The sequence below is a fragment of the Paenibacillus profundus genome (assembly GCF_021369635.1).
Taxonomy (GTDB): Bacteria; Bacillota; Bacilli; order Paenibacillales; family Paenibacillaceae; genus Paenibacillus_B; species Paenibacillus_B profundus.
In genome coordinates this window covers 1-105,200 of record NZ_JAJNBZ010000021.1, presented here as the reverse complement: position 1 = coordinate 105,200, position 105,200 = coordinate 1, and the positions used below count along the sequence as shown (strand labels likewise).

Annotated in this window: 84 protein-coding genes, 2 pseudogenes and 1 riboswitch; of the genes and pseudogenes, 28 read left to right on the top strand and 58 right to left on the bottom strand. The window is 46.1% G+C overall.

The genetic code is table 11. The features are described from left to right. Nucleotides 1–8: 8 nt before the first annotated feature. Nucleotides 9–1,550 carry a response regulator transcription factor gene (locus LQV63_RS21395; RefSeq protein WP_233698228.1) on the bottom strand — a complete coding sequence of 514 codons (1,542 nt, stop codon included), beginning with the start codon at nt 1,548–1,550 and terminating at the stop codon, nt 9–11. Then, nucleotides 1,528–3,354 (bottom strand): sensor histidine kinase, encoded by a 1,827-nt coding sequence (locus tag LQV63_RS21390; RefSeq protein WP_233698227.1) that lies wholly within the window; start codon nt 3,352–3,354, stop codon nt 1,528–1,530. Before LQV63_RS21390 ends, LQV63_RS21395 begins: the two co-directional genes overlap by 23 nt. 734 nt (nt 3,355–4,088) lie before the next feature. Between LQV63_RS21390 and LQV63_RS21385 the strand changes: the two genes are divergently transcribed. The 7 genes from LQV63_RS21385 (at nt 4,089) to LQV63_RS21355 (ending at nt 10,837) form a co-directional block, all read left to right on the top strand. Next, nucleotides 4,089–5,015 (top strand): ABC transporter permease, encoded by a 927-nt coding sequence (locus tag LQV63_RS21385; protein WP_019420930.1) that lies wholly within the window; start codon nt 4,089–4,091, stop codon nt 5,013–5,015. A 1-nt stretch (nt 5,016) separates the two neighbouring features. After that, nucleotides 5,017–5,964, top strand: coding sequence for an ABC transporter permease (locus LQV63_RS21380; protein WP_019420929.1), 948 nt, complete (start codon nt 5,017–5,019; stop codon nt 5,962–5,964). A gap of 12 nt (nt 5,965–5,976) precedes the next feature. Then, nucleotides 5,977–7,011: an ABC transporter ATP-binding protein gene (locus tag LQV63_RS21375; RefSeq protein WP_233698226.1), complete on the top strand. Its 1,035-nt coding sequence runs from the start codon at nt 5,977–5,979 to the stop codon at nt 7,009–7,011. Further along, nucleotides 6,992–7,945 (top strand): ABC transporter ATP-binding protein, encoded by a 954-nt coding sequence (locus LQV63_RS21370; RefSeq protein WP_233698225.1) that lies wholly within the window; start codon nt 6,992–6,994, stop codon nt 7,943–7,945. The genes LQV63_RS21375 and LQV63_RS21370 overlap by 20 nt, the downstream gene beginning before the upstream one ends. 49 nt (nt 7,946–7,994) lie before the next feature. Beyond that, nucleotides 7,995–9,653, top strand: coding sequence for a peptide ABC transporter substrate-binding protein (locus tag LQV63_RS21365; protein WP_233698224.1), 1,659 nt, complete (start codon nt 7,995–7,997; stop codon nt 9,651–9,653). Continuing rightward, a complete protein-coding gene (locus tag LQV63_RS21360) occupies nt 9,654–10,037 on the top strand; it encodes a DUF3899 domain-containing protein (protein WP_019420925.1) in 384 nt (127 codons plus the stop codon). Between the two features lie 257 nt (nt 10,038–10,294). Beyond that, nucleotides 10,295–10,837: an NADPH-dependent FMN reductase gene (locus LQV63_RS21355; RefSeq protein WP_233698223.1), complete on the top strand. Its 543-nt coding sequence runs from the start codon at nt 10,295–10,297 to the stop codon at nt 10,835–10,837. 561 nt (nt 10,838–11,398) lie between these two features. Here the strand turns inward: LQV63_RS21355 and LQV63_RS21350 are convergent. The 14 genes from LQV63_RS21350 to LQV63_RS21285 all read right to left on the bottom strand — a co-directional run bounded on the left by LQV63_RS21350 (nt 11,399) and on the right by LQV63_RS21285 (nt 29,816). Continuing rightward, nucleotides 11,399–11,998, bottom strand: a complete 600-nt coding sequence (locus LQV63_RS21350) for a response regulator transcription factor (protein ID WP_019420923.1) — start codon at nt 11,996–11,998, stop codon at nt 11,399–11,401. Then, a complete protein-coding gene (locus LQV63_RS21345; RefSeq protein ID WP_019420922.1) occupies nt 11,995–13,131 on the bottom strand; it encodes a sensor histidine kinase in 1,137 nt (378 codons plus the stop codon). Before LQV63_RS21345 ends, LQV63_RS21350 begins: the two co-directional genes overlap by 4 nt. 66 nt (nt 13,132–13,197) lie before the next feature. After that, nucleotides 13,198–14,253 carry a fatty acid desaturase gene (locus LQV63_RS21340; RefSeq protein WP_019420921.1) on the bottom strand — a complete coding sequence of 352 codons (1,056 nt, stop codon included), beginning with the start codon at nt 14,251–14,253 and terminating at the stop codon, nt 13,198–13,200. Nucleotides 14,254–14,487: 234 nt separating this feature from the next. Continuing rightward, entirely contained in the window at nt 14,488–15,831 is a 1,344-nt protein-coding gene (locus LQV63_RS21335; RefSeq protein WP_233698222.1) for an MATE family efflux transporter, read from the bottom strand. Beyond that, nucleotides 15,815–16,726, bottom strand: coding sequence for a metallophosphoesterase family protein (locus LQV63_RS21330; RefSeq protein ID WP_233698221.1), 912 nt, complete (start codon nt 16,724–16,726; stop codon nt 15,815–15,817). Before LQV63_RS21330 ends, LQV63_RS21335 begins: the two co-directional genes overlap by 17 nt. Before the next feature lie 9 nt (nt 16,727–16,735). Then, nucleotides 16,736–17,626 carry a CehA/McbA family metallohydrolase gene (locus tag LQV63_RS21325; RefSeq protein ID WP_019420918.1) on the bottom strand — a complete coding sequence of 297 codons (891 nt, stop codon included), beginning with the start codon at nt 17,624–17,626 and terminating at the stop codon, nt 16,736–16,738. Nucleotides 17,627–17,686: 60 nt separating this feature from the next. Then, entirely contained in the window at nt 17,687–18,556 is an 870-nt protein-coding gene (locus LQV63_RS21320) for a carbohydrate ABC transporter permease (protein WP_026011011.1), read from the bottom strand. Nucleotides 18,557–18,682: 126 nt separating this feature from the next. Beyond that, nucleotides 18,683–20,407 (bottom strand): extracellular solute-binding protein, encoded by a 1,725-nt coding sequence (locus LQV63_RS21315; RefSeq protein ID WP_233698220.1) that lies wholly within the window; start codon nt 20,405–20,407, stop codon nt 18,683–18,685. Between the two features lie 71 nt (nt 20,408–20,478). Further along, entirely contained in the window at nt 20,479–21,450 is a 972-nt protein-coding gene (locus LQV63_RS21310) for an ABC transporter permease (protein ID WP_233698219.1), read from the bottom strand. A 33-nt stretch (nt 21,451–21,483) separates the two neighbouring features. Next, the gene (locus LQV63_RS21305) at nt 21,484–22,224 is read right to left on the bottom strand and encodes a glycerophosphodiester phosphodiesterase (protein ID WP_233698218.1); all 741 of its coding nucleotides are present in this window, start codon (nt 22,222–22,224) and stop codon (nt 21,484–21,486) included. A 341-nt stretch (nt 22,225–22,565) separates the two neighbouring features. After that, complete coding sequence (locus LQV63_RS21300; RefSeq protein WP_019420913.1) at nt 22,566–23,378, bottom strand: DeoR/GlpR family DNA-binding transcription regulator; 813 nt, start codon at nt 23,376–23,378, stop codon at nt 22,566–22,568. A gap of 35 nt (nt 23,379–23,413) precedes the next feature. Beyond that, nucleotides 23,414–25,153, bottom strand: coding sequence for a LamG-like jellyroll fold domain-containing protein (locus tag LQV63_RS21295; RefSeq protein WP_233698217.1), 1,740 nt, complete (start codon nt 25,151–25,153; stop codon nt 23,414–23,416). Then, nucleotides 25,135–25,725, bottom strand: coding sequence for a 5' nucleotidase, NT5C type (locus LQV63_RS21290; RefSeq protein ID WP_233698216.1), 591 nt, complete (start codon nt 25,723–25,725; stop codon nt 25,135–25,137). The genes LQV63_RS21295 and LQV63_RS21290 overlap by 19 nt, the downstream gene beginning before the upstream one ends. A 499-nt stretch (nt 25,726–26,224) precedes the next feature. Beyond that, a riboswitch (SAM riboswitch) is annotated at nt 26,225–26,332 on the bottom strand. 13 nt (nt 26,333–26,345) lie between these two features. Continuing rightward, on the bottom strand, nt 26,346–29,816 hold the full coding sequence (locus LQV63_RS21285; protein WP_233698215.1) for a DPP IV N-terminal domain-containing protein: 3,471 nt from the start codon (nt 29,814–29,816) through the stop codon (nt 26,346–26,348). 285 nt (nt 29,817–30,101) lie between these two features. Between LQV63_RS21285 and LQV63_RS21280 the strand changes: the two genes are divergently transcribed. From LQV63_RS21280 to LQV63_RS21270, 3 genes are all read left to right on the top strand, one after another. Continuing rightward, nucleotides 30,102–30,668 (top strand): RNA polymerase sigma factor, encoded by a 567-nt coding sequence (locus LQV63_RS21280; RefSeq protein ID WP_019420908.1) that lies wholly within the window; start codon nt 30,102–30,104, stop codon nt 30,666–30,668. A 130-nt stretch (nt 30,669–30,798) separates the two neighbouring features. Beyond that, nucleotides 30,799–32,283 carry a hypothetical protein gene (locus LQV63_RS21275; RefSeq protein ID WP_233698214.1) on the top strand — a complete coding sequence of 495 codons (1,485 nt, stop codon included), beginning with the start codon at nt 30,799–30,801 and terminating at the stop codon, nt 32,281–32,283. Between the two features lie 191 nt (nt 32,284–32,474). Beyond that, entirely contained in the window at nt 32,475–33,341 is an 867-nt protein-coding gene (locus LQV63_RS21270; RefSeq protein ID WP_233698213.1) for a hypothetical protein, read from the top strand. Nucleotides 33,342–33,667: 326 nt separating this feature from the next. On the opposite strand, the gene LQV63_RS21265 is transcribed toward LQV63_RS21270, so the two are convergent. The 14 genes from LQV63_RS21265 to LQV63_RS21210 all read right to left on the bottom strand — a co-directional run bounded on the left by LQV63_RS21265 (nt 33,668) and on the right by LQV63_RS21210 (nt 47,743). Continuing rightward, nucleotides 33,668–34,117, bottom strand: coding sequence for a hypothetical protein (locus tag LQV63_RS21265; protein ID WP_233698212.1), 450 nt, complete (start codon nt 34,115–34,117; stop codon nt 33,668–33,670). After that, a complete protein-coding gene (locus tag LQV63_RS21260) occupies nt 34,092–34,751 on the bottom strand; it encodes a helix-turn-helix domain-containing protein (RefSeq protein WP_233698211.1) in 660 nt (219 codons plus the stop codon). Before LQV63_RS21260 ends, LQV63_RS21265 begins: the two co-directional genes overlap by 26 nt. 645 nt (nt 34,752–35,396) lie before the next feature. Next, nucleotides 35,397–35,837 carry an OsmC family protein gene (locus LQV63_RS21255; RefSeq protein ID WP_019420903.1) on the bottom strand — a complete coding sequence of 147 codons (441 nt, stop codon included), beginning with the start codon at nt 35,835–35,837 and terminating at the stop codon, nt 35,397–35,399. A 62-nt stretch (nt 35,838–35,899) separates the two neighbouring features. Further along, nucleotides 35,900–36,457 (bottom strand): alpha/beta hydrolase, encoded by a 558-nt coding sequence (locus LQV63_RS21250; protein WP_233698210.1) that lies wholly within the window; start codon nt 36,455–36,457, stop codon nt 35,900–35,902. 25 nt (nt 36,458–36,482) lie between these two features. Continuing rightward, a complete protein-coding gene (locus LQV63_RS32120; RefSeq protein WP_407672947.1) occupies nt 36,483–36,647 on the bottom strand; it encodes a DUF3021 family protein in 165 nt (54 codons plus the stop codon). Nucleotides 36,648–36,914: 267 nt separating this feature from the next. Then, complete coding sequence (locus LQV63_RS21245; protein ID WP_267934141.1) at nt 36,915–38,153, bottom strand: VWA domain-containing protein; 1,239 nt, start codon at nt 38,151–38,153, stop codon at nt 36,915–36,917. Further along, entirely contained in the window at nt 38,128–40,464 is a 2,337-nt protein-coding gene (locus tag LQV63_RS21240) for a DUF5682 family protein (protein WP_233698208.1), read from the bottom strand. Before LQV63_RS21240 ends, LQV63_RS21245 begins: the two co-directional genes overlap by 26 nt. Then, nucleotides 40,461–41,564, bottom strand: a complete 1,104-nt coding sequence (locus LQV63_RS21235; protein WP_233698207.1) for an ATP-binding protein — start codon at nt 41,562–41,564, stop codon at nt 40,461–40,463. Before LQV63_RS21235 ends, LQV63_RS21240 begins: the two co-directional genes overlap by 4 nt. 84 nt (nt 41,565–41,648) lie before the next feature. Then, on the bottom strand, nt 41,649–43,517 hold the full coding sequence (locus LQV63_RS21230) for a HEAT repeat domain-containing protein (protein WP_233698206.1): 1,869 nt from the start codon (nt 43,515–43,517) through the stop codon (nt 41,649–41,651). A gap of 12 nt (nt 43,518–43,529) precedes the next feature. Beyond that, nucleotides 43,530–44,969: an SWIM zinc finger family protein gene (locus tag LQV63_RS21225; RefSeq protein ID WP_233698205.1), complete on the bottom strand. Its 1,440-nt coding sequence runs from the start codon at nt 44,967–44,969 to the stop codon at nt 43,530–43,532. A gap of 222 nt (nt 44,970–45,191) precedes the next feature. Further along, nucleotides 45,192–46,013 carry a hypothetical protein gene (locus tag LQV63_RS21220; protein WP_233698204.1) on the bottom strand — a complete coding sequence of 274 codons (822 nt, stop codon included), beginning with the start codon at nt 46,011–46,013 and terminating at the stop codon, nt 45,192–45,194. 261 nt (nt 46,014–46,274) lie between these two features. Beyond that, a complete protein-coding gene (locus tag LQV63_RS31535) occupies nt 46,275–46,403 on the bottom strand; it encodes a DUF6612 family protein (protein WP_267934139.1) in 129 nt (42 codons plus the stop codon). A 38-nt stretch (nt 46,404–46,441) separates the two neighbouring features. Then, on the bottom strand, nt 46,442–46,810 hold the full coding sequence (locus tag LQV63_RS21215) for a DUF6612 family protein (RefSeq protein WP_233698203.1): 369 nt from the start codon (nt 46,808–46,810) through the stop codon (nt 46,442–46,444). Nucleotides 46,811–46,891: 81 nt separating this feature from the next. Beyond that, nucleotides 46,892–47,743, bottom strand: coding sequence for a DUF6612 family protein (locus LQV63_RS21210; protein WP_233698202.1), 852 nt, complete (start codon nt 47,741–47,743; stop codon nt 46,892–46,894). 209 nt (nt 47,744–47,952) lie between these two features. Between LQV63_RS21210 and LQV63_RS21205 the strand changes: the two genes are divergently transcribed. Next, the gene (locus LQV63_RS21205) at nt 47,953–48,522 is read left to right on the top strand and encodes an SLOG family protein (protein WP_019420891.1); all 570 of its coding nucleotides are present in this window, start codon (nt 47,953–47,955) and stop codon (nt 48,520–48,522) included. 291 nt (nt 48,523–48,813) lie between these two features. Here LQV63_RS21205 and LQV63_RS21200 read toward each other — a convergent pair whose 3' ends face one another. The 3 genes from LQV63_RS21200 to efeO are packed head-to-tail and all read right to left on the bottom strand — an operon-like array spanning nt 48,814 to nt 52,823. Then, nucleotides 48,814–50,592 (bottom strand): FTR1 family iron permease, encoded by a 1,779-nt coding sequence (locus LQV63_RS21200; protein ID WP_233698201.1) that lies wholly within the window; start codon nt 50,590–50,592, stop codon nt 48,814–48,816. Between the two features lie 29 nt (nt 50,593–50,621). Beyond that, on the bottom strand, nt 50,622–51,932 hold the full coding sequence (gene efeB / locus LQV63_RS21195; protein ID WP_233698200.1) for an iron uptake transporter deferrochelatase/peroxidase subunit: 1,311 nt from the start codon (nt 51,930–51,932) through the stop codon (nt 50,622–50,624). A 3-nt stretch (nt 51,933–51,935) separates the two neighbouring features. Further along, the gene (gene efeO, locus LQV63_RS21190; RefSeq protein WP_233698199.1) at nt 51,936–52,823 is read right to left on the bottom strand and encodes an iron uptake system protein EfeO; all 888 of its coding nucleotides are present in this window, start codon (nt 52,821–52,823) and stop codon (nt 51,936–51,938) included. 564 nt (nt 52,824–53,387) lie between these two features. On the opposite strand from efeO, the gene LQV63_RS21185 reads away from it, so the two are divergent. Further along, complete coding sequence (locus tag LQV63_RS21185; protein ID WP_233698198.1) at nt 53,388–54,677, top strand: helix-turn-helix domain-containing protein; 1,290 nt, start codon at nt 53,388–53,390, stop codon at nt 54,675–54,677. Between the two features lie 404 nt (nt 54,678–55,081). Continuing rightward, on the top strand, nt 55,082–55,345 hold the full coding sequence (locus LQV63_RS21180) for a type II toxin-antitoxin system Phd/YefM family antitoxin (protein WP_233698197.1): 264 nt from the start codon (nt 55,082–55,084) through the stop codon (nt 55,343–55,345). Nucleotides 55,346–55,427: 82 nt separating this feature from the next. Here the strand turns inward: LQV63_RS21180 and htpG are convergent, their stop codons facing one another. Next, nucleotides 55,428–57,308 (bottom strand): molecular chaperone HtpG, encoded by a 1,881-nt coding sequence (gene htpG / locus LQV63_RS21175; protein WP_019420883.1) that lies wholly within the window; start codon nt 57,306–57,308, stop codon nt 55,428–55,430. 361 nt (nt 57,309–57,669) lie between these two features. Here htpG and LQV63_RS21170 point away from each other — a divergent pair, with 361 nt between their 5' ends. Continuing rightward, the gene (locus tag LQV63_RS21170; RefSeq protein WP_233698196.1) at nt 57,670–59,124 is read left to right on the top strand and encodes an esterase-like activity of phytase family protein; all 1,455 of its coding nucleotides are present in this window, start codon (nt 57,670–57,672) and stop codon (nt 59,122–59,124) included. A 57-nt stretch (nt 59,125–59,181) separates the two neighbouring features. On the opposite strand, the gene LQV63_RS21165 is transcribed toward LQV63_RS21170, so the two are convergent. The 4 genes from LQV63_RS21165 to LQV63_RS21150 form a co-directional block, all read right to left on the bottom strand. After that, nucleotides 59,182–59,679: a hypothetical protein gene (locus tag LQV63_RS21165; protein ID WP_233698195.1), complete on the bottom strand. Its 498-nt coding sequence runs from the start codon at nt 59,677–59,679 to the stop codon at nt 59,182–59,184. A gap of 159 nt (nt 59,680–59,838) precedes the next feature. Next, nucleotides 59,839–60,507: a response regulator transcription factor gene (locus LQV63_RS21160; protein ID WP_019420880.1), complete on the bottom strand. Its 669-nt coding sequence runs from the start codon at nt 60,505–60,507 to the stop codon at nt 59,839–59,841. Beyond that, the gene (locus LQV63_RS21155) at nt 60,476–61,936 is read right to left on the bottom strand and encodes an ATP-binding protein (RefSeq protein ID WP_233698194.1); all 1,461 of its coding nucleotides are present in this window, start codon (nt 61,934–61,936) and stop codon (nt 60,476–60,478) included. Before LQV63_RS21155 ends, LQV63_RS21160 begins: the two co-directional genes overlap by 32 nt. Continuing rightward, nucleotides 61,933–62,853, bottom strand: coding sequence for a substrate-binding domain-containing protein (locus LQV63_RS21150; RefSeq protein ID WP_233698193.1), 921 nt, complete (start codon nt 62,851–62,853; stop codon nt 61,933–61,935). Before LQV63_RS21150 ends, LQV63_RS21155 begins: the two co-directional genes overlap by 4 nt. 408 nt (nt 62,854–63,261) lie before the next feature. Between LQV63_RS21150 and pgtP the strand changes: the two genes are divergently transcribed. Further along, on the top strand, nt 63,262–64,641 hold the full coding sequence (pgtP, locus tag LQV63_RS21145; RefSeq protein WP_233698192.1) for a phosphoglycerate transporter PgtP: 1,380 nt from the start codon (nt 63,262–63,264) through the stop codon (nt 64,639–64,641). 384 nt (nt 64,642–65,025) lie between these two features. Here the strand turns inward: pgtP and LQV63_RS21140 are convergent. The 4 genes and pseudogenes from LQV63_RS21140 to LQV63_RS21125 all read right to left on the bottom strand — a co-directional run. Then, nucleotides 65,026–65,682: pseudogene (locus tag LQV63_RS21140) on the bottom strand (Abi family protein); the annotation flags it as partial. Between the two features lie 15 nt (nt 65,683–65,697). Beyond that, nucleotides 65,698–65,901 carry a hypothetical protein gene (locus LQV63_RS21135; protein ID WP_233698190.1) on the bottom strand — a complete coding sequence of 68 codons (204 nt, stop codon included), beginning with the start codon at nt 65,899–65,901 and terminating at the stop codon, nt 65,698–65,700. Nucleotides 65,902–66,165: 264 nt separating this feature from the next. Continuing rightward, nucleotides 66,166–66,453: a hypothetical protein gene (locus LQV63_RS21130; protein WP_019420875.1), complete on the bottom strand. Its 288-nt coding sequence runs from the start codon at nt 66,451–66,453 to the stop codon at nt 66,166–66,168. 64 nt (nt 66,454–66,517) lie between these two features. Next, nucleotides 66,518–67,786: a DEAD/DEAH box helicase gene (locus LQV63_RS21125; protein WP_233698189.1), complete on the bottom strand. Its 1,269-nt coding sequence runs from the start codon at nt 67,784–67,786 to the stop codon at nt 66,518–66,520. A 256-nt stretch (nt 67,787–68,042) separates the two neighbouring features. Here LQV63_RS21125 and LQV63_RS21120 point away from each other — a divergent pair, with 256 nt between their 5' ends. Next, on the top strand, nt 68,043–68,666 hold the full coding sequence (locus tag LQV63_RS21120) for an HXXEE domain-containing protein (protein ID WP_233698188.1): 624 nt from the start codon (nt 68,043–68,045) through the stop codon (nt 68,664–68,666). A gap of 62 nt (nt 68,667–68,728) precedes the next feature. Then, entirely contained in the window at nt 68,729–69,316 is a 588-nt protein-coding gene (locus tag LQV63_RS21115) for a TetR/AcrR family transcriptional regulator (protein WP_233698187.1), read from the top strand. A gap of 91 nt (nt 69,317–69,407) precedes the next feature. Here LQV63_RS21115 and LQV63_RS21110 read toward each other — a convergent pair whose 3' ends face one another. Continuing rightward, nucleotides 69,408–69,776, bottom strand: coding sequence for a DUF4180 domain-containing protein (locus LQV63_RS21110; protein ID WP_233698186.1), 369 nt, complete (start codon nt 69,774–69,776; stop codon nt 69,408–69,410). A gap of 211 nt (nt 69,777–69,987) precedes the next feature. Beyond that, nucleotides 69,988–70,500, bottom strand: a complete 513-nt coding sequence (locus LQV63_RS21105) for a ferritin (protein ID WP_019420870.1) — start codon at nt 70,498–70,500, stop codon at nt 69,988–69,990. Nucleotides 70,501–71,016: 516 nt separating this feature from the next. On the opposite strand from LQV63_RS21105, the gene LQV63_RS21100 reads away from it, so the two are divergent. Beyond that, nucleotides 71,017–72,372, top strand: a complete 1,356-nt coding sequence (locus LQV63_RS21100) for a helix-turn-helix domain-containing protein (protein ID WP_233698185.1) — start codon at nt 71,017–71,019, stop codon at nt 72,370–72,372. Nucleotides 72,373–72,649: 277 nt separating this feature from the next. Here LQV63_RS21100 and LQV63_RS21095 read toward each other — a convergent pair whose 3' ends face one another. The 9 genes from LQV63_RS21095 to LQV63_RS21055 all read right to left on the bottom strand — a co-directional run bounded on the left by LQV63_RS21095 (nt 72,650) and on the right by LQV63_RS21055 (nt 91,377). After that, nucleotides 72,650–74,524: a serine/threonine-protein kinase gene (locus LQV63_RS21095; RefSeq protein ID WP_233698184.1), complete on the bottom strand. Its 1,875-nt coding sequence runs from the start codon at nt 74,522–74,524 to the stop codon at nt 72,650–72,652. A 38-nt stretch (nt 74,525–74,562) separates the two neighbouring features. After that, nucleotides 74,563–77,439, bottom strand: coding sequence for a coiled-coil domain-containing protein (locus LQV63_RS21090; protein WP_233698183.1), 2,877 nt, complete (start codon nt 77,437–77,439; stop codon nt 74,563–74,565). Further along, nucleotides 77,436–78,071: a hypothetical protein gene (locus LQV63_RS21085; RefSeq protein WP_233698182.1), complete on the bottom strand. Its 636-nt coding sequence runs from the start codon at nt 78,069–78,071 to the stop codon at nt 77,436–77,438. Before LQV63_RS21085 ends, LQV63_RS21090 begins: the two co-directional genes overlap by 4 nt. Further along, on the bottom strand, nt 78,064–79,362 hold the full coding sequence (locus LQV63_RS21080; protein ID WP_233698181.1) for a hypothetical protein: 1,299 nt from the start codon (nt 79,360–79,362) through the stop codon (nt 78,064–78,066). The genes LQV63_RS21085 and LQV63_RS21080 overlap by 8 nt, the downstream gene beginning before the upstream one ends. A gap of 573 nt (nt 79,363–79,935) precedes the next feature. Then, nucleotides 79,936–82,470 carry an HD domain-containing protein gene (locus LQV63_RS21075; RefSeq protein WP_233698180.1) on the bottom strand — a complete coding sequence of 845 codons (2,535 nt, stop codon included), beginning with the start codon at nt 82,468–82,470 and terminating at the stop codon, nt 79,936–79,938. Nucleotides 82,471–82,967: 497 nt separating this feature from the next. Further along, complete coding sequence (locus LQV63_RS21070; protein WP_233698179.1) at nt 82,968–86,315, bottom strand: DEAD/DEAH box helicase family protein; 3,348 nt, start codon at nt 86,313–86,315, stop codon at nt 82,968–82,970. Nucleotides 86,316–86,346: 31 nt separating this feature from the next. Then, nucleotides 86,347–87,507, bottom strand: a complete 1,161-nt coding sequence (locus LQV63_RS21065) for a restriction endonuclease subunit S (protein ID WP_233698178.1) — start codon at nt 87,505–87,507, stop codon at nt 86,347–86,349. Next, nucleotides 87,500–88,966, bottom strand: a complete 1,467-nt coding sequence (locus tag LQV63_RS21060) for a type I restriction-modification system subunit M (RefSeq protein WP_233698177.1) — start codon at nt 88,964–88,966, stop codon at nt 87,500–87,502. Before LQV63_RS21060 ends, LQV63_RS21065 begins: the two co-directional genes overlap by 8 nt. A gap of 131 nt (nt 88,967–89,097) precedes the next feature. After that, nucleotides 89,098–91,377, bottom strand: a complete 2,280-nt coding sequence (locus LQV63_RS21055; protein WP_233698176.1) for an AAA family ATPase — start codon at nt 91,375–91,377, stop codon at nt 89,098–89,100. 344 nt (nt 91,378–91,721) lie between these two features. Between LQV63_RS21055 and LQV63_RS21050 the strand changes: the two genes are divergently transcribed. The 5 genes from LQV63_RS21050 to LQV63_RS21030 all read left to right on the top strand — a co-directional run bounded on the left by LQV63_RS21050 (nt 91,722) and on the right by LQV63_RS21030 (nt 98,247). Next, entirely contained in the window at nt 91,722–92,744 is a 1,023-nt protein-coding gene (locus LQV63_RS21050) for an ABC transporter substrate-binding protein (RefSeq protein WP_233698175.1), read from the top strand. A 107-nt stretch (nt 92,745–92,851) separates the two neighbouring features. Continuing rightward, the gene (locus LQV63_RS21045; protein ID WP_233698174.1) at nt 92,852–93,958 is read left to right on the top strand and encodes an ABC transporter ATP-binding protein; all 1,107 of its coding nucleotides are present in this window, start codon (nt 92,852–92,854) and stop codon (nt 93,956–93,958) included. Continuing rightward, the gene (locus LQV63_RS21040) at nt 93,955–95,610 is read left to right on the top strand and encodes an ABC transporter permease (protein ID WP_019419996.1); all 1,656 of its coding nucleotides are present in this window, start codon (nt 93,955–93,957) and stop codon (nt 95,608–95,610) included. The genes LQV63_RS21045 and LQV63_RS21040 overlap by 4 nt, the downstream gene beginning before the upstream one ends. A gap of 155 nt (nt 95,611–95,765) precedes the next feature. Then, nucleotides 95,766–97,466: a sensor histidine kinase gene (locus LQV63_RS21035; protein WP_233698173.1), complete on the top strand. Its 1,701-nt coding sequence runs from the start codon at nt 95,766–95,768 to the stop codon at nt 97,464–97,466. Then, nucleotides 97,459–98,247: a response regulator transcription factor gene (locus LQV63_RS21030; RefSeq protein WP_233698238.1), complete on the top strand. Its 789-nt coding sequence runs from the start codon at nt 97,459–97,461 to the stop codon at nt 98,245–98,247. Before LQV63_RS21035 ends, LQV63_RS21030 begins: the two co-directional genes overlap by 8 nt. 220 nt (nt 98,248–98,467) lie before the next feature. Here the strand turns inward: LQV63_RS21030 and LQV63_RS21025 are convergent, their stop codons facing one another. The 5 genes from LQV63_RS21025 to LQV63_RS32115 all read right to left on the bottom strand — a co-directional run bounded on the left by LQV63_RS21025 (nt 98,468) and on the right by LQV63_RS32115 (nt 100,210). Then, entirely contained in the window at nt 98,468–98,737 is a 270-nt protein-coding gene (locus LQV63_RS21025; protein ID WP_233698172.1) for a NifU N-terminal domain-containing protein, read from the bottom strand. 47 nt (nt 98,738–98,784) lie between these two features. Further along, nucleotides 98,785–99,228 carry a HEAT repeat domain-containing protein gene (locus LQV63_RS21020; RefSeq protein ID WP_233698171.1) on the bottom strand — a complete coding sequence of 148 codons (444 nt, stop codon included), beginning with the start codon at nt 99,226–99,228 and terminating at the stop codon, nt 98,785–98,787. A 71-nt stretch (nt 99,229–99,299) separates the two neighbouring features. Beyond that, on the bottom strand, nt 99,300–99,488 hold the full coding sequence (locus LQV63_RS21015; protein ID WP_019419991.1) for a DUF3934 family protein: 189 nt from the start codon (nt 99,486–99,488) through the stop codon (nt 99,300–99,302). A 179-nt stretch (nt 99,489–99,667) separates the two neighbouring features. After that, a complete protein-coding gene (locus LQV63_RS21010) occupies nt 99,668–100,003 on the bottom strand; it encodes a zinc ribbon domain-containing protein (protein WP_019419990.1) in 336 nt (111 codons plus the stop codon). 12 nt (nt 100,004–100,015) lie between these two features. Continuing rightward, complete coding sequence (locus LQV63_RS32115; protein ID WP_407672946.1) at nt 100,016–100,210, bottom strand: recombinase family protein; 195 nt, start codon at nt 100,208–100,210, stop codon at nt 100,016–100,018. A gap of 258 nt (nt 100,211–100,468) precedes the next feature. On the opposite strand from LQV63_RS32115, the gene LQV63_RS21005 reads away from it, so the two are divergent. The 5 genes and pseudogenes from LQV63_RS21005 to LQV63_RS20985 form a co-directional block, all read left to right on the top strand. After that, entirely contained in the window at nt 100,469–101,050 is a 582-nt protein-coding gene (locus LQV63_RS21005) for a TetR/AcrR family transcriptional regulator (protein WP_019419988.1), read from the top strand. 152 nt (nt 101,051–101,202) lie between these two features. Continuing rightward, nucleotides 101,203–102,090, top strand: a complete 888-nt coding sequence (locus tag LQV63_RS21000) for an NAD(P)-dependent oxidoreductase (RefSeq protein WP_233698170.1) — start codon at nt 101,203–101,205, stop codon at nt 102,088–102,090. Further along, nucleotides 102,087–103,316: an MFS transporter gene (locus LQV63_RS20995; RefSeq protein ID WP_233698169.1), complete on the top strand. Its 1,230-nt coding sequence runs from the start codon at nt 102,087–102,089 to the stop codon at nt 103,314–103,316. The genes LQV63_RS21000 and LQV63_RS20995 overlap by 4 nt, the downstream gene beginning before the upstream one ends. A gap of 410 nt (nt 103,317–103,726) precedes the next feature. Beyond that, nucleotides 103,727–103,975, top strand: a complete 249-nt coding sequence (locus LQV63_RS20990) for a helix-turn-helix domain-containing protein (protein WP_019419984.1) — start codon at nt 103,727–103,729, stop codon at nt 103,973–103,975. 191 nt (nt 103,976–104,166) lie between these two features. Beyond that, nucleotides 104,167–105,078: pseudogene (locus LQV63_RS20985) on the top strand (serine hydrolase domain-containing protein); the annotation flags it as partial. Between the last annotated feature and the right edge of the window lie 122 nt (nt 105,079–105,200).

Sequence of the window (105,200 nt, the reverse complement as noted above, 5' to 3'; positions counted from 1 at the left end):
AAAGGGACTCAGACCGTTTCTTTGCGGTACTCCTTGGGCGACATACCGACATACTTATGAAACACAATCGCAAAATGGACCTGACTATTGAAGCCGGTCATGTCCGCCACCTCGTAAATTTTGTAACGGTAATCCAGCAAGAGCTCCTTCGCCTTCTCGATGCGCACCTCATTGAGATAATCGAACAGGCCCCGGTTCACTTCCTGCTTGAACAGTCGGCTAACATAGTTCGGGCTCACGTGGAACTGCTCCCCCAAGCTTTTGAGCGAGATCTCTTCCCGATAATTCGTATCGATATATTGCAAAATACCGCGGATGAGCGGACTGTATTCCTTATGCTGCTGCGATAACTTCTCCGCCAGCCGTTCATTGAACAGCGAATGATAGACAACCGACAGCTCGCTGAAATCCTCAATCTCTTCCAAGCGGTTCGCATCGCCCCAATATTCCTCGCCGTCCTTCAGCATGAACAGCAGGCCTTGATAAATTTTGCGGACATCCTTCTCGTCCATGCATTCGCTCTGCTGCAGGAACTGCTCCCACGCGGACAGGCTGCGGGCGAATTCATCGTATTTCTCGTCCTTCAGCCCGTTCTTCATCGCCGCGATATGAGCGTTCACCTGCTCCAGCGCTTGCTCGGCATCCCCTTCCCGGTGCGCCTGGGCATAAAAGATCGGGTCGTTCGGGTGATAGAACTTCCTTGCCAGCGCCTGCTGCGCCTGCATGACCGCCTGGCCGCACTCCTGATACACTTGTACGGGCCCGCTTATTCCGAACACGGTGTCGATGTTGACGAACCTTTTCAGCGCAGCGCTAATGAGATAGACGAGCTCGTTCACATGCGCGAACGAGGCTTGCACGCTCTTCGTGCTGCTATGGCTCACCAATACGGCGTACAGGTTGTCCTCCAACTGCACATACTCCGCCTCTGGCTCTTTCGACAGCAGCTCAGAGACGATGTTCCCGATCGTATTGGGCAGGATGGACGCATTGTCCTTCGTGTAACGTTTAAAAACGTGCGTGTAATTTTTAATCGTGAACAGCAGCGCATACAAGTTGCCCTCCTGCAGCTTCGTCTGCCGGATGCCGTTCAAGCTGCCGCGAAGCAGGTGGCGCACAACATCCTCCTTGCTCTGAACAGAGCCGTCGCTGAGGCTGGGCGATCCTTCGGAACCGGCCTCGGCTTCCTCCTTTAATTTGGCCAGCACCGCTTCGATTTCTTGCACATTCATGCTCGGCTTATGAAAATAATCAGCGGCCCCCAGCTTCATCGCCTTTTTTACCAGAGCGAAATCGTCAAAGCTGCTCAGAATGATCACCTTCGCCGGGACGTGCAGCGCTTTCATCTCCTGCAGCACTTCTAGACCGTCCTTCTTCGGCATCTTGATATCAAGCATGACAACATCCGGCTGCCGCTCCAAAATGAGCTTTATCGCCTCCTCGCCATCAGCGGCTTCGCCCACGATTTCCATGCCGGCCGCTTCCCAGCGGATCGCCGATTTCAACCCGATACGAACCAAGGGCTCGTCATCCACGATTAATACTCTCATTGCAATCCCCCCGTTCTTCCTCTGTAATGACCGGAATGATGATTTTGGCGGTCGTTCCGGCATTCTCTGTGCTCGTCATCCACAGGCCGCAGTCTGTCCCATAGTTCAGCTCGATGCGCGAGCGTATATTTTTCACCCCAATCCCGTTCATCGGATCCGAACCCGGACCGGGCTGCAATTCTTCCAGATCCGCACCTGACATGCCTCTACCGTTGTCAGCGACAATGATAACGACATGCTCGCCCTCGCGGTGGATGCGAATGCTCAGCTTCCCTTTGTAAGGAATGCCGTCGAAGCCGTGAAAAATCGCGTTTTCCACCAGCGGCTGCAGCAGAAATTTCAACGTCTTGTATGGAAGCACCTCCGGGTTAATGTCATACTCCACCTCGAATTTGTTAAGATAACGGAAATCCAATATATTCGTATAATTCCGGATGAACTCGACTTCCTCCTGAATCGTCACCTCGTCGCTCTCTGCCTTCGCCGTAAACTTGATCACCGAGGAAAAAGCGGTCAACGCCTCTTCGATTCCGGTCGCTCCTTGAATTTTTGCCATCCACTTGATGACATTGAGCGTATTGTACATAAAATGCGGCCGAATCTGCGATTGGAGCGCCAGCAGTTCCAACCGCCGCTTCTCTTGCTCTTCGTCATAGATGCGTTGAATCAGCCGCCGGATTTCCTGCAGCATATGGTCGATCGTGATACTGATTCGGCCCACTTCCCCATGCTGAATATCAATGTTGACGTCCAGCTTGCCTTGGGAGACCTGCTTCATCTTCGCGTTCAAGGCAGAAAGCGGTTTCGTAATACTCGTCGCGATATATATCGAAGCAAGAATGGACAAGGCGAGCAGAACGAGCAGCGAAATGAAAATCGTCCGCACGATAACGTCCACGAACGAGAACAACTCCTGCTTCGGTATAACCGTCACCGCTTGCCAATTCGTCACCTCGGAAGCTGACGTGATAATGTAATTATCGGCATCTTCCCTCGTTTCGAGCTCTCCGCCGCCTGCAGGCTTCCTATTTTCCAGCACGTTTGCTGCCGCCGACCCGATATCCCCCGGATTTTTGCTGTATACGATGTTCTTCTGCTCATCAATTAAATAGAATTGCGTATGCTCCGTGAAGTGAATGCTGCTCCACAAGCCTGCCAGCTTGTCGATGCCGATGTTAAGCAGAATCAAGCCTAGGTTCTCCTTCGTATATGGGTCGACAATGGCGCGGCCAATCGATACGACCGGAGTGTCATGGAACGACATCAGCTTCTCGGGATGGATGCCGACCGGAACGACAAGCCCTTTTTGCTGCAAAATCGTTTGGATAAACGGCTCGCTGTAAAATTCCTGTTCCAAATAACGATGATCCATATAGCCGTTATTACTTCGCCCCACTACGACATGATTGGTGCTCTGATAGATGACGGCCGAGTCCAACAGATCCGTATAGAGCATCATGCTATTTCGAATAATTCCGTTCACCGTATCGAAGTCCCGGCCCCGCTCGTATAACGGATAAGGGAGCGAATCATAGTCTTTGCGCATAATTTGAAATATCGTCTGATCCCGCTCGGGGTACATCGCCAGCCGCAGCAAGGGCTGCAGGGAGGTATCGATGTTTTTGGCGATCTGGTTGTTGTTGTCCACTGCTGCGTCCAAAATCATATTCCGGTTCGAATCCATATACAGCCACGACAACGTGCCGCCGATGATGACGAATGGAATAATGAGAAAGCATGAAAACACGATAATGAGCTTATGCTTCAAGCTTACATTGCGCAGCCGGTTCCTGATGTTCCGCATTCAATCCTCTCCCCGCTGACAGCGCCATTAATGCGCTTACATTGCAAAAAAACAAAAAGCCCATCGCAAGCTGGTTGGCATCGGTGCAGAATCTTAGGTGAGCAGCGTGTGGATGAACTTCTAATCTTAGTGTAACGCATGAGTCAATATACTCAAGGGACACATAATTCCATGTGCTGCGCATCTGGAAACTGATCGGCTAACGGATCGATCAAGGCAGCCTATCTATTGCAACATGAGTTGAGAACTCTATATTGCTCATCTTTCTGGCAAAATGAGTTCATCTGTTTCTTAGGCGCTTATTGCTCGCACGGTAACAGCAGCCCCCGAACAGCCCATTGGAAAACCTACAGCGGAAAGCAAGGATTGAGCGGTTAAATGGCAGGGAGACTGCATTTGATCCAATGGATGAGGCAAAGGGAAGCCCTTCCAACCTTTTGTCCTTATTTCCCTCCCCTCTCTATTGAAAGCGGAACCAACCTTATCTCTACCTTCACTACTTCGCACGCCCTCCATTCTCGTAATATCCTAAACTCTAAAATTTACATATTCATAAGTTGACAACTCCCCGGTTCTGTCCTATTATTCATACTATTCCAATCAGGTTTAACTATTTTAATTTAGTTAACAACTCATCCTTTTAATGGGATATAGGGAGTTCTCTTTTTTCAAGCTATATACTTACTATTCGGATTACATTACTAAGAATTATAGAGACAGGAGAATAAACGAATATGTATGTGCTAAAACGGCTGTTCACCATGCTGGTTACCCTGTGGATCATCGTCACCTTAACCTTTGTAATCATGCATATTATCCCGGGCGATCCTTTTGCTACCGATTCCAAGGCCATCCCTGAATCCGTCTTGGAAAATATGCGGGCCAGGTACAACTTGGATAAGCCATTGCCCACTCAATATATATTGTATTTGAAAAGCTTGCTTACCTTGGACTTGGGTCCTTCCATTCAATCCAAAACAACAGATGTGAACACCCTGATTGCCAGAGGCTTTCTCCCATCCGCCATATTGGGCATACAGTCCATGCTCTTGGCGCTTGTTGCCGGAACCGCCTTGGGCACTATCGCGGCGCTCAACCATAATCGCACCTTCGACTATATATCCATGTTCGTCGCTATGATCGGCATCTCCATTCCGAGCTTCATCTTAGCCCCGCTGCTGATTAAGTATATGGCGGTGAAATGGGGATTGCTCCCCGTCGCATCTTGGGGAACATGGAGGCATACGATCTTGCCGTCGTTGGCGTTAGCCGTCACTCCCGTGGCAATCATCGCCCGCTTCGTGAGGACCAGCATGCTGGAGGTGCTGCATCAGGAATATATACAGACGGCCGAAGCCAAGGGCTTGTCCACTTGGAAGATAGTAGTTCGGCACGGGCTACGGAATTCATTGATTCCCGTGTTGTCCTTTATGGGGCCGCTATTCGCCTCGGTCGTCACTGGCACCTTCGTTGTCGAGAAAATTTTCGCCATCCCGGGCATCGGCAAATATTTTGTAGACAGTATTTTCAACCGGGATTATCCCGTCATTATGGGCACGACGATTTTTTACAGCGCCGTCCTGGTGGTCACTTTATTCCTGATAGATATGTCCTATCGGTTCGTCGATCCGAGAATCAAACTAGCCAGCAAAGGAGATTAGCATGAAAGCATCATCAGCCGAATTGGATCATCTGTTCCACCCCATAGACCGGAGCAGCATGGCAGATCAGGTCCTAACCCGGCCAAGCGTTCCCTTATGGAGAGACATGATCCGGAAATTATTGAAAAACAAACTGTCAGTGCTGGGGCTTGCCCTGCTGCTATTGATTATATTGCTCGCGGTGATAGGCCCGTCCTTGCTCCCCCATTCGCCGAGCACACAATCTTTGACGCGAACGAACCTGCCCCCTTCAGCCGAGCATTGGTTCGGCACCGATGATCTGGGGCGGGATGTATGGGCGCGGACCTGGGCCGGTGCCCGAATCTCGCTTACGATCGGCTTTGCCGCGGCGGCCATCGACTTGGTGGTTGGAATTATGGTGGGCGGCGTATCCGGTTATATGGCGGGGCGGGGACGCCTCGGCGATCGGGTGGACAGCATTTTGATGCGCATCGTTGAGATTTTGTACAGCATTCCTTATCTGCTCGTCATTATTTTGCTGCTTGTCATTATGAAGCCCGGAATCATCACAATGATTGTCGCGCTGTCCATTACGGGCTGGGTGGGAATGGCGCGGGTAGTGCGCGGCCAGATGCTGCAGTTGAAGCAGCAAGAGTACGTATTGGCAGCGCAAAAGCTGGGAACGTCGCATGCACGCATTATTTTCAAGCACCTGCTTCCGAATGCAGCAGGCATCATTATTGTCAATTTGACGTTTACGATACCGGCGGCCATCTTTTCCGAATCGTTCCTCAGCTTTCTCGGTCTGGGCGTTCAAGCCCCTGCGGCCAGTTGGGGCACGATGGCCAACGATTCACTCGGGGTCATCCTGAGCGGGCAATGGTGGCGGCTCTTTTTCCCCGGATTAATGATTTCGCTCACTATGTTTGCGTTTAATGCATTTGGCGACGGGCTGCAGGATGTCCTGGATCCCCGGTCGCACAATTAAGGAGGTGCACGCATGAATCATTTGCTGGAGGTTCGTCATCTGAATGTTGCTTTCCGCTCCCGTGAGAGGGAACTTCAAGCCGTGCGTGACGTGTCCTTCCATATCAACGAACAGGAAACATTGGCAATCGTAGGCGAGAGCGGCAGCGGGAAGAGCGTGACGGCCCGGGCTATTATGGGCATGCTTCCCTCTCCCTACGGCTCGATTAAAGGCGGAGAGATTCACTTTCAAGGCCAACCCATTACAGGTCTTAACAAAAGAGCGTTGCGGAAAATAAGGGGCTCCGAGATTGGCATGGTGTTCCAAGATCCAATGTCGTCGCTCAACCCTACCATGAAGATTGGCGCGCAGATTGGCGAGGGATTGCTGCAGCACCAGAAGTTTACCCGGGCCGAGGCGCGGCGCAGGACCATCGAATTGCTGCAGCTGGTGGGCATCCCCGACGCAGCCAGCCGGTATCACCAGTATCCGCATGAGTTCAGCGGAGGCATGCGGCAGCGCGTCGCCATTGCGATTGCGCTTGCCTGCAACCCGAAGCTCCTCATCGCAGACGAGCCGACTACCGCGCTGGATGTGACGATACAAGCGCAAATCATGGATATGCTGACCGACTTGCAGGAACGCATGGGCAGCTCCATCCTGCTCATCACCCATGATTTGGGTGTCGTGGCTGAAGTGGCTCATCGCGTTGCCGTGATGTATGCCGGAATTATTGTGGAGACGGGTACGGTAGAAGATATTTTCGAGCGCCCCAGACACCCTTATACCTGGGGACTCCTGCAATCGACACCGAAGCTGGATGCGCCGGATCAGGAGCGCCTCGTACCGATTGAGGGATCTCCGCCCGATCTGTACTCGCCGCCGCAGGGATGTCCGTTCGCACAGCGATGTCCTTACGCGATGGAGGTGTGCGTCCATCATCTGCCTGAAGCCATGTCATTCACTGATAACCATAGCGCGCGGTGCTGGCTGAACGATCCCCGTTCCCCTGTGGAGCACGCACCTATCGCAGCAAGGAGGAACGAATATGCCGGAGCCCATTCTTGAAATTCACGAGCTGCGCAAGCATTTTCAGATCGCTTCCGATCGGGTCGTGAAATCGGTTGACGGAATCAGCTTAACCATCCAACCCGGAGAGACGCTCGGGCTCGTAGGGGAAAGCGGCAGCGGTAAATCAACACTTGGAAAAACAATCGTGGGACTGCTCGACGCTACATCCGGAAAGGTGGTGTTCAACGGCAAAGACACTGCTCTGGCCCGAGCCAAAGAGAAACGGGAATTGAACCGCAATATGCAAATGATCTTCCAAGACCCGCATGCCTCCCTTAATCCCCGGCTGAGAGTCGGAGATATTATCGCGGAAGGGATTGACGCTCACCGGCTGGCAAGGGGGCAAGCCAGAAAAGAGCGGGTCGCCGAGCTCCTAGAAAGAGTCGGCCTGCATCCGGATCACGCCTTGCGATTCCCCCATGAATTCAGCGGCGGACAGAGGCAGAGGATCGGCATCGCGCGTGCATTGGCGGTGAAGCCGCAGTTCATCGTCGCTGATGAACCGATATCGGCGCTCGACGTGTCGATTCAAGCGCAGATTGTCAACCTGCTGAAGGATCTGCAGGCGGAAGAAGGGCTGAGCTACTTGTTCATCGCCCACGATCTGGCCATGGTCAAGCATATTAGCGACAGAATCGGCGTGATGTACTTAGGCAAAATGATGGAGCTGGCCGACCGCAGCTCACTGTTCCGTGAACCGCTCCATCCTTATACGCAGGCGCTTCTCTCGGCAATACCGGCTTCGAACCCTTCGGAAAGAAGGCTGCGCGAAAGAATCGTGCTGCAAGGAGATCCGCCAAGCCCGCTCTCTCCGCCAACGGGATGTCCGTTTCACGCCAGATGTCCCGCCGCCACGGATGTGTGTGCGCATCACATGCCGGAAGGCAAGGAGGCGCGCCCCAACCATTGGGTCGCTTGCCATTTATATTAGTTTTTAGTAGCCTTTTCGATCACCTACTTATATTAACGGAGGAAAGACAATGAGAAAATGGAACGTAATGATAGCTATTCTACTATTCGCAGCAGCCGCCTTGGCTGGGTGCGCAGGCAAGGATAACAGTGCCGCCAATCCGTCCGGCGCAGCGCAAGGAACTGCCGAGACCGCTGCTGAGAAGATTCCGCAGGTGCTGACCACGAATCTGTCCGGCGGAGAACCGTATACACTGGATCCTGCCTTCGCATCGGACACGACTTCGTATTTTATTATCGATAATCTATACGAAGGGCTCTACACCTATGACAAATCCGGAAAAATCGTGGAGGGCGCGGCCAGCAAGGTAGACGTGTCAGCCGACGCCAAGACATACACCTTCACCATCCGCGATGGAGCCAAATGGTCCAACGGCGATCCGGTAACAGCCCAAGACTTCGAGTACTCTTGGAAGCGTATATTGAATCCGAAGACGGCCGCTTATGACCCGTCCTCTCTCTACTACATTAAGGGCGCCGAGGAATATAACACGGGCAAAGGGAGCGCGGAAGACGTTGGCGTAACGGCCAAAGATGAACACACGTTAGTTGTGGAATTAAAAGCGCCGCTCAGCATCTTCCCTATTATTGCGGTGGGACATGCCTATCTCCCCGTCCGTTCGACGGTAGTAGACAAGGACGAGAAATGGGCAGCCGAGTCCAACACGATTGTCGGCAACGGGCCTTACGTTCCACAGGAATGGAAGCATAACGAACAGATTACGCTGGCCAAGAACGATCAATATTGGAACAAGGATGCCATCTCGATGGAGACGATTCATTTTAAAATGGTGCAGGACGCAACGACCTACTATCAAATGTACAAAACTGGCGATCTGGACATGATCCTGTCCTTGCCATTGGATACTATTGATCAAGAAAAGCAAAATAAAGAATATTTGTCTCATCCTTCTTTTAGCGTCTATACGTATTCGTTTAACGTGAAGGAAAAACCGTTTACCAATCAAAAAATCAGACAAGCCTTCGCTTACGCCATCGACCGTGAGTCCCTCACGAAAAATGTGACGAAGGGCGGGGAAACGCCTGCTCTCGGATATGTGCCTTATGGGCTGACCAATCCGTCTGGCAAAGACTTCCGCGACGATGCTCCAGAGAAATATTATGAGTTCAATGCTCAAAAAGCGAAAGAATTGCTTGCGGAAGGTTTAAAAGAAGAGGGCTTGACCCAGCTTCCGCCGGTGTCGTTCAAGTACAACACGGCGGATAATCACAAGAAAGTGGCGGAAGCTCTACAGGAAATGTTCAAAGAAAATCTGGGCGTGGAAATCAGGCTGGAGAATCAGGAATGGAAGACCTACATCGATACGTTCAAGCAGAAAAATTTCCAAGCTGCCCGGATGGGATGGGAAGGCAACTATTTGGATCCATTGGGCGTGCTGGGTCATTATACTTCTAGCAACTCCAACAACTTCACGAACTGGAGCAACAAGGAGTACGATAATCTGATCGAAAAGTCCACATACGAATTGGACCCGAACAAGCGGGTTGAATTGCTTCAACAAGCGGAGAAAGTGCTGATGGATGACCTGCCGATCATTCCAATCCTGTTCTCAGCAGACACTGCATTGGTAAGTCCTAAGGTAACAGGCATCATATTCGATGCTCGTTCCAACCCTGATCTGCGCTTTGCAACACGGGTCGAACAATAAATGCTCAAGCGTTATATTGCAGTTACCTTCATGGTGGCGGGTATGCTCTACATCACATATTCGCCATCTGCCTTCGGCAATGCCGCAGACATTGCCATCGTCAATCAGCTATTCTTGTATAGCTTGATTGCGTTGGTCATAGGCGCTAGCAGTTATGTGTTGCACACCGGATTCTTGACACCTGTCTTGCGGGGGTTCGCGGGACTTGGATCACTATTCGTTCAAAAATCAAAAGCGCTGCGGGAAGAAAACGAACGGCTTCAATCCGATAGCTCCCTGCTCGCTTGGAAAGTCTCTATTTCCCGCAAGTTGGCAGCTTACGCTTTGGGCGGCGGCTCCGGCATGCTGATCGGGTCTGTAAGTCTCCTGCTTTTCTATTTTTGAATTTGCCTCATCATATGATCTGATCATACAGACAGGCTATCCTTTGCGTAGATTTTGTTCTACAGTAGGGATAGCCTGCTGCTTTCTTCACTGCTAATCAAAAGGCTGCGTTAATCCTTAATGTTGATATCTGATATATGTGAACAATAGTTGGGATATCCTATTACCGTTTCAAGTCTGATGGGAAAGCTTGGTTCCGTTACTTAGACAGCAAGGAATATGAGAACACAATCACAGAAGAAATGAGATGATGTTGAATGGATAAGGAAATTAAACTCTTGGCTATTTCGGGGAGTCTTCGTCAAAACTCCTCGAATACAGCACTTATGAATGCTATCATCGGATTAGCCCCGGAAAACATGAAATTCACCATCTATAGCGGGTTGGGCGACCTTCCACATTTTAACCCTGACATCGATATTGACGAAGGACCTGTTCCGGTCAGAGGACTAAGAACACAGCTTAAGGAAGCAGATGGTGTGCTTTTATGTACACCGGAATATGGGAACGGTGTGCCTGGCGTTTTGAAAAATGCCCTGGATTGGCTCGTATCTACAACCGAGTTTATGAATAAACCTACAGCGGTAATCAGTGCCTCACCAACTCCAATGGGCGGGGATAAAGCTCATGCTTCACTTCTGCTTACACTTAAAATGATTAATGCTGAGATTGTAGAGAGAGGAACATTGATCATACCGCACATCACTTTGAAACTGAATAAAGAAGGCATTATTACGGATCCAAAACTAAAGCAGGAGTTATTATCCGTGCTCCAGGCACTTGAGCAGGCTTGTTACTAAGGCTAGAAGATTACAAACCATGAAATGAGAATTGTTGACGGGGACTGCTTCATTCGTTCCTTTGCTTCACTCTCCCCATCCTTCAGAAAGAAGCACGGCCAAGAGGGCAATCGACGTCACCATTGTGCGCTTTATGCCGACGCTGGGCAGCTGACATCACCATTGCCCGCTTTATGCCGACGCTGGGCAGCCGACATCACCATTGTCCGCTTTATGCCATAGCATCTATACGAATCAGCATATGCCGTATCCGCGCCAACATCCTTTCTGACTGTATGGGAGAGTGGACAAAGGATACGAAAGGTCATACCACGGTGGGTGCAACCTGAATGACAGGGAGAGTGAGTAGAACGTACAATAGAGCAGCCCCATTTTGGGTACAGTCTCCCAATTTCGGTCATATGTGCATGAAGTTACTACTGACGCAAAAAACCCGCAAGCAATGTGCGGGATACGAATGGTGTATATCTAGCCCGGACTAGATGTATCAATGATGCGATGCGAGCCACAGGATTCGGCACCGGCCAGGATGCGCTTCTAAATGGATGTCAGCGGTATCCGTTACTTGAACCATCCCTTTTCCTTGAACCGCGTGATGGCTTCGATCCGGTTGCTGACATTGAGCTTATCGAGGATAACGGAAATGTAATTGCGGACGGTCCCTGTTGTAATATACAGCTGCTCGGCGATTTCCTTCGTATTTTTACCGTCAGCGATAAGCCCCAGCACTTCCTTCTCCCGCTCGGTCAACGGATTCTCTTCACTGTATGCCTCATCCACCAGCTCCGATGCATAGATGCGCCGGCCGGCCATAATGCTGCGTATCGAGTCAGCCAGTTCCTCACTGGGACTGTCTTTCAACAAGTAGCCGTTCGCACCCGCCTTCAAAGCCCGCTCAAAATATCCGGCTCTGGCAAAAGTGGTTAATATCATCACCTTGCAACCGCATCCCTTTAGCTCCTCAGCCGCGTCTAACCCGCTTTTCCCCGGCATTTCAATGTCCATAATGCAAATATCCGGCTTATGCAGGTGAACCAACTGTACGGCCTCCTCACCATTGCGTGCTCTGCCAACGACACTCATATCCTCTTCCAGATCAAGCAGGGAAGCAAGAGCGCCCAGCAGCATCCGCTGGTCTTCGGCGATTACAATTCGAATCATATCCCCACCTCCTTTTCCGGTTGCTTGAATACGTTCGGCACTTTAATTACGATCATCGTTCCATTGTTTGATACGATTTCCATACTTCCGTTCACAAACTCAAGCCGTTCTTTCATGCCCCGCAGCCCATTTCCTCTTGCGTAGACGGAATCCCCTGCTATGCCGATCCCATTGTCCTTCACCTTGACACTCAGCTCGGTATGTGATGGCTCAATGACGATCGAGCAAGACGAAGCATTGCTATGCTTCACGATGTTGGTCACCGCTTCCTTCAGACACATGCTCAACACATTTTCGTTCAACAGAGAGGTGTTGGACAGCGTTTGGTCGCCTTCCAAGGTAAATTCAATTTCAGCCGCCTTCAAAATCTGCTTGATTCGAAACATCTCATCCTCTAATCTCGTACCCCGCATTTGGGTGACCATTTCCCGAACTTCCTTTAATGCGCTTCTGGCCGTTTGACGGACATCGTTGATCTCGGATTGGGCTTGGGTCGGGTTCTTGCTTATTAATTTACCGGCTAAGTCGCTCTTCAGACCGATTAAGGAGAGCTTCTGACCAAGTGTATCATGGAGGTCACGGGCGATTCGTTGGCGTTCTTCCAGCTTGACCAGTTCGGAAATCCTTTTATTCGCATCCTCCAGCTGGTCCTGCAGTTTTTCTCGCTTGTTGCGGTTGTAAGTGGTGACAGGAAGCAGAATCACGCCGATCAGACTGACAAGGACAAACGGCAGCTGGGAAATCAATACAGGGTTTTTCGTTACAAAGCCAAAGTTGATCGTTGCGATCGTGCTGACGAGATGGATGGTGTATAACGTAAAAAATCCGATCCGGTGTTGGATATTCCCTATAAAAAACGCTAAGAAGAGTGAGAAATACACATAGCCGAACCACAAGGTCATCGTAATGGAGATCAATATTTGCACGGATGTCCAAAAGTACATCAGCCAGCCTTTCGAAATAAAGGAAAGCACGTAGCAAATAAAGAACATCAGAATCATAACGATGCCAATTACAACTTCGTACGTGGAAGAGGCGCGAAAAATGAAATAAAACGGGAGGATGTAAAAGACGACCCACACATACGGACTAAGACCCGTGCTTTTGTGAAAAATCTGATACCACTTCTGCATGGTCGTCCCCCCTTTTCTTCGCTGAACTATTTAATTGTATATTAACACAAACGTTTATGAGCGCGTTTATTTTCCCTGCACGCTTGGGGTGCGGCTTTTCATCGTTTCGGCTACAGAATTAGGCTTGCGCAGCACATGCTTGATATCTTTAAAACCTACAAACGTTTTATTTTGTTCATCCCATAGTCGAAAACGGAGCGACTTCAGGCTAGTCCCGATTGTAATCGTCGTTGCTTTCTGCAGGGGTGGAGTTGCATTATGCGCCTTCTCTAGGTTATAGTTTGGCACTTTGGGGCTCAAATGATGAACGTGATGGAACCCAATATTACCGGTTACCCATTGCAAAATCTTAGGCAGCTTATAATAAGAGCTTCCTTCCACGGCAGCCTTCACATAGCTCCACTCATCTTCGTTCTCGAAGTAAGAATCCTCAAACTGATGCTGGACATAGAACAACCAGATCCCCAACATGCCAGATAAGAAAAAGATCGGTCCCTGGACCATGACAAACGCCTGCCATCCAATGGCCCAGCACAGCAGCGCGTACAGAGCGACGATGGATACATTTGTTACGTAAGTGCTGATTCGCTCTTTCCGCTTCGCTCCTTTGCGGTTAAAGCGGTATGAAAATAGAAAAATAAAAATCGGTCCGAGCCCCAGCATTACAAATGGATTCCGATATATCCGATAAGCAATTCGCTTCATTAAGGGAGCTGCGGCATATTCGTCTATGGTAAGAACCCACATATCTCCGGTTCCCCGTTTATCGAGATTACTGCTCGTTGCATGATGAATCGAATGGCTATTTTTCCACTGTTGATACGGAACGAGTGTAATGACACCCGTGATGGTGCCAAGTATATCATTGGCTAGGCGGCTTTTGAAGAACGATTGATGACAGCAGTCATGGAAAATGATAAAGGTCCGGATAACAAACCCTGAAGCGACGATCGCAATGGGAATGGTAAGCCAGTACGATACAGAAAGGCTTAAATACGCTGCATACCAGAGCAGCACTAAAGGCACCAAGGTGTTAATAATTTGCCGAATGCTAGATTTCAAATCGATTTTTTCATATGGTGCGACATTTTTCTTTAAGCTGGATAGTTTGGATTGAGTCATCGTATGTTTTTCCTCCTAGGGTATGACACTTGGGGAACATATCCGAACAACAACGGCAGATTCCTATCTTCAGTATAGAAAATACAACCAGCTTGTTGTAGTCATAAACGTCAAGTCGAGAGTATGACAAATGTCATATAGGGAGGCGGAGCATACGTGCTGCATCAGCATTTATTTAGGTTTCATGCCAAAAGAGCCATGGGACTCTATCCCATGACCCTCTCATCCGCCTGATTACGCTGCTAAAATGTTCAAACGCTGCCAAGCGCGCTTCCTCCACCTGCGCAGCATCACAAGCGCCCGCACCCATTCATCAATGGCGAACGCCAACCAGATACCTGTCAGCCCCAGCTCGAATACAATCCCGAATACATAGGCCAACGGCACACTGATCCCCCACATGGACACCAAGCCGATGAGCACCGGAAACTTGACATCGCCCGCCGCATTCAAGGAACTAATGAGCACCATGTTGCAGGCACGGGCCGGCTCCAGCAGAATGGACAAGAGCATGAGCTGCTTCCCGAGCCGCATAATTTCCGAATCGGATGTGAAGAGACCGATCAATAGATCGGACAGACTGTACAGGAGGATGCCCACGGCAAGCGACACAAGAACCGCCAGCTTCAGATGGCGAATGCCGGATTGATAGGCATCATCCTTGCGCATGCTCCCAATCAAGTGGCCAACCATAATTTGCGTGCCTTGGCCAATCGCCATTGAAAAGACGAAGACGAAGGACGTAATGTTTTGCGTATAAATCTTGGTCGTCAATGCTGCCGCGCCCAATAAGGCTACTAAATACGTGATGACCACCTGGGACAGATTATAGGATACGTGCTCGCCTGCCGATGGTATTCCCAGCTTGAAGATCAGATGAAGGTTCCCCTTTCTCATATGAAAAGGATTCATCAAGCGCACCGGCTGCTCCAGCCGCCGATTGCACACAGCCCAATAAGCAGCCAAAGCGATAGCCCGGCTGATCCAAGTGGATACAGCCACGCCTTCCACGCCTAGAATCGGCATCCCGAACGGTTCCATTAGAACCAAATAGTTGCCGAGAATATGCAGCAGATTGACGCCGAACGAGATGACCATCATGTCCTTCACCATTCCCCGGCAGCGCAGCATTGTACCGAGCGTCATATTAATGGCGATCATGAACACGGAGCTGCCGACGATGGACAAATAAGCGCTGCCTTCTGCCAGCAAATCGGGAGGCAGCTTGAACAGGAGCAGGAACACGTCCGCATATGCGCACAATACTGCGCTGAACAGAAGACCGATCATCAAATTCAACGTGAGGGCCGTTCTGCTGATTGCATCCGCTTCGTGCAGCTTGCCCGCGCCAATCCATTGATTGAGCACGACACTCGTGCCCACGGTAACGAATCCGAACATAAGGCCGACTACCGTCAGTATCTGATTGGCTACGCCAACGGCCGCCACAGCTCCGTCGGAATAGCTGCTCAGCATCATCGTATCCGCGGTGCCGAGCAGCATTCCGAACAGAGACTCCATGAAGATCGGCCATGTCAAGGACAGGATGCCGTAGCGAGAGCTATACGCTGTGCTCATATCTGGCAACACTCCCGTCATCCAACCGGATCCATGTCTGGAAACGGTGTTGCCCCTCGAGCAGGCGAATAATACGGGCTCCCCGCTGCAGTGTGCCGTAACCGCCGTATCCTGTCACTCTTCCGTACCCGAGCCGAATCCCGTGCAATGCGCCTACATAATCGTTATCGTGATCATGGCCGGCGAAGGCGCCCATAACATCTCCCTTCTCGGCCATCGCTGTGAACAGCCCGCTGTTCAGACGGGGGCAGCATACGGCTTCATGCCTAATGCCTGAGGCTTGACCGGATTCCCAAGCTTCCTTGTACTCCGGTATCGGAATATGGAAGAAGGCCAAGCTCGGCAAGGGGCTGCCGTTCTGCTGATGATAACGAAGCGACTCCCGGCGATACCAATCCACTTGATCCGGATGAATCCATGCGTATCCCCCGACGGATGCGGGAGCCATATCACCCGAATCGAACAAATACAGCAGGGCTGCATCGGATGAATCCGCTGACGACTTCACCGTAAGGCTGTAGTTGCCTACCCCGTGAATATCCATCGGCCCGGATTGCGATATCGAGAGCCGATAAGCCGATATCCCCTCCAGCAGCTGCTCTCGGGTCGCGCTGCTCTCCGCGTCATGATTGCCGAAGATGACGGCAAATGGCACCTGCCTCCGCTCCGGGACCGCGGCGATCCGGCGCAGCGCGGCGATGGGCTGCTCCACTTCCTTCCCGTACAGCATATCGCCGGAATAGACGATCAGATCGGGCTGCTCCGCCTCGATGATGCGCTCGGTCAAGGCCAAGGTGCAGGAGTCCTCTTCGTCCTTGCCGCCTCCGACATGCAGGTCGGTGAACTGAACGATTGTAAATGTGCCATCTGGGCGAAATTTCAACGGAATGCTCATCTCAATAAGTCACCCCTGTTCCAGGAACAGCGGCTGCGAGAACGCTCCGAAGCCCCCCTCCAAATAGACCGCCATCCGCACATACCCTTCATCCCCCTTGCAGTCGTACACAATCTGCTTGAACCTGCCCGTCTCCTCATGAAGCACCCTTCCGTTCTGGCCGATGAGCGTTGCGTACTTGTACATCCCATCCAGATGAACGTCGGACGGCAGCTCTGCCACGATGGTCGATCCTTCCGTACGGATAGACTCGAATCCGTATCCGGTAGACACGTAGAAGCTGCCGTGGCGAATTGCGCTCAGCACCGCTTCTCTGGTGTTCTCGCGGGCGTACACCATATTCCACGCTCTGCGCTCTTGGCCGTACGCATGGAAGTCGTCGTTGCCGAAGCCCCACACCTTCCGTCCTGAGGACAGCAGGGCATCCCACTTGTCGAATGCAATGTCATATTGCGGATGACCGTCGCCATTGATGACTTCGATGCCTGTATAAGACGACAGCCGGAGCATATCTGTGAACTTCCAGTATTGGGAGAAATACCGGTTCGGATGGACCAGCACCGATATCCCGCCGTTCTCCAGACACATTGCAGACAGACGCTCGTAATTGCCAATCGTGAACTCGTTCGTATAATCGTCCATCAGCGTATCCGGCGGCTGCACCAGCAGCATGTGCGCCTGCGGGCTGCTCACCTCGATCGCTTCGAATAGTGTCGGAATCGGACTCTCGTCCGTATGCGGCGTAATCTGATCATGATCGGAAATACCTAGAAAATCATAATCATTGTACATCCGGTATACCGTTGCCAAAGGATGATGACCGTCGCTGTTCGTCGTATGGTTGTGGAAGCTTCCCCGCAGCCACAGTCCTTCTTGTGCATATGGATTTCTAATGTTCATGCAGCCAGCCTCCTGTCATGATGAGCAAAGTAGTTGGGTTAAGCACAATACGAAAATCTTCTATTCCTTCATCGAGCCGATCATCACACCCTTGGCAAAATACTTCTGCAAAAACGGATATACGAGGACAATCGGCGTAATGACGATAATGATAGTCGCCATTTTCAGAGATGTGCCGGTAACTTGCATCTTGTCCAGCATCTGCATCTGCAGCGAACCCGCCGAGCTCATCAGCGTCTCAGTCAGCGCCTGCTGCTTCGTGAGCATTTCCTGCAGCAGCGTTGACAATGGCTTCAGGTTCGGATCGCGCACATAGAAGGCGCCCGTGAACCAATCATTCCAGTGCCCTACCGCGTTGAACAAAGAGATGGCGGCAATGACGGGCTTGCTGGTAGGCAGAATGACGCGGGTAAATATCCCGATATCGCTGCAGCCGTCGATCCGCGCCGCCTCTTCAAGTCCTTCCGGCATCTGCTGAAAGAACGAGCGCATAATCATCATGTTCCATACACTGTACAGAGCTGGTATGACATACACCCATATGCTGTTGGTCAGATGAAGCTCCTTCAGCACGATGTAGTAAGGGATGAGCCCGCCGCTGAACAGCATCGTAAAGAACACGAAGAAGGTAAGCTGCTTCTGGCCGGGCAACGTCTTGCTCTTGAGCGCGTAAGCCGCCATCGCCGTCAGCAGCACGCTTAGAAAGGTACCTAAAATGGTGCGAAATATCGAGATGAAGAAGCCGTTCACGATGTTGGATTGGCTGAACACTTCCTTGAAGTTGTCCAGCGTGAACTCCCGCGGCCAGAAGTAAATGCCGCCCTTGGCCGCGTCCGTCCCCACGTTCAACGATAGCGCCAGCACGTTCAATGTCGGCAAAATAATGGACAAGCACAACAATACAAGCAAGCCGTAATTCAGAAACGTCATGAGCCCTCCGAACGTTGCCGGAAGCGGCGCAGCCGTCTTTCTCATCATCGTCCCTCCAATCATTCATGGATGGAGAGCCCCCCACCCAGCGGGGGAAGGCCTCTCCTCTTGCCCGCTTCCTTCCAATTAGAACAGAAGCTTCGTCTTCGGATCTTGATCCTTCTTTTTCAACAGCTTGATATAATCATCAAGTCCAGCCGTCTTCAACTGCGCCGCCGCGCTGTCGAGAATTGCTTTCGCTTCGTTCAGGTCCTTCGCATAGTACGCGCGGATTAAGCTTTCCTTGTACTTGTCAAGCGCCATGTTCAACTGAGTTCCTTTGCCGAACTCGCCGATGAATGCCAGTGCGGCATAGCCGTCCTTAATGTTCGCTTGCTGCTTTTTCTCGTCGTAACGCCAATACTGTGCGATTTCCAACGGACCTTTGTTCACATCCGGCTTGGCAGCTTCTCCGTAGCTCGCTTCGCCGAAGTCAGCCAGGTCGTTCAAGTCCGTGCCGCCAAGATACCAGCCCCAATCGTTGCCTACACCGGCGAAGCCGAGTTCCTTCGCCTTGACTGGATCCTTATCCAACAGATCGAGCACTTCTTGCTTCGGCACCGGATTGCCCTTCGCATCCAAGTCATAGTCGCGGCCTTCCAGCCCATACTTCCAGAGCAGCTTGCCTTCACGGCTCGCCAGGAAGTCGGCCAGCTTCACGATATCTTCCGGATTGTTCGTTGTCTTCGGAATAGACCATGCGCCGTAACCGCCCTTATACGTCAAGTTCATCTGGTATGAGCCGTCCACCGAATTCAACGGTCCGAGCGGAATATACCGGTTGTCCTTGTTCTCGATGACATAGTTATGCACGTCCCCGATTATAGCGAAGGAATCGTTCAGTACGCCCTCTTTCGCCCGATTCTCTTCCATCGAATAATATTCGGGGTGCATCAGCTTCTCACGGATGAGCTTCTGCACGAATTCAGCGCGCTTCAGACCGTACTCCGTCTGGCTTTCATGCAGAATGACGCCATTCCCGTCCCGCTTGAATCCTTCACCGTTGAAGCCTGTCCACACCAAGTCGTTATACAGGACATCCCGGTCAATGCCTCCCCATACCGTCGGCCCGATTGGATAGATATCTTTGCCGTTCTTGTCCTTGAAGTTACCGTCCTTAATCTTCTTGGCCAATTCATAGAGCTGCTCCGACGTCGTGATAGAACGTGGATCTACGCCGAGCGAATCGGCAATATCCTTGCGGATATAGGGACCCGGTACGTACTTCCGTACCTCATATCCTCCCTCACGCGGGATATTCAGATGAATCGTATAGGCCGATCCATTGAATTCCGGCCGGAATAGCACGCCGTATTTTGTATCAAGCGGCAAATAATCGTCTTCTGTGTATTTCTTGTATATGTTCGTGTCCTTCAGGAAAGGCGCCAAATCATGGAACATGTCCTCGCGAGCCGCCTTGTTCACAAGCTCCATCTCCGGACGTCCGCTATGGTTCAGATAGTATCCGATGAAGTCTGGCAAGTCGCCTGCGGCCAGTCCTGCCGCCAGCGCTTTCTTCGACCCGTCATGTCCGACCGCCTGCAATTCCAGTTCGATCCCGGTCATTTCTTTCAATTTCTTGGCAATGTCCGGGTTCATACCTTCGGTAACATCGCTGCCCATGAAGATAAGACCCTTAATCTTGCGATCGGCAATCCACGTAGAAGGCTTCCCTGCGGCTGCTTCCTTTTCCGTGCCGGCCTCCTTCGCGGCATTCGGTTCGCTGGACCCGCCGCATGCCGTCAGCAGGATGGAAAATACAATCGTCAGTGCCGTCAATTTGGACCAAAGATGCGTTCGATTCAATGTCATTTCTACTCCCTCTCCTCTGGGTTGAATATATGAATAGCTAATGGAATGAGACTTGCATCCATCCCCTCGGCTTACCACAACGATGATTGGAACCATTTCTTAGCCACCTGGTTCACGGTCAGCACGAGAATCAAGCCGATGACGCCCTGCATCATGCCAATCGCCGTACCAAAGCCGAATTGGCCGCTCTCCAATCCCATATAGATGATGTACGTATCCAATATTTCCGAGACATTCATATTCCCCGGTGTCTTAAGCAGATAGATCTGGTCGAACCCGGCGGATAAGATATTTCCCAACGACAAGATGAACAGCACGATAATCGTCGGCCGGATTCCAGGCAATGTAATGTGCCAGATCTGGCGCCACTTGTTCGCGCCATCCATCTTCGCCGCTTCGTATAGCGCAGGATTGATGCCCACGATTGCCGCGTAGTAGATAATTGAGCTCCACCCGACATCCTTCCATATATAGCTCCAGAACATGGTCGGATAGAAGGCGCTCTCTTCCATCAGGAAGAAGGTGCTGCCATCACCGCCCAGCCATGAGATTACCTGGTTGACGAGCCCTGTATCCGGCGCCAGAATGCGCTGGAGCATCCCGACGACGATGACCCATGAGAAGAAGTGGGGCAAATAAGCGATGCCTTGGAACAGATTCCTCAGTCTGGAGTTCCTAACCTCGTTGAACATCAACGCCAATATAATCGGGAAAGGCAAGGCCAGAAATACCTTCATAGCGCTGATGATAAGCGTGTTCCGAATAAGCTGGATGCTCTGTGGATCCTGAAAGAACATTTCAAAGTAGGTCAGCCCAATCCACGGGCTGCCGAATATTCCCTTGTTGAACTGATAATCCTTAAAGGCAAGCACAAGCCCTGCCATGGGGATGTAAGAGAATATAATAAAGAACACGATACAGGGAAGCAGCAGCAGATACAGCTGATAATGGCGCCCCATCCTTCTCCATAACCGCGACCGTTCGCTGGCGCGTCCGAGCCCGCTTAGCTCCGCCGCATTTATGACGGATGTGTTCCGTTCCATGTCTCTTGCACCTCCCTCACGGAAATGATCTGTTTATGCCTCATGCTGTTCGTCCACCTTCCGTAACCGCATCAGTTGTTCCGGCATCATAGTCGTGATGCTGTCTACTCTCATATCCATCAAGCTGCGCATCATCACAGCCTCATCTACCGTATATACCGATACCATCAGATCAAGGGAATGAGCGCATTCGACGAATGCCGGACTGCACATCGAATAATGAAGATTGATGCCGCGGTAGCCTTGCTTCTTGGCTTCCTCGCATATGCGCTGAATGAATGCCTCGTCTGTCCCTGCATCCTCATCCGTCGATTCCGGGGCATTCAACAGCAGCGACATCCCCTCCGTATCGACCTGAATTCCTTCCGTGCAGCCTGTGACATACACGAGCCCTTCAGCATGGAGCGCCTTGACGATCTGGAGTGTCGGATTGACGCTCTCCGCATTCTTGATATCCAGGTTCAGCTTCATTCCGCGCCGCTTCGCCTCTTCAATGACATCTGCGAGCAATACCAGCCCATGCTCGCGGTGCGGCGGTCCGAGTCTTGCTCTGGCCGGCATGCGATTCAGCTGCCGGGCGTCATATAGCTCAAGCAGGAGCGAATGATCATGAAGGAGAACGGGCTCCTCCTTGCAAGTGATGCGGATATCCAGTTCAGCGATATCCGCCCTCATGGCCACCACTTCCATGAATGACGCCCACGTATTGGCGGGCGCTTCGCCACAGCCAGTATGAGCGGTGACAAGCGGGCGTTCCTCTCTGTTCAACAACATGCTCACCTCGGTTATGATTAGCCGCCGCTGATGAATGCGGACTGCTGATTAGCTTTAATGTGCTTTTGATTGCAACGTTTGCTGTTGATTAGCTTTGATGCTGCTCTTCCCGTAACGTTTGCTGTACGTTCCTTTTGTTTCTTTTCTGTTGTTGTGATATGTATACTATAATTAATGAATGTTTTCGTGATATGAACGGGATATTAACGTTTTTTTAAGCCCGATTGGACGTATTTTGAATCTCCATGACAGGTTGTAAGGAGCTGATTGGCGGTCCTGTATCAACAAGAATGTGGTTTGTTGTGGCATTTTCTACCTGAGAACAAAAAAAAGAACCGGATTCAAGTCCGGTTCCTCGTCTCCACCGTGCAATTGGCAACAATCCAAGTAATCGCTTTGATTTCCAACTCTTGCGTCCATGACGGCGGATGCGCTTGATCGCATACGATAACGTCGATCTTTTCCAGCGGTGCAATATGGCAGAAGGCCTGTATGCCGATCTTGCTGTGATCGGCAAGAACAATTACTTCCTTCGCGTTCGACGTAACCATTCTGGAGATGACGGAGTCATTCATGTCATAGTCGCTAATTCCCGTCATGATCGACATCCCGCCTACCGAGATGAACGCCTTGTCTACATAGAAATTACCCAGCATTTCCTGACATAGATGTCCGCTGACAGACTGCTGCTCGGGCGAGATCTCACCCCCCAGTATGATGACCCTTCCGCTGAATAGGCCTTGGGATAATGACTCCCGCAGCAGACTGGCCACCGTCAAGGAATTGGTTATGACCGTTATCCGTTTCTTCCCCTTCAGGGCCCGGGCCAATTCATGTATCGTCGTCCCCGTATCCATATATACAGTGTTGCCGTCCTGAATCAGCTCCGCCGCCCGCCAGCCGATCGCTTGCTTGGCTTCATGGTTGAGGATTTGCCGCTGCTGATACGGTGGCTCGCCCTCATCATACTGCACCTTGACAGCTCCGCCGTATACACGCCGCAACTTCCCCTCTTCCTCCAGAACAGCGAGATCGCGGCGAATCGTCTCATTGGAGACATGCAGCTGCTCGGCCAACGAGATGACGCGCACCTTGCCGCCCGCATCTAGCTGCTCCATAATGTGCCGCTTGCGTTCTTCCGCTAAGAGAGACATCGATATCACTTCCTCATTTCCATCATGGAATCATCCTATTCGAGATTAAAGCGCTCTTGAAATTGAAACGGAAGCTGAAAGCAATCATACGGCCCAGTCAAAAATCGAAAGTCCGGATAGGCGGGCGCCGCGCATTCGGCTAGGCGCTCCACCCATGGCGAGAAGGTCCGGAACGAGATCCGGTTCGCCCGCTCGTCGAATTCGGCCAGTCTCATCCAGCCGTTGCCGCCGCGGTAACTGTCCTGGTAATTGATCAGCAGTTGAATGACTTCTTTACCGCACTCGTTGCGCCTTATCCGATGAACCGCTCCGTCATAATGCCCATTCACCGTCATGAACACCTGATTATTGGGAGCGACCAGCTCCTCCCAAATGATTGTGCCGTTCTCGGAGTCATGGGGAATTCGCCGCTCTCCGTCACGCTCCGCATAGAGGATGTCATGCGACACAAGAATGGTCGGCAGATGCCGATGCTGGCCGAGCACTCCCTTGCACCAGCTCATATCATGCAAAAGATGTTTCATGTCCACCATCAGCCACACATAGAAGTAGCTTCCTGCCTCGATGACGCCATACGAGCTGTAACGGGACGGCGAGCAGCCTTTGTAGTAATCCTTATGTGCGAACCGTTCTGGGCCGTAGTAACGCAAGTACGTATCGTCAGCGTCATAATCGTGATTTCCCGCCGTCATCATATATGGGATACGGCATTGATCCATGATGTCAATCGCCTTCGAAGAACGCTCCCACTCGTCCAATGCTTCGCTATGGTCGACGATGTCGCCTAGGACAGCAGTCATCGCAATACGCGCTTTGCCATGATGCTGCGCCGTCCATTCGACTTGTGCTGTGAACATCTCAGGATTGAGATAGACCAGCTTCTGCGGATCCGGGATAAATGCAAAATTGTAATTGTCCTCTCCATTCAGCAGAACGATGCGCTCATTGGTGCCTTGCAGCACCTGCTGCGGCTTGGAATCGATGAGCCAGTCCGCCCTGACTAGAGGCTCACCTGCGATGCGTATCTCCCGAATCGCTCCGGAGAAGAGCTTGTCCAGACGTCCGCCCCATTCGGATGCTCCGATATTCCAGCCTCTGCCCTCTACTTCGGCAATGCCCGCAATATCTCGCGCCGGACTGTTGTAGTCGCATATTCCGTTCACATACAGAAGAGTCTGTTCCGTATCATTGATGATGACGACATGATGCCACTCATCCGCCTTCAGATAACGCGACCAATTCGTCACTGAAGTATCCCGATTCATCGGATGGCACACCCATTGATACTCCTTGCAGTTCGATACGGACAATGTCGCGAGCAGCTCATTTTCTCCCTTGCGGCCAATATCCGCTCCCCGCCCCTGTCTCGTCATCACCCCCATCCAGCTGTGCCTGTCTTCATGGAACGGCTGAGGAAGCCGAACGATGGCCTCTATCGTATAGCCCTGCTCAAATCGCTCTCGGTTGATGGGCGCGTCCTTCACCGTTTGGAAATAACAGCCTCTTGCCGACCGGATACGGTCATTATAAAAGACAAGCCCTTCTTCCCCGTGAGCGCTGTTCGTCCACGATAGCGGCAGGCAGGTCTGCCCCTTGGATTCGTGATGCACTACGACCGATTCAATCAGATTGCCGCTGCCGCTCACATCCTCTATGACCAGTGACCCTGCTTGTATGGAGCCCGACTTGACCCGATCGGCGGCAAATCTCCAATGTGCCAGAGCTCGAACGGGCCGTTGACGCTGCGGGATCTGCATCATGCGTTCATGCTGCATCGCATGCCACCATCACTCTCAATATTTGCCTTGCCGTCCAACCGTGCCTTGTCCATGAACCATGCTCTTGCTTCCGGCCAGTTGTTCACCCGCACAACCCCTGTCTCCCGAACATTGTGCGGAGCCGTAAAGAGGATGCCTTGCCCCTGGAAGCGCCGGAGCTGCTTCACGTTGTCATCAATCATATAATCGGCGCGAACGATGCTCTTGTCTCCGCAGAAGACGAAGTTCATGTCGGACAGAAAGCCGAAGTTCTCTCTCAACCAGTCGTATTTGGCCCGAAAAGAAGCCGGAACCTCCATCGCCGCCGTGGTAATATAAATCTCGTAATGTTCACTGAGCTCACGAATCACCTCTTGGCTATGCTCCATCACCTTCAATTGACGAAAAAAATCCTCGCGGCCGTAATAGCTCTCAATTTCTTGTTTTCGCCCGGGCCGGGCCTGCACCAATGTCGCACCTTGCAGTTCCGCTATATTCAGATGATCGTGATAGTCCCTGTTATACCACTCCACATGTGTTGCCGCCGTATCGGCCATCACTTCATCCATATCGATTGCGATGCGTTCCACAGCGATTCCCCCTTATAACTGTCATGAAAACAAACAACAAATCAAATAAACATTAAAGAAACAACCGGATACCACAATCATAGAAGGAATATGTTTTCATCAGTTTAATCCGTTGTAAAAGTATTGTAAAAACGAGGACAACCAACGCGAATACCCGAACGAATATCATTCGTTCGGGTAAAGGAAACATCAGTCATGCCAACGACCGTATGTGTCTTCCTACTGTACTCCTGTTCGAGATTTCTCGTTCGTGCAATGGCGCGTTTAGACTGACGGTCAGTCGCATCATCCGCCCCTTTGCTCCATTCTCCCCTTCCATCAGAAAGTGGAATTCTCAATGGCCACTCTGGTTAACTGCCATTATACTCGGCCGCTTCATTCCATGGTATACGAGGCGGCATGGGCTTAATCCTCGATGTTATCTATCCTTCCTGACTGTATGGGAGAATGGACATAAGAGCCTTTACACGGAAGCCCGACAATATATTCTCGTTTATGCGATTTATCTCTCAAAATAATAAACCTTCCATAGAAATCAGCACCGTGTACTCTACTGATAAGGTTGCCGGACGTCATAGGTCCTTCCCTCAGTCACTCTTGATCAGGTCAAGAGATTACATCTAACATCGAACCTTGCCCCGCGCCAGCTCCACTTCCGGGTATTTGCCCGCTCCTCCGCCGGGGAACAAGGACGACGGTTTGCCCTTTATATAGTGGTCGAAGAAGTCGAGCGCAAAGTCATGAATGATCGCATGCGTGCGGCGAGCCGCAAGGGCTGCGGCCGAATCATCCGCTGTCACGGCCAGCGTAAAATCAGTGAAGCTCATATGGTTCGCGGATTTGAACTTGAGCGAATAGTGTCCGTTGGCGACGACGTGATCATGACGCCCGAAAATTATAGTTAATTCCTTCACAGCTTCTTCTCTGCTTATTCCGAGCTTCTCATACTCCTTAATGAGAGTCTCTAAATTGTCTCGCGAGAACGCCTTCCCGTCATACATGTACAAGAACGGGCGGTTCAAGCCAGCAGCCGGGATCGGATGACCGTAGAAGGCGCCGTCCATATTCAGCCCTGCCTTGAGCCTTGGGTCCTGCATAATCGCTTGCGCCGCTGTCGCCCCGCCGAAGGAATGGCCAAGTATGCCGATGCGGCTCGTATCGATTCTGCCGGCAAAACGGTCGGCATCGTGTCGGGCGAGCCCCTCCAGCCGATCGAGAATGAAGCGGACATCCCGTGCCCATACGTCGGCCGCTAACTTGTTCATGACCTTTGTTCCTTGGCTGCCCATATCCTTGAACTTCGCAATTCTGCCATCCGGAAACACCGTAATGGAGCAGTTATACGTGTGATTGATGCCCAACACGATGTACCCTCGGCTCACCAACTGTTCCACCAGGAAGGTGGATGAATTGGCGAGCGCGCCGAAGCCATGCGAATAGATGAGGACGGGATATTTCCGCTTGCCATTGGCCAGCGGCGCATCGAGCACGGAATTCGTCAAGATAGCGCCGAGCTGGATCACCAAATGTAAGGGAAGCTGCAAACTTCTATTGAGCGCTCCGGCATACAGGGCGGGGTCCGGAAAATAAGGCTGCCGCTCGCCGCACATCTCTTCGTCTGCCGGATACCATATTTGCACCATCAGCTCGCGCTTGTCGCCGGGCCTCTCTGTCAGCGTCTCCTCACGGGTACCATCGACCCAATGATAGGAGACTGTTCCTACCTTATAAGGACCTGCCGGCTCTTGAAAGTCCAAATCCGTCTGATCATCAGCACCGCTCTTAATCTGATATTCCTTAGGCGGCTCGACACCTAGCAAATGCTGCACGAAGTAGTCCCATTTGCGCCGGATGAAGTATGGATTCCTGTCGATGCTATGGCCGACGTTCGGCATGACGAGCAGGTCGAAGTCCTTGTTGGCATGAATAAGCGCGTCGACGAGCCGCAGCGTCTGTGCCGGATGAACGTTGTCGTCCATATCCCCGTGGGCGAGCAGCAGCTTGCCCTTCAGATTGCCGGCCAGCTGCGCGTTGTCTTGTGTGGCATAGCGCTCGGGATGCTCGGGATCGACCAGGCCCTGGAAGCGCTCGCCCCACATTGAAATGTAGGTGAGCTGGTTGTGATTGCCGGCCGCAGAGACGGCCACTTTGTACACGTCGGAGTGCTGCAGCATGGCCCGGGTCGAGCCGTAACCTCCCCCGGATACACCCCAGATGCCGACACGCTCCTGATCGATGAACGGATAACGCTCCGCTAACTGCCGGATCGCCCCGGCGTGGTCCAGCAATCCGGCCGCTTCCTCCAGCTTGCCATCCGAAACGTCATGGAACGCTTTGGAGCGGAACGGGGTGCCCATGCCGTCCATTATGATCGTGACAAATCCCAGTTGGGCTAACGATTGAGCGCCGCCGGAGAAGTCGACTCCCAGCAGGGCTGCGTCCCAGATGAACGATTTCGGCGTATTGAGAAGCTGCGGGCCGCCATAGAAATAGTCGATCAGCGGGTAGGATTGCTCTGGGTCAAAAGAGGCAGGCCGCACTAAAATGCCATACAGATCGGTGACGCCGTCACGCGCCTTGACGGTAAACCTCTCTGGTATTTGATAGCCCTGTTCCAGCAGCAGCTCGATGTCGGCTTGCTCCAGCTCCCTTACGATGCCCCCATCTTCCTCACACAGGACGGACACAGGCGGCTGATCGACCCGCGAGTACGTATCGATGAAATAACGGAGATCCGGCGCGAACGCGATTTTATGATCCGCATCTTCCGGCGTCAGCAAGTTCAAGCACGTCCCGTCCAGACGAATACGGTACAGGTGCTGGTAATACGGATCGCGTCCGGCCTCGCGTCCTCCGGCCGTAAAATAAATCCAACCTTTACACTCGTCGACAGCGACCAGACGTCTTACGTTCCATTCGCCTGACGTGAGCTGGCGGACAAGCTGCCCCGTAACGCTGTCGAACAGGTACAGATGGGCCCAGCCATCGCGTTCGGACAGCCAGAGGACGGTATCATCCTGCAGCAGTTGGAAATTGGGCTTCACGCGGATATGAATATCCAGATTGCCGAAGTGATACAGGTCGATAAATAAAAACGTGTCGCTCCGTTCCTCAACCGCTGTGCGGGCCGCCCCCGTCTCCGCATCCGCCACGAGCAGCTTGGCGGAACGGTGGTCGCGCGCCATGTCCATATAGTACGCCTGCTTGCCGTTCAGGCTCCATGCCGCTTGGGGCGCGAGTTGGCTGAATAGGGTGTTGTTGCCCATCGTCATACGCGGGGCATCTACTTTAATGGATTCCTGCCGATCGATGTCACAGATGACGATGTCAGCCTGCGCCACATGCTCGTCACCAGGGGAAGCATAGCGTTGGGTATGGAGGACAGGCCGCTGATCTTGCTCATTCGCTGGCACGTTCTGCACTAGGTGCAGTTCACGTATCAAACGTTGGTCAAGCCGCTGCGTCAACAGCTTCTTCGAATCCGGTGACCATAAAGCGGCCGGAGGGAGCTGAACGTTGCCTCTTGCTATCTTGTTCGAGACTTCTGGCTCGGAGGCATAATCGTAGTACGCTTCCCCATCATGCGTCAGCTGCCGGACTTCCCCCGTCTCCATATGACGGATATACAAGTTGTATTTCTCTGTATAAGCCGCCCATTGCCCATCGGGTGACAGCAGCTCGTGCATGGCTGGCTTCAGCAGCGGCTTCATCTTCGCACACCGATAGCTGCACAGATCACACTCCCACCGTTCGCCCGCCGCTTCGAATCGGATAACGTTCTCATCTTCATGGAATTCCAATTCATCAATCGGAAGATGATACGGAGTCACCCTCTTATAGAGCACAGCGCTCAAGGAGGAGGCCAGCCGTTCGTGGTCGAAGACTGGCTTGGATGTGCCGTTCGCCGGGTTCACGACTATAAATTCAGTGCCTTTCTCTGTGCCGAGCCGCACATCGCGGCGGTACCAGAACCGGTTCGTGCCACCTACCCATTGGGGCACGACACGTCCGTTAAATACATGCTTCATCCAATGCGTATACAATAACTGCTCGGCACGTTCATACTGCTCGCGGGGCATCACTTTGTTCATTCCACTACCACTCCTTGCTTATATTGGATCAGATTACATATCGATCATAAGGAGGAAATATGAACGGAGTGTGAATGATTGGAATCATATGGGATGGCGTATGATTGTGTATTTCTCGTGAATTAAAGCAATTATTTGTCACAATATGGAATATATAGGTTATACTGAATTCACATCTATGCACCTTGCCTGCAGCGGGCGTCCTTGTCGGCAGCTAGGTTCATCTTACATGGAACAAGTCGTCGCCCCTTTCCTATTAAAAGAGAAGAATGGGGGTAACCGTATATGGGACAGTGGCTGTACTTGCTGCAGCGAAATGTGATGAACGCCGATACCGATGCGCAGGAGCTGGTCTATCATTCGTTCCGCGAACTCGTATACCGTGATATTTATAAGTTGCTGCGAGATCACGGGTTAACCGAGGATGTCATTCAGGAATCATTTATCAAAGCGATAGCAAAGGGTCCAGAGGTAAGACACGCTCCCGTCATGAGAACGTGGATTAGGCGCGTCGCCCGCAATACAGCACTGGATGTCATTCGGAAAAACCGCAAGCATCGCCAGATGATAACCACAGAATTTTTCCATAATCCAGCTATCTCCATCCTCCTTCCCGACACCGAACCTAGCATTGCCAATCTTGTTGAAGATAAATTCAGAGACAACCTGCTGTATCAATCCATTCGCGAATTACAATCTGACTATCAAATGCTGCTGCTCCTGCATTATTTCGAAGAGAAGTCTTACAAAGAGATGTCTCAAGAGCTCCATCTGTCCGAACAAGTGATTAGCCAGCGGCTGGCAAGAGCGCGCAAGAAGCTGCGGCAGCAATTTATGAGGAAATGGAGCTAACCGTCCTTTGATGTCGGATTGAATGAAATATTGTCCGTTAGATTGTAGCGCGTGGATACGTCGTATATAGTGAGACCGCTTAAGTTGTGGTTGAGAGCTGTCTCCATTATGACGAGAGGGGTACATATTGATGAAAAAGAAGATGTCCATCTTAACCATTTTGAGCCTCGTCTTGCTGCTTGTCTTTCAGGTCAGCGCATTCGCGATCGACGGCAGCACCCTCAACACCGGGCCGGATATGACGGCGGACCAGGCACACGTCACGACTGACACGGTTCGCGTCTTGCACGCTGAGGAAGAAATCATTGACCAGTTGACGAAGGCAGGTCCTGCCGGCGGCATTGAGTATGCAGAACGGCATACCGTCACGTCTCCCGTTAATTTGCATGATGCCGCTGCCTTGCAAGCCAACCTCCCCGATTCGCTGCGGGCGTTGGCCCAGCCTTCAAGCGCGACGGTAACAACCGCCACCTATTCGGGTGTCATTCCGAAGGAAGGCGAGGCAGTTCATCTGTATCCGATCTATGTGAAGCCGGGCGATATTTTGCAAGTACAGCTGGATCCGCCGCTGTCGCAACAGCTTAATTATGACTTGTACTTGTATGAATTCGATATGACGACCGGGAATCTGATCACGACTCCTATCGATTACTCCGTATACGGAACGTACTTCAACCAGTACGCGAACGGAATGCGGACGTTGTCAGAGAATGTAGGCACGAAGAATGCTACATCGGCCGATAAAGCGTACCTGATCGAGGTTCACGCCAAGCAGGGCGGCAGCATTAACGATCCGTTCTATGTCACGCTTGCGACAAGCACAGACTATGACGCATTCGAGACCGACGAGAACGCCTTCCACGCCTACAGCTTCACGGTAGCCCCGGGCGGTTCATCGCTGAACAGCCGTTCCATCAGTTCTCCCATCGACAATGACTGGTATGTCATTACAGTGCCGGAGAACCGCAATTATGACGTCATGAACTTCTCCTTGGACAGCGCTTCTGCAGCCAAGGGATATAAGGTGGAAGTGTACGGAGTGTTAGCCGACAACCAGATGAAGCTGCTGTCGACAACGGACAACAATGTGCCGCTCGGAACAGGCAGCTACTACGTCCGCGTCTATACGACCGGCCAATATGACACAACCAATTACACCTTGTCGATTAAACCAGTGCTGCGCGCGGACAAAATTGTCATTAACGGATATAACTCCGGTGGCGGCCCGAATGACTATCCTTCCTACCGGTATGGCCGCTATTTCCGAATTATCAACAACACGCTTACTGTCAATGGCGTAGTTGCTACCTCAGACAATTATGCCGTAGCCAATGCGAAAGTAGACGTCATCTGGTTGAATGAAAACTGGACGGAAGGAAGCGGCAACCGCACCCGAACCGGATCCGTCTATACGAACAACAGCGGACAGTTCTCCGTAACACTCAGTCTTCCATCTTCGACGGCAAGCATTAGCGAGTTTTTGCCGGGAGCGATTAACTTTACACATTACTACGATTTGAGCGGAGTAGTGGCCAAAGTCGCCGATCGCCCGCATGTGAGCGCAACGGATATTCTCTACCATTTCGCTTATAGCCTGTACGGAGGAAGAGGATAATATCGTCCCCCATACCATGTACGCATTCTGCTTTACGCGCGCATGGTATATTTTTTTACTGTTTTGGATCATTTGAGTAAAAGAAATTGAAATATTGGTCGATATAGTAAATATCATCCTGAATATAGAAAATACGACCATCATGATGCAGCCCAAAAAATCCCGAATTCATCACACCGAGGAGGTATCACATGAAAGTCAATAGCAGCACAACACTTGAGCCGAAGCTGTACGGCATGAACGGACAAGGGCAGGTCAACAAGCAACCGAAGATGGAAACGGGGACGATTCCCGGCTTGAAGCACGACACGGTTGATATTAGTCCGACGGGACGCCAATTGGCGGTCGGCGCGATTGAACATCATGTGGCGACGTACTATGGCAATGCCGAGATTAACGATTCCTTGCACCGGCTTCTGGAGGGCAAAGCGCCCGAGGTAAGGACAGCCGTATATACAGTCATCCAGTCCAATCTCGTTCCCGACGGCACCGTGTCGGACAGTAAAGAACGGGCGGCATTGTTGGAGCTTGGTCTGACTCAGGCGAAGTATATCGCGGACAACTATTTCAAGGATGGCGAGGCTGCCGAAATGCTGAACACAATGAATAAGATCGCTGCAATGTCCCATAAGGAAACTATCAATCCTGTTGCAGGCAACGCAACCTACATCCCCCCTTCCCAGAAGCCGCAAGGCGCACCCGATGACTATGTGAACATCACCGATTTGATGAAAAGATTCGAGCCGGAGAGCCACGGCCAGCTGCAGGAAGCGATAGTGAACGGCGGTGACTGGTCTGGTATTCTGATGAAGTTCGCGCACAAAATACCGCAGAACAAAGAGTGGCTGGACACCTATCGCCAAGAAGCATCCCTGCCTATGAAAGAGGTACCCGCTGCGAGAATAGACAGCCGCTTTGACGGTGCGAATACCGCAAACATGGCCGCATTTGTGAAGGACCTTCAGAGCATGATTCAGAAAGCGCAGTTGGCCAATACGGACTTTCTGAGCAGAAACATCGATTATTTCGCCCACGTGCTCGGGTATAGAGCTTCATAAGTTACGGTTGAGCCGCCTACATTCAAGCCGTGGTTCCTATTCGAAATGAGCCACGGCTTTCGTCGCTTGACTTCATAGAGGAGGTAAGTTGGTGAGCATCGTTTGGGAAAACATCGTATTTCTACTGTTGCTTTCTGTTGTTCTTCTGGCAGCAGCTGCAGGAGCGGTATATCTCATCATGAAACGGTTGAACAAATATTAATAAGCTATCGGGCCGCCCTCTTCCTGACGTATTCGGGCGAATCGAGAAAATCGGTGAGCTTTGCCATCATACAGGGTGGCTTATCTAGGGACTGAAAGGAGGTGCAGATTTGGAAGGTGGACTCTTATTCAGAACTGAGCTTTGTCAAACGGATGTATTTAAAAATTTCCTTTTGAAGAACGTCATGTAGAGTATACCCCTCGATTCCTATAACCCTAATCCCGTCTGTATCGCCCTTGGCTGCCGGTACATGAAAATGCCAAGGATCATATAGTTTCACATCTTCCGAAGCTTCTTTTGGATGATAATGCGCGTGGAATTTTTGTAAAATCTGACGATTTCCAGCATACCAATCATAATAGTATTCAACGAGCATCAAGCTCTTGTCGAATATTTCTTTGCAATGAAGATAACACTCGTTATCATGAAACGATATCTTGGCGTTAACTTCTCTGCCTTTTTTATGATCAAGGTCCTTTTCTTTTACTTCTTGAAAACGAATAGTTAAAATTTCATCATACAAATTTTCTAGAGTGCCGAAAGTAGACTTAGGAATATTGAGATTTTTTGACACTTTCCAACCTCGCTTTGTACGATAACCAGACCGAGGCGTCAGTGTCTTCTTGGGTTAACTCTTTGATGGTTGTGTCACCAAAAATATCCTCAAAGGCCGCACCGTATTTGTTTTCCAACTCTTTTATCGAGCGTTCCAAATAGGTCACTTCATCCACTACAGGAGCTTCGTTTTCTTTGTCCCAGTTCGCTTTCAGAATGGACACAGGTATTCTTTTTCCATTTCCAAAAATAATTTCGGCTTCCTCTGGAATTTTAGCGTGTTCTCTTCCCTGCCTTGCTGGAGCTCCAACAATCCGCTTTTCCCGCAGCCATGTATTAATGGTTTGCACGGAAACACCAGCGAATTTGGCTACTTCAGTTGTGGAGTAAGTAACATCAGACGATTCCTTAGCAGATTCCTCTGAAATATGATGGAGCAGCTCCTCAGTAAGCTTAAGCAGAGAGTCTCTGTCAGAGAACGCTTCATCATTCCAGCTCTGGTTGTATTTATCCATACCCTTTACCGCAAAAAGCAGGTTTTTTACTATAGCGGCAACAACGGGCATGTCCGTATCCACCATTTTTCTTATAAGCCCACGGGCAGCTGGTCCTTTCAAAATACTGCGTTCAATTGCTGTCGGTCGCATTATCATTCACCTCTCACCTCCATTTTATTATTATATAAACAGAACGTCAACGAAGTGAAAGCAAACTGAAATGTAATTTAAATTATATTATTAGCCTTTCTAAGAAAAATATGCTTATCATGCAGTGGCACGTTTCAGACTGACGGTGATTCGTTTCAATCGCCCCTTTGCTTCATTCTCCCCTTCCATCAGGAAGCGGCACGCCCAATGACCACTCTAATTAACTGACATTATAACCAGGTGCTTCATGCTATGGTATAAGAATCGGCATCTGCCTTATTCTCGACGTTACCCTCCTGACTGTACGGGAGAATGGACATAAGAGCTATTTCAAGGAAGCCCGACAACATATTTTCGCAAAAAGAGTGAGGGATCTGCCATTCTGAATGATGGGGAGAGTGGAGCAAGGGAGGCAACAGGCATACCTTTTCTAAGAAGGGGAAAATGACTATATTCGCTTTATTGCTTCACAGAATTAAACATTCTTTAAGAATAAAAAGACACTTGCCGTTTAAGCAAGTGCCTTATTGATTATCAGCAGCTATCCTATTTTTATACCATAGGCTGAATGCTAGAAGAAGCAGTTCATGTTCCATGCGCCTGATATGCAGAAGTACCGCTCCCCTATATGCCTGCGTACTGGTATGCAGCTTATTCAAGGATAATTTTGTTCAAGACAAGATTAACTGGATTAATGATTGTATCACCTACAGGACATGTGCGCTCAATGAATTGCACGAATTCCTCAGCCTGTTCGCGCGAGGCGTTGGATTTCATGTGAATGTTATATCGAATGTCGGAGTAGCCCCGGCGCACATCGGATTTATTCATAAAGCCGTCTGTATCAAGGTCCCCTTCAACCTCAACCCAAAATTCCTCTAAACGAATTTTAAATTTAGGGGCATATACTCTAGCTACGATAGCTTGGCAAGCACCCAAGGCGCAGAGCACCAATTCAACCGGATTCATCCCTGTATCGGTACCGCCTAAATATTTTGGCTCGTCAACCGTGATCTCGAAATTTCTGGACTTTGCCTTTACAACCATTCCTTTTTGCAAGTGTGCAGTTGCTTTAAATGTCTCAAGTGGCATGTTAGGTCCTCTTTTCTTCGAAATAGTGTGGAGTATAGTATTCATAGAAATATGATTCTATCTTACCATAATTCCACAAATCTCTGTATGACATTTCCAACAAATAAGGCAAACGGATGTTTTATATCTTTCCTTGCCGTTTCTGATTTGTATCCAAGCTCTGGCGATATAAATAGGTACCCATCTGCCCTTGAGTTTTTATCCCAAGATAAATAATTCAATACTGCCCCGCCGCCTGAAGAGTGTCCTCCTACATACAATGGCACTGCCGAGTTTTCATTTTTAACCCAATCACTGAAAGCTTTTATATCCTGCCATACTTGTACGTAAGTCGGGCTATCCCCGCGGGGTCCTTCAGAACGTCCATGGCCTCTTAAATCTAAAAGATACACTTCCACCTTATATTTTTCACTCAATTCGTATGCCAAGTTTTGATAACCCGCGCCACTGTGGGCCCCACCACCATGTATGAACACAAGTGATGCAATCGGATGATTGGCTTTGACTTGATAATAAGCGAGCTTTACTCCATCAGCCGATTCAAAATAGCAAGGTTCGCCCAAATGAACCTTTTGAAATTTGCTTATTTCTGTAAACGAGAACGAGGAATTAGCGTTCATGTTTTGTAACTCCTTTACACCTGTTTCAGTTCTTGGCGTTCAATTTTTCGTTTATTTTGTTTATTTGATTTCGCCATACCGCTTGCATGATAAGCCATACAACTATATAAATAATCATATATATGAATATAAACCCTACAATCGAAACTATATTTAGCGCATACCATCCAGCTGCTATACCCGCGAACATATCGATTTTAATTTCAATATCCAAACGAACATCGCCTTGCAGGTTACGCCAGCTGATACTTCTATTATTCGTATATTTCATTACTATTCAAGCGAATTTCAGTAAGTGGTTGTTTCTCTGAAATAACTGGTTACATAATCACCGTCGATTGAATGAATTCTGCTCCTATATATAAATCCATAGCGAATAGGGGGCATCATCTGCCCCCTTCCTGTTCTTCAATATGATGAACTCCGCATGAGTCGAGTCTTCCAAATCGTTCTATACCTATTTCATTCCCACTCGCTTCGCCAAGTCGAACAGATCAAGCCCTTTTAACGCGCCTTCCACTAACTCAGGCAGCAAGGCAGGCGTACACGCAAAGCAAGGGGTTCCATCCCGCGATAGAACCTTCGCAAGGTTCTCGTCGTAGAACGGCTGACCTTGATCGGACAGCGCGAGCAAGCACATCGTTCTGACTCCCGCTTCCCGCAGCTCGCGCATGCGGCGGATCAGCGCCCCTCGATTACCGCCTTCATATAGATCAGATACGATAATAAATAACGTCTTCTTCGGTTCTTCGATGAACTGCTCGCAATAGGCAACCGATTTGTTAATATCCGTGCCGCCGCCAAGCTGAATTCCGAACAGCATATCGACAGGATCGTTCGCGCATTGCTCCGTCAGATCGACGACTTCCGTATCGAACACGACCACGCGGGTGTTCAGCGACGGGATGCTGGCGAAAATAGATCCTATAACCGAAGCCCAGATGACTGAATCCGCCATCGATCCGCTCTGATCGATATCCACGATAACCGTCCATTCTTTGCTCCGCTGCGCGCGATCGAAGAAGTAGAATTTCTCCGGAATGATCTGGCGCCGCTCCGCATCGTAATGCTTCAAGTTGCGCTGAATGGTTCGCTTCCAATCGATCCCGCTCACAGACGGAAGCGGTGAATGCTGCCTGCGGTTCAACGCCCCGGTTACGGCTCGGTGAATGTCATTCTCCAGCAGCTTCACGAGGTCATCGACGACCGCCTGCACGAGCATGCGGGCGGTATCTTTTGTTTTCTCCGGAATTTTCCCTTTCAAAGACAGGAGCGTGCCGACAAGTTGAATATCCGGCTTTACTGTAGCCAGCACTTCCGGCTCGAACAGCAGCTGCTTCCACCCTTTGCGTTCCATTGCATCGTTCTGAATGATCGAGACGACATCATCCGGGAAAAAGGTGCGCACATCTCCCAGCCATTTCGATAGGCGTGGTGCCGACTTGCCCAGTCCAGCCCCTCTACCGCTCGCCGCAGAACCGCTGCTGCTGCCATCCGTTCCCTCGCTTGTATCGTCATATATTTCGGCAAGCGCTTGATCCATAACCTGCTCTTCCTCGGTCAGGCCGATTCCTCCGCCCCCGCAACTGCTTGCCAGCTGTTGTTCGGCAGATGCGCCGAGTATAAGCCGCCAACGTGAGACTGCCTTCGCTTCAACAGATGCGCTCACGTTAAAAATCCTCAAAATCAAAATCATTCAATTCGTCGATCATCTTCACTTCGTCCTCCTTCAACTCTCCAGCCAGCATCTCCTCCGCTTGCTCGGTATGCACGCCCCATAATTCGCCAAGCAACTCGGCGATCATCGTCTTCTCGCGGGGAGCGAACGAACTGAAGGCACGCCGCAAAAAGACGAGCGCACGCACAAATTCATCGTCCTCGAGAGAAACGATATAGTCGTTCAACTGCTCCCACAAGCTCATCCGTGACAGCAGCGCATACCGATTGCGGAGCGACAGCCCTTCGAACCAGCCTGCGCCGAGGTCGGCAGGGATGCCTGGAGAGAGGCGCCGCGATACTTCTTCCGCACATTGCTGCGCAGACATCGCGTTGCGTTCCATCAATATCGCGCAGGCAAAGCCGGAGAGCCGCGGATTGCGGTCATCCCGTTCCGCCAGATGCAGCAGCTCTTGCAGCCACAGCTGTTCATCGACCTGCTCGCTATGGTCCAAAGCTATGCCGTTCAGTTCATTCATCGCCGTAATCATCGCATGGGCCGCTTCATCGTTGCAGCCGCTTGCATCCAGCAGGAACAGACAGGCACGCATGAACAACTGCTCCAGCAACGGCAGGAGCGGCGCCGTATCGATCCGCCTGATGTCGCCATAGCTTATAATCGTCGACAGCTCCCGTGCCGCCGCGGCTATCTGCACGACATCGCGGCTATCGACGGCCAGCCGCTGCAGCGTCTGGCGCGCCGCTTCCATCTGCGCCAGCATTCCGCATTCACAGGCGATGCGGATTAACTTGGAGGCTTCGGCAATCGTGCCGCATCCATCAAGCTTTTGCTGCAGCACATAAGCTGTGGCGATTTCGACCGTCTCGCCCAGCAGCGTTGACTCCACAACCTCGATTTCCACTTCCGGCGACCATTGGATGACCCAATGCTCTGCCCAGGTTGCGCGCTCTTGTCCGCTCGGTCTCGCCTTCGCCAGCGTGATGCCGAGCAGTGTTAACCGATGGAATAGCAAGGAACGGTTCAAATCGAGAAATGCTGTTTCTTCCGACTTTACGCGCCGGTTCTCACGCAGGTCTAACGATAGATCGGTTGCGACCGCCGTCTTGTATTTCTCAAGCTTCAGCTGCTTCAACAGCCGGTTCAAGTCGTCTTGAATCGGCGTCTGGCTGACACCGTCCGCAAGCGCACCGATAGCCGTCCCCACATCCGTCCGCGCCAGCGCTTCGGCAATGACGGACAGGTCGCCGCGCCCCAGCAAGGTTTGCGCTGCGTCCCGCAGATCGCGCAAGGTCGGCGCGCTGCCACCGTGCAAGGCAGCCAGCGACTCGGCCAGCCGAACCGCTTCGATCACCTCGGCTGTCGAACGATGAGTGCCCGAATCCCGCATTAAGCGGGCAAGGGTCGATAAATAGTATTTCGGCAGCTCATCCAGCGTGCCGTTCACCATTCGCTCCCACATCATTTCATAATAGTTGGGCGCATTATTGCCTGCTCCATATCCAGACATCGAGGACAGCTTGTAATAAGAGTACGGCATGAGCGTCAGCTTCGTGCTGCGCGATGGCAGTCCTTCCAGCTCCTCATCCGTCATCGCTGATGTCAGATCAACGAGCGCTGCCGCATGATAAGCCCCGCAGACGACAACGATTTTGTCCGGTTCGTGGCCAGATGCGATCGTCTCCTGAATTTTCCGCCGCATATAGGCTTCTCTTACCGCGTTATAAGCGTACTCGGTGCGTTCATAACGCCTCTCCTTCTCCTCAGATAGCTCCCGCATCTGCGTGGAGAAGGCAATAATCGCTTCTTGATACGCACCGGCATTCAGGTTGTGCTCGTAATTCCGCTCCCAATACATGTCATAATCGTGCTCTCCGGCAAGCTCGGCAATACGGCTGTAGATGGAACGCTCTCCACGCGTCTCCTCCAATGGCCGTTCCGGTGAAGCTGGACTGCCTTCCTCTTCCTCAGCGCCCGTATTCATCCGTACGTCCTGCAAGGCAAGCGCCGCGGACGAAGGCAGATCGATAAATGCAGCCATCGCCCCATTCTCTTCCGCCCACTTCATCGCTTGGTATTCCGGAGAATAAGCAGCGAAAGGCCACAGCACAGTACACACAGGCAAATCATCTGTAAATGCCAGTATCGCAACCGGCGGCTTCGTCACCCGATTCGTCAGATGGCGAATTTCCGGCGTAGCGTCGGCAGGACCTTCAATAAGAACCGCAGTCGGCTGGATATCGTGAAGAAAGTCCAGCAGATGCTTCGCGCCGCCGGGAGAAAGATGCCGCACCCCAAAAATATGCACAGCCGCAGCAGCAGTCGCACTCACTCGTTCATCTCCCTGCAAGCCGTATACAAGCCGCGCCATTCCGCCCCGCGCTTTTTCATCACATTGTCGAGATATTCCTTCCAGACGAGCTTGTCTTTGACGTCATCCTTCACGATCGCCCCTTGCAAGCCTGCAGCCAGATCTTCATCGGTCAGCTCTCCGCTGCCGAAGCTAGCGGCCAGTGCCATACTGTTCGTCAACAGCGAGATCGCTTCCGCGGTCGAAATGACACCCGCAGGCGATTTTACCTTCTCCTTCTTGTCGATCGTCATCCCGCTCCGCAGCTCGCGGAATATGGTGACAACCTTGAGCAGCGCCTCATCCGCAGGAACAGCAGCCTGCAAATCGTAGGCCGAAGCAATCTCTTGAACCCGCTTCTTCACAATTTCGACCTCGGTATCCATATCAGATGGGGTAGGCAATACAATGATATTGAACCGCCGCTTCAATGCGGCCGACATTTCATTCACGCCGCGATCCCTTGTATTGGCCGTGGCGATAATAGAGAACCCTTTGCGGGCGCTCACTTCCTTGCCGAGCTCAGGCACCGATATGGTCTTCTCGGACAGTATCGAGATGAGCGCATCCTGAACCTCGGACGCACACCGGGATATTTCCTCGAAACGCGCGATTCCCCCCGCTTCCATCGCCCGCATAATCGGGCTTTGCACCAACGCTTCCGGTGTCGGCCCATTCGCCAGCAGCATCGCATAGTTCCAGGAGTAGCGCACATGCTCCTCGCTTGTTCCGGCCGTTCCTTGAACGACGAGTCCAGAATGGCCATATATCGCTGCTGACAGATTTTCAGACAGCCATGATTTGGCTGTGCCCGGCTCCCCGATTAGCAAGAGCGCCCGATCCGTCACTAAGGTCGCGATCGCCATCTCGACCAGTCTTTTATTACCGATATATTTAGGAGTAATGACGGTTTTCCCCGCTTTGCCGCCGGTAATGAACGTGAGCACCGACTGCGGCGACATTTGCCAGCCTGCCGGAATCTTTCCTTTATCCGCCTTGCGAAGCGCTGCTAATTCTTCCTCGTACAATCGCTCCGCCGGCAGTCGCATCATATCTTGCAGCTGTTCTTGGCTAGTGGTCATCTGCTCATCTCCTTTAAGGTGTATCGCACGCTCTATCGTTCTGATTATCGTGTTGTATGTCCTGCTCCTGCTCTGTAGGATAGGCTATACAGGCTTCGACGTGTTCGCCGCGCTTTCAGCAGCCTGCATCGTCTCCACTACATATCGGAGCTGTTCGCCGGCGGTATATTTGAACTTCGACAATACAGCCGCCAAGCGGTCGCAGTACGCCGAAGGAAGCTGATACAGCTGCTCCAGCACGTGGCCTTCGAATACGTAGCAATTGGTATTCCGTTTATCTTCCAGCGCTGTCACAAGCGCTTCCCAGCGAACGTCATCACTGACTCCCGCGCGTTCCAACCCGCTCAATAGCATCCCTGCAAAAGCATTGCGGAACTCCGGATTGCTTTCTAATTTACCAATCATGAACTGCTTGGCAGCCACATGTCCGGGATGCGCGAATGCGCACACAAGCTCAAGCGCATTCTGCTCGATCAACCAATCCAACCAGCGATGGTCCCACTGTGCCGCAAGCTGTTCCAGCGGAAGCATCACAACCGTGGAAAGCGGTACGGTCTCATTGGGAATGCTCCACAATATCGGATAAGGTCTATACTCGCGTGACATGACTTTCTGTTCTATAGACGAGAGCAGCTGCTTCTTCCGCTTAGCCAGATCCCTGTTCGTCTGCAGCTTCCATTTGTTGCGCATCGACTCGACGTATCGTTCATATAGCTGCGCCGGAGACAGCAAGCGGAACGACGAGCGGAACGAATGCGGCATATAACGGACATTGTGCTGTTCCAACTCATGCAGCAGCGCCAATGCTGCTTCTGTATCCGTTTGTTCCAAATAGTAAGCGGCGGCGTCAAAAAGCTCCAGCCACCCCAATGAGACAAAAAATGAATAATGGTTCGTTACATGTACAAATACGTCATAGAGCGCTTCGCTCCGCTTGCCGTCCAAAGCCGTAAGGAAGTGTTGGATCTTCGTCCATAAGGCTTCTATTTTCTTCTTGTCTTCCTTTTCCTTCGCCTCAGAAGCTTGCTTCAGTTCAAGGCCCAAGTCCCGCACCAATCTTTTGGTGAGCTCACTCGAATGGCACTTGAACGATGCCTCTGCCGCCAACTCTATATCTTTACTGGAAAAGGCTTCATACAGCCGATCCACCGCACGCGCCGATCCGCCTGCAGCCAAGGCATGATAAGCAGCCTCTCGTATCGCCTTCTTCTTATCCTTCGTCCAGCCTAGCAGCGCTTCTTCATATTGCTCACGGCCTGCCAACAGTTCAATTGCCGTCACCCGCACATCGTCCGAACCGGATTCCGCGGCTTGGTAAATCAGATCGGCCACTTCTTCTCCGCCCACTTGCCCGATAACGCGCAGCTTTCTCGTTTCCAGCTTGCCGCCGGAAGGATTGAACAATTCGATTAGATGCGGAACGATCTGCGGACCATAGGAGGGCAGGATTCGGTTCATGGCGCACTCTGCAATATCGATATATGGATCGTTCAGTGCCGCGATGGCGTGCTTCAGCAAGCGAAGATCTTGGAACATCCCTGCTTCGAACGCTTGCACGATCACCTCGTAGCGGCCGCTCCCGGTAGTCGTCAATGCCTCTTGAACCGCTGCCAGCTTACGATACGACAGCTTGGTGGACAAGGAGTTCGGGCGGCTCTTCACAGCCGTCAGCTCCCCCTCTGGCGAAATGGTTCCTTGTGTGCGAAGCACCGAGCTTAGCAGCAGACCCAGATCCTGCAACGTCTCCGCCGAAGTCTGCGTCTGTTGAGCAGATGGCTCTAATAGAGCGGCAATCCCTTCTCCCAACCGTTTAAATACGGGCGCCCGTTCCCCGAGCTGCTGGAATTGGGGCAAGAGACGCTTCAAGCGAAAATCTCCGGCTGCCAACTCGCTTCCTGCAATATAAAGCCGTCTCACTTCTTGATGAAGCTCTTGCAGCAATGCTGTACTCATCGCCGATCCCCCTTAATATAAGAGGCGGATCATGTCCGCACCCTTAATGATAGTCAATGGTTGTGCGACGAGCCGCCCGCTATCGAGACCGTGCTCGAACATAACCAGCATCGTCGTGTCCGTCAAGCTTGCGGCAGGAACGTGCGGCAGCAGCGGCACCGTCGCATGACCGAACGTGAACACATCGTCCAGCGCCAGATGCTGTCCCGCAGCATCGGTAATGGCGAATTGGCCTTGCTCTGTCTGCCGAACCTCTGCCACATGAAGCAGCATCACTGGGTTCTTGTCGCCGAGTGGATTTTTTAGCTGGTTCTTCACCTGCTTCACGACATCGGCATAGGAACGATGGGCCATCGCTGAAATAGGTTCCAGATCATGCTGCTCCAGCGGCCGCGAGGTCATTTCTTCCCAACGCACTCTTCGGTTCATATCACCGGGATAGCGATACAGCGACTTCACAAGCGCGACATCGAAGAAGCTGTCGTCCTCTCGCATATGCTTGGCTGCTCTGTAAGGCCGATATTGAACCGTTCGATGGATTTCCCCGGTTGCTTGCTCCAGCCAATAGCCCTGATCGACGTATTCTTGTCTAGCCTGATCGTCGTAGCTCAAAAAGGCGATCTGAATCAATTCGACCTGTTCCGCCATCAGGCCGCAATCCTTCAGCTCCGCCAGCTGCCAAGCGTGACCGAGCCATTCTTCTATCGTCGATTCATGGTCCAGCGTCAAGTCTGGATCGGCGAGCTTCGCCGTTAAATGAGCGCGCCCTTTCTTAATAAACGCATGAATCAGCGTTAATTGCTCGACGGCATATGTATAGATCGCTTCCCGATCATCCGCATTGGAGAGCAACAGGGCTAATCGACGCAATTCCGTCTGCGCCCCGGTCAAATAATAGTTGCCCATCTGCTTCACATGATCCTGGATCGTCTTTAACACTTTTTTATCGATCGTGGCCAACCCTCCGCGAATCAGCGACAAGGTCAGCTTCTCCAGCAGCTCCAAGCCCTCAAGCTGAGCCTGGATTTTTTTCTTCAACGCCGTTTTATTCACTTTTTTCGGCTTGGTCTCTGCACCTTCAGCGGCTTGCTGCGATTTCTTCTCTTCCCGCTTCTCCGCCTTCTCCCGCTTCGCAACGATATCCTCAGGTACTGAAGCAGTGACGAACGTCTCCCCTCCAATATAGGCATACAACAAACCGAGCGCGTGCTTGCATGGCAATTGCCGGCTTGGGCATGAACAGCGCAGCACCGGCTTCTCCGGGTGGATAAAATCTGCCGAGCATTGGTAGTTAGACTTGCCGCTGCCGGAGCACTCTCCAAATAGAAGCGCATCATCCTCCGAGCGGTTCAACTGCACGAAGCTGCGTTTTTTAACAAGCCCTTGCGCATTCTTAATGGCCGAGCTGTTCGGTGCCAGTGAATCAACATATGATTCTGTTATTTCGATCACGCGACCTTCCCTCCTATCTTTCCTGCTTTTCTCTCATATTTTCATGTGAAATCTAACACTATAGTAAAATGATACCTAAACCAATATTCATATCACACCATCTAAAGTCCTATTTCAAAGCACGACTACATGGGCATCGCACTTCGAGAGTGAATGCAAGATTCGATGCCGAATCACCTCCTGAATATCTTCGTGATCAAAAGGGGGCTTTTTGAACTTCCTCTATAGCCATTGTCCAAAATAATCCTGGACCGCCTGCTTGGAATACCCATCCACCCCCCGCCAATTCACAATGGCGCAAAAGTCGTTCTTCCCGCCTCTTCCAGGCCTGTCTTCCTCTGCGGTCAGAATTCCGGCATACGCCATTATTTCCATCAGAAAATCTCGCTCACTTTTATTGGACGGCAAAATGCCATTCAGCCTTTTCTCCAGCTGACGCGCGGCATCGGCAGGAGCACAGCTTGTAATGGCAGCTAGTATATTTTTAAAAATGTCCACGTCTTCTTCGCTCACCGCTATATCTGCTTCTTTGAGCAATTGCTCCAGATCAAGCATGCAATACAGCATATGATTCAGACGCACCCCGCCCCACTTGATTCTCTCGAAATTCAACACATTGATATCTTCATTCGTATAATCTTCATGAACGGCTACGCCATATGTATCGCATACATAACACTCGCCAAAACAAGCATAGGTGCTGCCATTATTGTTAGTCGTATACTTCCCGACATTGCTCTCGAAGGGGTGCGCAGCCATTCGATGGGTCAACGCCCAACTGGAGAGCGCGCTTCTCAAATACACCTTTCTGGTAGACAGACTATGCAAAAAGGCTTTCGCCGCCATTTCCTTCGTAATCACTTTATGCAATTCAATCATTTGCAGCACACATTCATCATGGCCGATCGTGATCGGATCGAACATCAAGCCTTTATCTTTCGCATATTCGAAATCTTCCCCCGAAAAAAGGATCGTGCGGGTATCCTTCCAGCCGCTGCTGCTCCAGAAGGTTTTCATTAATATTTGCTTGGCCTTCTTGTCCATTCAGAACGGCACCTCTCTTATTTTCCTACTTGAAGCATTCAATTTTCTAACATTCTACACCGAACATACGTTTCCTTCTTCTGTTATCGGTATTTTGTGTCGAAAAATGAAGTCTCGCTTTGCTGCACAGCAAAGCAATTCATGCTTCTATCATCACTCATTAATACTGGAACGAACAGGGTAAAAGCATTACGACACGAAAAAAATCGGTACAAAAAAACGCCGAATCCAGAAATCCGGCGGTGTCATATGTCATCTGTCCTACTTGGCGCTGTCCAATACCTCTTGCGGCACTTTGATCTCGCCGACTTCATTATGTCTGGAGAAAGCAGCTGACATCACCACATCAACAAAAGCGGTCTGATCGCCCTGCTCCATGATCATCGTCATGTTCACGTCCGACGTCGTAGGCAAATACGTTTCTTTATTTACCCTCTTCCGTTGACAGCATACTGCTTAAGTGCAAAATCTTGATTCTGACCGAGTATGATTAATTCCTGATACACTTGCAACGGCTCTCTGTTCAGATCGATCTTTATCTTCCGGCCGAACTTCATATCTTGCTTTTGATCGCCTTGGCTAATTGTCACATCTTTCTTCATATGACGCTCCACAGAGAAGCTCTTCAAGCTTTTTCCAGCCTCCATTGACTTTTGAATCAATTCATCTACGGTCGGCGTCGCCTCCTTCTGTTCGGCAGTCGTGGTATTCCACCCTGTTGCTTCCTCCGCGCCGCCACATGCAGTGATTCCTAGTGCCAATATGGCTAACAATAATGCTGCTGTCCATTTTTCCAAGCGGTTACCCCCCTAAGATTTGTAAAAGGGTGTAATAGAGAAAAACCGCCGAATCCAGAGGATCCGACGGTGTCGTCTGTCTTACTTGGCGCTGTCCAGCACCTCTTGCGGCACTTTGATCTCGCCGACTTCATTATGCTTGGAGAAAGTGCTTGTCAGTACCATCTCCAAAGACATCCCTTGACCATCCTGCTCCATGTCCATCGTCATGTTGACGTCGGACTTCGTAGGCAAATACGTATCTTTATTCACGCCATACGTAATTTTGATGTTTTTGATGTTCATTTGCTCCATCAAAGCAGCCGTTTGCGGGTCATTGCCCGATTGGCTCATCAGGGACTTGGCCAGTTCCTTCAAGCCTTCACCGGACAAATCGGCAGACAGCACATATTCGTTCCCTTCAACCGACACCTTCGCGTCTTTGGAGATCGATTTGAATTGTTCCAGCTGCTGCTCCGGTTTGGCAGATGCCTCAACGGTTGCCATCAATTGATCCTTCATCTCGTCCGGAACCTTCGTCCAAGTTCCGCCGACTTGCGAGTAAATGCCTTCTTGCGTAATATACTGCTTAATATCCTGTTCCCCTTGATCCGGGATGGACATTTTAATTTCCTGGTACATATTCAGCGGCTCTTTGGTCATGTCTGTCTTCATCTGCATGTCGACCTTCTGCTCTTGCTTTTGGTCGCCTTGGCTTACCGTTATATTTTGCTTGATTTGAGCGTCCATAGAGAAGCTCTTCAAGTCTTTGCTGGCATCCGTTGTCTTCTGAATCAGTTCATCTACGGTCGGCGCCGCCGCGGTCTCTTTTGTCTCACCCGCCGGTTGTTCGGCAGCCGTGTTATTCCCCCCTGTTGCTTCCTTCGCGTTGCCGCATGCCGTGATTCCTAGTAACAAAATTGCTGATAATAATACTGCTGTCCACTTCTTCAAGCGATTGTCCCCCTAAGATTTGTATTCTTACTCATATTAACCAATTGGCAAGGGGACGTAACAGGGAATTTAGACCCAAGTAGGCAAAATCGAGGTCCTGAATATATGGTCTATTCGAACTATATTTCCGTGCGTTAACATTCTTTATTCGACAAAGGTATAATACTAAATAGAGCGTTCTACTATTGTATAAGTGGAGGAATTTCGGTGTGAAAAATCTTCTGATTACCGGCTACCGCGCGCACGAGCTCGGTATTTACGGCAATAAACATAAAGGAATCCCCTATATCCGCAAAGCCATTGCAGCCAGATTGATCCCCCTGCTGGAAGAAGGGCTGGAATGGGTCATCACCCCCGGCCAGTACGGGGTCGATCTATGGGCATGCGAAGCAGCCATCTCGCTGAAGGCGCAGTATCCGCATTTGAAATGTTCTATCATCACGGCCTACAGCCAACCGGAGGAGCAATGGAGCGACGAGAAAAAAACGTATTTCGAGCAAATCCTGCAAGGGGTTGATTACTATAGAGCGGTGAGCAACGGGCCTTATATCGGAAAATGGCAGTTCGTCGCCCGGGATGAGCTGTTATTCCGCAAAACAGATGGCATCCTGCTCGTCTATGATGAAGACGCCGGCGATGCGAGTCCCAAGTTCGTCAAGGAACGCGCGCTGAAAAAGCAGGCGCAAGACGGCTATATCTATTTGAATATCGGCTCGGAAGAGATTCAGGCCATCGCGGATGAGGAGCAGAGCTATGAATTCGGCGAATATATGAGTTGAGCTGCCCTGTTGCCTGCGGTCGAGGTAGTTTCCATTGGAAAACGTACAGTCAAATGTGCGGATGGAGCAGCTAAACGGCTTGCAGACTGCATTTTGTCCAGTGGATGTGACTCCTTTCTAACTATAACAGATGAAATGGAGCGAAAACACTGGATCATTTCCAATCAAACCTGTCACTGGGAGTTACCTATTGCATTTTAACTGGATGAAATCCAATGCAAGATAAGGGAAAAGGACGGATCCGGTCCGTCCTTTGTGTTGGAGGGCAGTCTGCAATTAGCAGCCTTCTAACTAACCCATACTCTTCTGCTGCTTGCCTTTGCCCAAAGACCCGCGCAGAAGCATGAACATAATGAACAGCAAAGCTGCAAGCTGCGGCACAAATGTCTCCCAGGTCGGATAAGCCCCCAGCCATCCGATTGAAGGCAGTCCTGCCTGACTATGGGCAGACAGCTTCCCTGCTACTTGTAAGGCATGGATACTCTCGCCCAAGAAGCGAATCACCAAATAATAGATAAGCGCGGTAGCCGCCATAAAGAACGGCCGAATCGGCAGCTTCGCACTGAAATGAATGATAGCGAAACCAAGGACGACGAGCGCCAGCAATGCCCCGCCTATACCAATCGCCAGCTGCAGCGGCTCGATAGACGGCGCCATGCCGATGTAGAAGATGGCTGTTTCGGCGCCTTCCCTCAAAATTGCGAGTCCCGCTACCGCGAACAGAGACCACAGGCTTCCTCTGGCTAAAGCGCCATCTACCTGCTTGCTAATATAAGCATTCCATGACGCCATGCTAGACTTGCTATGCAGCCAATTCCCGATGGTTAGCATCATCACGACCGCAACTAATCCCGTGATGCCTTCGATCAATTCGCGCGCGCTGCCTGATGCGGCTTGCGAAATCGCATAGGTCAGCACAATCGCCAAAACCCCGCTAAGAACTAGACCAGCGCCTGAACCGGCCCATATATAGTTGCGTGCCGTTTTGTTGTCCGTTCGTTTCACATAGGCCAATAAAGCGGCAAGCACTAAAATTGCTTCCAAGCCTTCTCTAAGCAATATTACGGCAGCATCCCAAGCTGTATAAGAGGATGTGATTGCTATCGGCTCCAAAGCTTGCTTCATCTGGCCGATAACATCCTGCGCTTTCTCCAGATTCGGCGGGCTCGACAGCAAATAGCCCTGTGCTTCCGACATTTGATTCTCTGTATCCGTATAGACGGTTGCAGATGAGATGGATACCTCGCCTTCAACTGACGGCCACATCGAGATAAAGGCTTGCATATGCTGCGAAGCCAGATCAGCATCTCCCGCCTCTACAGCTTGATCCGCCTGCTGCAGCAATGCAATGGCATCCGTCAAGCGATGACTGCCTGAAGTGGAGTCCGAGGCTCCGTCCAGCTTCCCGGCTGTGTAATCCTTCAACACCGAAGTTAATTGCGTCAATTCACTGTCTGCCTGCTCCGGCTTGGGAGGTTCGGCTTGCAGAGCAACCCGTATCAATGTCATCTTTGTCTCAAGCTGGCTGTATACCGTAAAGTTATCATTGCGAATCGGATTCTCAATCTTCTTCCAGTCGTTAACGATAGTCCGATAATCCTTCTGTGCCTGCTCGATTGCGCCCTGCTTCAGACTGTCATGAGTCTTCTTCACCATGCCCAACAGCATCTCGGCAACGTCCTTGCCGGAAGGCTTGGCTTGTTGCTCCTGCGTGCCATCCACATATTCATTTACCTTCTTGGCCAATCCGGATAAGCTTTCCTTCGCTTGCTTCAGATCCTTCTGCTGCACAGCATCAGCCGCCGCAGCCAACTCCGAATCGATGGCGCTTGTTAACTCGGAGGCTGATTTGACGCCGTTCCATAATTGGCCGAACTGCTCAAGCTCCTTGGAAGCCATCTCCCAATTCTGCTGCCCGGCTTCAACAAGCGCTCCCCCGACTAAGGGCAGCAACTGGTCAACAGGGGAGCTAGCCCCTTCTGCCGCCGACCACTCCGCCGGTACAAGCAACATACTTACGATAAGTACGGCTATCATTTTTCTAATGATTCCACTGTGCGTATAACGCATGGAGACCTTCCTTCCTAATAAATGCATGTTCAAAAGAGCGTCTCCCCGATATATCCTCCTTCACGAGCTCCGGGGAAGCAGGCAAATGTGGCGCTACCTACATGCACGATATATTCATTCAACTTATCCGCGGCCGCCAGCTTATGCTGCATCGGCATGAACTGCTTGCGCAGATCTTGCTGGAAGCAGATAAAGAACAAGCCCGCATCAATCTGCCCGGTCTTCGCATCAATGCCGCTAGAATACGAAAAGGCGCGGCGCAATATTTGCACCTTGCCATTCATGTGCGCCAATCTGGAATGTGCCGTCTCCGGGATGACCAGATTGCCTGAGGCGTCGCACTTCTCCAGATCAAGAGGGTCGAACTCATCTTGGCCGCCGAGAGGGGCGCCCGTTGTTCGATAACGTCCGAAGGTCACTTCCTGGTCCTGCAGAGTGGAACGGTCCCATATCTCGATACGCATCCGTATCCGGCGGACGACCATATAACTGCCGCCCTCCATCCAAGATGCGCCTGTCCCAGGCTGAATCCATACCGTCTCATTCATCTTCGCTGCATCCGTTGTATCCGGATTCCCGGTTCCATCCTTGAATCCCATCAGGTTGCGCGGCGTGCCCCCGGAGGTATCGGCTTGGCCAGAACGTTGAAAGCCGTCCTGCGTCCACCGCAGCACGGCCGTTCCACGCGCAATTCGAGCCATGTTGCGCAGCGCGTGGAAGGCTACCTGAAGATCGTCTGCGCATACTTGAACGCACAGATCTCCGCCCGACCATTGCGGCTGGATATCATCCGCGCGGAATACGGGCAGATCCGGAAAAGCGGCAGGCCGCTTGCCGGCCAAGCCGAACCGGCTATCAAATAATGACGGCCCTGCGCCAAACGTGATCGTCATTCGAGACGGAGACAGGCCCGCCGCTTCACCGGTATCCGAGGGCGGCATATTGGGATAGTCATTGATCTCGCCTATCATCTGGCCGGATGTCATGGCGGCTGCTGCCTTCGTCCACGCCTGGAACAGCTTCCGGACCTCGCTTAAAGACGAAGCAGTCAGATCAAATGAACCAAAGCAGAGGAAATTCTGAGCAGGTGTTGCGATTCCCGCTTGATGAGAACCATAGAAGGGCACAATGGACTCCTTGGCGGAGCCACCGTTTGCAGCAGAAGAGGATTGACTCTTGCCGCCCGTGACAGACAATATGCTGCCTACACCAGTACCGCCCAGCATCAAGCCAATACCGCCGACACCCGCTAATTTCAGCAGCTCTCGCCGGCTTAATTGTTTGCCTTTACGTTCCGAACTTAATCCATAATCGTTAGTTCCCTGTTGTTTCTTACTCATCGCTTACACTCCCAGCAATTTCCCCATATTGGACAGCGGTTCGGCCAATGCATCAAGGTTCTGGCTCAGCTTGCGCACCTCGTCCTGTTTCAGCTCTGTATAGGATACGTAGCCATCTCCTTTTTTGAAAGGAGCCAATTCATTATTCAATGCCGCAAATCTGGCGCCGATCTGCTTCTCAAGCTCTGCATCCTTCTTCTCCAGCTGCGGCTTCAGCAATTCATAGATTTTCTGGGCGCCTTCTACGTTCGCTGCAAAGTCATACAGATCGGTATGCGAATATCTTTCCTCCTCGCCCGTCACTTTGGAGGTAGACACTTCATTTAACAGCTCGACTGCTCCTGTCACTAACAATGAAGCATCAATCTCGGCCGTTTCCACCTTGGCGCGCAGCAGCTTCGCGTCACTTAACAAGCGATCTGCATACTCTTGCTGTCCATCTGTAGTCTTCTGTTCCCAGAGCGCCTTCTCAATCCGGTGAAAACCGCGCCACTCTTGTTCTTCCACATCATTCTCGCGGGCATCGATGTTCGGATCGAGATCCCCCAGCGCTTCCGCAATCGGTTCGATTCGTTCATAGTGCATGCGAGCGGGAGCATATAAAGATTTCGCTTTTTCAATATCACCGGATTTGACGGCCGCTGTGAACTCACCTGTTAATTTTACGAATTCGTCGCATTCTTCGACCACATATTGACGATATTGATCAATCGCAACCTTGAAATCTTCTTTATTCCCTGAGGCGTTATCAGCCGCCGTGTTGGAAGGTGGCGTTTGATCAGGCGTTTGTGATACGGCTTTATTATCATCTGCGCCAGATCCGGAGCCACAACCGGATACAAGCAGAGTTGCAGCAAAAACTGCGGCAGGGATGGCATTACGGAAATTCATATGAGACACTCCTCTAAATTGGTATCATTCAACAGCATGTAAATGATAATGATTCTCGATATCATTTTATTATAATAAAACCATAAAATGGTCCCGTCAATAACTAAGGCAAAAATTTGTTCTCCCCTTATATTGGAAGCCTTTTGACGCGTCTAGACTGACGGTGATCTGCTCCATCCGCCCCTTTGCCTCACTCTCCCCCTCCTTCAGAAAGACACATAAGCTGGGAAGCTAACAATTAACAACTAACATACCATTGGCTACTTAATGCCCTGCTTTCTACACGAATAGGCATATGCCTTTCAACGTTTTCATTCTTTCCTGACAATGTGGGAGATTGGGCAAAAGATACGAAGGGTCACACACGATGGGAGTATCGTCTGAATGACGGGGAGAGTGGAAAAAGGAAGTCGAAACTGTGAGAGGCTCATTCAGAGGAATCTCACTCCAATGACAAGCTATGACGGTATTAGACAGATAATTTTGACCAGTGGTTATTCACTTGCGAGGGAATATTTGGTATTATTGTTATGCGATATCCTATAGATTTGAGAGGGTGATGAAATGAAGTCTGAGTTGCTGCAGTTCACAACCATTGGCGATTTCATCAAAAAACGCAGACAAGAGGCCAATTTAACAATGGCCCAGCTGGAGGAATTGACTGGAGTCAGTAAAGGTACAATTTCAAAAATCGAGAACGGGGAAACAAAACGTCCCGACTTTAAAACGATTCATGCCCTGGCAAGCACCTATAACATTCCATTTCCAGACATTGTACAATTATACCTTTCCGTTGAACAAAGAGCTGATGTACTCTTTCCTATACTCAAAGAAACGGTCATAAGCTATCCGTCACTATCCACAAAGATTGCCGCTCAGCTTCTTCGTGACAAAAAAAAGGAAAGCTACGAGCTCGTTGAAGAATTGTATAAATTCACGGGTACAATTATGGACTCGCCTTCTACTCAGCTTTCTTTGTACAAGCTCATCATTGAATATAGCCGGACCCATGGCATCCAGCCTTACCTCGCTAAGGCACTGCTCCAACAATATCTTATTGAACGAGATGACTTCACCAAGCTTGCATCGACCTATGAATCAGGGAAATATGTGTTGTACTATGCAAATTTTTTGTCTGCTGAAGAAAGAGTAACGCTATACTTTAAGTTAGGCGTTCATGCTTATAATCTGCGGTTATTTGAAGACAGCATTGGTTTATGCAACAAAGTCGTCAAAGAACATACAACGGACCACAAATTAATGGCGAATTCGATTGCAACGTTGTATAACTGTTATTTTCATTTAGGGCGTTATGACTTATTCGAGGAGTACTTAAATCGATATAGCAAGTATTCATATCCCGAAGTAAAAGATTACGTCAAGTTCAGTAAGGCGTTGCTCCATGCAAAAAAGGGAGATACTGATTTTGCTATATCTCAGCTTGAAGAGTGCCTGTTGAATTGCGAAGAGAGCGCGATGCTGCATATCGTAATTCAGTTGCTTATCTTGTACTTAAAAACTGAAAATCGCCCCGCGATTCAAAAGTTGCTGGAATTCGAAGAAAGACTAAGCACAATGCCGTATCATACCCCCTATAAAAAATCTGATTTAGCCCGGTTTTACAAACTAAAAGGCGATTACCACTTCATGAATAATGACTTTGAAAGTGCAATTGACAGCTATTTAGAAAGTGCTTTGAGATATGCTAGAGTCAATGATATTACCATGGAGCGTGAATGTGTTGATTCAATATTAAACTTATACATACGTAATAATGAAAAAATGAATGTTCATACTCTAAAAAGACTCCAAGTTCTCTACCAACAATGTAATTCTATACAGGGAGGAATATAAATGAAAAAACGATTTATCAAATATTTTCTTTTTGCTGCAGTTCTGCTTCTACTAGTCCCAACATTAGAGTCCCAAGATATCGTATCCTTGATGAATCATGATACAGGATGGTAAAATCTGGTATTAAAGAAATGTGAGTCGCCATCTTTATGTACTACTCATGATAGTAGCATAATTAGTATTCACAGAGAATACTTCACTTCCTAGAGGATTTATAGGCGCCATCAATTAAGATAATCTCTTTTTTTCCGCAAACAACCTCACCAATGAGTCCCGCAAAAAGAGAGCGCTCACTGAGGTTCAAGCACGCACATGAGATTTACATAAAATGTAAAGGAATGGGATGAATAGCATTGGAATGATACATTATAGATAAAATAATGATATGTCAAAGGAAGATGCACATGATGAACATTAGACCATCCACTACGATTCGGCGGGATTACAACGGTTTTTCGAAATACTGTCATGAACTTGACGAACCGGTCGTGCTTACACGTAACGGAGAAGCCGATTTGGTTGTTATGAGTCATGAAACATTTCGTCGTATGGAGGCACGCATCAAATTGCAATCCAAGTTATTAGTTGCAGAAAAGCAAGTTGCCGAAGGCGCACCATTAATTGAACATGATCAAGTCATTGCAAATATTCGGAGGAAGATCCTTTAGAGTGACATATATAAACAACAAATAACCCGCCCTGGGCTGCGCCAGAGACGGGTTATTTTCGCTACTTATTTATCAGCTTGCACTACACCATTACTTTGCAAATATCATTTGTGAATTCGACCGGATCGCTAATCGGCAGTCCTTCGATCAGCAGCGCTTGATTATACAACAGGTTGGTATAGAGAGCAAGCTTATCCTTGTCGTTCTCATAAGCGTCCTTCAAAGACTTAAATACGTCATGATTGATATTGATTTCCAACACCTTGTCCGCTTTTACATCCTGACTGTTCGGCATTGCTTTCAATATTTTTTCCATCTCAATCGTCAATTCGCCCTCGGTAGAGAGGCAGACCGGATGGGATTTCAGTCTCTTCGACGCTCTGACGTTTTTCACTTTGTCGGTCAGAATGTTTTTCATATCATCAAAGAGCTCTTTGTTGTCTTTTTCTTCCGCATCGGAATCCGTTTCATTATCATCCGCTTCAATTCCCAAGTCGCCGCTCGATACCGATTTGAATTCTTTCTCTTTGTAGCTCATGATCATCTTGATCGCGAACTCATCGATATCATCGGTGAAGTACAAGATCTCATAACCCTTATCGGCTACCAGCTCAGTCTGCGGGAGCTTCTCGATTCTGTCAATCGATTCGCCGGAAGCATAGTAGATATACTTCTGATCTTCAGGCATTCTCGATACGTATTCATCCAACGTGACCAGCTTCTTCTCTGTGGAAGAGTAGAACATCAGCAAGTCCTGCAGCACTTCTTTATGAGTTCCGTAATCGCTGTATACCCCATACTTCAACTGTCTGCCAAAGGATTTGTAAAATTGGTCATACTTCTCTCTTTCATCCTTCAGCAAGCTTTGCAATTGACCTTTGATTTTGTTCTTAATGTTTTTGGCGATGAGAGTTAATTGCCGATCATGCTGCAGCATCTCGCGCGAAATGTTCAGAGATAAGTCCTCGGAATCCACCATTCCTTTGACAAAGCCAAAATAGTCAGGCAGCAGGTCCGCGCACTTATTCATAATCAACACGCCATTGGAATACAGCTCTAGCCCCTTCTCATACTCCTTTGTGTAATAGTCAAACGGCGTATTTTCCGGGATAAATAGTATTGCATTGTATACGACAGCGCCATCGGCACTGATATGGATATGCTTAATAGGCTTGTCGAAGCCGTAACGCTTTTCGACATAAAAATTCTCATAATCTTCTGGTGTAAGCTCATTCTTGTTTTTCCGCCAAATCGGAACCATGCTGTTTACGGTTTGTTCTTCCTGATATTCTTCGAGCTCATCTTCGTTGTCTTCTTTAGGTCTCTGTCCTTTCACATCCATCTTGATAGGGTATCTAATAAAATCAGAGTATTTTTTAATAATCGATTTCAAGCGATACTCTTCCAGATACTCATCATATTGGTCATCTTCGGTGTTCTCTTTGATTTTCAAAATAATCTCGGTACCTACGGAATCCTTCTCGCACGGCACAATGTTGTACCCATCTGCGCCCTTGGACTCCCACTTGAAAGCCTCATCGCTGCCTAGAGCCTTGCTGATTACCGTAACCACATCCGCCACCATAAAAGCGGAATAGAATCCAACCCCGAATTGACCAATGATATTGTGCCCGTCCTTCAATTCATTTTCGTTCTTGAATGCTAACGAGCCGCTCTTGGCGATAACCCCCAGGTTGTTTTCAAGCTCCTCTTTCGTCATGCCAATACCCGTATCGGAGAGGGTCAATGTTCTGCTTGCCTTATCGACAGCCACTTTGACGTAATAATTTTCTTTGTCGAACACCAATTGATCGTCAGTTAGCGCTTTGTAATATATTTTGTCGATTGCGTCGCTGGCATTGGAAATGAGCTCTCGTAAAAATATTTCTCGCTGCGTATAAATGGAGTTAATCATCATTTCCAGCAATCTTTTCGATTCTGCTTTAAACTGTTTTTTTGCCATGAATGAATAGATCTCCTTTCAATTTAAAAAGTAATGAAAAATGTATGTGAGTATAGTATATAAGCTTGTTGTAGTTGTGCTTAAAATCTGCTGGTCAAATATTTAGCACTCAAACCAGAAGAGTGCTAACACCTTATTTCTATATAACATATACTAATTTTGGATGTCAATATGTTGCTTTCATATAAAAACGCTGCACCCCTTTCGCAGCAAGGAATTACAGCGTTTGCAGATTATTTGGTCCTATGATGAACGCTACCTATTTTACACAATCTCAACCTTACTTTTAATTAAGCTTAAAAAATGGTTGATATAATCCCTTCATTAGTATGCAGAGCAGTTGAAGGGAGACTCATTCAGGATGAAAAAGAAATGGCTTATCGCCGCAACGGCGGCGCTCACGCTCACAGTCGGGAACGTGATCACGCCCGAGGCTGCCGCGGGCAGCGCAACGGCTGATCATATTAAATACTCGAACAACGGACAGGCCGTGACACCATCGTCCCAGGCGGTCGAAATCGACGGCCATTTGTACTTGCCGCTGCGCGCGCTTAGTGAAGCTGCAAGCAAGTACGTGGATTGGGACGAGTTCCGCAATAACGTGGCGTTGACGGACACGCCAGACTTGACCGGGAAATATAAGTTAAGCGCCCCTAACTTGGCGGACGGCATCAAAATGGGCATCGGTTCCTCGCTGACTCACTTGCCGGGCGACCCGGACAATGTGTTCTATTCAACAGCCGACCGCGGCCCGAACGGAGAAATCGACGTCAACGGCAAGTCGCGCCGCACGTTCCCGCTTGCAGATTACACACCGAGCATCTACAAAATCGAAATTAACAAAGGCGAAATCAAGATACTCGAGCAAATCCCGCTGAAGGTGAACGGCAAAAATCCCGTGACTGGCAGCTCCAATATTACCGGCTTGCCCAACATCAAAGACCGTGACGAAGCGCCTTATGACGCCAAAGCGGAAAAACAACTCGCCTATGATCCGTATGGTCTCGATATTGAAGGGATCGCGTATAATCCGCAAGATGACACGTTCTGGATTTCCGATGAATATGGTCCGTCTATCGTGCATGTGAAACGGGACGGCACGATTATCGAACGTATCGTCCCGCAAGGCTGGGCCGCTCAAGTAGCAGCTCCGCTCGTACCATCGAGGGAATTGCTTCCAGCCGTGTACAACAAGCTTCGTAAAAACCGGGGCGCCGAGGCAGTGGGCATCACGCCTGACGGCAAGCATAAGTTTATGGCCATGCAAAGCCCGCTGCGCAACCCGGACAAGTCCACCGACAACTCGCGCCAGATCCGCATCATCAAGTTCGATCTCGCGAAGCTGGAGCCGGTAGCCGAATACGCTTATGTCACGGAGGACGCGAAGCAATTCAACGATCTGGACCAATCGGATATCGTTATCTCCGACATGGTCGCCATTAACGAGAATACGCTGCTCATCGACGAGCGCGACAAAAACGCAGGCGACAAAGCGCAGCTGAAACGCATCTACTCCATTGACCTGTCGGACGCAACGAACATCCTCGACAAGTACGATGATGCGCAGAGCGCCGGCAAAACGCCCGAACAAATGACAATCACGGATCTGAAAGCTCGCGGCATTCTGCCGCCCGCCAAACGCACCGTGCTCGATGCAGCCGCTTTTGACTATCCGTACGAGAAAATAGAGGGCTTGGCGCTAGTGAACGGCGACACTCTTGTCATCGTGAACGACAATGATTTCGGCGTGGACAGCACATCACCGGACAACGGCACCCAGCTGTGGACGTTCAAGCTGCCTTATACGATACAGTAATTAGATCGAAATAACCCGGCCAAGACGATGAAGTCAGCCGGGTTGTTTCCGTTACTTTTACTTTCTCTTACCAGGTGTCCACTTAAAACCGCAATTCATACAGCCGTTTACGATTTCACCTCTTCCGACGAACCCAACAAGGATACTGACAGGTAATGACAAGCTTAATGAAAGATAACAAATAACACTAATTAAGCTTATTAGCCCGTCATTTATCGGCAAGTCTGTTTTCCACATGATTGCATTTACTACAACCATGCCCAATATTATTATCAAGAGGGGAAGCAATGCCATCCAGCCTAAGGTTTTAAAAAAGTTGGCAAAGCTATATCCTCTTTTGTTGGCTACAATTTGCGGTGACTTACATTTCCGACAAACAATAGTATGTTCGTTCCTTGTGCCATCACCGTGTTTTCTCGCTCCTGCCGCTTGAGCGCCTGACACTCTGTTTATTTGAGAACCAGCCACCCTTGTTTGACCGCTGCCCGTTTTATTGCCTTGGTAGGCAGATGTCTTGTTCGGCGGATTTAGTCTCGTTCCGGTTGTACGTTGCACTTCTTTTGACTCCCTTCAGCTGCGTGTTTATAGGTATATTGAACCATTCGACACGAGCTACCAAAATCCTCCTTCACCGTCTTCATTTTATTTTCACGTCTTTTGACCTATATACATCTAACGAAATATTTAGAAATACGTTCGAAAGAGATGGGCGCATTATGCTTGTCCGTCATTTATAAGTTTATATTTCATCGCATATTCAACAAGTTCGCTTTTTCTAGAAACATTCAGTTTATTCATCATTCTCGTCTTATGAGTATCAACCGTTTTGATGCTTACTGTTAATTCCTGAGCTGTCTCAACTAGCGTATATCCTCTCGCAAGAAACCGCAGCACCTCGCGCTCGCGCGGACTTAAAATCACGTAAGGATTCCGCGATTCTGCTTCTCTTGGCGTTTTTTTGAGCATCGATGAAAGCAAGGTCCGAGTTTCTTGCGGCCGAAGGTATACGTATCCGTTCATAACGGAATCAATGGCTGTGTACAATTCTTCATCTACTGCCGCCTTAGGAATGTAGCCCGATGCCCCTGCTTGCATGATTGAAGTGATGTAATCTTCATCTTCATGCATGGTGAGCACGATGACTTTCGCTTGCTCATGACGCAATTTGATTTCTCTGAGAACCTGAATGCCGTCTAAGCGCGGCATACTGATGTCGAGTATTAAAATATGAGGTCTTACTTCTTCGTAAAGCCGAAGGGCTTCAATTCCATCGGCGGCTTCGCCTACAACTTCCAAGGATGGTTTTTTCTGCAGCAGCAGCTTCAAGCCCGCCCGCAGCAAAGCGTGGTCATCAACTAGCATGATTGTTATTGTCTGTTCCATCACTGCACCCTTTTTCCAGCTCTAGCGGGATAGACACCCTAAGTTCGGTCCCGCCGACACTCGTAGTTTTGACAAAGAATGAACCGCCAAGCAGCTCGGCTCTTTCCTTCATACCGTATATTCCGATCCGATTTTGCTGGCGAGCCCTTTCAAAATCTTCCGGCCGGATACCGTGACCGTTATCATGGATAGTTAGTTGTATGCAATGATCTGCGATTCCCATCGTAATCTCAATCTGGGTCGCTGCTGTATGCTTGACTACATTCGTCAAGCTTTCTTGAAGAATTCGGTACAAGGCTACAGCAGTATGACTATCAATGACGATATCATCTTCGGGGGCGAATAGATTCACTGCAATATCGTGCTTCTCTTCAAACTTTTGCACATATTTCTTGATTGCCGGAATTAATCCCATATCATCTAAAATAGGCGGTCTTAATTCTACCGCTAAATCTCTAATTTCCCGCAAAATACTCGCTGCAATCTCCCGGCTGGTATGAAGCAGCTCCTGCTGCTCGGCATCTTTCGCTTCATTAGCCAGCACACGCATGGTAACCATTAGTGAAGTAAGAGCTTGGCTTGTTTCATCATGAAGTTCGCGGGAGATTCTTTTTCGCTCATCTTCTTGAGCGGATAATAGCTTCAAGATCAACGTGTCGCGAAGCCGCTCTTTATCTTGCAGCTCCTTCAACAGCATTTCTACTTCGGTGTTGGAGCTAATCAAGTTGTCAGCCATTTCATTAAAAGCCTGCGCTAGCTTCCCCACTTCATCGTTACTCACGACTTTAGCCCGCAAGGACAACTTCCCGGCTGATATGCCTGTTGCAACAGCAACCAAGTTATTGATCGGTTTCGTGATAAACCGAGTAACATAATAAGTAATTCCGGCTGTGCCTATGCAAACCAATAATGTTGCAAAAATCAACTCACCAATCTTACTAAAAATATAGGTTTGAGCGGCTGTTTCCGCCATGCCAACGCGAACGAATCCTACATCTCCCCCCTCGATGGGGACAAGGATATCGTGGATAGTCCCTTCATCTGAAGTTAGTGCCGCAACTTGCTGGCCATCCAGACCATCGGGAGTATGCGCGCTTAATATCCCCTTCGGCAGATTGCCGGAGAACGTATCCCCCACAAGCCCGTTATTGCTATCGATTATCAGGATATAGCGAACGTCCTCATTCGCCTTTTGTGCCTGGGAGATAAGCAGATGAATCGAAAATTGATCATCCGTAAGGATATAGTCGGAGCACAAGGCCGCGATATTATACGCAATATTGGCGCCGCGTTTTTTAAGCTCTTCAGCCATCATGTTCGTAAGCGAATCCCAAATGATCCACCCTAAGACAGAGGCAAGAAAGAGCAGCGCAACGAAGATGGTTCCAAATATTTTCTGATTGATCCGAAGCTTGCTCATCCATCTCATAGGCGGCCTCGTTTATAGAACCTTTTACTGTAAGCGGTATCATAGAATTGCGGGTCAAAAGGGACAAACCGGTCAATAAACAAACCCTGCAGCGCTGGTTGTATGGCTGCTTGCTCGTGCATGGACAAAAACAACTCTTTAATGATGTTCTTGTCTTCATCCGGTAAGCTGCTGCTGATTACCACCGGACCGGTGCCTGCCGGTTCTGATTTGGCGATTATTCGCAAAGTGTCGGCTAATTCAGGATCTTTCAGCTTGGCTTGTTCGTAGACCAAGCTATTCACGGCTGCGGCGTCGACAACCCTGTCTATGACGGCTTTAAGCGAGCTTTCATGATTATACGTGTACACATAGCGGCCAAAGAAATGCTCTGGCGTTTCATCGAATTCAGCCAGCCTTTCGCTCACAAAAATATAGCTGGAATAACTGAAGGGGTCGGTAATCGCGATGCTTTTTCCTCTTAAATCGTTAATATCTGTACAGTTGCTGTCATGATTTACGACAAGATAACCGTAATAATACGGAACTCCCATTCGCTCCTGCATCGCAATCGCTTCAAGCCCCTCAACTTGCTTGTAGGTTAGATACGCGCCTGACGACAGCAAAGCGATGTCAGCGCCGCCATTCATCATTAACATGCTTATCTCGTTGTAGCTCTTGCGCTGAATGAGAATAGCAGGTCTGTTAAGCTTCTCCCCTACATAATCGGCAATTGTTCTGTAGTGCTTAATCGTCTCGCTCGGTGACAGCACGCTTGAAATGGCCACACGCACCGGGGATGGTGTTCCATCTTGAGAATCGACAGGGGCATCGTCCGGCTCGGAAAAAACAATGTGATAACTTGAACGACTGTTGGAACATCCTGACACAAGTACGGCAAGCAGAATAATAAGCAGTATCCTCGGCAGCCTGAGCATGATTTACTCCATTCTTCGCAAGAGATTCCCGCAGAAGGCATCTGCACTCTGGGTCGCATTTCGCATCCCCAAGTATAGCATGAAACTGGATGCATCCTCTATAAACTAAGCCATTTTCAGCATTTTCACGATATTGCTCATCATCTTTACATCTTCTATAGGAATTTTTCTGACAACACCTCCTCTTTATCCTACAAAAAATCAGAACTTTGCTGATAGTTTTGCAGGTTGAACTGGCACGATAATAAAAAGGTGAGGAACACGATCATCAAAAAGCGGGGAGGTCATGATGACATTAGGATTTTTTTGGAATCACTATTTTGAAAGCACTATCATGAAACCGGCATTAGAAGCAGTTGCCGTTACTACAAATGTGTTCATTAACAGCTAAGAATCGAGGATGATGGTATGATTTCATTTTTAAAGCCTAAAACCGCTACTACAAAAATAGCGCCGGAACATGTTCAAAAAACCTATAAGCTCTTCCGGCTGCAGTCTTTATTAGGTGTGTTTTTCGGTTATATGGCCTATTATATTGTCCGCAATAATTTTGCATTATCCACTCCTTATCTGAAGGAGCAGCTCCATCTTAGCGCTACAGAAGTCGGGCTATTAAGCAGTTGTCTGCTCATTGCTTACGGAGTCAGCAAGGGCCTCATGAGCAGTCTGGCGGATAAAGCCGATCCGAAAAGGTATATGGCGCTTGGCTTGCTCATGTGCGGACTGGTCAATATTATGATGGGATTCACTACGGCATTCTGGATGTTTGCCGCGCTCGTTATCCTGAACGGAATTTTTCAAGGAATGGGAGTCGGGCCTAGCTTCATTACCATCGCGAACTGGTTCCCGCGCAAGCAGAGAGGCGTTGTCGGCGCCATCTGGAACATCTCGCATAATCTGGGCGGCGGAATCGTAGCGCCTATCGTTGGTGTCGGCTTCGCTATGCTTGGCTCCGAGCACTGGCAAGCGGCAAGCTACCAGGTGCCGGCAGCAGTCGCTATCGTGTTTGCCATGGTCGTATTAGCCCTGACCAAAGGCTCCCCGGTAAGCGAAGGCTTGCCCCCGTTGAACGAAATCGTCAAGGACGAATCGGACCCGGCTATGCAACAAAAGGCCGATTCCAAACCGCCAGAAGATATGACGGTCTGGCAAATCTTCAAAAATTATGTATTGTTCAATAAAAATGCATGGTTTGTTTCCTTTGTAGACGTTTTCGTGTACATGGTTCGTTTTGGCATTATAAGTTGGTTGCCCATTTATCTGTTGAGTGTAAAACATTTCAGCAAAGCCGAAATGAGCGTTGCCTTTTTATTTTTTGAGTGGGCAGCTATTCCTTCTACGCTCTTGGTTGGTTACCTTTCGGACAGGTTTTTCAAGGGATACCGCATGCCACCGGCTATCATTGCTATGGTGTTGATTTTCTTCTGCATTATTGGTTACTGGCAGAGCGGCACTTTACTTGGCACTACTATCTTCGCCGCCATTATCGGTTGTTTGATTTACGTCCCGCAATTTTTGGCTTCCGTGCAGACTTTGGAGGTTGTGCCGCCATTCGCCGTAGGGTCTGCGGTTGGCTTGCGCGGCTTCATGAGCTACATTCTGGGTGCGTCTTTAGGTACTACCCTCTTTGGCGTAATGGTTGACAAGGTGGGCTGGAATGGCGGCTTCTATGTACTATTGACTGCTGTTGTCTGCTGCGTTATTTTCTGCATACTGGCCCATATGGGGGTAAAAGAGCTGGAACGCAACAAGAAACAAGCAGCTTTGGAATCATCTAAAACGGCCTGAACTCTGAGCAAGCACATGGCCCGCAGGATGGACACTGTAAAAAGAGAAAAGAGTGCCCCTGCGGGTTACAGTTCACAAGTATTCATTCCATAATCAGAAAGAACGAAGTCATGCCGAACGATTTATAAATACTTCAGTAGGAGCTTCTTCCAACTTGAGAATCATACGACTCATTGTATTTGTTGTAGGATGAGGTTAGCACTTTAGACTGGATGGTTGGGAGTGTTGAGGAGCTGAATCCAAAAAAAGCGCTCTGTTGCGATTGGAACATTTCTAGCAACTATTATCTTGTTCACGATCGATGGGTTGTTGGTTCATTATGGTCAATGATTTGACGGATTTGGATTGATAATGACATGAGTAATTGTCGCAACCATTCCAGGATTATCCCCTCATCATCAGGATGGATTCCCAGTCCTCAGGGAATCCGATTCGTTCTAATTCAATCACGTCTTTGTACTCAGTGAGCAATGCTTCTAAGCGAGTTACGAAATCTGTCCACTTATTTCGATCAGGAATGAGTTCCTTTAATGCGTATAAGTGTGCAAAAATTTTTCCTTGTTCAATTCCCAGCTGTTTTGATTTCCGATCGAGTCTCGGTTTGCTTGTAAGTGGTCGGTTATACAATCGACCGTAATGAGCACATATATTGCGAATATAGGACAAACACTTAAGCCAGCTTTCGAGGTAAATAACAGGGGCTCGACGATAATTACTTTTCGCAATGTGATTCTGATCATCACGTTTCATATTGGAAAAAAGTTTAGAGAGCGCTCCGAACGAAAGAACTTCAATAGCTACCCAGACGGGTATTTTCCCTTCATCCTTCTCAATATGATGTTTTATGAATATCTCCTGAGAACGCTTTATCTCTTTTTCGAGTTCAATCAGAAGCGCTTCATGATTTCTAAAATGTTCCTGTTCTAAATGTCCCAAAGCACCGTATGTATGAGCGATGTAGTATGAAATATGAGTACGGGAAGAAATTCCCACTTGCTCAACCACTTCCATAAGGATGTAGCGAAATCGACGATCAAACTCGTATAAAGCGAGTAGCTATTCGAAAGTTGTGTCGATATGATATTTATCATCATGCTTGAGACTTAATCCGTATGCGCTTAACCGGTAATAATTGATTCGTTGCAAAGTACGAACGGCCATATCCTCATTATTAACATTGAGTCCACGGCTTTTGAGAATATTTAATTGTTGTTCATATGTTGCCGGGGGCTTGACAGACTGAGCAGGAAAATGTTCCATAAATTCCCTCCGCAAATAAAAAGGCCCACCTTGGTACGCATTGTTAAGAGGCGTGGTGGGAACTGTTGACTTAATCTTACTAAAGATGTTGACTATAGTCAATGTACGAGTGGAACATTTAAGGAGATACAATCAGGTAAATGCTCTGCACTACCAACAACGCACCGCGCGCTCCACATGTGCCGTAAAGCAAACACCTGATTATAGCTAAGCTAAGGTCAAGCCTGAATCGGCATCCTTAAATCAGCTTCTTTCTTATATTCATTATTTACTGGCATAATCCATAGTCGCTGTATTCAGCATGGATTTCCAATTCGCAAACCCCGTCTCTCTTGCAACATGCCGATCAAAAAGTTCGTCAGGAATGTTATTGATATCTTCTCGCGTCTTTACTTGAAAGTTGCCTTTCTCTAAAAACTCTCCAAAACTTTTAAAGTTGGAATGCTTAACCATGAATGATTCATTGAACAACTCGTCTAATGAAATATGACTCGAATCTTCTTCAATCGTTCTCTGGCCTTGCAATTCCTTCAACAGTTCGTCAAATGACATTGGCTTCTTCTTGTGCTTTCTCAGATTACCACTCCTAGATTTATTTTTATGAATTCAAGCAATGTTATTTGCTTGTTTTACTTCCTTTTTTGAACCACTTCGACTTAGGCTTGAGCATAGGGTTCGCCTTGGATCTGGCAGGTTTTAAGATTGCTGATGTCGATGAGCCTTCCGCCTTTAAAGTCTGAGTTGTACGCAGCATCGGATAAGGATGATCCTTCACTTCATGAATGGTCTTTCCGATCAATTTCTCAATATCTTTGAGATACGGTATTTCTTCAATTTCGCAAAGGGAGATAGCGATCCCGCTCAGTCCTGCTCTACCAGTTCGGCCAATTCGATGAACGTAGGTTTCTGGAATATTAGGGAGGTTGAAATTGATCACATGAGAAAGCTCCTCAATATCAATTCCTCTCGCTGCGATATCCGTCGCTACCAACACTCGCGTTACGCCATTCTTAAAATTGCTCAATGCAATCTGGCGGGCATTTTGAGATTTATTTCCATGAATGGCCTGAGCGGAAATTTTCACTTTAGTCAGTTCACGCACAACGCGGTCAGCGCCATGCTTGGTACGGGTAAACACTAGTGCCGAAGCAATGGAGTTATCTTTTAAAAGATAATTCAATTGCTTTTGTTTGTTCTCCTTATCTACCAAATAAATAGATTGCTTTATCCTATCGACAGTAGAAGACACCGGCGTGATTTCTACTTTCACTGGATTAACCAGCAGCGTTTTGACCATTTTAGATATTTCCGGCGGCATCGTAGCTGAGAAGAAAAGAGTTTGTCTCTTGCTGGGCATTTTTGTGATGATTTTCTTCACATCATGGATAAAACCCATATCCAACATGCTGTCGGCTTCATCCAGTACTAATATTTTGACATATTGTAAATCGATACTCTTCTGATTCATCAAATCGATGAGTCTGCCTGGAGTTGCAATAATAATATCCGCACCTTGATTTAGCGACCGTTCCTGTACTTTTTGTGAAACGCCACCAACGATAGCAGTGCAATGCAAATCGGTGTATTGACTGAACGCTTGAATATTATCAGAAATCTGAAGAGCAAGTTCTCTTGTCGGTGTTAAAATCAATGAGCGAATACGGCGTTTTGAATTGGGTCTGCTGTGCTGTTTGCTTAATAGTTGGACAATCGGTACAGCAAACGCGGCCGTCTTCCCTGTTCCCGTCTGAGCGCAGCCAAGTAAATCTCTGCCGGCTAACACAGCTGGGATCGCCTGTTCCTGTATGGGTGTTGGCGTATTATAGTTCTCTTTACTTAAAGCATTTAAAATCGCGGGTATAATATTCAATTCTTTAAATGTCATGTGTCTCCTTAATTTTAAATATATTTAATCTTATCAACGTACCTTTTAACTTCTCTTGCAGCATCTCCACAAATCGTTTCCTTATATCCTAACATACTAGGATAGCACAAATGAATACAAAAGAAAAGCGGGCATAGCCCGCTCCATAGCGCTGGATCTGGTTATTATTGACAACCGTTTGAATCCAACGATATAATGATACTATGAAACTATTTAAGTATCATGAGTTTCATTATTACGGAATGGAGGTTGTAACATGGGCAACATTACAAAAAAAGATTGTATGATCGGTTCCTTCCTTTCTTTGTTTATGGTTTGTTTATTTACCTATCTGAGCTCGGGTTATGAATTGATTGTGACGTTTGTTATCGGGGTTCTATTTGCATTTGCTATATTTCTAACCTTATATCGAAGAGGCTGGGCTTTAAGCGAACCGCTGAGCATTCTCCCGCTTTACTTCGGAATACTGTCATGGCAGTTTATTCATTTTTCCGAAGAATTTATAACTGGCTTCTCCAGTCAATTTCCTGCTATTTATGGGGGAGAGGCCTACTCCGTTCCTTTCTTTTTACTGCTCAATATGATCTCCTATTCCTTGTTTACGGTCACCGCTATACTAGCCTTTGTTAAACGTCTGCCTTTCCTTCTCATTCCGGCACTCTTCTTCATTGCATACGGAGCTTTAGGCAATGCAATCGCCCATACAACATGGAGCATCTACTTCGGTAAATACTTTCCGGGACTCTACACCGCGCAGTTGTATTGGATTCTTGCGCCGCTGTTCCTCAGACGGCTGACAGGCACATGGAGCGTTACGCTAAAGCTTATCATCCCCTACGTTGTCTTACTGCCAATTGCATTAATTTGGGCACTTGTTTAGAATGAAGCTATCGAAGTGCTGGTTACGGCCAATTACCCTCTATCATCAGGAAGGAATGCAATATGAGCAAAAAGACAGAAGATAAGATCCTCAAGCATGCAACATCTCTGTTTTTCCAATATGGCTATTCAGCCGTCTCTGTCGATGATCTGGTGAAAGGCATTGGCATGAGCAAAGCCACATTGTACCGGTATTATGCATCCAAATATGACCTGCTTGAGATTGTAATTGAAAACATGTTCCAAGAGATTAAACATGATATTTCTGAACTAAGCGCAAGCGAGCTCGATCCCTTACAGAAGCTTCGTACTTTTATGACGTTGATGACGCAGCGATTAAGCGCCATAGAGAGGTCTGCACTGGAGGATATCAAAGAGAGCGTAGCGGTTCTGCATGACAAGTTTACACGCCTCCGTAAAGAGGTCATTATCCATCATCTGGTGAAAATACTGGAGGATGGAGGGCGGCAGGGGGTATTTCGCCAAGAGATTGATCAACAGGTTGTGGCCTACATCATATTTGCTTCTATTGAAGAGTTAACCTCCACTGAATTTTTGGCACACCATAGTTACCGGTTCTCCGATGTTTTTGACATGGTGCTGTCAACTGTCATGTATGGGAATGTCGTGAATAAAGCGGGCCAACGATAATCGCTCCATAGATAGATTGTGAGCAACTATTGTAAACCCGCTCTACTGTGTTTTCTAGATATACCATGACTGAATTGCACTAAAACTACTGTTATACATCTACGCTATGAAGTGCTTCTAAAGCTTCAGCTTCCGTCTTCTTAAAAAACACTCGTGTTCCCTGGTTGCATTCATAGATAAAGTCATTCAGACTTTTGCTGTGATAAGATTCAAATTCACCCACGATCGCAATGATGATGTGATAGTTCGTATATTTCTGCAAAATTTCACCGGCAAGTTTTGTTTTGAGCTCAAAAAAATCTTCTGTAAGATGCTCTTTCCTTACCAGCATTTTGTCGCAGCCGTTATATCGAACATTGGCCATTAGATCCAGGGCGTCGTTGACGTTGTTTATTATTACGCTATCGCTTGAAATGACGGCTACTTTAGAACCATTCTGCTCATTCATGTTGATCTCCATTTCTCCTCACATCCCTTTCCAAGTGATTTGTTCGTTGCAGGTATAACAATAGTGATTAGCACTAAGATTGAAGCAGCGGCCAGTAATCATTTGCGTCCACCAATTCGACACCTGACTGAGGCAACGTTCTACACCTGTTTGCGGGCCACCAAAAAAGCTGCTTTCCCTCATGCACGCTCGGGGGAAAACAGCTTCTGAGTTGCTGAATGGATTAGGCTTCGCCTGCCGGCGGCGTGAAGGTGCGTTTGGCCAGCTCGGAATCAAGCATATAGAAGGCGTTGCTGTCATTATCAATGCGGCGCAGCTTCTGGATGATGCTGTCGAAGGTGGCTTCCTCCTCCACTTGCTCATCAATAAACCACTTGAGGAAGTTAATTGTCGCATGCTCGCGCTCATTCCACGCAATATCGGACAATTCATAAATACGCTTCGTCACGGTTTGCTCATGCGCATAGGAATGCTCGAAAGCGTCCAGCAATGAGCTGTATTCATTCTGAGGGTGCTCCATGCCGCTAACAACGGCACGTTTGCCCAGTGTATTAATGAAGTGGAATATTTTCATTCCATGGAACTTCTCTTCTTCCGCCTGCACGATGAAAAAGTTCGCAAACCCATCAAAGCTCTCCGACGAACAATAAGCCGCCATAGCCAGGTACACCTGGGAAGAATAAAATTCATAATTCATTTGATCGTTCAACTTCGCGAGCAGCTTCTCACTTAACATCGGATCACTCTCCCTTAATAGCTTGTCTAGATGAAAGGTAAGCTCATACCGCTTGTACAAGGAACTAGCGCGGCCTTACGGTGCACTGCCCAACTGGCATCATTCTTTATCCTGTACAGACATGCTTCCTTCTATTCTCAGTATGTTGGAAATGAGCGGAGATGTAAAGGGGGACAGGCTAAAGACAATGTAGATCCATAGCTTAGATGTCACTCTGAATTCGCCATAGATTTTCCTAGAAAGGAAATAAAAACAATCTGTATACAGACTGTATACTATCAACCATATCGATTATATGCCCCGCATTGCCTCAATAGCCATTGCTAAACTGTCAGAAACATATATCATGCCTTCTCCAAAATTCGACAAAAGTAGTGTCATAATTCAACCAGATGTCAATTCGGTATTTACACCATCTTAAAGTATACTTAAAGGCAAAAGGATATTTCAATAATATAGAAATAAAGGAAGGATTTTGGGTGTTAATGATGAATTACTGTATGAGGAGGATACAAAATGACAAGTAATCTTCATGTAGCTCCGATGGAACTCCGCCACAGGTTACAAGAGGAACTGAACTTAAGGGGGTGGAAGCAAAAGGAATTAGCAGAGGCTTCATGCATAGACAGTTCATCAATTAGCTATATTTTTAACAATAAGCAGTCGCTTATGTTGCCTCAGCTCCATGCCATTAATCAAGCATTCGGATTACCGAAGCATTCATTCTATGAAGAATTTATAGGGGAATGCTGCAATGAAATGGGACGATTACGGCCTGACAAGACAAGCGATTTTATCCTCCACTGCATCGAAGTTGAAAAATATGACCTTGTCAAACAACTTGTACAACTCCTCTACGAAGAAACCAATCGTTCCAAAATGATCGACACCACCTTCAAAATAGCCGAACGCATCTTCCAATCAACCAAGCGCAACTACTCACTCCCTTTCTATGACATCATCGTCCGCAACGGATACAGCCGAAGCGAAAAAATAGCCCTCTCATACTACAGAAGGTTTCTCATATTGAGAGATTTGGATACAAGCGGAGCAGGGAACGAAGCATTGTGTCAACTGATTGAATATTTGCCAATACTGCCAGATAAGTTAAGACTCGATGCGTATTACCGTATCCTGACGTTCTATAATGTAGTAGAGAACTGGTCAAAACTCCTCCTCTATGCAAAAGAGTTACGAAATATTGCATTTGAAGAAGGGCAAGATGATTATGTGGCAGAAGGCTGGTTGTATGAGTCAGTTGCATTAATGGGAATGAAAAACTTTGAAGGTGCATTAAAAATCACTCAGCAGTATGCCGTGTACGGTGACCATTACGTTCGGCTAGCCAGATGCAACGAACTCTACATCTACATTGAGATGAAGCAAACGGAACCTATCGAGGAGCTTATGAGCCTCCTGAAGGGTGACCAAGTACTTCTGGTACTCCCTATTGCGTTGGAGAGCTATGTCAGCAATGATGCATTCCATGATGCTGCTCAGTATCTGGAGAAATACAAATCTAACGTCGACGATTTATTATCCAGGAAAGACCCTTTCCACTTAAAACATAAATTACGTCTCACACAAGCATTAGCACAGTATTATTTGAAAACGGCTCATCATGATTTAGGGTTTGAATATAATGCCCTATCCTTGGAATTGGCTCTCACACTCAAAAATATGCAGTATGTAGGAACGGCTGTCATTACCTTTCAAGAATATGAACTGCATGCTACACCAGAGCACAAGAATCGGTTTACAAATATTCTACTAAATGAGGTGGATTCAGATGAAAAAAGCATTAATCACGATGTCCATGGCTCTTTTCTTGTTCGGTTCTACCGGAGCGTCTTTGGGAACGAGTCTGGATAACATAGGTTCGGGATGGTCACCATTGGGTGACAATATTGGGTCAGGGTGGCAAGTGAGCAACATAGGAACAGGATGGTCTCCACTGAGTAGTGACATCGGATCGGGATGGAATCCGTTGGGCAGCGATGGAATTACTAAAAACACATAATCCTCATAGACATAACTGATAGCGACCCTTGAGTTCAAGAGTCGCTATCGCCTTATATGAGTCTGTAAAATACTTTGACAATTCTTCTTACAGAAGGTGTGTAAGAGTAGTTTTAGATAAAATCAAAGGTCAAGTAATATGTCTGAGTTCTCCAGTTTGTTTTAAATACTTATTAAAGTCATTTTCAAATTCACATATTGTCTGATACCGGTTTTTCCGAGTATCCATAGCTCTCATAACTACATTTTGATACGTAACAGGGACATACTTTCTTTTTTTAGGGAGTTTGCCGCTTAATAAATAGTACAATAAAGCTCCAAGTGAATAGATATCAGACAAATTAGTGGACTTAGCGAGATTATTTAACTGTTCTGGATCAGTAAAATTCTCTTGTCCATATCCTCTTTTGGATAAGCCAGTAAAAAATGACATTGATTCCGGATCTTTTGCCAATCCAAAATCAGCGATCTTAACTACCGGACCATTATCCATGTCATATAATAGAATGTTATTTGGGGCTAAATCTCGATGATACCTGTTTTCTTCATGTAAGTACTTAACGCCTGATATGATTTGTTTAAAAATTTGAATACGCTGCTCCTCTGAAGCTCCACCATTCTCTTTGACCCACTTTTCTAAAGAATAGCTTGCTAATGGCATAGTAAACCAAAAAGGGGCTCCTTCAAGTTGAAGTTTCTCCACTTCTACAATGTTGTTGTGCTGTAACTTTTCATTTAGCAGCTTTACTTCTCGCTTAAAACGGATTATATATTCGTCTCCATCATTCCCATAAACCTGTTTAAAGTGGCTTCTTGGAAAAAGAACTTTGCAAGCCACAATTTTTTTGTATTCTGGATCAAATACTTTATACACTCTAGCAAAAGATCCACTCCCTATTTCCTCTAGAGCAATCAATTCAAATTGCTGTCTCATACGCTCTATCTTCAATAATTGTTTTTTTAGAACCTTGATTGAAGGCTCTAAATCATTTATGATGGTCAATCTAGCTTTGCGATAGTTTCCTTCAACAAGATCATTTTTCAAAACATCGTAAAGTTTCAAATAATTATCTGTAACACTGTTATCATCTGCAATTATTTCAAGAATGTTTTGGGTACAATAATCTGTTTTATTTAGGCAAATCAATAATTCTGGTTTTTTTATATCTGATTCTAATATGTCAGACAATTCGGTAATTAATTTCTGTAGTTTCTCCACTGGCGATATTAATATAAGTGGTGCATATAAAGAACTATTAATATCCGGAAGAAGTACTGATTCCAATTCATTCAAAGGTATACCTGCTAAAAGAGCAGAATCATTCTTGTATAGGCTTAACAATTTAGGCTTATTCCAAACTTGATTCGATATATAACGTAAAGGTAATTTTCTTCCTGTCTCCTTTAAATGAATATAGTAAGCTACAGTGAGAAGTATTGATTTATATTTTTTAAATGATTTGCAATCCACAACTACAGTGCCTGATTGATTCTTAATCTCTTCTTCTTCAACCCATCTCAATAAATTTTTTCTTATTGAACTTTGGCTTCCTGTTACCAAGCGCACTACTGTATCTTTTAATTTTGAAAGTTCTAATTTATAGTCTGGAGAATTTCCCAACAAATTTCCCATCGCTCTTGGGTCAAGTTGAATAGTTTTAGGTAGCCAATTAACCATTTTTCGAGGATTTTGATTTTTAAATATAATTTGTATGACACCATCTAATAAAAGTATCTCTAAAACATCATTTAACTCGAGCCACGTGTATCTTTGAAGGATTTGATTAACGAATGGCTTATATTGTTTTGGGCCTTTTAAAAGTAGATTAATAACAAACTCCATGATTATCTTTTTTCCATGCGGTTTATTTAAAGTAGTCTCTATTCCATCATATTTTTGTCCACATGCCAACATTTCAACAGGATAACGATACTCTTTATACACTGTATTTACTTCCAATCCAACATGGTGTTCGTCGATTTTAAAAATGGCGTGTTGGAACATCTCCGCCCATCACCTCTTTTACTCCCTCTTTTTATCACTTACCAATGACTTCTACTCGCACGTTTTTTCAATATGAGCGGGTGGGCAAATTCTTTTCCGGGCTCAGAGGCACTACAAGTGAATGCATGGTCGATCCAATCGATCGTTTTTAAGGATTCACCCTGTTGGTGTGTAATAAAATACTGGATATTTGTGACTTGCAAAAGTTGGCCGATTTCATTGCCACGCTCATCATCAACCCGAGCCTTTGGCTCATCCAAAAACATAATTGGCGTTGTTGTTCCTTTTTGGTTATCACTTAAAGCTGCCAATAAAATCATTAGACTAGTGCAGGCCTTCTGACCTGAACTAAGGTGTGGGCCATCAACTGCAACAGGTTCCTTCCCATCGTAACCAATAAACAGTTGAATTTCCCAAGTTTCTGGTTCTGGAGTTACTTCTACTAACCTACCTTTGGCCGAAGCCTTTAGTAAGTCCGCTAAATTTTCGAATTCTGTAATATAATTTTTCATAATTTCTTTAATATGATTTCGAAATTGATACAGTAAATCATCGCAAGTACGTTCTAGCTTATCTCTATCTTCCTTTAAGTTTCGAAGGTTTTGTGCTAGTAACTCCACTTGACCTTGCTGTGCCTCGACTAGTCGAACAATTTCTTCACTTACCGAATTATCATAAAGTTTTCTTTTCTCTTCGAGGAGCTCATTTAAACGATTTTGCAATTCCTTGGAAGTAAACAGATCTCCTTGTTGGTTCCTAAAGGCACTTCCTTGTACATCATATGAAATAAACTCGATCTCATCGTCACTTAGTCCCAGTGCTTGTACTTCGGTCAATGCCTGTTCTGTAATAGATGTAAGATAACTAAATTTTTCATGTAAATCAGTATGTTGTTTCAAAAGATCTTCCGCTTTTTGTAATGACCGAGCCCTTTCTTCAGCTAACCCTGATTGTACTGCTCCAATTTTTCGTTCTTTATTTCGGTTTTCTACCAGTTCATGTTTTACCTTGTCCTTTTCCTTTGTCGTATCATCAATTAATACTGATAATTTGGTTGATTCCTCCCGTAAAAGATGATACGAATTTTCCAGATCAGGTAGTCTTGCCAACAACTTTTGATTGTTAATTGCACTGTTAACTTCCCCTAATTCACTCTCTTGTTTACTGATACTATCTTCAAGTTCATTTACTATTTTTTCTTTCTCGTTCAGTAATTCCTTAGTTTCCTTTATCTCTTCATCAATTGCTAATTTCCCACAACATAAGGTATGATACTTTAAATGAATTGCACCATCTTCATCCTGAAGTAGTCCTTCAAGTGTAATGCTTTCTATACCTTTAGCTTGAAGGTCATGACCTTCTTCTACCGTTTCAACTAGATATACATTATTTAATCGCCCCATATATCCTTCCACCTTTTCTCGGTGACTAATATTGATTGCAGAGCGAATGCTTGGATAAGAAACATTTTTTCTTATTGACAGTACCTTTTCTTTTTTAGGTAAAGAAACACGGGCACCATATCGAATCTCTTGTTGAATTTTTTTAGCAGAAAGATAATTGTCAGGTTCCACAATTATCCGATATCGATTATTACCAATATAGGATTCGATCGCTTTTTGCCAACTTTTCATCTCCGGTTTCACACTGATAGCATCGGCAAGCATAATAAATGGAATATGATTTTCCACAAGAGTCTGCCTGAACTTCTTAGCCTCCTCTTTATAAGGAACGAGATTCTTTTCTAAATCAGAAAATTTCCTTTTCAAATGAACGAGTTCAGTCTTTACTTGAGAATAATCTAACTTCGTCTGCTCTAGATCCGCTGTTAACATTTCTTTCAGTTCATTTAAGTAATCAACATTTTGAGGTTCAATTTGTTTAAGGCAATTAATTTGCTCATCTATTTCTTCAATTTGGGTATCAATCCGTGCTTTGTCAACTGTATACTGTGTAATATCTTGGTTTGCTTGCTCCTCGATATCGCCCAGTCTATCGGATTCTAAAATCAATTGTTCAATCTCTTTTTGTTTTACATTAAATTTTACAGTTATCTCATTTACTTTATCTGACTCAAACCTCCCTGTTTTTTCGACTCGATCCATTTCCTCTTTTGTTGACTTCAATTCTTCCTGAAATTCAAAGTATTCAAGTTTTTTTAATATAATTTCAGTCCGTTCGACTTCTATTTCTTTTTCTTGATATAGTCGAAATTTTTCTGCTTTTTGGCTTGTTACTTCAAACCTATTTTTGGCTTGATCCATTTCTTCCTCTGCCTGCTCAATTGCTAGCTCTTGAACGCCCAATCTTTGTTTGCTCTCATCGTAACGTTTTTTGTAATCCTTCGTCCCTTTTAAATTAAAGACTAGATCAAAAAGCTCGTGTGGTGAGGAATTCACAACTTCTCTAACGTTATCGGGATTCATTGCCATCAGGTTACGAAATTCTTTTGTAACTCCAAGGCACTCCTCTAATATATGAAGATATTCACTTACATTTAAGTACGCTTCACTATAGGCTTTACTGTTTAATTGAAGATCAGCCAGATCATAAAATTTACCATCAAATAAATAGTAGTCTCTAGACCATGATTTTTGATCGTTTTTGTAAATCCTGCAACATGCAGTAACTTCTTCTTTAAATTTTCTAACTGGTTCGAAGGGACGAATGCCATTAACCGAAAAATTGTTAAATGCAACCCTTACCACAGCCCAGTTACTCTTCTGTACATAAAATGAAAAAGTCCTTTTGCTTTCGAAATGACTTGCTCCCAACATCAATCGAAGTCCATCCCATATTGTAGTTTTCCCATGACCGGATGGGCCAACAAATGCATTCACCTTTTCATGAGCCTTATACGGTTCTTTAGTCATAGGAAGGTGTCCCCAAAATACAGTTGAAAAGTCTTTAATCATTCCAGTTCCTCCTTACTTGCAGCACTCTCTTCCTTCAATAGATTATTGGTGCTTAAACTTTCAGTTAGACCCTGGATCACATAGTCGCAAATATCCATAAGCATATCGCTATGCAGCATATACATGGCAGGACCAGCTGTTATTTTCGATCTTCCTTTTTCCAAAAGGATATAATGGTGTTTTTTTAGAGCTGCTAGTAAAGATTCAATAGTCTTTTTTATATTTTGCTTTCCTTGCTGAAACTTCGCTCCGTAGCTATAAATAATCTCATCAATCGTCATGCTCAATTCATGTTCAGGTTCAACATGACCGAGTTTTTTAGGTAGAACCAACTTCGCAAACAATATGGTAAGTAACGCCATATGTCTCCTATCTATCCCTTTAACTCTCTTATAAAAGTAATCGAATGCAGCAGAGTCATACTCTTTTTTTAATCGAAGGACATACCAATCCGTCCCGGGCGGGTTGAAAATATCATAACCCACTAAAGAAAAATAAAATTGAACATCTTTAAATAACTTGATATTCCTTTCAATTTGCCCTATTTCCTTTTTGGAAGCCCAACCAAAATGGAACATGGAACATATTCTTTGAGCTTCCGGATTAATAGTAAATTGATTAGTGTCATCCATTGTGATTTCTCCTTATATAACACTCCGTGACTAGTTCAACTGGGCCTTCTTTTAATTCCTTATATACATCGTTAACTTTAAGATCAAACACTTCTTTTTTCTTAATATTTAGTTCTTCATTGTTTTTTACTTCTCTGGATAGTTTGAGAAGCTGACCAGTTTTATACATGGCCTGACCAAAGCTATTGATATCTTGGAAGAGTAATTCATCAATAGGTGCTTGATCTTTTGATATCATCTTCAGCACAATTTCTTGATAAAAAAGTTCCATTGGATTATGAAAGTTCTCAAAGAATACCTCTTCTTCAATAATATCCACTGGTACGGGGGGAGGTGTTGCTATAAATTCATCTTTTTCATTTTCAAAAAATGCTCTTGTCCTGCTATCTATGATTTCTTCTCGTAGTTGGTAAACTTGCTTTGGAACTGAAAAGTTTTTTTCGGAGAACCTTGCTAAAACTTCTTTAGGTGCGTCTTGGATAGCTGCTTCTATCATTTCTGGAGAAATAAATTCACCTAGTCCTTTTTGGTTCTCTCTTTGAAATTGAATGGCCAATGAAAGGATTTGCGTAGCCAAAACTAGAATATTGCTTGTAATATCATAAAATTCATCGTATTTTTCTATAGCAATAACATTTCGGTTGCTTTTGAGCGTGCTCTGCGTGTTTTTAATAACCTCTACAATCCCTTGAATTTGTTTGCCCATTTCTAATATTTCACGGCGTGAATTTTTCTGAATTACACGTTCCAGATAATCTCTCCAAACCGCCAGTTCTCGGAATCCAATATTTTTAATGAGCTCCGTCTGCTCTTCGTCCATATTAAATTCATCGACAAATTCAGCGAGCATGACGGTTGTTTTAATCTGTTCTTCCATAGATAGATTTTCCTTGGCAAAAGATAAAAACATGGACGATAAGAAGGATCTTACCTTTCCCGGAACCTCATATTCAAATCCGTCAAATACAATCCAACCTTTATCCTTTAGTTCTTTGATCACTCTATCTCTGGTTCTCTTACTCATATAGCCTAAATATTTTTGAGCTTCGTCCATCGAAAATCGCCCTGCTTCACTGGCTAATGTCTTGGCTCCTGCTAAAATAAGTGTTATCAATTTAGGACTTCTCAGTCTAAAAATGTCAAATAATTTTAGATGTTTTTCTATTTTTTTGACCATAGCAATATCTTTATGAGACAAATTATAATCGCTTACTGCTGCTTCAAGATTGTGATCATCGGAATCACTCATCACGGGACCACTATCATGATTTTTTATCAGAGTTTCTTCCATAGGAATCCCCCTTTTTGTTGTGCCTCAGGAATTTTTGTATTTTTTAACCATCCATACTTTGCCAATAAAATGATTATATCTCTTTCTCATATAGCGAACAATGCAATACATTTCAATCTCCAATAATAAGTCCAAATAATAAAACTACATATCACCTAATATTGATATTCAATTGGTTATAAATTTGAATACGTATTGTGAAATATCTGATAGGGGAACGATGAATATCAACAACTAAATCGTTTTTTGCAAATTCCTGCTGTAGATTGGTTTTTACTTTTCTTAAACGATTACAATTTGTTTGCATCCCTATCCTCAGTTAAATAGGGGGATTTTTCTTCATAAACGTCAAAAGATATATCTACCGAGGTAATAAACAAGGATAGGGTGTCAGAAGACGATTCTGACGACCACTATCCTTGTTACTTTCCACTATTATATATTATTTTCCATTATTAACATAGGATATGGGCTTATACGCCATAGAACACGTAAGCGGTTAATCTCCCTCATTGCACTCATTAAAAGGCGCTTTTTGTTTTCGTTTAGCATTTATTGTAAATTTTAATCGTCTTATATATTAATCTCATCAAGCATACAATTATATTCTTCTCTCAAAAAATTACTCTTATAATTATGATGTTTTTTTATATAGTTTTTGAGCAACTCTTTTTCAACATAGTGATCTCTTAAATAATCTAAAAAACCAAGGCAAATTGCTTGATAAATTGAAGAACTGATGATATTTTCATCATTTTTCGAGATGTTATCACGAGAAATATTAGGAATTATTTTTCTATCCACATTCACTCTAAATGGCTTTGCAATTAAATCTTTTATAAAGTAATCAACTTTAAAATCAAAACTACTTATCAGTACATTTTTAATATACAACTCACACAAATTTAGAAATCTCTGTGAGTTCACTCTTTCTAGAATTAGGTATTTGTCCATTTTAGGAGAATCAAATACATACACTGTTGTTTTCTCGACAATTGTGCTAGCATCTCCATCTTGACCATATTCTATTAGAACATCAAAATCTAATCCATCAAAGATTTCATCACCACTTTCTATAACTCCTGAAGTAGCTTTTAGATATAAGTTATAGTCAGAAAATATAGACAGGTAGTCAGTGGAGTTTTTTATAATATAATCTTCAACTGCTGCTTCAACATCATCAAGAACTTCATTTCTTTTCTCAAATTCATAATAATCATTAATAAGAGGAATATTTATTATTCCAATCATACCATCGTGAGCGAGTTGATAAATATTTTTATCTAATGGTTCAAGGGTATTACCGTCAAAAAAATACGAATCTCCATAGTACGGAAGAGAATCGATATTATTCTTAAATATTACAGAAGGTTTTTTTAACGTTACTTTACCGTGAACACCGTATAAGTAATCTGAAAGTTCGATAACAATTTCATTACTACTAGCATCCTCACTATTGTACAGTTGATTTTCTATATACATCTGTGATCTATCATCTTTATTGATTATAGTAAATAAAATCTCATCCGTTAAAAAACACTTTTCCAAAAACTCTTTAATCGAACTAATTTCATATCCAAAAACCTCCATGAATTCATTGAAATTAAATGTTATCTCAGTACCGAAAAAGTTAAATTGCTCATTAAGATTTTTAATAGATACATATTCATCATTTTTTGAAAGTTCAAGTTCATATATATTGGAATCGTTATAGTATCTCGTTTTTATTTTCACAATTCTAGAAAGCATGAAACATGATAAAAATCCGATTCCATAGTTTCCTATCGGTTGATACTTAAGATCTTGCATTAAGTAATCATCTGACCTATAGTATGACACTCCAACATTCAAAAAATATTTTTTAATTACTGCAAGAGACATCCCAATGCCGTTATCGATTACTTTGACTTCCTGATCTTTTTCACTTATTATTATTGAAATATGAGCTATAAATTTATCATCCCACAGATTTGCTGTTCTCTCTATTATTTCTTTTCTTACTATACAAGCATCGATTGAGTTTTGTATTACCTCTCTCAGCCCCATTTTCTTATCACTATATATTTGTTCACCCATAAGTAAATTAGTTACTTGTTTAAAATTAACAGTATATCTCAAGTCTGCAATACTGTATCCTTCAGATGTTATATTGTTTTTAACATTATGATATATATTCAGTTTATATCTTTTCTCAAAAGCACATGTAATATCATTAGCTAATTCGATTTCATCATTAATCCAATCGAAATAAATTAGGATTTTTCTATGAATCAACGAATTTGTACTTGTTCCGAAAAACTGAATATACTTTAGTTCTGAATCTGGATCATTAATTACTTTATCGAAATTATGAATAACAAAATGTTGTTCCCATTCTTTCTTACTTATTCCACTTAGAGATAAGCTTTCATACAGTTTATAAGGTGTTCTGTTAACATCAAAGTCAAGGATATCACCTAATCTTAATAATATTGAGCAAAATTTAGAGTTATAATCATAACTACCTTTTTTTCCAACTTCTTTAACGTTATTCTCTATCCAAGTTCTATCTTTAGTATGAGACTTACAAATAATTGCAACATCCTCTGCGTAACTAACATTCATATTTGGTATAGTAAGATCATCTTTTAGCTTCTCCATAATATAGTCATAGGATCGGTCTGCATGAACTATCCTTAAAAGTTCTTGTATTGCCGTTTCGTGATCGCCTGAATATTTTTTCAGTATTACTCGGTAAGATAGGCCCTTGTATTCGAGTTCATTATTTTTAATCTTATTTATTTCTTCTTCTGTTGCTGACATACCAATATCATGTAATAGTGCTGAACATATTAGTAATGCTTTTTCAAGACCGCTTAGTGCATCCAAATCTGGTATCAGTTTCTCTATATGATACATTATTCGTAAAGAATGATTCACATTATGTAAAGTGTAATCTTTGAACACTTGTGATACTCTAATATTTAATAAATCTTTTGTTTTTTTATAGACATTTAAAACTCCTGAATAAAATTCTTCGTTATCTGATTTTAAACTTTTCAATAACTTCGGAGGGTTTGACTCAAACTCAAAATCAATTAAACTGTTATGATTATTTTTATAATTCATTTCGTCATACTCCTAATCTTTTTTATACAACATATAGTCATAAATATCCCACACGTAAGACAATCTCAATACTTATTAGTTACATAGCATTTTAGTGGTGTATATCTGCTTATCCTACACTAGAGGAATAAGAAGAATATCTCCCCTCTGAAATATATATTTCAAAATAAAGAGAATAAATTTACCTCATTTTTTTACTTTATCTACTCATTATTCATATGTTCCAATAACTATATATTTAGTATCGCAGAAGTCCAATTCAAATCAAGGTTTTATTTTCCATTCCATATTTTTTACAACAGTGAACAACATTATACATTGTAAAATGAGTAAATTTGTAACTTTCAGATATGAAACGTTTCCTTCATATTGTACATAACATTCCCAAATAAAAAGAAGCAGGGCATCCATCGTTCCCTACTTCTCCAATTGATTATATATTGGTTATTGTCCTTACGTGAATATATGGAAATCACCTAGCCTAAGTTACAAACAACTCACCCAATTACAGTAATCGCATTTTGCTTAATCTGAGTAACAACTTGCACAAGCTGCTTCTGCCTTGTCCCATCGAACAACTTGATGAAACTTTGCGGTTTATCAAAGGGTGGCTTCACTAGATCCGTGACGTCCTCCAAATAGCCATTTTGTACAATATAGTCAATGACCTTACGAACAAATACGATCTGCGACTGATTCAGGGACTGATCGCTGATAAAGTCAGAAAAAGCTTCATTCGCTGCCTCTAATTCCAACTTCGCAATTTTACGCACCAGCAACCCGAATGGTGCATCTTGATACTCACGTTGATAGTCTTCAGCGGATCCAAGCTCATTCGTAAATATTCGCTCTAGACTTTCATAATCCAGCGCAGTCATTGGAATATTATTACGAAGTTTATGTATGGCCAGGGTATCCCGGTTCTGTTCGATGTAGCGGTTGACCTTGAGTTTGTAATCTTCAAAATCATACGCTTGGTACATCGGCTTTCCTTCTTTGACACTAGTCACTTCATCCATAAGATTCGTATATATTGGGCTTTCTCCACCTTCATCAACCAGAAACTTCATGAGGTCACGGAGTTCTATACGAATCTTTTCAAAGCTGCTGATATTCACATCGGTCCAAAAATCTTCCGAAGCAAGGGTACTCAGAATCAATAGTTTATCTCTGACCTGCGGAATCGTCGCACGTTTTGATAATTGTATCGCTACATCCATCAACTGTTTTTTTACTCTTTTAAATTGCGACGTCCCTTCAATTAAAGCAATCATCAAGCCGTACATGAAATTGTCAAAACGCTTCGCATGCTCATCCGTATCCTCCATAAAGACAAGGGGTGCGATATGATCTACCAATTGGTGCTGATCCGTATCCGATAAACAAATGAAAGCTGAAGGTTCCTTGTACTTCTCCACATATTGCAATTGTAATTTGACTGAGATCAGCTCTAGATTCAGAGCAGCGATTTGTGTAAGTACAGTATCCACAAGAGATGCACGAATTGATTGATGAGTATCATCAATCAACGAAGCAGTCTGTAAATGTTGGATTAATCGTACCCGCTTCGCGAAGATCGTTTCCGATAAACTCTGGGATTCACTGCCCATTAGCCCTTCCTTGTGCTGACGGAAGAATTCGAAGTTACCCAGATAATCGAATATGACAAATGTGGTCTTATCTTGTCCTTCACCAAACAAATTCTTACAAAGCCTCGTCCCACGGCCAATCATTTGCCAGAATTTCGTCTTCGATCGAATCCGTTTGAAGAAGACAAGGTTTACGATTTGAGGCACATCAATTCCGGTGTCTAACATATCGACAGATACCGCAATATGAGGAGCTTTATCAGCTACCTTGAACTCATCAATGGAACTCTGCGCGTAATTGTCTGATGATACGATACGTCTAGCAAATGTTCCTGCGTATTGCGGATACAGCTTATCAAATCGTTTTAGGATATAATCCGCATGTTTTTTATTCTGAGCAAAAATGATCGTCTTACCCAGTCGATCCCCGCCGGCCACTTTGATTCCTTTGGTCATCAAATCTTCTAACACCATATCCACTGTCGATTGGTTAAATATAAATTCATTCACAGCAGGAGAAGGAATAAAGTCCGGTATAACACCGTCTTCATCGGCAAAATCTTCTTCATAACGCGCCCGATCTTCTGGTGATAACTTATCGTATGTAATGCCTTCTTCTAAAAATCGAGTTGTTACTTCGATATTATGATATGGAACCAAGACATGATCTTGTTCTACCGCCGTTTCATATGGATAAGCATATGTAGGCACGCCACTTTCCAACTCAAAAAAATCATAGGTGTTCCGATCCACTTCGGTCTTAGGTGTTGCGGTCAATCCGACGATAATGCCATCAAAGTATTCAAAAATAGCGCGATACTTCTTGAAAATACTACGATGCGCCTCATCCACAATAACTAGATCAAAGTGTCCAGGTGTAAATAGCCGTTTACCGTCATCTTGAAGCGCCGTATCAATCGCATTCAACATCGTTGGATAAGTGGAAAACACAATACGAGCATTCTTGTCATCTTTATTACTAAGCAGATTACATAGAGACATATCGGGAAGATAGTTCTTGAAGTCATCCTTTGCTTGCTTCACCAGCGCCGTCCGATCAGCCAAGAACAGAATGTTCGTTACATATCCACCTCGGGATAGTACATCCGTTAAGCTAGAGGCCGTTCGTGTCTTGCCCGTCCCTGTTGCCATAACTAACAACGCCCGCCGATGACCGGTCTCAATACTCTCACAAACCGCACGTATGGCTTCTTTCTGATAGTAGCGATCTGTTATTTTATTATCGATGACGATTTCACTTAACGTTTTACGTTCCCGACGTCGATGCATAAGCTTCTCCAGATCCGACTTCGAGAACATACCACTAACCTTCCGCTGGGGTGAAGTCTTATCATCCCACAGATAGGTTTCAAATCCATTCGTAATAAACATAATCGGGCGACGTCCTGTCATTCTCTCCAGACAATCTGCATAGAGCTTCGCTTGTTGGGTACCCACTTTCGGATCTTTTGACGTCCGTTTTGCTTCAATAACAGCAAGTGGCAATCCATCTTTGCCGTATAAGACATAATCAGCGAATCCTTTATCCTGTGTGTTCGGCATACCGAGCAACTCCACTTCTTCACGAGCATCATCGCCTAGTACCCAGCCTAACAATTTCAGATCCACGTCTATATATTTCTTACGTGTATGATATTCAGACAGATCTTCTGGTGTAAAATGGCGCTCTTCCTTATGCTGTGCTTTATCTGCCGTAAGCCGATCACTCATGGCCGCAATTTGAGCGCGCAATGCCTCAATCTCGGAATCTTTTTGCTCAATCAAACTATCTTTCTCTTTGATTTTCGCTTCGTCAAGTATAACTTTCTCTTTAGGAATACTAGATTCCGTAAATGTACGTTCCTCATAATTAGCACCATAACAGTAATCAAGCCATTGTACAAATTCGAATAAAGATGCAAGCGCCAAAACCGCATCGCTACGACTAACCGCTTTATCTGTATGAACGGCTAGATTACCCAACTTAATAATATATGGTAGCTTGCCCCATGTCTGCGTTTCCATTGCAAATCGAAAAGTAGGTTCATGGATTAAGGACTGTAGATTATCCTTATACGGCATAGTGATTGTATTATCTGCTGCATAGACCCATTTCACCGCTAGCTCAAACGCCTTCCGGCTCCCCACCGCCGACATGGCCGGTGAGGTTGCCAGTACACGTTCCGCCTCGATACAAGCATTCGCAAACATTTTATATTCCGATTGGTCTTGCAAGAATTCAAAGTTTGCCGACATGATGTTCACCTCGATGTTAGTGATTGATCATTTACTCGAAATACTCGCTCATAAGACTATCAAACAGGTATTGCGTTTCATCAATCGCCTTCTGTAAGAGAGCTTTCTGCTTTTCGATCTGGGTGACTATGGCGGCGAATTGGTTTTGCAAGTTTGTTGGGGGTACAATAACATTTAGCTCATTCAATATTTTTAAGTTTATATTTTTTTGTGCAGACTCAGGTGCTTGTGCTTCAATTATTTTTTGAAAAAAACTGAACCAATATAACACAAATATATTATTTGTTCTTTCATTAGACGTAAAACCTACTACACTATCAGGGAAACATGCATCAAACCCTAAAATTGCTGTTTTTGCTATATTAGCAGCTATCGTAATACACAATGTTCCTACTGGCCATTTTCTACTTTGAGCCAATCCTATATCTGAATAAGTCTGTTTATATTCTCTAATAATGAAGTCCGCTTGAGCTATATCTCCAGTTTGAATTAGAGGATGCGTTCCACCTAACAAAGATGGTTCATTTCTCGGTCTATGCTTAGAAACACCTCTACTAACATCTCCAAGACTTGATAATTCAGCTACCTCCCATCCCTTCTCATTCAACACCGGATCTCCAAACATATCATAAAAAATCGACTTAATCAGTTTGTCCAACTCTGCAAGCTGTTTTTTGCGCATGGCAAGAAGTTCAGCGGCGGTGTCTAAGGTTTTGGCGATTTCTTTTTGTGTTTCTAGCGGTGGTAGTGGAATTTCAAAAGATCTAACCTGCTTCAAATATATCCCTTTTTGTGCCACACCTCTTGAAGATCGTATAAGCTGTGGAGCAATACTCATTAATGTATACATGAGAAAATTTGAATCTAATAGATCCAAACTTGGTTTCAACACAGCAACACTGCGTTGAAGTGTGATTCTTGGAATGCCATCAGGAACTACGGCTGTTCGACCAATTGTCCCCACAATTGTTAACAAAACATCTCCCACGTTAATAGAGGTTCGTTTATCTTCTATAATAAAATCTTTTTCACTCAAGTATCTAGGTTCATGAAATGATATAGAACCATTGTTTATGTTTTTGGAACTAAGCATAAGGTATTCACTAAACTCTATACCTTCGGGAGGATTATGACTACCATCCGTTATACCTGTACAAACATCCCCCAACTTAACACTTTCCCACTTACTCACCCAGCATCCCCCTTAACTCCTCCATCTTGGAAGCAATGTTCAGGTTCAATTCATCCAGGCGATTCATAATTACCTCAGGAGCATCGTACTCGATCTTTTCATACACAATCTCTTTATACCGATTAATCGATAGGTCATAATCTTTCTCGGCAATCGCAGACTTGTCTACCAAGAAGCTTTGTTCTGTCGGTTTACGATCTGTCTCACCCGCAAGGTTGTGGAATCGAGAGAGAATATCGGGAATATCATTTTCATCAATCTGTGAACGCTTATCATCCAAGGAGAAGCCGTCCGCTTTCATATCATAGAACCAGACCTTATCAGTTCCGCCGGCACCTGTCTTCGTGAAAATCAAAATCGCCGTACTTACACCTGCATAAGGCTTAAACACACCACTCGGCAAGGAAATAACCGCTTGTAATTGATGATTCTCCACCAGTTCTTTACGCAATGATTTATGCGCTTTTGTCGTTCCGAACAATACACCATCCGGCACAATACATGCACAGCGACCACCTTTACGAAGAAGGCGCAAGAAGAGTGCAACGAATAAGAGCTCTGTTTTTTTCGTATCACAAACAGTCTTGAGATTATCATGAATACTCTCTGCATCCACCGTACCTGTAAAAGGCGGATTGGCAAGAATCATATCATATACAGAAGCAATGTCGTTCTGCTTCGATACGCTATCTACATAATCAATATGCGGTTGAGTAATCGAATGCAACATTAAGTTCATTGCTGATAGACGAAGCATTGTACGGTCTGTATCGAATCCCGAGAACATATCTCCAGCAAAATGCTCCCATTGTTCGCTCGTCATACTCGCTTCATATGTTTCACGAATATATTCCGCCGTGGAGATCAAAAAGCCTGCCGTCCCACATGCGGGGTCACATATCTTATCATCAGGCGTTGGCGCAAGAAGACGCACCATCATATCTCGAATATGCTTCGGTGTACGGAACTGACCATTTTGTCCTGAGGTCGCCAGCTTGCCAAGCATATACTCGTAGAGATCGCCTTGCATGTCCAAATCTTTAATATCGTGTTCATAAAGTTCGTCTAATCCCGTAATGATCTTCTGTAACACTTGTGGTGTGGGGATCAGGAACATCGCATCTTGCATATATCGTGAAAAGGCTGTCGTATTCTCGCCATTCATCTCTTTAATAAATGGAAATACTTTCATTCCCACAATTTCATAGATCTCACGAGGATCCTTCGTCTTGAACTTGCTCCAACGCATCTCTTGTCCTGCTTCATCTTGCGGAAAAATCTTGGATGCTACACCACCCAACGCCTCAAAGCTCTCATTTTCCAATTCCTTTTCATCGAGAGAACGAATGAACATTAAATACGTAAGTTGTTCAATAACCGTCAACGGGTTACTAATACCACCCGCCCACATGTCGGTCCATATTTTATCTACTTTGTTGCGAATTTCTCCTGTCAGCATGCTTCTTCCCCTATCTCGAGTTCAAAGTTCTAAAATTTCCTCTAAATCGCACATAACTACTACTTATATTCAACTCATTATACACCATCAAGTCTTACAAGCTATGTGCAAGATAGATCAATGTATCCCCATCATATCGTCTCGGGAACGGTACTTGCAGCTTCCTTCATCCCGGATGCGATTTCTCCTAGTCCCTCATGAACAGCCTGATCTTGGTGAGCTATATTGGCAGACTCTGTTGCATCCCCCATCATCATTTCGTAATGTGCATAATGGTTTGTTTTAAGAAATATCTCCCTAAATACTTCCATATATCTATCTATTGCATCACCGTTACTTTCAATATATAAATCTTCATTAATAGAATGTGATCCATCATGCAACCATGACAATAATGAACGATAAATTATTTTTTGTTCCATCTCAAAATATTTCTCAAAATCATTAATGTCCATATTCCCAAAAAACTTGAAGTAATTCTCAAGAATTCTTCTCATTATATTTTGAATGGAAACTACATTTTGATTATAGGGATTTCTCAATTCCTTCCAAAGCATTTCATAGGATGTTTTGATTGGATTATTCGAGTACGGTTGAATAGTTGTAACATTATTGACCTTTCTCAAAATCCAATACCTGCCTTCACTAAAGTTCTTTTTTCCTTGGCTAAACGTTACTTCTTTGTGGAAATATATATTGTGTGTGAGAATAAAAAGTTGTTTAATATCTAATCTATTCTCTTTGCAATCAAACATCAATTCCCTCACCAAACTGCTAACCATGAATAGAACCGTACTATCTAGACTTGATATTGGATCATCTATAACAACAACTTTTTTCGTCACAATCTCATTAATATCATTACTACCTTTCAATAGTTGATAAAAATACAAAAAAGTGATGAGTGTCTGTTCCCCTTCACTTAGTGTTTCACTGACCTCTTCCCCGTTCTCACGTACGATTTGATAATTCCCTTCTCCTGGAGCGGAAGCAAGTTTAAAATTATTGAATCCAAACGCTTTTAAAATACTATTTATTTGGTTGATGGAGTGCTCCACATTTGTAATCTGTTGCTGATAAATACCCAGTTCCTTTTCAAATCCATCTTTATATTGCTTCTTCTTCGCAATGGCCCCTTCTAGACCACGTACAGTTTTGTCTATGGCTGCTTTCTTTGAATTGTAATCATCTGAGCTTTCTCGATTCTCTTCTACGATATAACGCCACATGTCCCGAATTAAATTTTCCTTTTCCAAGCGACTATTCTCAATTAACCTATTAAACTCATCGATCTTTTTATTAGATTTCATAATCTCTTCATTGGTACTATCAACGAACGTAGATATTCCCGCCAGCTTTATACTTTTACTAGGTTCTTTCTTCTTCTGTTCAATTAACAGTTTGTTCTCGTCGACTTTTGATTGTATAAGAGTTAATAAGTTGTGCACTTTCACGTGATCAATAAACGTATTATTCTCATTCTTCAATGTACTTTCAATTTGCGAGACGATGTACCAAATGTGTTGAATATATCGATCAGATGTATCACTTAATTCTTTGACTTGCGATTCATATGTATGATCAAAATAATTATTCAGTTTTTCCTCAAAAAATTCAGGGAGCGTTTGTTGGCAAAATGGGCATATACCATCTGTCTTCTTTGTGATCATAACCCCTTGATTTACCCAGTCACTGATTTGCAAACTCGTGATTAGTCCAGCTAAATCAACGTCTTCTTTACCAATGATCCTTTTGGAGAAAATAGAATCCGATTCTAATACTGAATCAAATCTAATGATCGATGGTTTAGTAATAAACTCTTCCTTACGATCATACAAACTTTGCTTTTTAGATTTAATATCTTCTAATGATTTTAGTTCTCGTTTGTTCGACTTTGATTCTTCAATACACTTGGACATAAATTTTTCTTTAGAATTTCGAACTCCCTTGAGCATCTCGTTGAAATCGACTTCTACTTTTTTCATTAACTTCCAGCAAGCTTCTTTAAACTTTTGATCTAATTCTGATAATTCTCTCTTTTTATCTTCAACTAATGCTAATCGATTACTAATTTCTTCATCGTGCTTATTAATTTTTTCCTTCAAGTCACTAATCTTCGCCTGTGCTTCCACAGAGTCTTTACCTAGAGTGAAGATTCCCTTAATAGGGTTACCTTGAAGAAAGTTCTCCTTCACAAAATTACGGTTATACACATAGGTTGCTATCTTTTTATTGCCTTGCCAATCAATAGAGCAGCTTGGAAAGTCGTTCGAATTTCGAATTAGTTCTGATAATGTCGTTTTCCCTGAACCATTATTGCCATAAATAATATTGATCTTTTTCAAATTATCTAGAGTAACACCTGTGTGATTATATGAAGCTACGTCTTTTAACAGAATTTTCTCAATCAACTTAACCCCTCCTTACTTATTCAGAGTAATAATTGATCGTCTCATAAAGTTTTACTATACAACAACAATTTTCCACAGTTATACACATGATTCTACAGAACTATATATATCCCCTTCTAATGAACTATCTTTTCACCCAACTACAGTGATACATCCTTCTCAATAGGAAATATTATTCCTTTGTTAATCAACGAACAAAATGTCAATCAAACCTTTTCTTTTTTCCTTAAAAATCACTTGCGAATTTTAGACAATGTTTTCGGATTGTGGGATTCTGTAAGCGGTACCAACACTGCTACAATAAACATGCAACGAAAATGAACTCAGTTCAGGGGGAATAAAAAATGAAAAGGTTTTCTATGTTGCTGATAGCTTGCATGCTAGTTGTGGGGGCGCTGAGCGGTTGTGGAAATAGTGAGTCGGATTCAGCTTCATCAAATAAACTCGTCATCTACAGTCCGAATAGCGAAGAAATCATCAAGACCATCATTCCAATGTTTGAAAAGAAAACGGGGATTACGGTTGAGCTTGTAACGGCTGGAACGGGCGAGATTTTTAAGCGCTTACAGTCTGAAAAACAAAATCCCTATGCTGACGTGATGTTCGGTGGTTCGATGGCTGGTTTCCGTGAACATGCCGACCTGTACGAACCTTACGTATCACCTGAAGACCAATATTTAATTGAAGGTCATCGCAATACTACGGGCTTCGCTACTCCTTATATTTCAGATGGAAGCGTGCTCCTCGTGAACAAGAACTTGATCGGCGATATCAAAATTGAAAGCTATGAAGATTTGCTAAATCCAAAGCTAAAAGGAAAAATTGCTTCTGCTGACCCGGCAAGCTCAAGCTCTGCCTTCGCTCAGCTAACCAATATGCTGAAAGCAATGGGCGGCGACTACGAGAATCCGAAAGGCTGGGACTATGTTAGCAAATTGATTCAGAATCTAGATGGTAAAATTGCAAGCGGTTCCGGTGCGGTTCACAAGAGTGTCGCTGACGGTGAATATGTTGTTGGCTTAACTTACGAAGACCCTTCTAACACGTATGTCAGAAACGGTGCACCTGTAGAAGTCGTGTATCCGAAAGAAGGCGCCGTATTCCTGGATGCAGCATCCGCTGTTATTAAAGACGCACCGCACATGGACAATGCCAAGAAGTTCATCGACTTCATTCTTTCACAAGAAGCGCAAGATGCGTTCGGCACGCAATTAACGAACCGTCCGCTTCGTATAGATACGAAGCTTGGAGATTACATGACGCCATATGCCAACATCAACATGATTGATGAAGATACGGACTATGTAAGTGAGCATAAATCCGAAATCATCGAGCAATACATCTCTCTGTTCACAAGCATCAAATAATTTATAATAGCGTGTCAAAAAGTCCGGTTTTCAGCGAGTTACCTTCTGCCGTGCTTCGTGATCAAAAACGGACTTTTTGACTACCTCTAAAAGGTTAGGTGACAACAATGAGCGTGACAATAACGATAAAAGACCTAGTAAAAAAATATGGCGATACCACCGTCATTCCTGAGTTGTCCCTGGAGATTAAGAAGGGTGAATTTTTCACCCTTCTTGGTCCTTCGGGATGCGGCAAGACAACGCTGCTGCGCATGATTGCCGGCTTCAACAGCATTGAAGGCGGAACGATTAATTTTAACGAGCGTGTCATTAATCAAGTCGAACCGGGTAAGCGGAATATCGGGATGGTGTTCCAGAGCTATGCCATCTTCCCTCACCTCACCGTCAAAGGAAATATCGCATTTGGACTTGAGAATCGAAAATTATCCAAAGCGGAGATTAGCTCCAAAGTAGATGAAATCTTGAAGGTCGTTCAAATCGAACAATACAAGGATCGCATGCCGAAGAACCTGTCCGGCGGCCAGCAGCAGCGCGTTGCGCTAGCCAGAGCGATCGTCATCCGGCCGGATGTGCTGCTGATGGATGAGCCGCTATCCAACCTGGATGCCAAGCTGCGGGTCGACATGCGGAACGCGATCAAAGACATTCAACGAGAAGTCGGAATCACAACCGTCTACGTAACGCATGATCAGGAAGAAGCGATGGCCGTGTCCGATCGCATTGCAGTTATGAAATCAGGCATCATTCAGCATCTGGGCACGCCTCAAGAAATCTATCAACGTCCTGCGAATGTATTCGTTGCTACCTTTATCGGTCGCACGAACATTATCGAAGGAAGCTTAACGCGCCAAGCGAGCAGCTATAGCCTGCATTTCGGTTCAAGCTATTCGGAAGAAATCTCTAACATTCAACTTCCGGTATCGAATAAGCAAGCTGAACTTAACGTCAAAATTTCGGTTCGACCTGAGGAATTCATTATTACCGAGGATCAAACCGGCATGAAGGCGACCATTGTACACAGCGTATTTTTGGGACAGAACACGCATTACTTTGTCGATTTGGAATCCGGTCAACGCGTGGAAATTACGCAGGAATCGAAAACCGCACAAATACTAGAACCTGGTCAAATCATTTATCTGAAAGTGAAGACGGATAAAATCAATGTATACGATGCCACGGGTGAATTGAACTATACAAGGGGCGATCAGCTATGAAGGGGACGCGCAAACGATTTGACGTCTGGACTAACATTTCGTTCCTGATCTTTGCTTTCTATATTTTGTTCCTGGCCCTGCCTTTATTTACGATGCTGTTCAAAAGCTTTTACAACGGTACGACTGGTGACTTTTCACTCGCCTATTTCGTGAAGTTTTTCAGTAAACCTTACTATACCAATGCACTATTCAACAGTATAAAAGTAACCGTCTGTGTAACCGCCCTTGCGGCTATCATTGCAACACCGCTTGCCTATATCATGGCTACCGTTAAGATTAAAGGGAATTCAACCATTCGGATATTGATCCTGCTCTCGTCGATGTCGGCTCCGTTCATTGGAGCTTACTCCTGGATCTTGCTGTTAGGTAGAAGCGGCGTCATTACCAAATTCGTAAGCAACACATTTGGGATTACGATGCCTGATATATATGGCTTTACGGGTATTTTGGTGGTATTGACCCTGCAAATGGTCCCTCTTATCTTCATGTATGTATCAGGGGCACTTAAGAATGTGGATCAATCGCTAATGGAAGCAGCAGAAAGCATGGGCTATAGCGGCTTCAGCAAAATGCGCAAAGTGCTGCTCCCGCTCATTACGCCAACCTTGCTCGCTGGCGGTCTGCTCGTATTCATGCGCGCACTCGCCGATTTCGGTACGCCGATGCTGATTGGTGAAGGGTTCAAGACAGTCCCTGTATTGATCTTTAACGAATTCATCAGTGAGGTCGGCGGCGATGACGGCTTTGCTGCCGCAATCAGCGTCATTGTCGTATTGTTCGCAACCGCGATCTTCCTGCTGCAAAAATTCGTGGCCAATCGCAAAGCCTTCACGATGAGCGCGCTGCACCCGATTGAAGCCAAGAAAAAAAAAGGAATCGGCAACATAGCAGCACATGCAGTCATCTATCTGTATACGTTAATCGCGCTTTTGCCGCAGCTATATGTCATCTATACTTCATTCCTGAAATCGAACGGCCGAATCTTTGTTGACGGATTCTCGCTGCAAAGCTATCGGGATGCCTTCAATAATATCGGCGGCGTCATTACGAACACGTTCTTCCTAGCCATCGTGTCGCTGGTCGTCATTATCCTGCTCGCGATTCTGATCGCTTATGTAACTGTTCGTAGAAAGAATGCTTTAACGAACACACTTGATATTTTCACGATGTTCCCTTATATCGTGCCTGGCTCCATTCTAGGGATTGCCTTGTTGATTACGTTCAACAATAAGCCGCTGGCAATAAGCGGAACCGCACTCATCATGATCATCTCGTTCGTCATTCGGCGTCTTCCTTATACGATTCGATCGAGTGCAGCCATTCTGCATCAGATTAACGATGGGATTGAAGAAGCAGCCATCAGCCTGGGGGCTTCCCAGATGAAAACGTTCTTCAAGATTACCCTGCCGATGATGCTGGCAGGCGTGGTCTCCGGTGCAATTTTGAGCTGGATTACCATCATTACTGAATTAAGTACCTCTATCATCTTATATACAGGCAAGACGAAGACCGTTACGGTTGCCATTTATACCGAGGTCATTCGCGGGAACTATGGCGTTGCCGCAGCACTGTCCACGATTCTTACCGTCATTACGGTCGTATCGCTGCTCGTCTTCCTTCGATTATCCGGACAAAAAGAAGTCTCACTTTAAAAAGTTGCTTTTGAACCCGTATTTTTAATAGATTCATCTACATCCAAGTCGGTACCTGCAGCATGAGGGCCGGCTTGGTTGTATTTGGATTATCAGCTGTCAACTGCGAGTCAGTATAATAGTGTTGAAAGGGCTTATCATAGGTGGAGGGCGACATGGAACAAAAAAAGATTCGTAACTTCAAGGAGTCAACCCGTCACTTATTTCGACTCTACACGGTTATTCCGTTTTCCATTTTAATCGTATTATTTCTTATTTTCACCATTATTAATGGAAGAATGAACTTAACTCAAAAAACATCGGAGGCTGCCCAATCCATCAGTCATTCCATGGCAGAGGTATTTCAACAATATAACGAAGAAATCAATCGGATGGCCGTCTCTCCTGCTGTGATGAACTATATGACCACGCATTTGGGCAGTGATAAAGTGTACTCCGAATTCTATGAATTCAACAGTAACCAGAAGGTCAAGAGCATCTTCCATATCGTCGATACGAATGGCATCTTCCGGGCTAGCTCCGATTCGCCGGATGCGCTGTATTCCAACTTTGCCTTCAGCAATCTCATTAACCGGATCAATCAGAGACCGAACGAGACACTGACCGAAATGAACAGCTTCCGTTACTCGCATGATCGCGATACGAGCTATACATTCGGCAAAGCGATTGTCAAGGACAAGCGAACAATAGGATATATCGTCTATCAACTGTATGAATCCGACATGCAGAAGCTTATTTTTGAACAAAACAATGAAATTGCGATGATCACCGACGAACATAACACGATAATTGCCACAACCAGCAATGTCACCAAGGGCGTGCTGAACAAATTCAGCCCTAAGCTCGACGTTCAAGGGCATGTACTGTTGAACGACGGGACGTACTACATGTATTCCAAGCGCATACCGGGCACACCCATTCAAGTGATCACGCTCAATTCCTACAAGTCCGAGCAATACACCTACTACACGGTGTCTGTCTTTGTCCTTGCTGCCAGCCTGCTGTTATGGGTCATCATTCATTTCCTGTCGAACAAAATGTCTGCTCGCAATTCCGAATCGATCGATAAATTAGTTCTTGCTTTGGCACAGCTGCGCGAAGGGAATTTCAATGGCTATGTCGACATCCAGACGGATGACGAGTTCGAAATTCTCGGCGATGAGTATAATGCGATGCTTGATCGGTTAAAGGATTTGATGAAGAAAAATAAAGAGCTGTCCGAGCTCCGCACCATTATCGAAGTGAAGCAGCTGCAATCCCAATTCCATCCGCATTTTATATTCAACGTGCTGGAGACCTTGCGCTATGCGATTAAGATTGACGCGAATCAAGCGCAGGACATCGTCATGATTCTATCGAGACTGCTTCGATACAGTATCGGGAATGATCGCAGCGTCCAGCTGAAGGATGACATGAATTATGTGCGGGATTATTTGAAGCTGCAGCACATTCGATTCAATGAACGACTGGAGTACCGGATTTCAGTAGCGGAGGAAACCCAGGATATATATGTCCCTAAGCTTTTGCTTCAACCAATAATTGAAAACGCTATCAAATATGGCTATCAGAACCAAAGCAATGTGCTTATTGAAATCCGTATCTATCCTTCTGCCGGGAAGCTGATGCTGGAGGTTTGCGATAACGGGCAAGGCATGGATGAGGAAACGTTGCAGAACGTCAATCAACTCTTGCAAAGCCAAAATAACACGACACAGCATATCGGGTTATACAACGTTCATCGCCGTTTAGTGCTTCTCTATGGCGAGGACTCCGGCATCCACATCGACAGCACGCAAGGAAAAGGCACCTGTGTGACACTGACAATTCCTTACGAAGGGAGTGGAAATGATGTTTAAAGTTCTGCTTGTTGAAGACGAAGATATGATCCGCAGGGGAATACGGTTCAGCATTGATTGGCTGAAATACGACTGTATCGTGATTAAAGAAGCGCTTAATGGACAAGATGGCTATGAAAAAATCTGCGATCTTGAGCCGGATATTGTCATTACGGATATCAACATGCCGATTATGGATGGCATCTCCATGATTCGAGAGGGACTGCAGAAGCATACCTTCAGCAGCATTATCATCTCCGGCTATAATGAATTTCATCTCGCCAAGCAAGCATTACAGTTAGGCGTAACCGAGTTTCTAGTGAAGCCATTAGAGGATGACCAATTGATTGCAGCACTGGAATCTGCCAAGGCAAAAGTAGACTTAATACGCAAATATGAAATCATCTCCAATCATCCGCAAGAAAAAGAAGAGATTCTGAACAGCAAATTTTTGGAGAAAGAAACGAAGACATCGAAATATGTGTCCCGAATGATCACCTATGTGCAGGAGAACTATGCCAAGAAAATCAGCATTCACGACCTCGTGGAGCAGCTTGACTTAAGCGCCTATTACTTGAATCAAAAATTCAAGGCAGAGACAAGCTATACGTTCAATGAGTTCCTCAACCGCTATCGCATCCAAAAGTCGATCGATTTACTGAAATCAGGCGATAACAAAGTATATACGATCGCGCAGGATATCGGCTTCAGCGACTACAAGTACTTTATTAGCATCTTCAAAAAGTACGCCCACGTCACGCCAAGCCAGTATCAAGAATATTTCGGGGATAAGAACGGATAGCCTAGTAACTTATATAGAAGACACCTCTTCGGTAAGGCGGTGATTGCTTGACTCCTTCACGCGACGAAGAGGTGTTTTTCTATTGCGGTGATGTTGTCTCTAGTTGAACTCAACTTATTTCATCGCATTTGCATTTTCAACAATCCCATTCCAAAGAAAAAACACCCCCTACATCGCTGCCCATCACGATTTCTTGGAGGTGTTCATCACTGTTGCGTATTCAGGAGTATACTACTTTAAAAGCCTCTTCCACTTTTGGTAGAATCGTATCCCATTCCGCATCCGCTTTCTTGCTGATCGTGACAAAATCATTAATCCCGAAAATATTATCGATACCTTCGATGCTCAACAGAGCACGAGCCAAGGGATGATCTGTTTCAGCACCGCTTTTCAGAGATGTACTTGCGGGACCTTCAAATATTCGTTCACTCGTATTGAACTTGACTGCATTCGGATTCGGTGTTGCCTGAACATTGATTTCTATTGCCATGTAATCACTCCTTTCAGTGCTATTGTAGCATGACATTTTGAGTCATACTACTTTTTCGCTAACGATGCCCACGTGTTTTCAAGCCATTTATCGAAGTCAGCGCCCTTGTCACCTTCGTACGTATCATACACATCAATTCTCATCTTTTTTAACTTCTCTTTGAACTCTTCATACGTATGACCTTCTGGCAAACTCTTCTTAATTCTCAACAAGATTTTAGTAACTCCTTTAATCAAGTCGCCTTTTTTCCTTGATGGCAATTGGACATCTTCGCCAATTTCTTTGAGCTTACGAAAAGCAGCCTCTTGAACTTGATACACATCATCGCTAATCATTCTATACGTTAGTAGATTGATTGTTTGTTTGTTTTTCCACTGACCTAACTCTTCAACAGCATCTAAACGTTCTCTCCAATTAGACGTTCGATTCACAGATTTTTTTAATTCCTCATAATTTGAAGGTAATTCGCTTATCACATCTTGATTATCCAAACGATCCCATCTCCTTCTGCTTCAAATCCCGTTTTTTCTGATTCTGATTCAACTTTTGTTGTAAAGATGTCCTATATTTCGGATTTTTCACTTTTATCCTTTATTACTGCTGGGCTCTTTGCGCCATCCGCTTTTTTAACACCTTTGCTTTTATAAGGTTTTGGTTTGTTTTTTGCTCTCTTTTCACTAGCTTGCCATCTATTCCAACCCTTTTTGTCCGTTCCTCTACCTGTTCCACCTTTACCCTTAGCTTTACTCATATAATCACTCCATGATTGTTTGTATGTAGAGTTCCCCGTCCTTGGTTGGTTTTATCCATTTCACACGGTTATTTAACCAAACATAGTGAAATATACACCATCGTTAATCTGCGGCCCAATCATTTAAATTCCCACTAACCCCGTTAACTAGCTTACTATATCAAAGCTAGGTACTAAAATCAAAAGCCTAACCCCTCCATAAAATTTACCTCATTTAAATCATTTTTATCATCCATAACTTTCACATTCGCTCGTTTTAGAATAGTTTGCACCAGTAAGTTTTGATCCAACACATTGCTAGACATTCGCCGTAAGTCATTTAATACTGCCTCTTTCAATTCAATTTGATTGATGAAATGGGAAGTGCATTTTTCAACACCTGTTTTCTGATAAGTTCCGCAGACATAGCCTTTGCGGTCATACTTGTAGTTCATGCCTTTACCGCAATCTTCACAAAATGCCAATCTAGCGAATAACGACTTCTTCTCTCTGCCTCGATATATCCGATCAGCCATCTCTCGCCTCTTCTAATGAACGGCTTTAAACTGTTCTCTAGTAACTAGAGGTTCATGATGGTTAGGGACGATAATCCAATCGCCCTTGTCAATTTTCTTCCGTTTATTATATCCCTTCTTTTGAAGATGAATTTTATCCTTGCCATCAACCTTCGAACGCTCGTGGACTAGATCTCCTGTATAGTGCGGTCTCAGTATTTGGAACAAGCTTCCCAGGTTTTACTTTATCATAGCCTAAAGGTGCTGTTCCGTGAAAAATCCTTCGTTCCCAAGGATTCTTGCTTGGTTCAATTATCAGGACGATTGGGCTAGAACATAATGCAGTTACTTAAATAATTGACATAGATTTAACCTCCTTCTCTTCCTGCTGCGGATTCTTTTTTCACATGAAGGTGCCCTTGACTTTTGAAGCAAGCGCTTCTATACTATTACAGAACGATCATTACAAAACAGGAGGCGATTATCTTGCGCCCAAGAGAATTTGATCTTGACGATATAGTGGACGCAGCCATGCAAGTTTTTTGGCAACGCGGTTATTCCGCGACCTCGATTCAAGATTTGGTCGAAGGTACTAGCTTGGGCCGTAGCAGTATATACAATGCCTTTGGAAGCAAGCATGAACTTTATGAGCACTCGCTTCGCCGGTATCAGGAGTTAAAAGCCCGGAAGATTGCGGTGCTCTTTGAACCCGGTTCGGTTAAAGAGCGGGTCCGGCAGCTGTTGATGGACGTCGTTGACGAAGAACTCGGCGATGAAAAGGGGCTCGGCTGCATGACTGCGAACGCAGCGCTAGAGCTTGCAAGTCATGATGAGGCGATAGCTGTAATCGTGTCGCAAAATTATAATTATTTAGAGATGGTATTGTACGGGGTATTTTGTCACGCCCAAGAGAACGGTGAAATTGCTTCAAACAAGAACGCTCGCGCACTCGCTCGGTTTGTGCTGAGCACGATTCAAGGGCTGCGGGTATTAAGCAAAGGCTGTCTTGGTCAAAATCGGCGACAGCTCTTGCTTGATGTGGTCGATGTAACGATCGATGCACTTTAAAGAACGACCTTGACACAAAATCGTAATCCAGCTCTGATAACCTGCATCCAATGCAGGAATTTTTTTTCCTGTTTTGTAACGATTGTTCCAAATTAGACTGACGCAATGCATGTCCTGCGTGCAGATTCCATTCACCTATAGGAGGTTTTGAAATGTCAAATACTAAAAACTCAAAGCAATTAAAAACGATCGCGGTACTTGGCACCGGCATCATCGGTGCGCCTGTGGCGCGCAATTTGCAGAAAGATTTGTTTGCCGTGCGTGTTTGGAATCGGACACGTGCCAAGGCGGAGGCGCTTGCATTATGCGGTGTTGATGTGTTTGATACGCCCCGGGAAGCTGTTGATGGGGCGGACATTATTATTACGCTTCTCAAGGACGGACCGGTCGTATTGGACGCGATGGAATCCGCTGCGCCTGGTTTGTCCAAGGGGGCGATCTGGATTCAGATGAGTACGGTCGGAATCACGGCGATCGATGATCTGGCGGCCTTTGCGAAGCGGCGGGAACTGAAGTTTTACGACGCACCTCTCCAAGGTACACGTCAGCCTGCGGAACAGGGACAACTTGTCATTCTCGCATCTGGACCAACCGAAGAGCGAGACAACGTACAACCGATTTTTGACGCCATCGGCAAACGTACCATATGGGTTTCCGATCGGATCGGAGCGAGCAGCCGTCTCAAGTTGGCACTGAACAGTTGGGCTTTCGCACTGACGCATGGTGTCGCTGAAAGTCTTGCGATCGCAAAGGGGCTCGGCATCGATCCAGCACTTGTAGTGGATGTCGTTAAAGGTGGTCCGATGGATAGCGGATACTTTCAGCTTAAGGCCTCATCCATCCTCGCGGATGACTATACAACCAGCTTTTCTATCGCTAATGCGGTCAAAGATGCGCAGTTGGTTGTTGAAGCTGCTGAGCAGGCGGGTATCCAAGTGGATGCTACGGTTGCCGGGCTGCAGAGATTCCTGCGAGCTCTCGAAGCTGGGCATGGTGACAAGGATATGGCTGCATCCGGGTTAGTCAGAGTAGAGCGATGAGTACGTCCGAAAACAACAAATCGGTTGCATCTGACTTCCAAGATGCGCCTAAGGCAGATTCAGATCGACTTCCCATTTGGCGGCTGTTGGCGTTTACGATGGCAGGCTTCATCGCAATAATGACGGAAACGATGCCAGCAGGCTTGATGCCGCAAATCGGTCGAGGCCTCGGCGTCTCAGAGGCGCTGGTGGGCCAACTCGTGACGCTTTATGCCTTTGGCTCGGTGGTGGCAGCGATTCCGCTCATTGCCGTGACGCGCAGTTGGCGCAGAAAACAGGTGTTGCTGCTGGCGATTGGCGGACTGTTCCTCTTCAATACCGTAACCGCATTGTCCGCCAACTATGCGCTGACACTGGCAGCACGATTCGTTGCCGGCATGGCCGCAGGTTTGACATGGGGACTGCTTGCGGGCTATGCGCGGCGGATGGTGCCGCATCATCTGCAGGGGCGCGCTTTGGCGATTGTGGGGGTGGGCCAACCTGTCGCTTTGTCTTTAGGCGTGCCGCTGGGCACCTGGCTTGGAACCTTTTTCGATTGGCGAGGCGTTTTTGGGATCATGTCCGCATTCGCGCTTGTCCTGATCGTATGGGTGCTGGTAGCGGTTCCCAATCATCCTGGCCAAACGACGCACCAACGACAGCCTGTACGCAAAATTTTTATGACACCCGGGGTTCGCACGGTGTTGTTTGTAATCTTTGTTTGGATATTGGCGCACAACATCCTCTACACCTATATCGCGCCATTTATGGCCCATGTTGGACTCGCCAACCATTTAGACCTCGTCCTGTTGATCTTTGGCGTCTCATCCGTAGTCGGGATTTGGGTTACTGGCCTGTTCGTTGACGGCTGGCTTCGCGTACTGACGCTTATTAGCCTTGCTGCGTTCGCCGGGGCCTCAATGGTACTAGGAATCGCCAGTGAAGCGCCGTTAATCATCTATCTCGGCGTTTCTGCTTGGGGCCTTACTTTTGGTGGTGCACCAACGTTACTACAGATAGCTATAGGGGATGCCGCTGGAGAGGGAGCTGATGTGGCGCAGTCGATGCTGGTAACAATCTTCAACCTCGCGGTTGCCGGGGGAGGCGTTGTTGGCGGACTGTTGCTGGAACACATGGGGGCAGGAACCATCCCTTGGGCGCTTGCACTACTGAGCCTTATCGGCTTGTTCACTGCATGGAAGAGCAAGGCCCACGCTTTTAAGCCTGGTCGTCGCGACGCAAGATGACAACTCTGCTTTCAGCCCTAATTGCATCTGATTATCCACCGAATGGTACGGTATTGGGCTACATGTGAGATTGAGGTTCAGGGAAAGCTGCGCTTTACATCATGAGGAACCGAACTCACAATTGTCTGTTTCAGCTTTTTTCTTTTTCTGCTGCTCTTTCGTTAAGCGAACGGGCGCCCTGGTGAGTGGTTCATTTGCAGAGCAGAAAGATTCCCTGTTTCATCATCCTAGATGTAGCCTTTTACGGTTTTGACACTTCGATTCAGAATAGACGTAATCGGAGTAAGCATGTCTATTCAATGTTTCATGACTTATTCGACATGCAGGGATGAATTTCCTTACCACCTACTGAAATAACCTTATAGAAAGACATATGATTATCTTTAACTATCAAATAAGGGGTTTTAAAGTTGGCAACTAATAATAAGAAGTTAATTGAACTCCCCGCATTTGGAAGGGCTCTTCGGAAGATTCGAAAAGAGAACCAACTAACCCAAGACGAACTCAGTTTATATTCCCGTGTTGATCGGTCTTATATTAGTGAACTGGAGAATGGAGAAAAGGCTCCCTCTTTACTCACCATTATCTCGTTAGCCAAAGCATTACATATTAAACCATCCGTTCTCATAGAGAATTTCGAGATGGAGTTGGAAGAGTAATCATTTTATACTATGTTGTAACTAGCAAAAGGCTGATTGGGATTCCAATCAGCCTTTTTCAGTATTAATTATTCACATTCTCCAAGTATAAATATCTTCAAGAAATAACGTATATGCTCAACCAGAAAGATCCTCTACAGATTGCTATGGCAAAGAATGTGTTAAGAGAGATATTACCTGTAGAATGGTATCATGATGAATTATTGGTCAAATTACAATCAGAAAGCTTAAAGTCAAACCCAGGCGAATCTTCGGTATATTGTAATAATGGTTTTCAGCTGCTTGAAATCTTGATTGAACGAGTGAGCAGTTTAAGTTATAGCGAATTTCTTGAAACCTATATCAGCAAGCCTCTTCATTTAACCTCTACCATAACACCACGTGATTCATTTGATAGAGACAGGCTCACAAAAACTTATTTTCCTGGGATGGATCAGGCTTTACCCGTTGAGAATGCCAATCTCATTGGGACAGGAGGCATCTACTCCACGGCCGAAGAAGTAAGTAAGTTCACTGAAGTATTAATCGGGAATCGAACGGATATTTTATCTGAGAAGTCAGCAAAGACCATGCAAAGTCATGAGTATAGAAAGGGAGTGTGGGTTTCTGAAGAGACAAACACCATTAATTATGGTCTTGGTTGGGACGCCGTCCGTTTAGCACCGTTTAGTGATTACGGAATAACCGCATTATTTAAAGGTGGAGATACGTATATGTATCACGCTGCTTTGACTACCCTACCCGAACATGATATTTCTATAGCTGTGCTTTCATCGGGAGGGAGTTCTACCTACAATAGTATTTTTGCATCTAATATTTTATTGGAATATACAAGAACCAAAGGCATCATTAAAGAGATCCTACCTAAAAAAACATTTGAACCTCCATTGAAAGTGGACATGCCATCCGATTTGCTTGCTTACTCTGGATTATACGGCACCGTAGGTAAAACGGTATGGGAACATAGAAATGGAAAAAACTACTACGCTTTGGATGAAAAGATAACTTCAATCATGTATCTGACCAAAGCGCTGTTGGCCAAAAATATATCCGTTGATATCAACCATGGATACGCATCCGGCACTAAAATTGTTGATAACTCAACTTTCGCAGAGCCAAAATTAGCTTAACAGCACGTACTGCATGGATTTGAGAACGATTGGATTATCCACTTGACGAAAATAGAAAAACACCGCTTCGTTTGGTAAAGTGAGAGTGTCGAACA

Bases quoted from the DNA above. Each gene is read 5' to 3' on its own strand.
- LQV63_RS21060 (WP_233698177.1), bottom strand. From the start codon at position 88,966: ATGCTGACAGGAGAAATTCGCAACAAAGTAGATAAAATATGGACCGAC.
- LQV63_RS21010 (WP_019419990.1), bottom strand. From the start codon at position 100,003: ATGGCTGATCGGATATATCGAGGCAGAGAGAAGAAGTCGTTATTCGCT.
- LQV63_RS21345 (WP_019420922.1), bottom strand. From the start codon at position 13,131: ATGCAGAAGTGGTATCAGATTTTTCACAAAAGCACGGGTCTTAGTCCG.
- LQV63_RS21045 (WP_233698174.1), top strand. From the start codon at position 92,852: ATGAGCGTGACAATAACGATAAAAGACCTAGTAAAAAAATATGGCGAT.
- LQV63_RS21360 (WP_019420925.1), top strand. From the start codon at position 9,654: ATGCTCAAGCGTTATATTGCAGTTACCTTCATGGTGGCGGGTATGCTC.
- LQV63_RS21310 (WP_233698219.1), bottom strand. From the start codon at position 21,450: ATGGAACGGAACACATCCGTCATAAATGCGGCGGAGCTAAGCGGGCTC.
- LQV63_RS21390 (WP_233698227.1), bottom strand. From the start codon at position 3,354: ATGCGGAACATCAGGAACCGGCTGCGCAATGTAAGCTTGAAGCATAAG.
- htpG (WP_019420883.1), bottom strand. From the start codon at position 57,308: ATGGCAAAAAAACAGTTTAAAGCAGAATCGAAAAGATTGCTGGAAATG.
- LQV63_RS21285 (WP_233698215.1), bottom strand. From the start codon at position 29,816: ATGAACAAAGTGATGCCCCGCGAGCAGTATGAACGTGCCGAGCAGTTA.
- LQV63_RS21295 (WP_233698217.1), bottom strand. From the start codon at position 25,153: ATGCAGCATGAACGCATGATGCAGATCCCGCAGCGTCAACGGCCCGTT.
- LQV63_RS21090 (WP_233698183.1), bottom strand. From the start codon at position 77,439: ATGATTAAAGACTTTTCAACTGTATTTTGGGGACACCTTCCTATGACT.
- LQV63_RS21075 (WP_233698180.1), bottom strand. From the start codon at position 82,470: ATGAATTATAAAAATAATCATAACAGTTTAATTGATTTTGAGTTTGAG.
- LQV63_RS21315 (WP_233698220.1), bottom strand. From the start codon at position 20,407: ATGACATTGAATCGAACGCATCTTTGGTCCAAATTGACGGCACTGACG.
- LQV63_RS21115 (WP_233698187.1), top strand. From the start codon at position 68,729: ATGAGCAAAAAGACAGAAGATAAGATCCTCAAGCATGCAACATCTCTG.
- LQV63_RS21350 (WP_019420923.1), bottom strand. From the start codon at position 11,998: ATGATTCGAATTGTAATCGCCGAAGACCAGCGGATGCTGCTGGGCGCT.
- efeB (WP_233698200.1), bottom strand. From the start codon at position 51,932: ATGAGTAAGAAACAACAGGGAACTAACGATTATGGATTAAGTTCGGAA.
- LQV63_RS21000 (WP_233698170.1), top strand. From the start codon at position 101,203: ATGTCAAATACTAAAAACTCAAAGCAATTAAAAACGATCGCGGTACTT.
- LQV63_RS21340 (WP_019420921.1), bottom strand. From the start codon at position 14,253: ATGACTCAATCCAAACTATCCAGCTTAAAGAAAAATGTCGCACCATAT.
- LQV63_RS21070 (WP_233698179.1), bottom strand. From the start codon at position 86,315: ATGTCGGCAAACTTTGAATTCTTGCAAGACCAATCGGAATATAAAATG.
- LQV63_RS21040 (WP_019419996.1), top strand. From the start codon at position 93,955: ATGAAGGGGACGCGCAAACGATTTGACGTCTGGACTAACATTTCGTTC.
- LQV63_RS21095 (WP_233698184.1), bottom strand. From the start codon at position 74,524: ATGTTCCAACACGCCATTTTTAAAATCGACGAACACCATGTTGGATTG.
- LQV63_RS21105 (WP_019420870.1), bottom strand. From the start codon at position 70,500: ATGTTAAGTGAGAAGCTGCTCGCGAAGTTGAACGATCAAATGAATTAT.
- LQV63_RS21335 (WP_233698222.1), bottom strand. From the start codon at position 15,831: ATGAGCACAGCGTATAGCTCTCGCTACGGCATCCTGTCCTTGACATGG.
- LQV63_RS21170 (WP_233698196.1), top strand. From the start codon at position 57,670: ATGAAAAAGAAATGGCTTATCGCCGCAACGGCGGCGCTCACGCTCACA.
- LQV63_RS21375 (WP_233698226.1), top strand. From the start codon at position 5,977: ATGAATCATTTGCTGGAGGTTCGTCATCTGAATGTTGCTTTCCGCTCC.
- LQV63_RS21200 (WP_233698201.1), bottom strand. From the start codon at position 50,592: ATGCGTTATACGCACAGTGGAATCATTAGAAAAATGATAGCCGTACTT.
- LQV63_RS21125 (WP_233698189.1), bottom strand. From the start codon at position 67,786: ATGACATTTAAAGAATTGAATATTATACCCGCGATTTTAAATGCTTTA.
- LQV63_RS21220 (WP_233698204.1), bottom strand. From the start codon at position 46,013: ATGGACAAGAAGGCCAAGCAAATATTAATGAAAACCTTCTGGAGCAGC.
- LQV63_RS21100 (WP_233698185.1), top strand. From the start codon at position 71,017: ATGACAAGTAATCTTCATGTAGCTCCGATGGAACTCCGCCACAGGTTA.
- LQV63_RS21110 (WP_233698186.1), bottom strand. From the start codon at position 69,776: ATGGAGATCAACATGAATGAGCAGAATGGTTCTAAAGTAGCCGTCATT.
- LQV63_RS21395 (WP_233698228.1), bottom strand. From the start codon at position 1,550: ATGAGAGTATTAATCGTGGATGACGAGCCCTTGGTTCGTATCGGGTTG.
- LQV63_RS21235 (WP_233698207.1), bottom strand. From the start codon at position 41,564: ATGACCACTAGCCAAGAACAGCTGCAAGATATGATGCGACTGCCGGCG.
- LQV63_RS21150 (WP_233698193.1), bottom strand. From the start codon at position 62,853: ATGCTCAGGCTGCCGAGGATACTGCTTATTATTCTGCTTGCCGTACTT.
- LQV63_RS20995 (WP_233698169.1), top strand. From the start codon at position 102,087: ATGAGTACGTCCGAAAACAACAAATCGGTTGCATCTGACTTCCAAGAT.
- efeO (WP_233698199.1), bottom strand. From the start codon at position 52,823: ATGAATTTCCGTAATGCCATCCCTGCCGCAGTTTTTGCTGCAACTCTG.
- LQV63_RS21280 (WP_019420908.1), top strand. From the start codon at position 30,102: ATGGGACAGTGGCTGTACTTGCTGCAGCGAAATGTGATGAACGCCGAT.
- LQV63_RS21365 (WP_233698224.1), top strand. From the start codon at position 7,995: ATGAGAAAATGGAACGTAATGATAGCTATTCTACTATTCGCAGCAGCC.
- LQV63_RS21325 (WP_019420918.1), bottom strand. From the start codon at position 17,626: ATGAACATTAGAAATCCATATGCACAAGAAGGACTGTGGCTGCGGGGA.
- LQV63_RS32120 (WP_407672947.1), bottom strand. From the start codon at position 36,647: ATGTTCGCGGGTATAGCAGCTGGATGGTATGCGCTAAATATAGTTTCG.
- LQV63_RS21230 (WP_233698206.1), bottom strand. From the start codon at position 43,517: ATGAGTACAGCATTGCTGCAAGAGCTTCATCAAGAAGTGAGACGGCTT.
- LQV63_RS21250 (WP_233698210.1), bottom strand. From the start codon at position 36,457: ATGAACGCTAATTCCTCGTTCTCGTTTACAGAAATAAGCAAATTTCAA.
- LQV63_RS21355 (WP_233698223.1), top strand. From the start codon at position 10,295: ATGGATAAGGAAATTAAACTCTTGGCTATTTCGGGGAGTCTTCGTCAA.
- LQV63_RS21255 (WP_019420903.1), bottom strand. From the start codon at position 35,837: ATGCCACTTGAGACATTTAAAGCAACTGCACACTTGCAAAAAGGAATG.
- LQV63_RS21330 (WP_233698221.1), bottom strand. From the start codon at position 16,726: ATGAGCATTCCGTTGAAATTTCGCCCAGATGGCACATTTACAATCGTT.
- LQV63_RS21135 (WP_233698190.1), bottom strand. From the start codon at position 65,901: ATGGAACATTTTCCTGCTCAGTCTGTCAAGCCCCCGGCAACATATGAA.
- LQV63_RS21320 (WP_026011011.1), bottom strand. From the start codon at position 18,556: ATGACGTTTCTGAATTACGGCTTGCTTGTATTGTTGTGCTTGTCCATT.
- LQV63_RS21275 (WP_233698214.1), top strand. From the start codon at position 30,799: ATGAAAAAGAAGATGTCCATCTTAACCATTTTGAGCCTCGTCTTGCTG.
- LQV63_RS21035 (WP_233698173.1), top strand. From the start codon at position 95,766: ATGGAACAAAAAAAGATTCGTAACTTCAAGGAGTCAACCCGTCACTTA.
- LQV63_RS21245 (WP_267934141.1), bottom strand. From the start codon at position 38,153: ATGATTTTGATTTTGAGGATTTTTAACGTGAGCGCATCTGTTGAAGCG.
- LQV63_RS21305 (WP_233698218.1), bottom strand. From the start codon at position 22,224: ATGTTGTTGAACAGAGAGGAACGCCCGCTTGTCACCGCTCATACTGGC.
- LQV63_RS21025 (WP_233698172.1), bottom strand. From the start codon at position 98,737: ATGGCAATAGAAATCAATGTTCAGGCAACACCGAATCCGAATGCAGTC.
- LQV63_RS21155 (WP_233698194.1), bottom strand. From the start codon at position 61,936: ATGAGATGGATGAGCAAGCTTCGGATCAATCAGAAAATATTTGGAACC.
- LQV63_RS21270 (WP_233698213.1), top strand. From the start codon at position 32,475: ATGAAAGTCAATAGCAGCACAACACTTGAGCCGAAGCTGTACGGCATG.
- LQV63_RS21300 (WP_019420913.1), bottom strand. From the start codon at position 23,378: ATGTCTCTCTTAGCGGAAGAACGCAAGCGGCACATTATGGAGCAGCTA.
- LQV63_RS21130 (WP_019420875.1), bottom strand. From the start codon at position 66,453: ATGTCATTTGACGAACTGTTGAAGGAATTGCAAGGCCAGAGAACGATT.
- LQV63_RS21120 (WP_233698188.1), top strand. From the start codon at position 68,043: ATGGGCAACATTACAAAAAAAGATTGTATGATCGGTTCCTTCCTTTCT.
- LQV63_RS21085 (WP_233698182.1), bottom strand. From the start codon at position 78,071: ATGGATGACACTAATCAATTTACTATTAATCCGGAAGCTCAAAGAATA.
- LQV63_RS21370 (WP_233698225.1), top strand. From the start codon at position 6,992: ATGCCGGAGCCCATTCTTGAAATTCACGAGCTGCGCAAGCATTTTCAG.
- LQV63_RS21260 (WP_233698211.1), bottom strand. From the start codon at position 34,751: ATGATAATGCGACCGACAGCAATTGAACGCAGTATTTTGAAAGGACCA.
- LQV63_RS21160 (WP_019420880.1), bottom strand. From the start codon at position 60,507: ATGGAACAGACAATAACAATCATGCTAGTTGATGACCACGCTTTGCTG.
- LQV63_RS21180 (WP_233698197.1), top strand. From the start codon at position 55,082: ATGATGAACATTAGACCATCCACTACGATTCGGCGGGATTACAACGGT.
- LQV63_RS21385 (WP_019420930.1), top strand. From the start codon at position 4,089: ATGTATGTGCTAAAACGGCTGTTCACCATGCTGGTTACCCTGTGGATC.
- LQV63_RS31535 (WP_267934139.1), bottom strand. From the start codon at position 46,403: ATGACGATGATCATGGAGCAGGGCGATCAGACCGCTTTTGTTGATGTG.
- LQV63_RS21380 (WP_019420929.1), top strand. From the start codon at position 5,017: ATGAAAGCATCATCAGCCGAATTGGATCATCTGTTCCACCCCATAGAC.
- LQV63_RS21030 (WP_233698238.1), top strand. From the start codon at position 97,459: ATGTTTAAAGTTCTGCTTGTTGAAGACGAAGATATGATCCGCAGGGGA.
- LQV63_RS21080 (WP_233698181.1), bottom strand. From the start codon at position 79,362: ATGGAAGAAACTCTGATAAAAAATCATGATAGTGGTCCCGTGATGAGT.
- LQV63_RS21185 (WP_233698198.1), top strand. From the start codon at position 53,388: ATGAAGTCTGAGTTGCTGCAGTTCACAACCATTGGCGATTTCATCAAA.
- LQV63_RS21050 (WP_233698175.1), top strand. From the start codon at position 91,722: ATGAAAAGGTTTTCTATGTTGCTGATAGCTTGCATGCTAGTTGTGGGG.
- pgtP (WP_233698192.1), top strand. From the start codon at position 63,262: ATGATTTCATTTTTAAAGCCTAAAACCGCTACTACAAAAATAGCGCCG.
- LQV63_RS21015 (WP_019419991.1), bottom strand. From the start codon at position 99,488: ATGAGTAAAGCTAAGGGTAAAGGTGGAACAGGTAGAGGAACGGACAAA.